We start from the raw sequence: 110,762 nt of genomic DNA on the forward strand, positions 1-110,762 counted from the left end.
AAAAGAAGTGCTCGAACTTGTCGCTGACGGTAAAAACACAAAAGAAATCGCTCAGGAGCTCAGCATCAAAAGCGGGACAGTTCGAAATTATATCTCAATGATTCTAGACAAACTTGAAGTCAAAAACCGAATAGAAGCCATTACCCGCTCAAAGGAGAAAGGCTGGTTTAAATAAAAAGGATCTTGGCAAATGCCAAGATCCTTTTTGCTAACCCGCAATTCCCCATGGTGAAAACAAAAGATACGTCGCCGCAACTAGAATCAAAATGATGCCTGACGCCAGTTTTACGTGTTTCCAAGATGTGACATCCACTTGCGGGTTGTGATCAAGCTTATAATCCGTTTCCCTCGGATACAGCTTTCCTGTCAGAAGCATCACAGCCACTGAAAATGGAAAGAGCACGGCAAGGATGTATAGAAAATGAATGTGCCCTAAATAGATTTTTGATAAGCCGTATAAAACAATATGGGCTGGTATTGCTATTTTCACAGCTAAAGCCGGCACTTTTTTTGTAAAGAATCCAATGACAATCGCCGCTAATATCGGAACATTAAAAAATCCGAACATCTCTTGAAGATAGTTGTACAGCCCTGATGGCGCATATAAAATAAAAGGCGCAATGACAATCGAAACGAGCCCGAGAACCGCGACAAAAATCCGTCCTGTTTTGACGAGATCAGCTTCATCTGCATGAGGCTTAAATACCGGTTTGTATATATCCAGAGTAAACAACGTAATGGTACTGTTCAGAGAGCCGTTGAACGAGCTTAAAATCGCTCCGAATAAAATAGCGGCAAATACACCGGTAAGCGATGCAGGCAATAAATCGACGATCAGCCGAGGATATACACTGTCAGCATTTCCAATGCCGCCTCCATATAAATGAAAGGCAATCACTCCAGGCACGACTAAATAAAACACGCCAATCAGTTTAAAGAAACCTGCTAAAAGAGCGCCCTTTTGTCCTTCAGCTAGATTTTTCGCTCCTAATGTCCGCTGAACGATCGCTTGGTTAACAGCCCAGTAAAAGAGATTGTTCACTAAAAGCCCTGTTAAAATCGTTGGCCACGGCACATCTGCCGAATTGCTGATATCAATTGAATTGAGTTTTTCCGTATGTAGAGTGGTCAGTTGCGCAACTCCGCCCCCAAAGCTGCCCTGCCCGACTGCAAGAACACCTAATACTACAATAAAAAAACCGCCTAAAATTAATCCGATTCCGTATATGGCATCCGCTGATGCAGCGGCTTTCAATCCGCCGAAAAAGATATAACAGCAGCTCGTTACGCCAATGATTAAGGATATCAGCAAGACAGCCATAAATGTACTGATGCCAAATGTCTCTGTAATGCGGAATACTTGATTCAACACAAGAGCCCCTGAATACAGTACTGTCGGCAGAAATGAAACAGCGTATCCGATAATAAGCAGCACGGAAACGATCTGCCTTGTTCTTTGGTCAAACCGCTTCTCTAGAAAATCAGGTATGGTAGTAATTCCTGTTTTTAAATAACGGGGCAATAAGACAAGTGCCAGAAAAATTAATGCAAGCGGCGCACTCGCTTCCCAAGACATCGCTGTCATGGACCCTGCATAGCTTTGTCCGTTTAACCCAACCATCTGCTCGGTTGATAAATTGGTTAACAGCAGCGAACTTCCGATATATAACGCAGTAAGACTCCTTCCCCCGAGGAAATATCCATCGGACGATTGCAAGTTGACCTCCTTTGTTCTCCGCCATGAAAATAGAAATATCCCAATATTGATAATCAGAAAAGATACAATAATCCAAAGCAACAGTCAGCAACTCCTTCTGCATATAGTTAGATGACAGGGACATATACCATCTACCCATTTTTCACACGCGAAAAACATCAGGAGCGCTTTTCTTTTATCAGCATAAGATAGAAACATAGCTAAACAAAACGAAAAAGACACAAGCAAAGAGCTTGCGTCTTTTATCACAATCTATATGATTAGTTTAAGATTTTTACATTTACAGTTTTGACGCCCCAATTGGATGCATCACTTTTATTTGGTACAAATACGTCGATTTTATTTCCTTTAATAGCGCCGCCAGTATCTCCTGCTGTTGCTTCACCGTAGCCTTCAACATAGACTTTAGAACCTAAAGGAATCACATTAGGATCAACCGCGATGACTTTCGCGTTTGGGTTCTTGTTTAAGTCAATGCCTGTTGCTGTAACGCCGGAAATGCCGCCGTCGTTAGCAGTATAAGCAGTAGCCGTAACTGTTAGTTCTTTTGAAGCTTCTTGATGATTTGTATTTGATTGAACAGCCTTTTCTTCTGTAGGAACAGAAGTTTCTGCTGCAGCCTTTGTTTCTTGTTTTGGTTGTTGTTTAGGTTGCTCTTTTTGCACAGCTTCTTGTTTTGCTTCAGTTTGAGGTGCGCTTGTTTGCGTATTCTCAGTAACCGCAGTTGCTGCTGTCGCCTGACCTTTTACTGATAGTGTTGATCCAGCATAGATCATGTCAGAGCTTAAATTATTCCAAACTTTCAGGTTGTTGACTGTCGTTCCGAATTGTTGAGCAATCTTTGTCAGCGTGTCTCCCGCTTTAATTGTATATTGCCCAGTAGTGGTTGTTTCTTCTGAAGAAATGGTCAGTTTTTCTCCTGCAATGATTTTATCAGAAGTTAACTTGTTCCATTCTTTTAAGTCCTTTAGGTTCACTCCGTTTTTCTGAGAGATTCCCCAGAGCGTATCACCCTTTTGCACCGTGATTTCTTTTGCAGAAGCGTGAGCTCCGAATGCAGTTGATGAAAGTGCAGCAACTGCTACAAAGGACATAATCGTCTTCTTCATAAGTAAATCCTCCCTTGTTAGCTTTTTATTGGCGGCTAACAGGTGCTATCGTAACACACGTAAATGTCAAATCAATAACAAAAAGATATGATTTAGATTACAGTTCCTTTACATGAAGGATTTCTCTCGGCTGGAAAGACTTGCTGAACCCTTGGTATCATAGGCTTCATAAGTCGTTTTCATTTGAGGCGAAAAAGAGAAAATAAAATGTGTTTTTTATAGAAAAAAAGGTTGATTTCCTATTTTTTTAGTCTGTCACTCTTGCATAAGCTTGTATTTCCTGTAAAAAAAGCCGGCCGTATTTTACTCTTTTTTGTTCACCGACTCCTTTTATTGACAAAAGTTCCTCGTCATTTACAGGCTGTTTGCCTGACATTTCTTTTAATGTTTGGTCAGAGAAAACGACAAATGGCGGAACCCCCTGCTCTGCTGCAATTTCTTTGCGAACCATACGCAGACGCTCAAACAGTGCATCATTTTCAGTAATCGCAGCCGCTTTTATTGCTTCTTTTCTTGTTACAGATAACTCCCCTCTCAGTACATTCCTTCCTTTACTGCTGACTATAAGAGTCGGAAATGTTCCATCTGACATCCTAATGAAATCGTCAGAAATCAGAAATTCGATAAAGTCACTGATTTCCCCTACTGATTGATGTTTTAATATCCCGTATGTTGAGAGATCGGTAAAGCCGTTTTCAAGAACTTTTTTATTTTTAGACCCGGCCAGCACCTGGGCAACCATCATCTTGCCAAATCGTTCTTTCATGCGAATGATACACGATAAGACCATTTGCGCCTCTCGCGTCACGTCATGGGCCGTCCTTGTATCGGTGCAGTTCCCGCACTGTCCGCACGCATCAGGCTCCTTTTCTCCGAAATACATAAGAATAAAACGCTGGAGACAATCTTCCGTGTGACAATAGTCGACCATTTGTCTCAGTTTTTTTAGATCCTGCTTTTGTTTCTCTTCATGTTCTGATTGTTCAATTAAAAAACGCTGCACCATAATATCTTGCGGCGAAAACAGGAGAACACATTCGCTTTCAAGACCGTCCCGCCCAGCTCGTCCAGCCTCTTGATAGTAGCTCTCCATATCTTTCGGAATTTGGGCATGCAACACAAATCTTATATTTGATTTATCAATGCCCATTCCAAAAGCAGAGGTTGCCACCATAACCTGCAGCTCATCATTAAGAAACCTCTCCTGCTGCTCTTTTCTCACATCGTCAGCCAAGCCCCCGTGATACCGCCCTGCACGAATCTGGTTTCGTTTCAGTTTCTCATAAATCCGATCAGCTTCTTTTCGGGTCGCTGTATAAATAATGCCTGCTTCATGTTTGTTTTGCTGCACATATTCATCAATAAAACGGCCCTTATTTTCTCCTTTTGCTACTTTAAACGTTAGATTGTCACGGGAAAATCCGGTATAGACCGTATTTTCTTTATGAATATGAAGCTGTTTGCAGATATCCTCATGGACCTCGGGTGTTGCCGTTGCTGTTAATGCCATGATGACAGGTTTATCATGTAATTCTCGGAACAATATTTCAATATTCCTGTAGCTTGGCCTGAAATCGTGTCCCCATTGAGAAATACAGTGTGCCTCGTCTATTGCGACTAAGGGCACATCAATCCCCTGTAAAATCCGAATAAACTCAGGGGATGTTAATCGCTCCGGTGTAATGTAAAAGAGTTTATAAGCCCCTTCTTTAATCCCGTTCAGCCTCTCATATATTTCCTGGTTGGATTGTGTGCTGTTGATATAGGCGGCGCTGATCCCCGCTTCTTCTAACGCATCGACTTGATCCTTCATCAAGGAAATCAACGGCGAAATGACAATCGTCGTTCCTTCAAACATCAGGGCGGGAATTTGATAGCAAATTGATTTGCCTCCTCCCGTCGGCATAATGCAGGCTGTGTTTTGCCTCGCTTCCGTCACCGAGCGGATCGCTTCTTCTTGGCCGTTGCGAAGCTTTTCGTAGCCAAAATAATGAGCCAGAAGGGATTGGGCTCTATGTAACATAACGTGTAAACCTCGCTTTTTCTTGAATTTCTCCTATCATATCATAAAAAATCGCCCTTCATTTCTTTCACACTGAAATTGAATTTTCACGATATCAAACCTATTTAGATAAAATAAAAAGCCATTTCCAAAAAGGAAATGGCTTTCGCTACGTCTTGCCGTATGCAAGTAAGAAAGTTTTAAACCACCACTCCTCAAAGTGGGTGTTTGCAGAAGCGTTCCTGTCGTCCTCTACACTGGAGGCATGACATTCCGGCTTCGATATAAAACTCCCTATTACAGCTTAAAGGTTAAAACTTAATTAACAATACGCACAAAGTAGCTTCTTTTATATAGTACACCATCAGTCGATTTTTATCAAGAGCTCAGAACAATTGTTTAGAAAAACTTTTTCCAGCAATAAAAACTGATTTTTCGCTATTATATCTGACGATTCGACAAACACAAAATATATTACAATAAGAAAAACAACCTATTCCGCCACGAGGAATGATCACTTTCTTATGTGAACAAAAAACTCCTATCGCAACGATAGGAGTTTCAGCTTCATTAGAATTTTGCAGCAAGATCTTTTGCTTCTTGTAATCCTTTTTCAACAATTGCTTGCGCTTGATCAGGCGCTGCGTTATGTCCTTCGATGACAACTGTGTGCAAGTCTTGAACGCCCCAGAAACCAAGAACTGTTTTCATGAAGTTTAATGACATTTCAAGTGCAGCCATTGGTCCTTCAGAGTAAATGCCGCCGCGCGCGTTAAGAAGCGCAACTTTTTTGTCGCCCATTAAACCAACTGGCCCTTCTTGTGTGTATTTGAATGTAACGCCTGCACGAGACAGGTAATCAACATAAGTATGAAGCACTGCCGGCACTGTGAAGTTCCAAAGCGGGAATGCAAAAACAACTTTGTCAGCTTTTACAAACTGATTGAGATATTTGTCAGCGATTGCTGCTTGTTTTTTCTCTTCTTCTGTCATGTCCATTCCTTGACCAGCTTTAAAAGTTCCGTTAATCATATCTCTTCCAAGGTAAGGAAGGTTTTCTTTATGAAGATCTAATTCAACCACTTCATCAGCAGGGTTGTTTTCTTTATAGGCAGCTAAGAAAGCTTCGTAAAGTTTAGTTGAAACGCCCTCTTCAGCTGTACGATCGCTTGATTTTACAAATAATACTGTAGACATTTGTATTCCTCCCGGTAAACTTTTTATATTTACTTACAAATAGTATGTTACTTTCTTTTCCACCCGAAGTCAATCACTTTATTTTGAATGTGAGATTTATTTCAAAAAAAAGCAAGTACATCTACTATTGGTGTACTTGCTAGCCATTTTCACTTCGAATCTTGTTCTCGATCCAAAATTTCATACGTTTGTGAACTTTTTTGATCAACTGTTTCTTCATTGGATAAATCTTCTACCTGTTCGTGAAACTCTCTTTCAAATGACGGAGCATCTGTCTCCAAATCATCCTCCGTATCTGCTTGAGCTTCTACTGTCATTCTTGCATAGGGAACGGCTTCAAGCCTTTCATAAGGGATGTCTCGGCCCGTTTTTTCACACACTCCATACCTTCCGTCTTTCATTTTTTGTAACGCATGATTGACCTCATCTAAAAGCTCCCGGTCAATTTCTCTCACCGTTTGGTCTGTCATCCGGTCTGTGACAAGTGTGCCGTGATCCCCCATATGGTTGTCAACTCCGTTCGTTAGCTCCCCCACTTCTTCCGTCATTGATTCTGTTTCCTTTTGCCCGCCAGACAATTCCTTTTGCATATCGAGTAATTTATGGTAGAGATGCTGTTTTTGTTCTTTTGTCAGTGTCATATGTATCCTCTCCTTTCTATCCTGTTTCCCGTTTTGGCCCCTGTCAAACATGGGAACTTTGATGCAAAGGAGAGCTGGTGCTTGTTTACGGATTGTGACCATCGGCGATTATGAAAGGTTTAGGTTTTCTTTATTTCTCCTCTTGCCGTACACGGTATGTGCACTCTGCTCTGTTTTTTCATAAAAAAAAGCCTAACCATTTTTGAACGGCTGGCTCATCAAATATTCAACTGCATAAGTGCTTTGTCAGCACAGCTTGAACTTCACTTAAATCGGTGTCTTTCGCAAATTCTAATTCAAAGGTTTTGCTTCTTGTCATCAATAAAAGTCCAGTGTCTGGATCAAACATGCCCGCTTCTTGGATCGCAAAGCTTTCAATTGTTTTATATGGAAGAAATACACGAACCTTCTTTTTAGAAAACATCTTATTGTCAAAGAAAATAATCCGTTTATTTGTAAAGCAAATTTGGTCAACCCGGAGCTTATAAATCGATTCTATTCTTTCCCCCTCAACGAGCAAAGCTTCAAGCTTCTTTGCGTCCGTTGATCTGTTAACAGAAAAAATACCCAATGAAGAACCCCTCTTTCTGCATTTATCTATTTGTTTTATCATTCATTACTTAAAAATAAGTCCTTTATCCCTATATAAGAATACGACATAGAACACATTTAAACCATTACGAACAGATTACATTTTTCAAATTTTTGATGTGTTTTTCGCCTTTTGTGCTGTTGTTATCAAGTAATACGCACGTGTAAAGAAAAAAGTTTCAATATTCAGCAATATTTTTTTAAATCAAGTTATTGATTTTGTTTTATTTTTCCTGTTTTAGCCAAAGAAAAAACCGCAGCTGGGCTGCGGTTTTTGATTTCAATCTTTTTTCTGGCTAATCCTTTAAGAAATCAGGCATTACATCTCCTCGAAGTATTCTTTATAATAGCCGCCGACTTTATTCGTATTGTCGATGACAAAGAGAAACTCCTCTGTTTCGTTTTTCACTTCATATTCTGTTCCCGGCGTTAACACGCGGTTCACGATATATTTTTTTGCGTTTGTCTGGACACATTTTACCTTTTTGATGGTTTCTTTTTCTAACCAATTGTTATGAATCATAAATGAAATCTCCTTTTCATATCTATAAGCTTATTGTAGCTTTTTTCTTTTGTAAATTGCAATATCGGTTATTCATTGATTTTGGCTTGTTTTCTATTATAAAATGTTTGTATACGCTTACTCTTACAGCAAATGTCATCGTTTCTTTCTGCTATTGAATCAAGGAATCAATGTACTATCACCAAGAATCTCAAAACAGACCATAAAAATGACTGGAGGTTTGTTACGGATGAGTTCTTTAACGATGCAAGTGACGAAAAGGCTGGAGACATTTTTACAGGGAACCAAGAAGCTGTACATTGATGGAAAGTTTGTTCCGAGTGACTCAGGGGCAACCTTTGACACTCCCAATCCGGCGACCGGTGAAACCTTGATAACGCTTTATGAAGCCCAGGCTGCGGATGTCGACAAAGCGGTTAAAGCTGCCCGCAAAGCCTTTGACCAAGGTGAATGGAGAACCATGTCTTCAGCTTCGAGAAGCAGACTGATGTATAAGCTGGCAGACTTAATGGAAGAGCATAAAACAGAACTTGCTCAGCTTGAAACGCTTGATAACGGGAAACCGATAAATGAAACGACGAATGGAGATATTCCGCTCGCTATTGAACATATGCGCTATTACGCCGGCTGGTGTACAAAAATAACTGGACAGACGATTCCGGTTTCCGGCGCCTATTTTAATTATACGCGCCATGAGCCTGTCGGCGTCGTCGGCCAGATCATTCCATGGAATTTCCCGCTTCTGATGGCGATGTGGAAAATGGGTGCGGCTCTTGCAACCGGCTGTACAATCGTGCTCAAACCGGCTGAACAGACATCGCTTTCAGCTCTTTACTTGGCAGAGTTAATTGACGAAGCCGGCTTCCCTGACGGTGTCATCAATATTATTCCGGGATTCGGTGAGGATGCGGGAGAAGCGCTGACGAACCATGAAGCAGTTGATAAAATTGCCTTTACCGGTTCCACTGAAATCGGAAAGAAAATCATGTCGACCGCTGCGAAAAGCATTAAGCGGGTTACATTGGAGCTGGGCGGAAAATCACCTAATATTCTTTTGCCTGATGCGAATTTGAAAAAAGCAATCCCAGGCGCTTTAAACGGTGTGATGTTTAACCAGGGCCAAGTCTGCTGTGCGGGTTCGCGCGTTTTCATTCATAAAGACCAATATGATCAAGTTGTTGATGAGATGGCATCCTATGCTGAATCACTCCGCCAAGGAGCTGGACTTCATAAGGATACACAAATCGGGCCTCTCGTAAGCAAGGAACAGCACGAACGCGTTCTTTCCTACATTCAAAAAGGCAAAGACGAAGGGGCAAAAGCAGTGACTGGCGGAAGCTGCCCTTTTGAAGAAGGGTATTTTGTCGCACCGACAGTGTTTGCGAATGTTGAAGACGAGATGACCATCGCAAAAGAAGAGATTTTCGGGCCGGTGCTGACTGCGATTCCGTATGATACAGTCGATGAAGTCATTGAGCGAGCAAATCATTCAGAATATGGACTTGCGGCTGGACTGTGGACTGAGAACGTCAAGCATGCCCACTATATAGCGGACCGCCTTCAAGCGGGAACCGTCTGGGTGAACTGCTATAATGTATTTGACGCGGCGTCTCCGTTTGGCGGTTATAAACAGTCAGGGCTCGGACGTGAAATGGGTTCATATGCCTTGGATAACTACACAGAAGTCAAAAGTGTCTGGATTCATCTCGAAGACTAACATGCATGTCAAAAAAACTGCTGCCAGCCAGCAGTTTTTTTCTTTCTGTAATGACGGCTAGAAACGCTGAATATATATGCTTCTGAAGGAGTTGAGCGTGATGGGCACACTTCAGGAGAATGTCAGGCGTTTTCAAAAGAAAACCGTTTTAGAGTTAAAAGACCGGCAAAATGCTGACGGTTCGTGGACATTTTGTTTTGAAGGACCAATCATGACAAATTCATTTTTTATTTTGCTCCTCACCTCACTCGATGAAGGCGAGAATGAAAAAGAACTGATATCAGCGCTTGCAGCCGGCATTCGCCAAAAACAGCAGCCCGATGGCACATTCATCAATTACCCCGATGAATCGAGCGGACATATAACGGCTACCGTACAAGGATATGTCGGGATGCTGGCTTCAGGGTGTTTTCTTAGATCTGACCCACTTATGAAAAAGGCAGAACAATTTATCATCTCACATGGCGGTCTGAGACATGTTCATTTTATGACAAAATGGATGCTTGCCGCAAACGGGCTCTACCCTTGGCCTGTATTGTATTTACCATTATCGCTCATGGCGCTCCCGCCAACATTACCGGTTCATTTTTACCAATTCAGCACCTATGCCCGCATTCATTTCGCTCCTATGGCTGTAACACTCAATCAGCGATTTATCCTTAAAAACCGCAACATTCCATCCCTGCGCCATCTCGATCCACACATGACAAAAAACCCATTCACTTGGCTTCGATCTGATGCTTCTGAAGAAAGGGATCTCACATCTATTTTGTCACATTGGGAACACATTTTTCATGCACCATTTGCTTTTCAGCAGTTGGGCTTACAGACAGCTAAAACATATATGCTGGACCGTATTGAAAAAGACGGAACATTATACAGCTATGCGAGCGCAACCATATTTATGGTTTACAGCCTTCTGTCACTTGGTGTGTCACGGCACTCGCCTGCCATAAAGAAGGCATTGAAAGGCATCAAATCGTTAGTGACACAGTGCAGCGGGATTCCTTATCTGGAAAACTCCACTTCCACTGTTTGGGATACAGCTCTGATCAGCTATGCTCTTCAAAAAAACGGCGTGACTGAAACTGACGGCTCTATTGCAAAAGCAGCCGCCTTTTTGCTGAAACGCCAGCATACGAAAATAGCAGATTGGTCTGTCAAAAATCCGGGTTCAGCTCCTGGCGGGTGGGGATTTTCAAACATCAATACAAACAACCCTGACTGTGACGATACGGCTGCAGTATTAAAAGCGCCCACAGTTATTCTCCTTTAGCTTGGGGGCGAGGAGTATCTTGGCTATTATCGATGCAAAACAATGACGGCGGATTTTCAGCTTTTGAGAAAAATGTGAACCATCCTCTGATACGCCTTCTCCCGCTTGAATCCGCCGAGGACGCGGCAGTTGACCCTTCAACCGCCGATCTTACCGGACGTGTGCTGCACTTTTTAGGCGAAAAAGCCGGATTCACAGAAAAACATCAACTTATTCAGCGCGCAGTGAACTGGCTTGTCGAACATCAAGAACAAAATGGGTCATGGTACGGGAGATGGGGGGTTTGCTATATTTACGGCACATGGGCTGCTCTTACGGGGCTGCATGCCTGCGGGGTCGACCGGAAGCACCCTGTGATACAAAAGAGCCTTCGCTGGCTCAAATCCATTCAGCTAGATGATGGCAGCTGGGGAGAATCATGCAAAAGCGCCGAAGTCAAAACGTACGTCCCGCTTAATAGAGGAACAATTGTACAGACGGCCTGGGCTTTAGACGCTTTGCTCACATACGAAAATCCCGAACACCCCTCTGTTGTGAAAGGTATGCATTACCTTACTGACAGCGGTTCTCATGGCGCCGATAGTCTGGCTTATCCAACAGGGATCGGCTTGCCAAAGCAATTTTATATCCGCTATCACAGTTATCCATATGTATTCTCTTTGCAGGCTGTCGGGAGATATTTGAATTCTATTGAAAAGGAGACAGCAAATGAAACGTGAATCTTATCAAACAGAAATGTTCAATTGGTGTGAAGCCTTGAAGGACCAGATTCAAAAGCGAGGACAGCTTGATCAGTTTGAAGATCAAATTGATAAGATGATTGCAGCATTGGAAGATGACCAAACAACAGAAGATGATTGGTATAAGCAGGCCGCTGCCCTTTATCGGGATATTACAGAATCAGAGGATACAAGTGAAAGACGCGCGTACGTCCCTATAGGAAAACATGTGCTGCCGAAGCTTCCGTACAAATATTCCGCTTTAGAACCTTATATTTCACGCGACATTATGGTCCTTCACCATACGAAGCATCACCAAAGCTATGTTGACGGCCTGAATAAAGCAGAAACAGAGCTTAAAAAAGCAAGAGCATCAAAGAATTATGACTTGATCACTCATTGGGAAAGAGAGCTTGCATTCCATGGAGCAGGCCATTATTTGCACAGCATTTTCTGGTTTTCGATGCATCCAAACGGAAAACGGCGTCCTACCGGGGCATTGTTCCAAATGATTGATCTTTCATTTGGAAGCTATTCCGCTTTTAAAGAACATTTTACTCAGGCCGCTAAAAAAGTGGAGGGTGTCGGCTGGGCCATTCTGGTCTGGGCGCCTCGGTCGGGACGGCTGGAGATTTTAGCCGCAGAAAAGCACCAGCTCTTCAGCCAATGGGATGTGATCCCTCTTTTAGCGCTTGACGTATGGGAACACGCGTATTATTTGCAATATAAAAATGACCGGGCGAGCTATGTCGATCACTGGTGGAATGTCGTGGATTGGCGAGAGCCAGAAAAACGTTTCCAGCAGGCAAAAGAAGTCGTTTGGAAACTCTATTAAAAAAAGCCCCCTTTTCCGGGGGGCCTCATGTTTTAGAAAATGCCGATCACATGCAAAAATACGATGATGATGGCAACAGGAGATAGATAACGAATGAGCAGGAGCCAAACCGCAAACCACTTTCGTTTCAAGTTGGACCCGCTTTTTAGCTCGTCAAACAAATCCTGTTTCGGTATTTTTAACGGAACAAATATAGAAATCAACAACGCGCCTAACGGCATTAAGATATTGCTCACAAGATAGTCGGCCGCATCAAAAATAGACAAGTGAAAAATAGTAACGTCACTTAAGACACCGTATGATAGTGCAGACGGCACACCGACAATAAAAATAGCAATCCCGCCTACCCAAGCGAATCGTTTTCTCTTATTGACATCGCCTTTAGAAAGCACTGCGACCAGAATTTCCAGCATTGAAAAAGCGGATGTGAGTGCCGCAAATAAAAATAAAATTAAAAATGCTAATAAAAAGATAATTCCAAACGGCATTTGATTAAACACAGTCGGCAGCACGTTAAATAACAGCACAGGCCCTTGGTCTGGTTTGAGGCCGAATGAAAATACAGCTGGAAAAATCGCAATTCCGGCCATGACAGCAACAAGCATGTTCAATACCGTTACGGATACAGCAGACTGCACAAGATTTTCCTGTTTCTCTAAATAAGAGCTATACGTTACCATGACAGATACGCCGACACTTAATAAGAAAAAGGATTGGCCCATCGCATATAAAATCGTATTGGCATCAATTGCTGTTATGTCGGGCATCAAGAAAAACTTGAGCCCTTCCATCGCGCCATCAAGTGTGACAGAACGCACCATTAATATGAGAAATAATATAAAAAGCGCCGGCATTAACACTTGGCTGGCTTTTTCAATTCCGCTGCTTACCCCTTTGGCAACTACTAAAATGGTCACCACCATAAAGAGCAGTTGGCCTCCTACAGCCAAATAAGGATTTGAAATTGTACTTGCAAATATCGTATCAAAGCCAGATGTTTCCGTTAAACCGCCAGTAAAACCTTTTGTAATATAAATTAAAATCCACCCGCCGACGACGCTGTAGAAAGATAAAAGAATAAAGCACGTCGCCATGCCTAAATAACCGATCCAATGCCACTTCGTCCCCGGAGCGAGTGTTTTATAGGATTGAACGGCATCTTTCTGTGTTTTTCTGCCTATGATGAATTCACCAAACAATAAAGGCAGTCCGATTAAAACCGTAAATAAAATAAAAATAAGTAAAAATGCGCCTCCACCGCTGGTGCCCGCTACATATGGAAATTTCCATATCGCACCAAGCCCGATAGCTGATCCTGCCGCAGCCAAAATAAAGCCGAGCTTCGAAGACCATTGATTTGCTTCCTTCACCCTATCACTCCTAATTTATCAAACCATTATAAAGGTTCATTGTAAGAATATCCTCCTATATAGTCAAGAACATTTTCTTTAGTTTACATAATATTTTTATCGTTATTCGCATAAAGACAATTTAATTGCTGATATTGAATTATTCAGAAAATTAATTATAATAAGAGGATACTTTAAAATCTGTGAGAATTTCTGCTGAAGTTCTTGATTAATGTGTAAGGAGTGTTTTGATGGACATCATTAGAAAAATAAGTCATTTCGCGGGACAAACCTTCGGTATATGGGTCATTGTTTTTGCCGTGCTGGGGTTTTCTTTCCCGTCTTTTTTTACATGGATTAGTTCTTATATTACGATTCTTCTTGGCATTATCATGTTTGGAATGGGTCTTACACTGCAAGCCGGTGATTTCAAAGAGCTCCTCAGAAAACCTTGGCATGTCATGGTTGGGGTGATTTTACAGTATACCATCATGCCGCTTGTTGCTTTCGGTCTGGCATTTTGGCTGCACCTTCCAGCAGAAATCGCAGTGGGTGTTATTCTTGTCGGCTGCTGTCCTGGCGGCACAGCCTCAAATGTCATGACTTTCTTAGCAAAAGGAAATACGGCTCTTTCTGTTGCTGTTACAACAATTTCCACCTTATTGGCGCCTGTTTTAACACCGATTTTGATTATGGTGTTTGCCAAGGAATGGCTTCCTGTCTCGCCGGGGTCTTTATTTATTTCAATCTTGCAGGCTGTGTTATTTCCAATCATTGCAGGCGTGATCGTCAAAATGATTTTCAGAAAACAAGTGGAAAAAGCCATACATGCCCTTCCCCTTGTTTCTGTCATTGGCATCGTTGCGATTGTCTCAGCTGTCGTCAGCGGCAACCGGGAACATCTGCTTCAATCTGGGCTGCTCATTTTTTCTGTTGTCATTCTGCATAACGGTATCGGTTATATCCTTGGATTTCTTTGCGCAAAGCTTTTCAAATTGGATTATCCATCTCAAAAAGCGATTGCAATCGAAGTCGGCATGCAAAATTCAGGACTTGGGGCCGCACTTGCCACGGCTCATTTCGCACCGCTATCTGCCGTACCTAGCGCGATGTTCAGTGTGTGGCATAACCTTTCAGGCTCCATGCTTGCAACGTACTGGTCAAAAAAAGCAAAAAAGAAACAAGCTGCATCTAACAGCAATCTGTCACTTTAAATCATTAAAAAAGGTACATCACTTTTTTCGTGATGTACCCTTTTTTAATTATCCCTCTAATAAAAGCTGTTCAGGATCTTCCAGTAAATTTTTGATTGTCACTAAGAAACCAACCGCTTCTTTACCGTCAACAATCCGGTGATCATAAGATAAAGCGATATACATCATCGGACGGTTTTCGAAACGCTCTTCATCAATGGCGACAGGGCGCAATTGAATCTTATGCATGCCCAGTATACCGACTTGAGGGCTGTTTAAAATCGGAGTCGACATCAGTGAACCGAAAGTCCCTCCGTTTGTAATTGTGAAGGAACCGCCCTGAAGCTCGCCAAGGGTTAATTTGTTGTTTCTTGCTTTTTTCGCAAGCTCGCCGATTTCTTTCTCGATTCCTGCAAATGTCAGGCGATCCGCATCCCGTACAACAGGAACGACAAGGCCTTCTTCAGCCGCAACAGCAATCCCAATATCGTAGAATTTCTTAACGATGAGCTCATCGCCTTGAATTTCCGCATTCAAGAGCGGATATTTTTTCAGCGCAGCGACGACTGCTTTCGTGAAGAAAGACATAAAGCCGAGCTTCACTTCGTTTTGCTCAAAGAATTGATCTTTGCGGCGTTTTCTGAGATTCATGACAGCCGTCATGTCTACTTCATTAAACGTAGTCAGCATTGCTGATGTCTGCTGTACCTCTACAAGGCGTTTTGCAATCGTTTGTCTGCGGCGTGACATTTTTTGCACATCGACAGGTTTGTCAAAGCTTTGCTGTGCTTTTTGAGCTTGAGGCTTCTGCTTTTGCTGAGGAGCCGGTTTTGATGCCGGTTTTTCGTACGCTTCGACATCCTGCTTGCGCACTCTTCCAAGCGGATCTCCCGTTGGAACCTGAGACAGGTCAATCCCTTTTTCTCTAGCCAGCTTACGGGCTGAAGGAGAAGCGATTGTTCTGGATTTTGCTTCGGTTTGCGCTTCCTCGCTCACCTCTTGCGCCGCTGGTTCAGCCTGTTTCTCTTCTTTCTCGCTATCTTTGCTCTCAGCTTTCTCTGAAGGAGCAGGGGCAGAACTTTCACCCGCGCCTTCTGAAATCGTACCGATAATTTCTCCGACCTGGACGGTATCACCCGAATCTTTCAATACCTCTTGAAGTACGCCCGATTCTTCTGCTGTCAATTCAACATTTACTTTATCCGTTTCTAGTTCAAGCAGATATTCACCCTGTTCTACATAGTCACCAGGCTGCTTTAACCATTGGGCTATTGTTCCTTCTGAGATTGATTCTGCTAATTCAGGTACCTTAATTTCCGCCATTTTTTCATTTCCCCCTTAGTTTTTGCGAGTCAAGCTATCAGATACAATACGTTCCTGTTCTTTTTTATGAACTGTCGGATCTCCTTCTGCAGGGCTGGATCGTCTTCTTCGTCCAATATATTGAACGCCTACTCCCTTTGGTGCAATTTCTGTCAAATACGGGCTGATATAACTCCAAGCCCCCATGTTCTGCGGTTCTTCCTGCACCCAAACGATTTCTTTCAGGTTCGGAAGTTTTGCAAATAATTCTTTGATTCCTTTTGCCGGGAATGGATACAGCTGTTCAATTCTCGCAATGTGAAGCCACTCTTTACCGTCTTCTAACTTGTTGAAATGGTCGCTGATGTCTATGGACACTTTCCCGCTGGATAATACAAGTCTGGTTACTTTTTCATAGTCATGAGAAAGTCCGGACTGTTCATAAACAGGCTGGAAGCGGCTTTCGCTGAGCTCCTGCACTTCCGAAACCGTATTCGGATTACGGAGAAGGCTCTTTGGCGTCATAATGACAAGCGGCCTGATTTCTTCACGAAGCAGCATTTTGGCCTGTCTTCTTAAAATATGAAAATATTGTGCGGCGCTTGTCAGGTTGGCAACCGTCCAGTTGTTTTCCGCCGCAAGCTGCAGGAACCGTTCGATTCTTCCGCTTGAGTGCTCGGGCCCCTGTCCCTCGTAACCATGCGGAAGAAGCATGACTAATCCGGATTTTTGGCCCCATTTCGCGCGTCCGGCAGAAATGAATTGGTCAAAATACACTTGAGCAGCGTTGGCAAAATCTCCGTACTGGGCTTCCCACATGACAAGCGTTTCTGGTGAATGCACGTTATAGCCATATTCAAAGCCGAGAACCGATCCTTCAGACAGCGGGCTATTATGAACCGCAAAAGATGTCTCGCAGTCAGTTAAGTGATGAAGCGGCACAAATTCTTCGCCCGTCTCACTGTCATGAAGCACAAGGTTTCTTTGGGCGAACGTTCCGCGCTCAGAATCCTGTCCTGTTAAACGAATCGGTGTTCCGTCTTTTAAAATAGATGCAAATGCGAGTGATTCTGCCAAAGACCATTCCACTTTTCTGTCATCATCGAACGCTTTGGCGCGTCTTTCTAAAATGCGCTTAAGCTTGCCGAAAACGTTAAATGACTCCGGCCAGTTGACCAATTCGCCATTCAGCTTGCGGAGCACATCAAAATCAATGGATGTGTCCACATCAGGAAAACCGTTTGAAACAGGCTCTGGAAGTTCAATTTCAGTAGCGGTCGGTTCCTTTTTAGCCGGCACTTTCTGATAAGCATCCTCAATGCGCTTCGTTACTGATTTTTCGATGTTTTGAACAACTTCCTCATCAAGCACGCCTTCTTTCACAAGCTTTTCAGCGAAAATGTGTTTGACGGTCGGATGCTTTCTGACAGCATCATACAGCATTGGCTGAGTGGTAGACGGCTCATCCATTTCGTTATGTCCGTAGCGTCTGTACCCGATCAAGTCAATCAGAAAGTCTTTGTTGAATGTTTTTCGGTATTCTACCGCAAACTTAACAGCTGAAAGACAGGCTTCAGGATCATCCGCATTCACGTGGACAATTGGAATTTCATAGCCCTTCGCCAGATCACTGGCATATTTTGTTGATCTTGATTCAGCGCTTTCTGTTGTGAATCCGATCATGTTATTGGCGATAATATGAATCGCACCGCCTACTTGATACCCTTTTAAAGAACTTAAATTCAATGTTTCAGCGACAATTCCTTCCCCAGGGAATGCTGCGTCTCCATGAATTAAAATGGCAAGCGATTTCGTTTCGTCCTGCACAGGGTATCCGCTTTGTGTTCTCGTTTCCTGTGCCGCTCTTGTGCTGCCTTCAACAATCGGGTTGATAAATTCCAAATGGCTCGGGTTGTTTGCTAACGTAATGCGCGCTGATTTGGTTGCGGCGTCTTGAAGCTCCCGATTCGCCCCGAGATGGTATTTGACATCCCCTGTCCATCCGTAGCTGATTCCGATTGATCCCTCAGACGGGACAAGATCTTTGTTCGGCGCATGCTGGAATTCGGAGAAAATGATTTCATACGGTTTGCCGAGCACGTGCGCCAAGACATTCAGGCGCCCCCTGTGCGCCATCCCGATGTTGACACTTGTCGTACCGGATTTGACAGATTGTGCAATAATGTCATCCAGCACTGGAACAAGTGCGTCCAGACCCTCAATGGAAAAACGCTTCTGTCCGACGAATGTGCGGTGTAAAAACTGCTCGAAGCCCTCTACTTCTGTCAGTCTTTCCAGCACAGCCGACAGCTTTTCAGCTGAGTTCTTCTGAAAGAGCTCGCCAGATTCAATCATCTTTGTCAGCCACTCGCGCTCTTTGAAGTCATGCACGTGGTCAAATTCAAATGAGATCGTTCTTTTATACGTATTTCGTAAATACTGAATGGCTTCTAAACCGTTCGTAATGTTTTTAGGAGCGTCTTTGCAAATTACTGACGCAGGTATTGCTTTTATTTCCTCTTCTGTTAGCCCGTAATCGGATAATGGAAAGAGTTCGCTCTTTTTCCCATCCTTTCTGAGCGGATTGACGGAAGCGTTTAAATGGCCATAGGTTCGGATATCTTCTGCAAGTCTGACTGCGGCTGCGATCTTTTGAATCAGATCGGCTGTAACACGTCCCTTTTCTTCTGTTCCCGAGGCCTCTTTTATATCGTTTGGCGGAGCACCTAGCTCGTCGAACATTTCCTTTAGATCCGGGTCAATGCTGTTCGGATCCTGGGTGTACTGATCGTAAAGCTCCAGCGCATAGCCGAGGTTCGGACCGTAAAAATCTTCCCAATTCATTCGTTGTTTCATACTATTTTGAAACATTTGAATATTACCCCCAACTTAGATAATCAAGTGATTGATTCACTATCTTAAAATAACTTTCGAACGATGTGTCCAAAATTATGTAATAAAAACGCTTCCAACGATATTTTACCACTGTTTGCAATTTGATTCTACCTTGATTGTTCACAAAATAGTAAAAAACCTTCATAAAAAACAAAAAATTTAATCATTTGAAAAAAGGAACGCCAAAAAGCATAGGATCAAGAGTTAACCTATGCTTTTATGGAGCAGTTTTTTCAGCAGCGGATACAGAACATCCGGGAGCTGATCGACATCCGGGACGAATATACTGAATTTTCCGTACATATCCTGAATGGTCTTCATCTGTGATTCTTCTATCTCTGTGTTGGAAAGAAAAACATTTATGACTTCTATTCCTCTTTTTCGCGCTTCAATAACCGCTTCACTTGTATCGACTATTCCGTTTTGTTCATAGCCAAACGCGGCCGGCTCTCCATCCGAGAAAACAATTAAGAACTTTTGCGCCTCGCTGCGCTGCAGCATTTGTTTCGTCATCTGGCGGATCGCATAGCCGTCACGGTTATCTTCCTCAGGCTCAAGCTGCATAATGGCAGGCCCGGCATCTTGTCTTAATGACGATTGGAAAGGAATAACCGTATTGAAATAGTTTGGCTGGCTTGTTTCGGTCGCATCGTTTGTGTCTTCCCAGAAACCGACAATCTGATGCGGAACGGCTACCGATTTCAACGCTTCGTGAAACAGCACGATTCCCCGCTTTGTCTCTTCCATTTTGTCGAACATGCTGGCTGAACAGTCGACCAGCAAAGTAAAAGCTGCGTCAATTTCGGAAGACGGTTCTTGCTTTTTGTAGAACAGGCGCGGATTCCGCTCCGTGAAGTAACGGAGGAGCTTATTGTTCAGCCGGCCGGCATGAAGATCTGTTCTCGGCAATGTTTTTTTATGCTCCAGCGTTTTTTGAATCATTTGTTTCAAACGCTTTTGATATGATTCGATCGTTTTTGCCTGCTGTTTATAAGAAAGCGCTTCTTCACTTGTAGCCGGCTTCGGTTCTTTGTAAATCGGAAATGCGTATTTATTTTCTTTTCCGTCGGCCATACCCGCTCCGTTTGGCTGGTCTTTCCGGGACTCCAGCGCTTCCAGCTTGGAATAGTCTTTCCGTTTTGTTTGTCTGGCTGATCCTTGGACTGAACCAAGCGCTTGATCTCCATCGTCGCCTTCCCTTGAAGCGTCTTTTCCTACATCTGATTTCGCGCCGTGTTCAATATCAAATTGAAGGAAGCTCTTAGAGGGCGCTTCTGTTTCCCGGTGCCACGTCGGCATTTCTTCTTCATGAATATCCTCGTCGCCGTCTGACTTTTTCGGAAGTGTGATGTCATCACTCAGCTTCGGCGCTTTTTTCTCTTCTTCAAACAATGGCTGTTCTGCGGCTTTTGCGTAATCAAGCTCAGGCAAAAAGAAGTAGGTGTTCAGCATGTCTTTATCAAGCACCTCTTCAAGCCCGTCCATGAGGTCTTCAACAATTTTCAGAACCTGACGTGTCGAATCTGCTTCATACACACGCAAAAGCTGCTGCTCAATAAACGGGCGCATCAGATCAATATCTTCACGCATAGACGGAAGGGTCTCGAGCGGCGACTCAGCTGTTAGCTTGACATAGATCGCGCAAAAGAGGGCATCCGTAAAAATGCTTCGCTCTAAATTTAAAGTCAGCTGGGTCGAGAAGTGTTTTCTGTACATGTCTTTTCGCTTCGCAAATACATGTTTCGTACCCGGACGCTCGTGTTTGATGCATTCTTCAATTCTGATGTCCTCAAGCAGCATAAACAGCTGCTTTGCAAAGCTTTTGAATGTCAGATGCCGATGAATATCATCCAAAAAGCTCGCAAACTCTTGCAAAGAGCTATATCTCGTTCCGACCGAGCGCAAGTAGACGTCGCTTTTTAGGCCCGCTTCCATGTCCTCAGCCGCCCTGTCCTTCCAAAAATGGCTCATATAAATTTTCTTTTCAAAAGGGTTGTAATACGACTGAACGCCATACTCCACTTCTACCGCTTCACTCTTGGTCAGTGTTTTGGCCAAATCAGTGAGCATCATAAATAAAAACGAATCGATTGTGCTGTCGTTAAATTTGATAAATTTCATCGCAGCTCCCTCATTCAAACAGAGTTTCAGCGATATTTCGGACTGCCGCCTTTTCTCGGTCATCATCAAGCTTTTCTACAATTCCCCGCTCAATCGCACGGCGCGGCGGAATATAAGCGGCTAAATCACATGTATCAATTAATGCTCTGATGGATGCCGCCTCCTCAGACACCTGGCCGTTATTGGCCTGGACGATCAGGTCAGAGGAAAGCGTGATAAACCGGTCAATCAATTTCTCATCTTTCAGGGCTGACTGAGACATGAGCACTTGTTTTAGCAGCTCGCCTTTAATATAAGGTACATCAATGATGACAAAACGGTTTTTCAATGCTTCATTCAGCGGAACAGTTCCGACATAGCCTTCATTGATGGCCGCAATGACTCCGAACCCTTCTTTAGCCCGAATGACCTCGCCTGTAAACGGATTTGTCATCATTTTTCTGTAATCTAATACACCGTTTAAAATGGGCAGTGTTTCCGGCTTTGCCATATTGATTTCATCTATATAAAGAAAATGGCCTTCTTTCATCGCTTTTGTGACAGGCCCTGAAACAAACTCGATCGTTGCCTGGCCAGATTGATTTTCAATCGTTTTATAGCCGACTAAGGCTTCAGCGTCCAAGTCCACTGAACAGTTGACACTGTGCATCGGTTTATGAAAATAGCCTGACAATGTTTCTGCCAGCTTTGTTTTTCCTGAGCCGGTAGGCCCTTTCAGCAGGACATTTTTTCCCATGGCTAATGCGATGATGGCGTCAAATAAAATCGCTTCATCCTCCGCCTCATAGCCTGTCGTTCCGATAAGCGACTGAAACTCAGGGGAAATCGGCTGGTCTTTATATAATAAAAGCTTTTGTTGTATCTCTTCAGGCAATATTACGTGCTGTATTTGAGTTGTCATAGTCTGGTTCCCTTTCCTGTTCATATTCCATAAAAGAGTATACTAAAAAAGCCCCTGTATACTCAATACAAAAGGGCTTGGATGATTTTACTGCTTCTCGTTATTTCCGGAAAGGGCTCCGCAGACGATACGCGCACCTGAATTTCCGCTAGGATTCGTTAAATAATCGTCGGCATGTTCATGAATAATAAACGCACTCCCATCATGATCGAGGATATTTAGCTTACTTCCTTTTTTCAGTGAGGTGTCCGGCGCATTCATTATGACATCTACTTTTCCATCGGCACCAACTTCAAGGTTTGGCAGATCTCCGGCATGATTCCCCATCGGATTGTTGAAGCCGTGTTCTTTGTTCAGCGGATTAAAATGGCCTCCCGCTGATTCAAAATCCGGCCTGACACATGAACCTTTCTCATGAATATGAAAACCTAGTGAAGCGCCGGGACGCAGGCTGTTAGCTGAAACGTGAATATCGAGGCCTTCGTCATCTGATTCTTTGATTTCTATAAAACCGACTGCTTTGCCTTCACGATTAACCAGCTGGACATGGTGACCAAACGCTGACGTTTCAATCACTTCTTTTTCCGGCACCCGCTCAGGAGGATCATGAGGGTTTTTTTGTCCGCATCCCGCAACTCCCAGGGCCGTCAGCAACATCAACAGCAAGAGACGGTACATACTGTCTCCCCCTTGTTTTTTCTAACAGTGTGGTCAATCATTGTCTGATCTAAACAAAAAAGCCTATAAAAAGGCTTTTTACAGCGTGTCGGCAAACCCTCGCATTCATTGCCAGCTCTGCTGTGTCTGAGCTTAGCAGCTACAATCTAGAGACCCTGTTCAAACGCCTGTGTCACACCGTATCCTGAGGAAGTCATCCCCAATGCTCACGCTTCAAGGGTTTCCAATTACGCTGAAAAGATAACAACATCCTAAACCAAAAACGTTTTAGGATGTTGTCCATACTCATTTTTAAAAATAGCTTTTTGCGCCCAAATAGCGTTGTTTCCAATATGAATTACTGAGATTGGAGACGTCGACGCCTGATGAGCTTGCATGAATAAAGTCTCCGCCGCCCAGGTAAATCCCCATGTGAGACGGTCCTGATTTATATGTCGTAAAGAAGACAAAATCTCCAACTGACGGCTGGCTGACGTTTTGCATCACATTCCAATACCCTGCCGTACTTAATCTAGATATCGATGATACTTTGTTAATGAGGTAATAAATGTAACCGCTGCAATCAAAACCGGCAGGCGTGTTTCCGCCCCAGCGGTATGGCACCCCGACATATTTTTTCGCTTCTGTTATCATTCTGTCAATTTTCGAGCCTATTTGAACGTTTGATCCCGAGTTGTCTTTTGGCTTTGTCTGATTTGAATTGTCAGGTTTTGATGCTCCTGAAATCGTCAGAACCTGCCCGATTTGCAGAACATCAGATGATAAATTGTTTTTATATCGGATGCTTTGCACACTAACCCCGAGCTGATTCGCGATTTTCCAGAGCGAATCGCCTGCTTTCACCTTGTATGTAGCTGTTTTTGAAGAATTGGAGTTTGACGGCTTCTTGGAACCGCTGCTTCCGCTGTTAGATGAACTGTTCCCTTTTATTTTGAGTACCTGCTTAGGGTACAGCGTATCTGATGTTAAGCCATTTAAGGTTTTTAATTCGGCTACTGTCATATGTAAGCTGTTAGCGATTTTCCACAGAGAGTCACCAAGCTTAACTGTATATGTACTTTTTGACGAGCCTGAAGAATTGGAACCGCTGTTTTTTTTCGATCCGTTTGAGCCGCTTGAACTGCTTGTCCCTTTAATCTTAAGCTTTTGTCCGGGCCGAATGAGGTCACTTGTCAGGCTGTTTATACTTTTAAGCTCAGAAACACTCATTTTATGATTTTTAGCAATCATCCACAACGAATCACCATAGGCAACTGTGTATGTTGACGTTTTGCTTGAGTGTGATGGGGATGTCGTGCTTTTTTTGCTGCTCTTAGGAATTTTAAGGCTTTGTCCGGCATAAATCACCGTTGATTTCAATTTGTTTTCGGATTTCAGAGCTGATATCGTCGTATCGTACTGGCGGGAAAGTTTCCAAAGAGAGTCACCGTTTTTCACTTTAATTGTTTTTGCTTCCGCGGGCGCTGCGGCAATCGATGACCCAACAACTGCGGAAACAGCCAAGCCGGCTACAATCTTCTTTTTCATTCAATCAACCTCCTAAACTGTTTATGCGCAAAAACAGTAGTATTTTCTTTCCAAAAATGGGCACACATCAGTTTTATCGTCACTTTTTTCAGCAAGTTAAACCCTTTTCAAATAATCCGCAGCCATTTCAGCATCGTTCGACATTTAGTCCTTCAAACAAACACCTAATATTTTACATGAGTTGCCTATATTTTTTCGAAAGTCTAAGGAACTATTTAAGCGAGGGGTACAAATGATGGGTTTCTTTGATGAACGGAGCAGATTTGCCTCCTTTCTTGTCTGTTTTTCCTATCAATTCTCTATCGGCGTGTCAAATCCCTTCACGAAAAAATAGAAAGCCTGTCCTATTGTAAGAACAGGCTATTACACTATGCGTTAGCAGATTGCTTTTTGTGTTTCACAAATTCAAGAATACGATCGGCAGCTTTTTTAGAGCCGCCCGCCGCTTGCAGTGATTGTCCAATTTCTTTTGCCTTTTCAGCATATGCACGATTGTTCATTACTTCTTGAATCGTCTCTTTCAGAAGGCTTTCAGATAATTGTTCTTTTTTCAGCACTTTTCCTGCGCCGACTTTTTCCACCTGATTTGCGACGACAAACTGGTCACCTCCCATCGGAATGACAACAAGCGGGGTTTCAAAATACAAACCTTCACTTGTGCTGTTCATCCCGCCGTGAGTCACAAATAAGCTGGCTCTTTTCAGGATCTCTAGCTGAGGGACATAAGGGCGCACAATAAAATTTTCCGGAATGTCGTTTAACTCACTCGGTTTCATATGCTTGCCGATGGAAAGCACAACTTTACCGTCAAAGTCTTTACACACTTCTAGGCATTGATTAAAAAACTGCTTTTGATTGTTAAAAATGGTTCCCATTGAAATAAACAGCACGTTTTCATTGTCAATTTGATCAAATGGGAAATCCTTGTTTCCGGCTCTTTCCGTAATGGAAGGACCGACAAATACATAGCGATCGCCAAATTTCTCGGCTAATGGCTGAAATTCTCTTGATGTAAAGACAATCGTCAAGTCCCCATCTGCTAAAAAAACATCAAATGGCTTCTTGATCTCTGCTTGAAATTCAGTATTTAAGGTTTCTGCAAGCTGCTGATAAGATTCATAATGAGGCGAGTCTTCAAGTGATCCTTTCATGTATCCTCCCATCATTTGCTTCGTAAATTCCTCATTCATTGCAAAGGTTGTACACAATGAAAATCTCGGCAGCTTCAGCAAATTGGCAATGATTTTACCAGCGAGAAGATGGTGGTCATAGATCACATAATCATATGATTCATGTTTGACTTCATCATAAATATGAGTCACGATCTCAATACAGCCTCTCAAAAAGACGCAGATCATTTCAGTGACATCTCTTTCTTCGTTTCCAGTTGCGTTTTTCCCGAAGTGATCCTCCCGAAAATCCTGATACTCACGAAACTCGACATCAAGAGCATCAATTTTTTCTTTGTATTCCTTCACTGCATAGTAAGTAATTTGTTCTCCCCGGGATTTCAGCTCCTTCATTACACCGATAGACGGATTAATATGCCCTTCACCGGGGAAACCGATCATTAATACGTTAGCCATGCGGCAGCACCCTTCCTATAATAGATGTAATAATTTTATACGGTACTACAAATACAAAATCAGGTGAAGTATTTAACTTAATTAATATTAATCATATATAACTTTTCTACTAGTTTATATTTTTTGTTCAGCCCAAAAAGCATTCAGCGTAAAGTGAATGCTTTAAAAAAGGGGTGAATTCAGTCCTATTGACTCAAGCTAGGAGTCATTTTCAGGCCCTTTTATTTATTTTTACGTTCTTGGCGAAATTAACGGATATAATACACCGTCTTTAGCAAACGACATCTTCCCTGTCTCTTCTGAAACAACGAGCACAAGCGCATCCGTATATCCCGACATACCAAGAGCCGCTCGGTGCCGTGTTCCCAAATGAATATCCACTTCCTTTGTTGTCAGCGGGAGGACATTGCCTGCTGAGACGAGTTTATTTTCTCTCACCAATAAAGCGCCATCATGAAGAGGGTTTCCGGGGAAAAAGATGCTCTCAATTAATGAAGCGCTAATTTCCGCATGAAGGGAGGTCCCTTTTTGAATAAAGTGTTCAACCGGGTCTGTTCTTTCTATCACAATTAGAGCACCATGCTTATGTTCTGATAAAGCTTTAATCGCCTTGGCCAGCTCGATGAATGCCGGCGTAAATTGCTCAATGTATGACTGCAAATAAAAGGATGATGCGATGCCCTGCATGTCCTGAAAAATATGCCCTAATTCATCTAACTCACAAAGAAGGCACTGGTCTTTTTCGTGAAGTGTTTTCAAAATTAGCGACGTATCAACCAATATTTCCTCCAAGAATATTTGTATCTTTCCTTTAAATACATTTTCCGACATTTGTTCATAACGCATAGACCTTCATCTCCTATCAAATTTCCAACTTTTCACGCATGCTTATTTTATTGATGCACATTCTATAGGTAAAGGAGGGATGTAAAGAATGGAAATTCAAAGAATCATTCAGTATATTTTCACCTTTTTAGGCGTGATTTCGCTTTCTTTTATTTATGCCCAAATGTTTAGAAAAACGAAGCCGACAAAAAAAGAATAGGGCCGGCGTTCATTGCTTTTTATACACAAAATGTTATAATTTCTCTCGTTATGAAAAAGAAACGGAGATCAATGTATGAAAGAAACTCAAAACGCCCGGCAAAAGATCAAACAGCTTTTGCACATTTTCATTCCGATATTCATTACCCAGGTAGGGCTTTCTCTTATGACGTTTTTAGATACGGTGATGTCAGGGAGAGTCAGTGCCGCTGATTTAGCCGGTGTCGCCATTGGATCAAGCCTTTGGACCCCTGTTTATACGGGACTTGCAGGCATTTTAATGGCGGTCACTCCGATTGTCGCTCATTTATTGGGCGCTGAAAAAAAACAGAAGATTCCCTTTACTGTTTTACAGGCTGTATATGTGGCTGCGCTTCTTAGCATCGCCGTTTTAGCGATTGGATATGCTGCAGTTGACCTTGTTCTTGGCCGATTACACCTTGAGGCACAAGTGTATGAGGTTGCCAAACACTTTTTAGGTTTTTTATCGCTGGGCATTTTCCCTTTATTTGTTTACACCGTTTTGAGGTCATTTATTGATTCACTAGGAAAAACGAGAGTCACCATGATGATTACACTTAGTTCTCTTCCGATCAATTTTGTATTGAATTACGTATTCATCTTCGGGAAATTCGGGCTGCCGGCCCTTGGCGGCGTTGGCGCCGGACTAGCGTCTGCGCTTACTTATTGGTGTATCTGCATCATCAGTTTTTTCATTATTTATAAATCCGCACCGTTTTCGGAATACGGGATTTTTCTTACAATGTATACATTCTCTTGGAAAGCATGCAAAAATATGCTCAAAATCGGGCTGCCTATTGGGTTTGCCGTCTTTTTTGAAACGAGCATTTTCGCAGCTGTCACGCTTCTGATGAGCCATTTTCATACAGTCACGATCGCGTCCCACCAGGCGGCCATGAACTTCGCTTCACTTTTATATATGCTGCCGCTCAGCGTGTCCATGGCTTTAACAATTGTTGTCGGTTTTGAAGCCGGTGCATCTCGTTTTAAGGATGCACGCTCCTATAGCTTAATCGGCATCATGATGGCAATCGGTTTTTCTTTGTTGACCGCTGCCTGTATCCTTTTATTCAGAGGCCAAATCGCCGGCATGTACACGTCTGACCCCGATGTACTCCGGCTGACACAGCACTTTTTAATTTATGCACTGTTTTTTCAGCTTTCCGATGCTGTTGCAGCACCGATTCAGGGAGCGCTCAGGGGATACAAAGATGTAAACTATACGCTGGCGGCCGCTTTTGTTTCTTACTGGGTCATTGGCCTTCCTGTCGGTTATGTGGTCGGCACGTATACAAGTCTCGGCGCGTTCGGGTATTGGATCGGACTCATTGCTGGACTCGCCGCCGGAGCAGTTGGACTGTTTTTCAGGCTGGCTAACCTGCAAAAACGTTATTCGCAAAAACAATACATTTAAAAGAGGTGATCAATCATGGCTAAAAATAAGAAATTATACGAATATCTTTCTCAGCATGCGGAGACAATCAGTTCAACATGGTACGAAACAATCGAGGAGACTGATCCGAATTCCATTTATGCATCAACAGACCCTGCAGTCATTCACAATTTAAAGAACCAGAATCTAGCCTTCAATTATAAGATAAATCGCATTTTCATAGATGATGAGGAGGTATACCTGCCTATACTGAAAGAATGGGCCTTTGAAGTGACACAGGATCAAGAGCATTTAAAGACTCCTATTCACTATATTATCCGGGAGTTTGTCAGAGTGAGAGATTTATATCTATCCTATGTGAAAGAATTTGTCCATCTCAATCAGGACACTGTGAAAGGCGAAGAAGCTGAAGATCTTTATCATTCCCTTATCAAAGCGTTCGATCTTGTGATTCATATTTTTATAGAAGAAATGTACAAAAACACAAGCCTCCAGCTTCAGGCTCAAAAAGACATGATTACTGAATTAAGCGCGCCTGTCATTGTGCTGTTTCACAGCGTCGGATTGCTGCCTTTAATCGGCGATATTGATACCGTACGCGCCAAACTGATTATGGAAAACACCCTGCATCAATGTGCGGAGAAAAAAGTGACGCAGCTGTACATTGATTTATCAGGAGTAGCTGTTATTGATACAATGGTTGCCCACCAGCTGTTCAGCCTGATTGAAGCGCTGCGTTTAATCGGCGTTTCCTCCACATTGTCGGGAATCCGCCCGGAAATCGCGCAAACCGCCGTCCAGTTAGGTTTGTCTTTCGAAGAAATTTCCATGAGATCCACCCTCGCGCAAGCGATCGCATCTGACTTAAAACTAAAAAAGGTATAAGGCTTAAGGCCTTACACCTTTTTGATTAATCATTCCATTGATACGTCCAATATACTTCTTCTTCAAACCATGTTGCCATAACAGGTTCATTGTTTTTCAATTTTTCTTCAAGTTCTCTAAGCATGCCTTCTGTTTGAGTTCTGTGAGCTCGTAACGCATTCAACTTAATATCAGCTACTTCTTTGATATCAAGTACGACATCAGCTTCGCCGAGTACCTCTTCTCTGTTGCGAGTAATCGCCATGCAAAGTGTGCGCGGTCGGTCTTCTTTCTTTTTTCGGTACAATGCACGAATGACCGCTTCTCCGCATGCATCATGGTCGGGATGCACGCCGTGTTCAGGATAAAATGTGACAATTAAACTTGGTTTTACATCATCTATGATCTCTTCCATAATATCAGCTAAATACTCATCGTCTTCAAATTCGAGTGTCTTGTCACGGAGCCCCAGCATCCGCAGGTCATGAATATCCATTTCTTTGCAAGCGTTAATGAGCTCTTGTTTTCTTAAGAGCGGCAATGTTTCCCGATTCGCGAAAAATGGATCGCCCATATTTCTCCCCATTTCACCTAAAGTGGCACAGGCGTAAGTGACGGGAATGTCTTTTTTTCTGTTTAAGGCAATCAGGCCTGCCACTCCGTATGATTCGTCATCAGGGTGAGGCAGGATTACAAGTACGTGTTCTTTCATTATTTTTCACCCTCTTCTTTAAACTGTGAACGGTTTTTCACTGATTTGCAGAGAAATAGCCAGTTTACCGCCCGGCAGGTGTCCGGCCATTAATATACGGTTTTCTTCATCTATCGTGTATTCAGTCAAACCTTCAGCATAAATCCAGCCTTCTTCTGTTTTTAAGCCGATACGGTAAGGCCCGGTTCCTTTGATTTTTGCCTGATGATAGGTGACTTTTGCATTGCGAATATATGCAACAACCGTCATGTTTTTTTCGTTTAAGTGTGCTGAATAAGAACCGGTTGTGGTTTCTAAATGGATATATACAGGGCGGTCCGCATATCGTTCTAAAGATGCTTGCACATCTTCTTTTATGATTGCTTTCATTATTGCTCCCCTCTTTCTTCTTTTAAATGCTCTGCACGTTCTGTATGTAATTTGACCAGCTGACATTTCACTGCCGGTTCGAGCTGTGCATTCACAATGCGCTGGATTGCGGCAAAATATTTTTCCAGCATCGGTTTCCGGAGTCTCGGATGTGTTCGTTTATCCAAGAGCTCAAGATCAATCGCCTCTGCTACCGCTTCCGCGTCATCACTTGCGAGAGATCTGTTGTTCCAGAGTGAAGCGTAGGCTTTCACTATCTCTTTATCATTGTCCATCGTCTTGCTCCTTTATGTCTTACATACATGAAATGATTATACATAATATATGCTTCAGCTAAAAGCCAAAGGTCTCAATGGCTTTTTGACGCCCGTTTCCACTTTACTTGTGAAAACGTAAACAAGAGCAGCGCAGCCCATATACAACTGAAGGTAAAAGCCTTCGAGCTTGAAAAGGGCTCGTGGTAAACAAATAGTCCGATCAGCAAGGTAATGGTCGGTGCAATATATTGCAAAATACCGATCTGATACAGCTGCAGCCGTTTCGCTCCTTCCGCAAACAATAATAGCGGCAAAGCCGTAAACACACCAGCAAAAAAGAGAAGCATCCACATGCCCCCGCTTTCTGCACCCGCTGGCTGAACATGGCCGCTCAGCAGCAAATACCCCAATGCAATCGGCATAATCATTAATGTTTCCAGCGTTAACCCGATGGCGCTCGGCAGGTTGGTTCTTTTTTTGCTTAACCCGTACAGTCCGAAGCTGAATGCGAGCAGAAGCGCAACATAAGGAATGGAGCCGTATTGCAACGCAGAGATGATAACGCCGGCAGCCGCAATCGAAACCGCCACCAGTTGCAGGCGATTCAGTTTTTCCTTTAAAAATAAAATGCCGAGGAGAACGGATACAAGCGGATTAATGTAATAGCCAAGACTAGCCTCAAGCAAAAAACCATGATTGACAGCCCATATGTATACAAACCAGTTAATCGAAATCAGAATAGAAGCGAGAAATAAAGAAAGGATGCCTCCGTTCTTTTTCAATGAGCGCAACACCTGCCATCCTGTTTTCCATTGCCGCAAGAAAAAAAGTACGATACACATAAAAACAAAAGACCATATCATGCGGTGGGCCAAGATATCAAGAGCCGGCAGCTGTTCGAGAAGCTTCCAATAGAGCGGAAACAGCCCCCACATGATAAAGGAAACGGCTGTGTAGAGAATGCCTTTTTTAGTTTCTGAATGTTGCATTGATATCCCTGCCTTTCTATAGAGCATCTTAGATTATATCACGTGAAGGATCGGGCGGGCATATACTATTTTGTCCGTGAAGAAAGGGTGTGACGACGATGTTTGAATGGAACAAGTACTTTCCTTTCCACAATCAGTTTTCCAAGGAAGCATTAAAAAAAGCAGATCCAAAAGAAGTGGAAACGTATGTAAATCGTGTGATGGAAAGCGTGTTCGGCAGTGATTATGCGGCTCAATTTCCTTTCCGCGATCCCCTTCCCCCCAAAAAAGAACAGCACGTCAAACCTGACACTACATCTGACATAGATCTCTTTGAAACAACAGAGCATGTGTTTGTAAAAGTGCCAATCAGTGAAGGCCAGCTGGATCAGGTAAAAATTAAACACACTTCACACACACTAATGATAGAGAATTTCCCGAATGCAAACCATCCCAAAAAGATAAACCTGCCTTGTTTAGTCAAACGCAAAGGAACAAAAGCCGTCTATAAGGACGGCCTTCTGGAAGTGATGTTCCAGAAACAGCATGACTACAATATGTCCGAGGTGGAAATATTCCGATAAAAAACGGCCTGCACCGATGCAGGCCGTTTTTGTTAATAGAAACCGGGGTATCCGCCGTATGGCACACCGGCACCAAAACCGTACGGTGCGCCTCCGTAACCGTAAGGGCCGGGCGGATAAGCGTAAGGGCGTGGGTAGTTAAACAGCGCACTCCCGAGAAAGCCGCCTAATAAACCGCCGACTAAAGGAGCGCCAAACACAAAAGGACTTCGCGCCGGGTATCCGGCTGCAATTGGATTCCCGCGATAATAAGAATGATGAGGGTACATGATTTTTTCCTCCTTTATGTCTGCCTATATGTAAGGTATTCAACAAAGAAGAAAAACGATTGGGCTATGACCAGAAACCTGTAATGTAACATCATCAGCTCTGTCAAACACACAGCAAAGCCCTGATACTGGGAGAACTGTTGTAAGCGGCGCCCCAGTTGGAAATGTTTTTGGTCATGCTCAAGCTTTATCTTTTAAAATCCACCATCAAATGCATGACTAGTGATGAAGACCGATTTTATTGATATCCATGTCTACTAAAAATGAAACAACAAACGTGTGTCCTTTTGCTTTAATCATAAGAAAACAAAAATGCATTGGTTATATAATTGTTATCTTTTGATCAACTTGTAATTCACACTAATTTTCCATCAACGCCTATCAATCACGCTATAGTTCACCTTGTTTCGCTATCACAAACTCAAATCATCAATTAGTTATATGTTGATTACCTTTTGGTTATATGTTATGGTTTTTATCAAGTAAGCGATTCTTATATCTATGCATTGTCTGAAAGCAAATCAATCAATGTGAAAACAGACAGATTACAACTTCACAAGAGGAGGAATTCACATGCCATTATTACGTTTTGATTTAATTGAAGGCCGTGACGAAAAATCACTGCAATTGTTATTAGACACTGCCCATCAAGCCATGGTCGAAGCGTTTGGCGTTCCGGAAAGAGACCGATATCAAATTGTCCATCAGCATCCGGAAAACGAGCTTATGATCCAGGACACAGGATTAGGGTTTCAAAGAAGCAAAGATCTGGTTATCATCAGTATGACAAGCAAAACAAGAACAGAAAGCCAAAAGGAAAAACTGTATGCCCTGCTGGCTGAAAAGCTCCAAGCCGAATGTGGGATTTCCCCTGAAGATTTAATGGTATCCATTACCGAAAATGGTGACGCAGACTGGAGTTTCGGTCTTGGGGAAGCGCAATTTTTGAATGGAAAACTATAAGATAATGAAAATGGCAAGTTTGCATATCATAAAAAAAGAGAGAGTTCCAGCAGATACTCTCTCTTTTCTTCGCTCATTTCTATTTCATTATCAGAATGAAAACAGCCGGCAAGACGGGGATAATGAGTAATTAAAATGCGGCAGATGGAGCCTGAATTCCTTATTTACATCCAGTTTCGATGCCCGTCTCTCTAATGTAAGCTGACTAGGTTTTGACCGTACATATAAAATACAGGCAGATAGAGCTGATTTGGTGATGTGCATAACGGGATAAATGATTCTATCCATTAACAATAGGTTAGCTGCTAATCACTTTTTCACGCGATCTTTTTCGATATTTGTATATCTCCTTCACATGACCATTACTTTTGCTCATCTGTAAAAGCCACTCTGACAAATATAAAAAGTCATGTAAACGGCATGAATCACCCTTCACATGACTTTACATTGAAACAAAGGCTCTTTCCCGGACGCCTCTTTCCTTATTTCTCTTCTTCGCACACTGTTTCACCGGGCTCGCAAAATTGGTCGGCCCACGCTTGCATCTCTTGGAATACAGCTTGAAGCGCCGTTCCTTTTTCAGTCAGCGTGTAAATAACTTTGACCGGCGTTTCAGGAAGAACCTGCCGCTCGACGATCTCGTTTTGTTCAAGCTCTTTTAGGCGCTCCGCCAGCATTTTTTGGCTGATCATCGGAATTGTTTCCGTAATCTCTTTAAACCGTTTCGGCCCATCCATAAGCACATGGATGATCAGACCGTTCCATCGTTTTCCCAGCAATGAGAAAGCGGATTCCATTTTAGGGCACATTGTATTTCCCACAAGTCCTCATCCCTTCATCTATTGATTGACATGTTTTCCATGATCCATTACAATAATCTTTCAAGTTACATTTAGTAAGCTTCTAACTTTTCTATTATCATACCACGTTTATCCGAAGGAGGAAACACTATGACGAATACTCTGGACGTTTTAAAAGCACGTGCTTCTGTAAAGGAGTATGATACGAATGCCCCCATCTCTAAGGAGGAGCTGACTGAGCTATTGGATCTTGCCACTAAAGCGCCTTCAGCTTGGAACCTTCAGCATTGGCATTTCACCGTATTTCACAGCGATGAAGCAAAAGCGGAACTTCTTCCTGTAGCCTATAATCAAAAACAAATCGTTGAGTCTTCAGCTGTTGTTGCTATTTTAGGCGATTTAAAGGCAAATGAAAACGGCGAAAACGTATATGCTGAATTGGTAAACCAGGGCTATATTACAGATGAAATCAAACAAACTTTGCTCGGCCAAATTAATGGTGCCTATCAAAGTGAACAATTCGCTCGTGATTCCGCTTTCTTAAATGCTTCTTTAGCGGCTATGCAGCTTATGATTGCCGCAAAAGCAAAAGGTTATGACACTTGCGCAATCGGCGGATTTAACAAAGAGCAGTTCCAAAAGCAATTTGATATCAGTGAGCGCTATGTTCCGGTTATGCTCATTTCAATCGGAAAAGCAGTGAAACCTGCCCATCAAAGCAACCGCTTGCCGCTTTCAAACGTGTCAACTTGGCTGTAAGGATATGAAAAACCTTAGTCCGTATTCGGACTAAGGTTTTTTTATACAATCACATCTTTGTACCATTCGCGAGCCTGTTCAGCTTCATGCTGCGTCAGCTGATGGCCCCCATCCTGCCAAAAAACGGAGGCTGACGCCCCGCTGTCACGCAAATAGCGATGAAGCTCATCTGATTCTTCCTTCGTGCAGAGAGGGTCGTATTTTCCGGCACCGATAAAAACAGGAAGTCCTGTCATGTCAGGCAGCTTGATACCACGTATCGGAACCATCGGATGATGGAGAATAGCCCCTTTTAAGACATCTTTATAATGAAAAAGCAGGCTTGCCGCAATATTTGCGCCGTTTGAATAACCGACCGCAATCACTCGGCCACGGTCAAATTGATACATTTCTGCTGCCTCGTCGATGAATTCTTTCAGTTCTCTTGTCCGCTCCACGAGGTCCTTTTCATCAAAGACCCCTTCACTCAGACGTTTAAAAAAGCGCGGCATTCCATTTTCAAGCACTGATCCTCTGACACCAAGCAAATGGGCATGAGGGTCTATAAACCGTCCTAGCGAAAGCAGATCGTGCTCATTTCCGCCAGTGCCATGTAACAGCAACAGTACGTTGTCAGATGTCCCTTTTTCAAAAATATGGTTCATTGTAAATTCCCCCTTTTATAGTTCAGGCAAAACGTCTGTCATTTGTTTTCGATGTTTCTCCAGCCATTCAGGCAGTTTTAATGAAGTCCCTAGCTCAGCAAACGTTTCATCTGTCATAAAGCCCGGTTCATCTGTGGCGATTTCAAATAAGATACCGCCTTTCTCCCTGAAATAAACGGATGTGAAATATTCTCTGTCAAGGATTTCTGACGAAGGAAGATGATTTTCGGCAAGAATCGGCAGCCATTTCGCCTGTTCCTCTTTCGTTGTCCGAAATGCTACATGGTGCACCGTGCCATAACCTCCCACCCCTCTTTTTTCAGGGTGTAAATGTACGTCAATGATGCCCCCGATGGCCGCTGATGATGTCAGCCTGACAATCTGGTCTTCTACCGCCGCTTTGGTGTATCCGAGGCTTTCGGTTAACAATTGAATGGTCGCCTGCGGGGCATAGGAATACAGCAGCACGCCTTTCATCCCTGTGATCGCTTCATGTTCTGAAATACCGTCAGGCGCCCACCCGCTTTTGCCGCTTTTTTCATTCTCCATGATCGCTAGCGGAAGGCCTTCCGTATCACAAAAAACCAGACCCTTTTCACCGAATAACGTTTTCTCCTCGGGATCCAGCCCATTTTTCTCAAGGCGTTTCCTCCAAAAAGACAGGGAGCCTTTAGGAACTGAAAAGTAGACCCGACCCGCTTGGCCTTTGCCCACCGTTCCCTGTCCGCTTCCCTGGAACGGAAAAAAGGTTATAATGGTACCGGGATCTCCATTTTGATTTCCGAAATAAAAATGATATGTTCCGGGATCATCAAAGTTGACTGTTTTTTTAACAAGCCGAAGCCCAAGCACTTCTGTATAAAACCGCAAATTTTCTTGCGGATCTTTGGCGAATGCTGTGACATGATGCAAACCTTCTGTTTTCATGCTTCCACTCCTATTTATCTCGATTTCAAGATATTTATTATTTTAAACCTTTACCATGCAGGATGCAAACCATGTGTTTTTGATTGAATAATTAAAAAAATCACTTTTTTCTAATAATGATCTTGTGATCTTTTCTTACAACTGCTATTATAGTGAGCATTATCATGATTCAGGAGGAAAAGAAATGGTTAAAAAAGCATTTATTGTTATTCTCATTCTTTTGCCATTCGTTCAGCTTGCCCTATTGCCGCTTGTGAATCGAATGGAACCGATTATGTTCGGCCTTCCGTTTTTCCACTTCTGGCTGCTGTTGTGGATTATTATTACGCCGTTATGCTCGTTCGGCATATACCAGATGCAAAAAAAAGATGGAGGACTTGAATAATGCAAGGGAATCTGACTGCACTTCTCATTACAGCTATTATCGTATTAAGCGTTGTCTGTATCGGATTTCTCGCTGGAAGAGACAAATCCTCACGCGCCTCGGTGGAAGAATGGTCTGTTGGCGGCAGGCGCTTCGGCGGCCTTCTCGTCTGGTTTTTAGTAGGCGCCGACCTCTATACGGCCTACACTTTTTTAGGATTGACCAGTACTGCTTTTACCGGCGGTAGTGTTGCATTTTTCGCCATTCCTTATTCTGTTTTGGCCTACTTTATCGCTTACTTCTTCCTGCCAAAACTCTGGAATATTGCGAAAATTCACAAATTAACAACACTGGCGGATTACGCCCGGGAACGTTTTGACAGCAAGCTTTTAGCAAGTCTTGTTGCCATTGTCGGTGTGCTCATGCTCATTCCCTACATATGTCTTCAACTGAGCGGCATTCAAGATACGCTCCAGGTTGCCGGCACCGGATATATAAACGTAAAATTCGTTGTGATCATCTCATTTATTCTTGTTGCTCTTTACACATTTTTCAGCGGGATTAAAGGGCCTACATTTACAGCCATCATTAAAGACATTTTAGTGTGGGTCATTATGCTGTTTATGGTGGTGTCCCTCCCTCTCATTCATTTTAACGGCTGGACGCCGATGATTGACACGTTAGTGAAGGAAGCGCCGCAAATGCTGACGATACCGTCAGAAGGGCCAAAAGGCATCCCTTGGTTTATCACAGCATCTATTGTTTCCGCTCTGGCACTTTTTATGTGGGCACATGCCGCTACAGGTGTTTTCACTGCGAAAAGCGCCGATGCAGTAAGAAAAAACAGCATGTTCTTGCCGCTTTATAATATTGTATTAATTTTGGTCATTTTTCTTGGTTTTATCGCCTTTCTTGTCCTGCCGGAAGATACAAATCCAAGACTGGCACTGCTGCATTTGATTCAAACATCTTACGGCGGTGTGGCACAAGGTTTTGCATATGCCACAATTGCTCTTGCTTCATTGATCCCTTGTTCTATCATGGCCATCGGAGCATCAAATTTATTTGCCAATAACCTGTATCGGGATTTGATTCATCCGAATGTGTCCCAAAGCAAGCTGACCCTTGTCACACGTTCAATGGTGTTTGTTGTTATCGGCCTTGCGCTTCTGTTTGGCATGCTGTTCCCGACTGCCTTAGTGACACTTCAGCTATTAGGCGTATCAGGCATGGTGCAAATCTTCCCAGCGATTGCTGTCAGCCTATTCTGGAAGCATCAAACGAAAGAAGCGACAGTTATCGGATTATTAGTCGGCCTTGCAGTAACATTTATTGTGTATGCCACTCAATCCGCAAATGGTATTTATGAAGGGTTCTGGGGTTTGGCCGCCAACATCATCGCTGTGGTGATCCTGAATCCGCTGTTCGTCAAAAAAGCAGGGTCCAATCCTGTCATTGAAGGTTTATTTGGTAAAAAACAAGAGCCTAACCCAAGTCAGAGGGGCGCATAAAAACCCCATACGCGGCAGACGCGTATGGGGTTTTTCACATCTCTTTTTTCAGTGTTTCAATTGCTTTTTCCATTTGCGTATCATTATTCGACAGTTTCTTTTGAAGTTCTGTCATTAATTTCGTTGTTGTCTCGCCAGTCAATACGCCTGTTTCTTTCAGCTTCTCTTTTTGCTGGAACTGTTTGACGACAGATACAAAATCCTGGTCATACGTACTGTTAACTTTTACGTTGTAGCCAAGTGCTTTGAACATTTGCTGAGCGACTTTGATGTTTGTGCCTGAATCACCGGATTTATACGTTTTATCCGCGTCCAAAAACGGCAGCTTCGCGTAATCAGGCAGCTCTGCTTTCACTTGGGGCTTGACCCCTTTTTTATGAATCCATTCACCGTCAGCCGTCAGCCATTTGGCGACTGTCAGTTTGACAGTAGAGCCGTCATCATATTCTTTTGCAGTCTGCACCGTGCCTTTGCCAAATGTCGTTTCCCCGATTAACGGTATGCCTGACGATTCATGGAGGGCAGCGGCCATAATTTCCGCGGCGCTGGCTGTGCCGTCATTGACTAAAACGACGGTAGGTTTGGTTATTGTTCGTTCTTTGTCAGCCTTCATGACTTCTTTAGAACCGTTTTTATATTGAACCTGCATGATGTTTTTTCCTTTATCAATGAACATGTTGCTCATTGTAATCGCCTGTTCCATTAAACCGCCCGGGTTGCCCCTTAAGTCTAAAATATAGCCTTCAGCGCCTTTTTCCTCTAAACTGTCAATGGCGCTTTTCAGCTCTTTTGCCGTTGTTTCAGAGAAAGAAGTAATTTGAATTTCTCCGATATTGTTGTCTTTCATCTCGGAATAGACGGTCTCTACAGGAATGGTATCGCGCTTAATGGAAACATCGATATGACCGACACCCGCTCTGTTAAGCTCAAGCTTCACTTTTGTGCCCTTTTTTCCGCGGATTAAAGCGACGGCTTCATTTACATTCATGCCTTTGACGCTTTTTCCGTTCACCTTAAGGATCTGGTCCTTCGGCTTGATCCCCGCTTTTTCAGCAGGTGAACCTTTAATTGGCGACACAATAAGGATTTCACCGTCTTTTTCCTCTACTTGCGCTCCGATCCCTTCAAAGGATGCAGAAATGGTCTCGTCGAATGATTTTGCTTCCTCTTGATCCATATATGTCGAATACGGATCATCCAGAGATTCAATCATTCCTTTAATTGCTCCGTCTACTAATTTGTCATCGTCTGTCTTTTGGTAGTAATCACCTTTGATTTGCTCATACGCTTTATTTAACTTGTCGAACTGACTGTCTCCCGCACGAATTGATTTTTGGCCCAGGATACTGGAATTGCCCGTAATAAATAAAGTAAGCGCCGAAGCGACAACCGCAGTGATCAGCACTATAAAAAACAGTTTAAATTGCCGTTTCAATTAAACACCACCTTTTTCTTCTTACAATATTATCATAGACGATTTCTTATTCGTCAACTCGGAGCAAAAAAGAATGAGAAACGCCCTTCTTTCGCTTTTCATAAACCCTATGTCTTTATATGACATATGATAAAGAAAAAGGAGGATTCGATATTGAGCCGATATTTAGAAATGCTGTCCTTATTCGGTGTCGCAGGAGCGCATCCGGGCGGACTGGCTTTTTCAAAAGCGGTCTTGCAAAAAGCCGTGCCCTCCCCGGATCAGCCGATTCTTGATGCCGGATGCGGAACAGGACAAACAGCGGCTTATTTAGGCCATTTGCTTTACCCTGTAACAGTTGTTGATAAAGACCCTATCATGCTTGAGAAAGCGAAAAAAAGATTTGCAAATGAAGGGCTCGCCATCCCTTCATATCAAGCTGAACTGGAACGCCTCCCGTTTTCTTCCGAGTCCTTTTCATGCGTATTGTCCGAGTCAGTCCTCAGTTTTTCCCATCTGTCATCCTCTCTTCAGGAAATGTCAAGAGTATTGAAGCCCGGCGGGATGCTGATTGGTATTGAAGCAGCTTTAAAAAAACCGATGCCGCCCGCAGAAAAAAAGGAAATGATGGATTTCTACGGTTTTACTTGCTTACATGAAGAACTCGAGTGGCATAAACTCCTGAGAACCTATGGCTTTCAAAAAACGGAAGCGATATCACTTCTTCCGGACGACATGGAATTTGAGCCAACCACAGAAATGGATTTATCGCAAACGATTGCCCCTATCTATTACGATACACTTCAAACACATTATGAACTCATGCAGATCTATAGTGAGTACATGGGACATTGTATCTTTATCGCGTATAAGTAAAACGGCGTATCACCCCCTGTTTTCGTCCAACCTTTTTATCCTGTCTATCATATGCTGATAGAAAGTCAGTATAGGAGGGAAACAAGATTGGAGAGATATTACCATCTTTGCAGGAACCACCAAGGTAAAGTCGTCAGAATTACTGAAAGAGGCGGAAGAGTGCACGTCGGCAGAATTACCCGTGTCACAAGAGACAGGGTTTATATAACACCTGCCGGCGCGGGTCCTAGAGGTTTCGGTTACGGATATTGGGGCGGCTATGGAGGATACGGAGCAGCTTACGGTATTTCCCTCGGTTTAATTACAGGAGTGGCTCTGGCTGGTTTATTCTTCTGGTAAGCATAGACTTATTGTCTGTGCAAGCGCCAGATTCATCAAACACAATGAAGCCCGCTTATCAAATTGTAAGCGGGCTTTCTATTTAGATTTTCTTCACTTTTTCAAAATACTCTTCCAGCGTTAAATCATTGTCATGGATGACTTTTGCGGCCTTTTTGCCTACATAGCGCAAGTGCCATGGCTCATATTTGTATTTCGTAATATCTTCTTTATTTTTAAGATAGCGAATGATAAAACCATATTTATAAGCATTGTCTTGCACCCATTTTCCGTCTGCCGTGCTTCCAAACGCTTCATTAATCTGAAAGCCATTGCTCCGGCTTGAGATGTCCATCGCTAGGCCTGTTTGGTGCTCGCTTTCACCCGGGTAAGCAACCGCTTCCCTTGCCTTCTTTTCCCCTTTTAGGTTTACTTCATTGTTAAAAATGACTTTCTGTCTGTCATACGCGCGGTATCCCGAGACAGCTGCCAGTTCATAGCCTTCCTTTTTCGCAGCAGCGAACATCGTCTTTAATGCGCCGGCCGCTTCCTTCCTGATGTAACGTTTTTGAATCTTTTCTTCAAAAGAAAACTCAACATCAGGTATAACAAGATCACTAGGTTCATAGTTTTCGGGCAAAGCGTATTCTTTATTGACCAAAGCGAGTATATTTTCTGGATTTTGAATGGTTTCCAGACCATCTACTTGTTTAGTATCATTGAAATATTTGCTTTCCAATGAAAACTCACTGTCCTGCTTGTTTTCTTTTTTGCTGTCAGCTGTTTTTTGTTCTGTTTGCTTCGTTTCTGCTGTGGTTTTCGTATCCTTTTGAGCATCTCCGTTTGACATGCTGCAGCCGGCTCCGACTAATGCCGTCACACTCAGAGCCGCTGCCAGCGAGAACCACTTACCGGTCTTTTTCATACTCCATTTCCTTCCTTTTATCAATCGTTTCCGCATTCATAAAGAAGAGGCTGCCGGCATCCAGCACGCCTCTTGATTTATTTTATTGTGATACGGAATGTAAAGCCACTTCTATCATATCATGAAATGTGGTTTGACGCTCTTCCGCTGTTGTTTCTTCTCCTGTTAGTACGTGGTCACTCACAGTGAGTATTGACAGCGCTTTTCTTCCGTGCTTCGCTGCTAATGTATACAATGCGGTTGTTTCCATCTCAACGCCGAGCACGCCGTATTTTGCAAGCTTTTCGATTTGCGAATCGTCGTTATAGAACTGATCAGCTGTAAATACGCTTCCTACAGTTATCGGCACACCTTTATCCTTTGCGGCATCATAAGCATTTTTTAAAAGCTCGAAATCTGCGCATGGGGCAAAATCAATGCTTCCAAAAGCAACCCTGTTCATTTGTGAATCAGTTGAGGAGGTCATAGCCAAAATGACGTCCCGCACCTTGACATCTTTACGGATAGCGCCGCAAGAACCTACTCTAATTAAGTTTTGTACGTCATAGCTTTGAATTAGTTCATTCACATAAATCGAAATAGAAGGAACGCCCATTCCCGTGCCTTGCACGGAAATTTTCTTGCCTTTATATGTACCCGTAAATCCATACATGCCTCTGACTTCATTGTAGCATTCTACATCTTCAAGATACGTTTCAGCAATAAATTTTGCTCGGAGAGGATCTCCCGGCAAAAGCACTGTATCCGCAATCTGTCCTTTTTCAGCACCTATATGTACACTCATCTCTTATCCTCCTAAATCTAAATTATCATCCAGTCCGTTCATTTTACAACGAATGTCATGATGAGACAAACTTCAGCATTGATTATAAAGGAATATAGTGAAAAAAGAAATGCTCTGAGGCTGTTCGGGCACTTCCTGTGAAAAACGGGATAAACGAGGTGTTTATTTGAAAACCTAACCGCAGGAAGGAGGGATAAGACATGGGTAAAAAACAGCGCAACCGGATTACCGGTCAAAAAAAGAACAATCACATACCTGCAAAAGATGTCATTGCAGCTGAAGAGGCGCACGGGAAAGAATATTCCGCTGCCAAACGCAAGCCTTAAACTGCTGAAAACTGCGGAAGTCCGCAGTTTTCTTTTTGTTATGTCGTTTGCACAATCAGACGATTGATTTTCCTCCATCCGGCGGGAAGCAGTTTGTAATATGTCTTGCCTTTTCTGCCTTCATCAATCAGAATCACGTCTCCTGTGGCAACAAATCTCGCATCATAATCACTTGGAACGGTGTCAAATACATTAAACAAAGAGAATGCCCTTTTCAGCACATCTTGATGACCGCTCCCGTTCAGTTCAGTTCGATAGACGGCTCTGTAGCCTTTTTTTTCGCCAAACCGGGGTGTTTGAAATATTGTCACGTCATAGGAACAAGACTTCTTTTTAAACACGGATAACATCATCAAGATCCCCTCCCTTTTATTTCTATAACATATTGGCGTTTTTGCCGCGTTTTCCTCTCTCTATTTTTGTCGAAACCGCTTCATCTTTTCGTCAAAATCTTTTACTAGGAAAAATAGAAGCAGGCCGAGACTAAAGCCTCCTAGCACATCGGTCACAAAGTGAACCCCCAAGTATACTCTGCTTATGCCGACCAAAACTGTGATCACGCCGGCTATGGTGTATACGATTTTTTTATGTTTGGACAAAAACGGAATGTGTTTCACTAAAAAGTAGGCTAAGACAGGATAAACACAGGCAGCATTCATGGAGTGGCCGCTCGGAAAGCTGAAGGATGATTCATGTACCAGCGGAGCAAAATCAGGCCTCACTCGTTCGATCCATTCTTTTAAGACTTTGTTTAATAGCCGATCCGCACCGAATATCAAGAGCATCAAAAGGCCGTCCCCTGTTTTTTTGTAAAAAAACAGGCCCGCTCCAATGATTGCGATAAGAGGGAGCAGAATAAAAGAAGCACCAAGATGCGTAATCCCTGTCATGACCTCATTAAGCCATGGGTGACGGGTCAAAACAGCCGCCTTGCTTATCGCTTCATCCGCTGATTGAACAGCATTTGTATGAATGGCCGCAGCTAGAAAAAGAAAGAAAAGTAACAGGCTTACGGGCTTGTACAACATGTAAACCACCTCAATTATCACAGAATTCATAAAACACGAATAATAAAACCGGAGCTGACCACTCCGGTTTTAAGCTTCAATCATCTTCATCCAGCTCTTCATCTATCATACATTTTTCTATCAAATAATCAAAGGTAATGTCAGCGATTTCAAACAGCTCATCCTCACTCGGTATGTAGCCCCGTCGCGCAAGCTCTCTGTAAAAAAATTCAGCGATTTCCTCTGTATCAATCACAAGATCTATTTCTTTCATCTCCGTACCGCCTCCTTTTTTATGTTTTATGAAAAAACAGGCTGAATTATACCCGGTGTTCTAAACTATTCTTTCAATCATATACATTGAATAAAAAACAAGCCACGGGAGGCTGACGGGAATGATTGCTAAAATGATGGAAGCACTGGACGGAGAAAGATTCGATATCATCATGGAAAAAACGCTTAAAGGAATGACGCTTGTGATGATATGGGGCTGTCTGCCTTATTTTTTATATGTCTTGATCTGCATGTTCACAAACTAACTGAAATGCTCTTTTAAACTTTCCAGAACAAATATCATCATATCCTTATATTCTTCATCTCGAAACATGTCATACAGAATTTTGTAGTCGTTATAAATATCGAGAAGCTCATCAACAATTGATACAGCAAGGATGTGAAGGGTATCTTGATCTTCATCATCGCCTTCAAACTGAAGAAGAGCAGACGATGCAATATCTTCGCCGATCTCATGGCCAGTTTCTCCGACATAGTGGACAAACAACAGCTGGTGTACAAACTGGTCCATTTCATATTTTCTCAGCACCAGCGTGAGATCCTCTTCCTCCGTTTCAAGCCACTCTCCATCCTTTAAACGGGTCAGCTCATAAATGATATCTTCCCAGCCATCTTCTAAATATCTCCAAATTTCTGTTCTGTGGCCGATAATGCGGAAGAGTTCTTTTCCATAATCTTTTACATAAACAACATCCCCAATAAGGAATTCATACTCAATATCCAGCTTTTCCATGTCGACAATGACACCCTCATAATCTTTGTACAGCTGAATGGACGATTCAAAGTATAAGACTTCATTATGATTGACTTCATAAAGATAGTAATGATCAATTTGGTGTACTTTTGTGATGGTGCCTACTGTTCCATACATAATGACGACTACGACATCCCCTACTTGGAATTTCGGTTTATTTTGCTTCATGGTGTCTCCCCCTCGCCGCAACATTTCTCATACGCTATCGTATGCCGGGTGACGCCAATTCGCATGGGCATGAAAACCAAAGGAAATATCCAATTATGGTTAGATTAGGACATAAAAAAATCCGCAGGAATCTGCGGACGAAACAGCTATTATCTGCCGTGAACTTCAGCCTCGTATTGATCCCAAGCTTCATCAAACGTCGCCATCGTGTGAAGGTAATCAGCGTTCAGCTCCAAATATGAACTGATTTCATGATAATCGGTTGAGGTTTTCGGAAAGCTGTGATCCTCATACGCCTGATTGGCAAATTCACTGATGCTGTCCTGCGGCTTCGGGTGTCTATATTTCAATAAATAGTGATAAAAGGATTTCATGGGTTTCCCCTCCTGATGTCTGTCTTTTGTTGTTCTATTATACAGTTCAAGTGTAAAAATACAACAAAAGAATACCGAAACATCATTCAGGAGAAGTCAAAATAGTTGCGTTTCAGAATCCTTTCTGTCTCCATGAGCTGCTGGTAGGTCAGGCTTTGAGGCAGTTTTTTTGTTTGAATCAAAAGCAGCTGATCCTCAATCACCTTTATTGTGGCTTCCTCCTGATAGGTCATTCCGCAGGAAGCACACACCATGGCGGGGGTGTCAGTCAGCTCTATGGCTCTTGATCCGTCAGGGAGCTCCCAGTACACCGTGTTCCTGCCGGGTACTGCTTCAAGCTCGCCGCACCATTCGCATGTTTTCATGAAGAATCCCCTCCGCTTTCAGCCTCTTTCTGTTTTTTCTGCTGCGCCAAAAATTTCTTTTCTTTAAGCTGATCTCTTTTCTCACGCCGGTCTTTTAATGTTTCATGCTCCGGATTCGCTGTAAACGCCTCCCGCCTTTTGATTCTGGCTACGTTTTCCGGTGTAAATGAAACCTCTTTGTCAGCAAAAATGGCACTCAGTCCAATTGGCTCCTTTTTGTCAGCGATGTCAGGAAAAACGGACGCAAAATAGGCGTCAGCCTGATTAGGAATGTAATTCTCCGGTTCTGGATATGACGTAATCACACCTTCAAAATTTCTTAAGATGACTTTGTCAGGGCTTTGCGACAGGACATAGTTTGGCTGCAGGGCGATTTTCCCCCCGCCGCCTGGTGCGTCAACGACAAAGGTCGGAACCGCATAGCCCGAGGTATGGCCTCGCAGCCCTTCAATAATCTCCAAACCTTTGGAAACAGGAGCTCTGAAATGTCCGATCCCCTCTGACAGGTCACACTGATAAATATAATACGGACGGACTCTGATTTTTACCAAGTCGTGCATGAGTTTTTTCATGATGGGAATCGAATCATTAATACCGGCTAACACGACGGCCTGATTTCCGACCGGCACTCCTGCGTTCACTAATTTTTCACAGGCCTCAACGGATTCCTCTGTCATTTCGATGCTTGTATTGAAATGGGTGTTCAGCCAGACTGGATGATATTTTTTCAAGATCTCGCACAGCTGATCGGTAATGCGCTGCGGAAAGACGACCGGAGCCCTCGTTCCGATCCTAATGACTTCCAAATGCGGAATGCTGCGCAGCTCTTTTAAGATGTATTCTAAAATTTGGTCATTGATTAGCAGTCCGTCACCGCCTGAAATTAAACAATCGCGGATTTCAGGTGTTTCCCGGATATAAGCAATTGCAGCATCAAGCTGTTTTTTAGGAACTCCCATTCCGATTTGTCCGGAAAAACGCCTTCTTGTGCAGTAGCGGCAGTACATGGAACATTGATTGGTGACAAGAAACAGGACACGGTCGGGATAGCGGTGTGTCAGTCCGGGTACCGGTGAATCTTCATCCTCATGGAGGGGATCTTCCAGATCGTATTTTGTTTTGTGCATTTCTTCAGAAAGAGGCACTGACTGCATGCGGACCGGGCATCTCGGGTTATCGGGGTCCATTAAAGAAGCATAATATGGTGTAATATTTAAGGGGATCGTTTTGGTAGAGATTCTAACGCCTTCCTCTTCATCCTCGGTCAAGTGAATGACTTTTTTTAAGTCATCAACCGTTCTTACTGTATGTGTTAACTGCCAAAGCCAATCGTTCCATTTCTCTTCCGGAACGTCCTTCCATAACTCGATCTCCTTCCAATGCCGTTTCGGTTTATACCATTTGCTTTCCAAATGAATTCCTCCCTCGCGCATCGTTTTGACTTACAGGTGCTTGCACCAAATGTTCATGTTTTCAAGACCTTCCGCTATATAGCAATTATTAATCAGCCTTCCGCCATACTGATAACCGGAATGATACAATACAGCATTCATCCCAAAAGAGGCAGCCCGGGCGAGAGAAAACACGTGAAAGATTGCTTTCTCGGCCATTTCTTTTTCTAATGCCTCGATTAAAAAGCTTGTCAGCGAATGGCCTCGATATTCCGGAAGCACAGCGCAGTCGGTTATTTCTGCATGACCGAGCTCTGGATTGATGTCTGCGCTTGCTGCGCTGATCAGGCGGTCATGATCAAACATGACATAATACATCACATTTTCATTCATCGTCTTTTCAATGTATGCGGGATCAAATACAGGGGTCGGGTACGTACGGAATACTTTTTTAAACAACATCGAAAGCTGATACATGTCGTTTATTTCCGCTTTTCTCATCGTAAAGTTTGGACTGTTTTCGCTACAGGGGTGAGGTGCTGTGCGGTATAAGGCTTCGATCATCTCCTGTTCCTTTATATATGAATCTGTTTGCCTGCGTTTTTCTGTGAGGTAACGCGCCATGACACAAGCCGAGTGGCCGAGATAATAGCCCTCGAGAAAACCCTCCGGCGCAAACAATTGTCTGGCAAGCACAGCTTCATCTTGCAGTTTCGTATAGACGATGATTTTTTCCGCATCCTCTTCTTTTGCCGCTGCCACGATATCAGGCAGGGCCTGCTCAATAGCGCCGTCATAACGGACAACTCTTATTCGCCTATTAAAGCTGTCATGGTCCAGAACAGCTGTGACACCATTACTCATTATCGACTTGAGCATCCTCATTCTCCCCCTCCCCGCCTGTATGAAGCCCGCACCAATCGATCACAAAAAGAGCGATAATCTTAGCAGATTCTATCATGGCTTCAATCTCAATGTATTCATTTGCTTGATGAGCTGTTTTTGTTTCTCCTGGCCCGAAAACGATCACGGGCGTATCGCCTGCATGGTATAAAAGCCCTCCATCCGTTCCCCATGGCGAGGCTTCGATGATCGGCTCTGTCTGTTTCATTTTTTGATAGGCTGATTGCAGCACTGAAATCAAAGGATGGTCATTAGGCAAATCGTTCGGAAGCCATTGAGCGCCGAACCACTCAACTTTAATCGGATGGCGTTTAAACCATTCATCACGGTAATCTAAATCCTTCAGCCAGTTTTCCAATTCAAGTTTTACTGCTTCTGGCTTCTCATGGGGCGCAATTCCGCATCTCCCTTCTATGACGACACGGTCTGCAACTGAAGAAGGCCACGCTCCGCCTGAGATGGTGCCGATATTCACCGGTACAGGTATTGGGACATTGTCGTACAGCGGATCTGAGATTCTGGCATTGCGGACTTTTTCCAGCTCCTGTATGGCTCTGATCACATGCATGCTTTTTTCAATCGCGCTTACCCCTTCATAGCGTGTGCCTCCATGTGCCGCTAATCCCTTCACTGTGATCCGAAACCACATCGACCCCTGCTGCTTTATAAAAAGTTTCATGTTCGTCGGTTCCGGAATCAGCGCCCCGTCAGCACGATACCCTCTCATGATGGCAGACAGTGTTCCCGCTCCGCCGCACTCTTCATCGACAACACTTTGAAATAACACATCACCTTTCAATTTGACATCGCAGGCGTTCAGGGCTTCTAAAGCAAAAAGAAGGGCTGTATTGCCTCCCTTCATATCCGTTGAGCCGCGGCCGTATATTTTACCGTTTTCTTCTACAGCTTGAAACGGTTCATGCTTCCAATCATTCACGCTTCCTTCAGGCACAACATCGATATGGCCGTTTAAAATCAGCGACCGGCCCCCGCCCGCTCCCGTTTTTTTTGCAACGATGTTCGGACTCTCATGAAAATCGGAGCGGTCTGATTTAAAGTAGGGATGCTGTTTTAATTGCTTTAGGCTTGGCTCCCACACGTCAATGTCCATATGAAATTGCCGCAGTTTTTCCAGCACAACAGCTTGGGCATTAAATTCTGAACCCAATGTGCTTTTTTCTCCAATCAGCCTTTTGAGAAGACGAATGGCTTTGGCCGAATGCTGATCAAGCCACTCGATTACTTTTTTCTCAATGTCTTGCATCCTCATTCCCCCTTTAAGAAAAAGGCATATCTATTTTGATTTCAGCTTCAGTCAGCCTTCTCACCTCGGTGATTGTCGAGCCATTCATCACCTCTTTTAAAATGAAATGACGGCCATCGACCTCAAGAACGGCTTTTTCAGTAATGATCATATCTACACAGCCTGCTGCGGTTAATGGAAGCGTGCATGTTTCGGTTAATTTAGGCCTTCCTTTTTGATCTGTATGACTCATGACGACAACCACTTTTTTCGCTTTTTGGGCCAGTTCCATCGCACCGCCCATACCCGGCACCTTTTTTCCCGGGACAAGCCAATTCGCCAAATCGCCTGACTGGCTCACCTGCAGGGCGCCTAAAATGGTAATGTCAATTTTGCCTCTTCTGATCATCGCAAAAGACACCGTTGTATCAAAATAAGACGCACCGTTAACAGCGCGGACCGGAAATCCAGCCGCGTTGCATAAATGTTCATCCTCATCTCCCTTTTCAGGGCTTTCGCCAATGCCGAGCACACCGTTTTCAGCCTGCAGCATGACCTGGATACCAGGCGGCAAAAAGTTTGGCACCAAAGATGGGATGCCGATACCGAGATTCACAATCATGCCCGGCTTGATTTCAGAAGCGGCCCGTTTTGCGATCTGTTCTCTCTCTGCTACTCCCAAGCCCATTTCCACTTCACTCCTTCGCTTCTCACAACCCCCTCGACAAAAACCCCCGGTGTAACAATCCTTTCTTCTGAAATCTCTCCCATCGGGACGATACGCTGAGCTTCGGCAAAGGTTCTCCTTGCGGCCATCGCCATAAGCGGATTCATATTACGCGCTGTTTTGTCATACGTTAAATTGCCGAATTCATCTCCAATGTGCGCATTGATGAAAGCAAAATCAGCCGTCAGCGCCTCTTCAATCAAATATCGCTTTCCTGCCATAGACATGATGTTCTTTCCCTCACAAACCATTTGATTATCAATCCCCACGTCAGTTAAAATGCCGCCTAGCCCCGCTCCACCGGCGCGAATCCGTTCTGCAAGCGTTCCCTGGGGTGAAAATTGAACCTCTAACGACCCGTCTGTCATTTGTTTTCCCGCTACTGGATTAGAACCGATATGCGATGCGATCAGGGTTTTGACTCGTTGATTGACAATAAGCGGCCCGATCCCTATTTCCGGAAACCCGGCATCATTGCAAATAACGGTTAAATCCGTTACACCGCTGTCTAATATAGCTTCAATCAATGAAGGAGGCGAGCCGACTCCTCCAAAACCGCCAAACATCAGGACCGATCCGTCCTGGACATCTGCAATTGCCGTTTCGATGCTGATTGTTTTTTGAAATGGCGCCATTTGATTTCAATCCCTTTTCAGTTTTTTTCAATCGCTGCAACTGTTTCTGAAAAAATTGATATGAGTTCTTCAGTCTCACGATCTGAAATGGTAAAAGGCGGAGCAATAATGACAGCATCTCCTTCCCCGCTGTCTATTCCCGCTTTGGCAGGATAAACAATCAGTCCGCGTTTTTTCGCCTCGGCTACAATACGCTGGGTAATAGCCTGCTCTGGCGAAAAAACGTTCCTCGTGTTCTTGTCTGCTACAAATTCAATGCCTAATAGCAGTCCTTTCCCTCGTACATCACCAATGATGCTGCTTTGAGAAGCTGCCTCAATAAGCTTCTTTTTCAGCACAGCTCCCTTTTTTTCTGATTGCTTGATCAAGCCGTGCTTTAACACATACCGCAAAACTTCCAGAGCCGCTTTGGCTGAATAGGGATGTGCACTATATGTGTGGCCGCTCATAATCACACCCGAACCTTGTTTTATCGTTTCAATAATAGGATCTGATACAACGGCAGCAGCAATAGGCGCATACCCCGCACCAAGGCCCTTACCCAGTACAGCTATATCAGGAACGGTGTGCCAGTGTTCTGTCGCGAGCATCCTCCCTGTTCTTCCAAGACCTGTCATCACTTCATCTGCAATAAAGAGTATTTCGTGTGTGCGGCATACCTCAGTTAATCTCTCATAATATCCCGGTGGCGGGGTGATCGCTGCACCTGCGGCACCGATAATAGGCTCAGCCACAAAGGCGGCGATAAATTGGCTTCCGATTCTTTTGATGGCCGTTTCCAGTTCATCAGCGGCAGTTTGAACAATTTCTTCATCCGTCCTATCATTCAGCCGATACATGTGGGGAGCTGAGATAGCGGGATATCGCTCAATGAGATGGGTGAATCGGTATCTCCTCTCATAAAAACCAGATAATGAAAGCGCTCCCAAAGTTATTCCGTGATAACTGCTCCACCGCGACAAAAAGATGGATTTTTGGATTTGCTTTTTTTCCTGCCAATACTGAATGGCGATTTTCATCGCTGTTTCTATGGCTTCTGATCCGCTGTTGACAAAAAAAGACCAATTCACGTCTCCCGGCAGCTCCTGCGCTAAGAGAGCGGCTAATTGCTCGGCAGGCTCGCTCGTAAACTGTGAGCGGTAAGCAAAAGACACCTGATCAAGCTGTTCTTTCAGCCTCTCAGTCACATGACGAACCCCGTGGCCGATATTGCATGTCACCGCACCTGATGAGCCGTCTAGATATCTTTTTCCGGTCTGATCATAAACATATGAACCCTTCGCATGACTGACAACCGGATAGGCAGAACAAAGCTCCGGCTTAATCAAATAACTGCTCATGTTTCCACCTCAAAAACCCTTTTGACATATTATATGAGTGTCCAAATTGCGGCATGACGTTCACTGAAAAACTTTTCTCACAAAAAAGAGCCTTCCTGAATGGAAAGGCTCTTTTAGAAATTCATATTTAGCCAATAAAAGCGGCTCCGACAATAATTAATAAAATGAACAAGACAACAATCAATACAAACGTATTTGTCCCGCAGCCAGTTCCGTAACCGTATCCAGCGTATCCATGCATGCTGTTTTCATCCTTTCTTATCACGATATACGGCATGTTATGCGGGCCAAGTCCCAAATGGTTGGTACAAACGCCTATTTTATGAAAGGAAATAATGAAAAACAGTGTGTATCCGCTCATATTTTTTAAATGTCAGCTTTTCGTAAAAATAGGTTGCACCGTCAGCGCTTGTAGCCACTAAATAGGCCGCTTCCATTCCGAGCGATTTTGCGATGGACAGCATTTCTTTCACTAAGATACTGCCATAGCCCTTCCTTTGAAACTGATCCAAAATGGCAACTTCTTCGATTTTAGCCGTTTTTTCTTGCGGATGGATGAAAAGTTCGCCGCACCCAATGGGAATCTTCTGTGATGGATCGCTGTAACAAACAACAAGGATGACCGTACCCGTTTCATAAAAGGGATATTTTCTTTTTAATTTTTGTTCAGCGATCGCTTCCCCGATATAAATGGAATCATAAATTTTCATGATAGAAGATCCATCACTGAGACTTTTAGCCGTCCCCCATGCCGTTAACGGATGCCCCATCTGCCCTTTCCAATCACTAAGCTTCATATCGTACAACAGCTCATCCTCGACAACAAACCCGCTTTTGACAAGGGATTGCTTCAACCCGAGCGGAAAAACATGCTGCGGCGCCGCTTTTAAATGGAGATAATTTGCATGAAGCAGCTTTGGTACGGATGGCAAAAAGTCCAATAACCGCTTCAATGGAAACGTATCATGGAGCTGAACAAAGTTATGAGAAAAAATGTGCGGCAGCTTCGGATCTCTATATACGCTGTAATGATCAAACGAAGCCGATTCAGACGTTAACAATATATATTGATGTTCTGTTTTTGAATAGTCTCCTGTCATGAACGTCTCCTTTTTATGGCCTGTGCCTTTACTCAGCTGCAATATTCAATTTCTTCATAATCTCATCGTACACCGGATAAAACGGCTTTCCAATTGGAAATTGCTGAATATTACGAAAAGAAGCGGGGATTGGCTTATGATATAAAAAGAATTTCCTTACTACTTGTTCACGTATCGGGTGAAAGACGCCGTTTAGAAATAAAAACGGTTCGCGTTCTATGAAAAAAAGCCTGCGTCCAGGCGGATTTTCGATCAAACCAGATCGTTCCCGCGTAATTGGCAGCCCTTCTGGCAGCGCCTTCAGTTCTTCTTCTCCAATGGTCACTATGTCTTTTCTTTTAAATTGATAAAACTGAAAAGCATACTGATCAGCAATCCGTCTTTTTTTTCCGGCTTCGATATAGAATATTGCAGGGTGGTCAGCTCCCTTTACTAACATATAGTTCGGAATGTTTAACATTTTCCCAATCCTATATTGGAATAAATACGGATCTGGAACGGCCACAGTCCGATTTAGATACAAAGAACCCCACCTTTCCCCGACAGGATGCCTCACACCCAGATCAAAAAAATACACATTTTGATCTGAGCCTTTTACAAAAGATCCGTCAATTAAATCGGCGGGCAGAAACCGATACGCATTTTGAAATGAATCGGGGGTTTTATAGGTTGTATCTAATACTTCATTTATCGGCAGAAACGGAGCAAAGTTGTTCATTCTGGCCCAAAAAATTGAGTCGCCATGATTCCAATGCTTCATATCATCATCCCAATAGCTTCCATATTTATGGCGAATACGATCAAGTAACGAACGGCGATGCATAACTGAGCAATGATCGACTAGAAAAGCAGCCTGATGAAGCACTGTATTGGCATTTCTATAAAAATGGGAGATTGCCTCTCCCCTTTCGTTTACCTGTACAACTTTTTGTTTTGAATAAACAGCCTGCGCCTCAGGATGATGTAAAAACATCTCTACCATACGGCTCAGCCGCTCAGGATGATAAACAGTGTCATCAGTGAGATAGGAAATGAAATCGCCGTCGGCAGATGGGAGTGCACTGTTAATTAATGTGGCATAACGGGTGGTTTTTAATCGATCTGCGGGATGTACGAAACTATTTTCATAACGAACGCGAGGGTCATGAAGGTATTTATGAATCACTGCAATTGTTTCATCATAAGAATGATCATCCATGATCAAGAGCTCCCAGAGTTCATGCGTTTGCTTCATGACGCTTTCGATCGCTTTTTGCAGATAGTAAGGTTTATTATAACTCGTTAAAATAATGGACACTTTCTCTCCCAATATACAGCCCCCCTATCGTCACACATCAAAACGGCTCCGCAGCAAGCAGAGCCTCTGTCATCATTTAAAAAGCACCCCAGCTTACAATACTTGAGAGTGAGACATGAGATCTCGTATGATTTAACGGGTTTTGAAAAATAACCAAATCACTCAGAACTTCTTTTATGATGACGTTTTGAAGCGTCTCCCCATTTATCAGATGAACGGTTGAAACCGGTACGCCAAGCTCTTTTGCAAATACAAGCTGGCGCCTGAGATCAGATGGATGCTCAGTAGACGATTGGCGAATAAGCAAAATCAGCAAAAGCAAAATAAAATGCAGTTCATCTTGGTTTTCTTCTTGATTCACGTGGTTCTCAATATCCAAACATTCCCTCTCCTTTATCCTTATGCTCTGTTTCACAATATGACTGATTTCGATTTATGGTATAGGCTATGTCCACTCATTTAAAAAATCAGCATTTTCCTTAAATATATGAAAAATAGGTCAGGTACGGCATTCGACTCATACCAAATGGCGGCCTGAAGAATATGATTAACGTGAGTTCACTATTGAATAGGAGGTGTGTGTAATGAGCTCTGAAAAGGCAGAGTTAAAAAAGGATTTGATTAAAACCCTTTTAAACCCTTTATTTCCAACTGCAACAGAAGGAGGAGAAAACGTGGAAAACCATCTTAAAGACTTGCTTGAAGCTGCAATCGATCAAAAAGTAGATCAAAGTGAAATGATTACGGCTGAATCTACTTCCCTTCCGGCAAGATGGATTTTTGCCAGAATTACGCCAGGCACTACGATCAGCATCGTAACTGATTCAGGTGACATGATCGGACCAGTTGTTTTCGTTGCTTTTGATCAAGTTCACGGCATCGTATTTGTAACACAGGAAAGCTCCGTCACGCCAGAAGGGCAAGCTACAACATTAATTGATGTCGACAAAGTAGAAAGCGTCACATTCTTTTCATAACATCTGATGAAAGTGTTGTATATCCAGTCGGGATACGGAGGAATATACAGTTATTTTGACCGCTGGGCTGAAGAATGTTTTCGTCATACTCATACAGAGTACATGTCTGCAGATATTCCGGAACCAGAATCTCTGGAGAACATCGAAGCGTTTCAGCCGGACTTCGCACTCATGATGGTTGGAGACCGCGTTCCTCACGACTGGCTGACCTGGTTAAAGGGTAAGGATATTCCCGTATATGTTTGGCTGACCGAAGACCCATTTTACATTGATGTCAGTCTTCAGGTGATAAAGCACGCTGACGCCATATTAACGATTGAACAAAATGCCGCTCTCTATTATCAGGAGCTTGGCTGCCAGCACGTCTATTATGTTCCGATTCCAGTGAATCACCGGCTGTTTAAAAAAATGGACACAGATGATTCTTTTCATTCAAATCTGCTTATCATCGGCTATCCTTACCCTAACCGGGTTCAGCTTATAAAAGAAGCGGTGCATCTGCCTTTCACCGTTCGGGTTATCGGAAAGGAATGGAGAAAATACCTGCCGAATAAAGTGCTCAAACAGCCGCATATCGATGTCGTCAGCACATGGGTTCCGCCCGAACAGGCCGTCCATTATTATAACGGGGCAGACATCGTGATGAATGCGCATCGGCCCTATCATTTTGCTTTCAATCAAAATCATATCCGCCTCCAAAATGCCAGTTTTAATAACCGGACGTTTGATATAGCTGCATGCGAAGCATTTCAATTAACAAATTTACCCGCGGCACATCCTTTTTCATCCTTTATTTCTTATCACAGCATGAACGACTTTAAGGAAAAAGCCGCTTTCTATATCAACCACCCTGAGGAACGTCAAAAAGCTGCAGCAGCCAATTACAAAGAGACCGTGCCCGCATATACGTTTGATGAGCTTCCTGCAAAACTAAAGGCAATCCATCTGGCGCTTTCTTGAAAAATCGTTCATTGTGATGAACGATTTTTTCCGTACAGAAAAAAGCAGCCAAACAAGCTGCTTTCCAGATTGTTGACCAAATGCTGAAACGGTTTGGTCTTAGCGTTTGGTCAACTTTTTTCGTGATGGAAAACCCTCGCTGTCTAGGAATAAAGAGTATTGGGCGCAGCGAATAGAAATTCGTGAACATCAACGCGCGGGACTGACAACGAATGGCTTGTCGACACGCTGAAAGCCAGCTGAATGTGCTGCTCTTTCTTAGCCGTCAGAACGGTCCTTCAGCTTCCTCGGATTCACCTGTTTATGAAAATGAGGCTTTCCTCCTAGATGCTTTGCAATCTGTTCCCATGACACAATTTTGAAGTTCTGATTGACGGCTTGTCCATTGTCAATATTTTCACCGTCCTGCGCCACAAAAATCCCGTACGGATATTTTGGGCCGAGTCCGAAACCGAGAACATCAATACCGTCTGTGTCACTGGTGCCGTCTATCTTTTCGCCATCTGCAATGTCAAAATTGGCTATGTAGCGATTGCTTCCCTGACGTTCATACATTGCATAGCTGTTATTTCCCTGACTTGAGGCCATGAGATATCCTTTGCCTTCTGGCGCATAATAGATCGTCAGTCCTTCAATATCAGCTGTCAAGCGTTCTCCTGTCGCGCGGTCGACAACCAGTCCCTTTGATCCTCCGTCTGGCTCAGCATGAAATTTCCAGATGGCTTCAATTTCCTCTGCTATATACAAGTTCCCGTACTCATCATCAGCAACAAGGCCTTCTGTCTGTGAATTCAATTTAAATTCACGCTATAGTTTCCCCGTTACATAACCCTTTCCTTTATCAACAATTTCATATTGCTCGAATTCTCCCTGTTTGCCAGTCACTAATGCGTAAAATGCTCCTGTTTTCTGGCTGTGATACAGGCTGAACCCGTATACCTCGGAAATACCAGTTGAAATAGGATGGTGGGGATCTGTAATGCTTTTCAACTTTCCTTTCTCTCCGTCAATTGCATAGACTTCGATTGTATTTTTTCCCTCAGATCGGTTGGAGGCGGCAGCAATATCAATTTTTTCGCCGTTCAAAGGAAAATCATAACGCAGATCGACATTATTAAGCTTTCCAAACTCATAAAATTGAAGCTGTTTGCCGTTTAAATCATACACGACGAGTCCTGACTTCTTATTTGTTGTGATCAACTTGCTTTTTTCCGGATGCTTTTCGTGAACCCAAATGGCCGGGTCATCTGCTGCGTCATCACCAGAAGGGACAGGATCGGTCTCCGTTTGTGCCGTCACTTTAAAATGATGTTCCGCTTTCACATGGTGTGCAGACACCGAGTGAGTTGTCAGGCTAAGCAATATACCCGCAACAGTGCTTAGCAGTATTGTTTTTGAAACTTTCATTTTGCACCCCCCTCCTTATCACTATCGCTTCTATTGTAAAATATATACAGGTATTTAACCGTGACGAAAATGAACTTTTTTTGTATTGTTTCTAACTCATAAATCATTTTTTCCCTATGAAGCACGTGAAATGGCTCCGTCAGAATAGTTTTTACGGCGCGAGAGTAAGATCATTATGAATATTTAGTACAACGTTTATTTAGTTTACTTTATTGTCTGATTGCCCTTGATAGGGATTTTCTATAAAAAAAGCACACTTTGTGAGTTGATCATTCCCATACATTTTTTTGAAAAGTATGCGGAGGATAAACGGCTTTTGGACTCGTACATGCGCACGACCACAGATGGGTATCAGGCAATAAAACCGTTCTGTCATGTGAAGACATCCATTTGAAGACATCCAGACCAATCTCATCAGCGGACAGGATGTGGCGGGGCCGCCCTTTTATACCGGGGGCAGCATGTTATGAGTAAAGCTGTATCGCCTATAAATACAATGGGTGCCACCAAGCTGTTATCTGAAAATCTGAAACCCCCACGTCCATGACAGAGAAACTGTGTTTTGCTTCGGAAATGTTCCCGCCCCAAAGGGTTCGGCCATTCCGATTTTATTTGCACAAAAGATGGAGCGTGATCCGCTAAAATCTCAGGCAAGAACATGACGAGGTTTTTCAATCATGCGGCTATATTGACATTGTAACCAGCTGCTATTCCAAAGGCGGAGAAGCTTTTATTTTAAAATGAAATCATTGAAGAAGAATATGTATGCATCGCAGCACGGGCTCCCGTATCCGGCCCGCAGTGGAACCCAAACGTCCGGGTGAAAAGCAACACAAAGAAGGAACGCCCCTACATGAAATTGATTCTCTGTATAGATGGCGCAAGCTTTAGACGATACTTCCAGAGCCTGAAAAACATCCTGATTTTACGCAAAGACAATCTGCCAAATATCAATGAGATTAAGCCCCTCTCATTAAGAAAGACAGAATCGCGCAATGAAAAAAAGGCAAAAAACAAGCCTGTCTATCCAGTAGGCAGGCTTGTTTTTTTGTTTTATTTTTCAAAAAGATGCAGGTAGCTTTCGTATCCTTCTTCTTTCAGCTGATCCTTCGGCACAAACCGCAGCGCCGCTGAGTTTATGCAGTAACGAAGCCCGCTTGGCCCCGGTCCATCGTTAAATACATGGCCAAGATGAGAATCAGCCGTACGGCTTCTCACTTCTGTGCGAATCATGCCGTGGCTCGCGTCTAATTTTTCTTCCACTTCTTCTTCTTCAATCGGCTTTGTAAAGCTTGGCCAGCCGCAGTGGGAATCAAATTTATCCTTGGATGTAAACAATGGCTTGCCTGACACAATGTCAACATAGAGCCCTTCTTCCTGATGATCCCAAAATTCATTTTGAAACGGCGGCTCTGTGCCGTTATTTTGCGTCACTTCATATTGCATGCGGTTTAGTGACTTGATTTTTTCTTCTTTATTGTACCCCATTTATTTCGCCCCCCAATGCTCACTGATAAATCCTGCTCGTCCAGATCCCGTCCGATAGCGCTGATAATGTCCAGGATTCTTTTTATAAAAATGCTGATGGTAGTCTTCCGCTTCATAGAAAGGTTCAGCTTTCAAAATGTCCGTTACAATCGGATCCTTAAAGATACCGCTATCTATCAAACGCTGTTTGGAAGCCTCCGCAAGCTCCTTTTGTTTATCATTATGATAAAAAATGGCTGCACGGTAGGAGCTGCCGCGATCCGCAAACTGGCCGCCGGCATCTGTCGGATCGATTTGCTGCCAAAATAATTCAAGCAGCTTTTCATAAGGAAACACATCAGGCTGAAACGTGATTTGAACGGCTTCACGATGTCCTGTCGTTTCACTGCACACCTCTTCATACGTAGGGTTTTCAGTATGGCCGCCTGTATACCCGGACACCACTTTTTCAATCCCCGGCTGTTCGTCAAAAGGTTTGACCATACACCAAAAACAGCCTCCTGCAAATGTGGCGATTTCTTTTTTTTCAGACATACTGGTGCCTCCTTTGTTCATACGTGGTATTATTATATTATAGCATGTAAAAATAGAATGAAAATGATTCTGCTTTTCATAAAATCTATAGGTTTTAAGCAATATGCTTATGTAATGGAGGTACAAATTTGAAAGTAAGAACACAGATGATGTACGATATGGAAAATTTACTCCGTAAAGTCTTTAAACAAATACGCAACGAAATCAATGAAATTCTTGATAAAGAGCTGTCACGGAATGAATTCACCATTCTGCGGATCCTCAGTGAACAAGGTCCTAAAAAGGTCACCGAATTTGCGCCTATTTTAGAGGTATCAGCAAGCCACATTACAGCTGTGACTGATGCGCTGGTGGAAAAGGAATGGATTACGAGAATCAGATCGAAGGAAGACAGGCGCATCATCCGCATTCATATCACCGAAGCGGGCGAAAAAGTCCTTCAGCATTTCAACGAGAAAAAAACAGAATATTTCTTTAAACGCTTTGACTGCTACACCGATGCCGAACTTGCCTCATTAATCGAGCTCTTCAGCAAACTTGATAAAAAGCGATGAAAAAAAGCACATACCGCTAGACATGGGTATGTGCTTTTTGAGCGCGCTTCACTTATTTTTCAGCGAACAGTTTCATTGTTTTCCATCGCCCGTATCTGTAATACAAAAACGCCGCACAGCTGCTTAATAAAAAACTCATTCCGATTCCGAGCCCGATTCCTTTCTGTCCAAACCAAGATGAAAATAGAGCCGTGAAAGGATATCTCAAAACCCAAAACGATATCAAATTTAAAACCAGCACTTGCAGCATCGCTCCTGCGGCTCTGACGATTCCGTTCAGCACGAAATTAATCCCGATAAAAGGATAGAAAAACGCGATCCATCGCAAATATTGTTCACCAAACGCGACCGCATCAGGGTCGCTGATAAATAATTTGATCAGGTATTTACCAAATACCCAAATCATGACTGCAATCACCATCATGCAAGAAATAACAGCCATCACACCAAGCTTCGCAATCGTTCCCACTCTTTTATGGTTCCCGATCCCGATATTTTGCCCCGCCATACTGTTGACTGCCGTACCGGCAGCCATAGCCGGGAGCGTGATGATGCTATCGAGCCGCTGCACCGCGCCGAAGCCTGACACCACATGCTCTCCGTAGGAGTTGACAACACTCATAATCGCCATCATACCGCCTGTAATCACCATCATCTGCAGACCGGCTGGAATCCCAAGTTTTAAAATCAGCGCGGACTCTTCCCACTTTGGAACTCGAGGGATAGAGAACGGCACAAGCTTGTGTTTGAGGACATAAAACAACCCGTACAGAAACGCAATCCCCTGTGACAAAATTGTCGAATAAGCTGCTCCCGCTATTCCCATGTGCAGCACAGAAATAAAGAGCGGCGCCAACACAGTATTCAGCACAACGGCAAATGCAATAAACCGGAGAGGTGTCTTGCTGTCGCCGAGGGCCCGAAGCACCGTGCTGATAAAGTTATAACCAAACAAAAATAAAATGCCGATAAATTGAATTTGTAAATAGGTCTCAGCAAGCGGTATCATCGACTCCGGCGTTTTTAGAAGACGAAGCAAAAGCTCTGACAGAAAAAAACCGGCCGCACCAAATCCAATGCTTAGGCCTGTTAATAAGACAACAAAAGCGTTGATATACGACGCCATCCCTTTTTTATCATCTTTACCCTTTTGCTGTGACAAAATCGTTAATGTCGCGTTGTTAAGGCCTAAAATAAAAGACAGCACGGTTAAAACAATCGTGCTCGATACCGCGGCAGCCCCAAGAGCCTTTGCCCCCAGTAAATTGCCGATCCACAAACTGTCTATAAATTGAAAGGAAACCTGCAATGCGTTTCCGAGCATAATTGGCATTGAAAACAGCACAAGCTGTTTCAGCACGTTCCCCTGCGTAAAATCGTATGCTTTCATTTTTTCTCCTTGTGGTCTTACATTTTCGCTTGGATCACACGAAAAAAGAGACGTTGTTTACTGTCTCTTTTTTCATGACTTATCGGTTTTTTTCGGTCTCTCATACCGAAAGTAAACACCATCACACTTAGGAACAAGGCACAATAGGAAATGTTCAAATACATTTGATCCATATCTTCAGCGGCCAGATGGTGATAGGCAAGCCAGCCGAAATACAGGGAAAATGTAAAAGATAATAAACTGAAATACTGGTAAATCCGTTTCATTTTCAGTCACCTCTATTGTTTAGGATGGTAATAGGAAAACTCAATTTCATCTTTTTCTAAATTTATTTTATCCGCTTTGACATACATTCCATTCGTTAAAGGCATTTCTGACAGACGCACTTCAATGCTTTTGTCGCCGGGATGTACGTGGACAAATGACGGCAATTCGTAAAAGCTGTCCATATAATTTAACACAAAGCTAATCGGTATACTCAATTTCCCTAACGAAAATTTCGTAACATTCAGCTCCACATCGCCATTTTTTTTCACAGTCGGCTCAAAAGCGACAAGCGCATCAATGGACGTGGAAAAAGCCTTGATTTTCCCCGCGACATGGACATCATCATCGATCTCTACTTTATAATCAAGCTTGTTTGATGCTTTGTCTTTTAAATAGGAGTTCACAAACGCAGCTAAAGATTCTTTTGTGCTTGTCACTTGAAATCCATACTCACTCTCAGTTGAATCCTTCACCTGAGCTTGTTTTCCCGGCAGCATGACTAGTGTCACAAACCCAGCGGCGAGAATCAGATTGATGGCAAGCAATATAAAAAACAGTCGTTTCCACTTATTCATGATGTCACCCTACTCTTTCGGTAATCCTTCTTTTTCAATTGCTTGATAAACGCGCTTCGCGATAAGGGAATAACCCGTACCATTAGGATGAAAATCATCATCCTCTGAAATTCTGCTGCTGGCGCTTTTTTGATTGAATAAATCTTCAATATAAATGATTTTCGCAAACTTATCTTTTTTCAGCTCTTTTTCAGCTATTTCGTTCCAATCAGTAACAACACCGTTTATTTCATTTAATTCAGATAACGTAAATGTAAACGGATTATACATGCTGACATAAATCAGCTCAGCGTGATCATTCAGTTCCCGAATTTCAGAAATGATTTTTTTAAAACGCTTTTCATACGGTTTTTCCGCTTCCTGAAATGGTTCCATGGTTAATTGCAGGAAGTTTTGGTGAAGGACTTTCATCAAATCATTGCCGCCAATTGTAAAAAAGACATAATCAGCGTCCTTTATGCCTTTTTGAACCTTTTTATCTTTTAATTTCTCTAATAAATCATCAGAACGGTTCCCTTTTACGGCATAATTTTTTACGTCTACTGTTTTGACTTGTTTATCTGAGCGGATAGAATCCGCAACCATGCCGACATATCCCTTACCCGCGGGATCTCCGACACCTTCTGTCAGCGAATCTCCGACAGCCGCTATTACAATGTGCTCTTTCGTTTTCGGTTCATTAGCTTTTTGTTTTCCCTCAGATGCTGTACGTATGCTCGTACAAGCAGTAAGAAGCAAAATCAAACTGGCCATGAGTGAAAAAATGCGCAGCTTCAATCTTGTTGCTCCTTCCCATTCTACTAGTGGAAAGTGTATCATGTTTTAGAAGATTTGCAAATGCCTAGTCTCCTTGCTTACTTGAGTGTGCTGGCTGATTTCACATCCTTTATAATATCATCGTACGGCGTATTTTCCACCCCATTGTAATCTTTCAGCACCTTACCGTCCGGCCCCACCAAATAAAAGGAAGATTGATGAATGACTTGGTCTTTTCCCTCCGGTTTTTTCACTATCGCTTTGAAACTTTTAAGCGCGAGCGCCTCAATCTCACTCTGGCTGTATCCCGTGAGGAAATCCCAGTTGTCAAAAGATAGCGGATAATTCGCCGCGAATTTCTTCAGCTGTTTTGGATTATCGTTTTCCGGGTCAACACTAAAGGATACGATCCGAACATCTATATTCTCGGCTTTTAGTTTTTTTTGCAAATCGGTCATATGAGCAGTCATCGGAGGACATACAGTTTCACAATTAGTAAAAATAAAATCCGCCAGCCATACTTCTCCTTTTAAACTCTTTAATGAAACATCCTTGCCGTCTTGGTTTTGAAATGTAAAAGGCTCCACCTCGTAATTAAGCGGATCTGTAATTTGTTGTCCTCCGCAGGCACACATAAGCAGAATAAACAGCCCTGCTATTAAACCTTTGATCACCTTCATGACATTCACCCTTTCCAGCCGGTAAAAGCTCTTGCCTGCTATATCCTCTATTTATATCTTATATATTCGGTACAGGCAAAAAAAATCCTGCATGTCTCCCAACCAACGGTTTCAAAGGGAGACACACAGGTTTAAGCAGCATATTACGCGTTGTACTTTAACACCTCTTGATGAAAAACAGCCTGATAATCAGCCCATTTCATCCGGCGCTTCATATCTTGTCGGAAAGAATACACTTTTGTCCTGCTGTTTGATGAAAACACTTCTTTTAAGTAGAACTGCAAATGGTGATGTAACATAAAGAAATAGTGCTCATCTTCCTTTAATACAGGTATCTCTGTCACTTTCACCTGAATCCCGTCACTGCGTTTGAACTCTAGGCTTTTGAGTAACAAGCTATCAATCCTCTTTTTTGTTTTTCTTCTATTATATACAATGCCGGCCGGGCTGTCTGTCATTTTACGCGGTTGTGTGAAAATTTAGATCAGCAAATGAAACAAGTCCTCATCCTTATTCACTTCTACATAATGAAACGCTTTTTTGTTCATTCGTTCAATCAGCGGCCCATAATCGGCCTTGTTCTGCAGCTCGATGCCGACAAGAGCAGGTCCGTTGCTTTTATTATTTTTCTTCGTATACTCAAACCTTGTAATGTCATCATTCGGCCCGAGGACTTCGTCAAGAAATTCACGGAGCGCCCCCGCTCTTTGCGGAAAATTGACGATAAAATAATGCTGAAGTCCTTCAAAAATCAAGGACCTCTCCTTCATTTCCTGCATTCTTCCGATATCGTTATTGCCCCCGCTGACTACACACACCACATTTTTGCCTTTCAATTCATCCTTGTACAAATCAAGCGCCGCGACAGAAAGAGCACCGGCCGGTTCAGCAACAATCGCACATTCGTTATATAATTCAAGAATGGAAGTACATACTTTCCCTTCTGGGACAAGGAGAATGTCATCCACGACTGATTCCAGAGTCTGGAATGTTTCCTCCCCAATTTTTTTAACAGCTGCTCCATCTACAAATTTATCAATTTTATCAAGTGTGACGACATGCCCCGCTTTGTTTGATTCAAAATAGGATGCCGCTCCTTCCGGCTCAACAGCAATCAACTTTGTTTCTGGAGACACATTTTTCAAATAAGTGCCTACCCCTGAGAGGAGGCCTCCCCCTCCGACACTTGCAAAAAGAAAATGCGGTTCTGTATCAATATCGTTTAAAATCTCTACCGCCAGCGTTCCCTGGCCGGCCATCACATCCGGATCATCGAACGGATGGATAAACGTCCGCAATTCCGCCTCACAACATTCAACAGCGCTTTTATACGCATCATCAAACGTATCACCTGTCAAAATAATATCGATAAATCCTTTTCCAAACAGTTCAACTTGAGAAATTTTTTGCCTCGGCGTTGTTGACGGCATAAAGATTTTTCCATGAATGCCAAGATGTTTACATGAGAACGCTACACCTTGAGCATGGTTTCCGGCACTGGCACATACAATTCCGTTCTCCGTCTGCTCGCTGGAAAGCTGTTTCATTTTATGATAAGCCCCTCTGAGCTTAAAAGATCTGACAACTTGCAAGTCTTCACGTTTCAAATAGATATTGCATTCATATCTCTCAGAAAGTCTTTCGTTCCTTTGCAAAGGTGTGTGGATCACAACATCCTTCACGTTTTGATGAGCTTTCAAAATGTCTTTCACTTGGATGAGAGAGTTTTCTTTAAGCAACGGTTTCATGTACAGATTCCTTTCTTGTTTTAAATCCCTATTTAATATGCCATTATAACACGAATATTCAAAAAATAAGACAATTATTTTTATTAACAATTAAAAAAATACAGACTGCGATTACAATTTCTCCAGATAACATCCCCGTCACCAGCATTTTAGCAGGCCTAAAGAAAAAGAAGATCGAAAATAAAAGGTGTTTTGGGGTAAAAGACGTGTTATAATAAAACCAATTAGAACCAAAAGGAGCCAATTGATGAATAGCGCACCAGCACTCAACACGTTTCATAATCTGATCGGGGAACATCAAACATTTCTAGAAGCAAAACGAATCGCCAAGCAGTTCTCTTTAACGGAGCTCCCTGTCCTCATAACAGGAAAAATCGGAACAGGGAAAGATCATGTTGCACAAGCGATCCATCAGGAATCCTCGAGATACAGCGAACCTTTTATTAGCGTCAATTGCAGCATCCATTCAGAAGAAAGCCTGATGCGTGAGCTTTTTGGCCATGACGGTAAGTCAGGTGCGTTTCAAAAAACAGCACAAGGAACCCTTTTTCTTGATGAAGTGTGGCGCATGCCTGCTTCTGTACAAGCTCAGCTGTTAAAAGTTTTAGATTCAAACACCGAGTTACCGCGGATGATCTGTGCCGCCACAGACGGATACGCGGAACATGCATTCAGGCAAGACTTATTTTACAGGCTGAATATATTAACGCTCACACTGCCCGAGTTGTCTGAACGAAAAAGTGATATACCGCTTTTGGCACAATATTTTCTTACAAACTCCGGGCGGCAATTGTCCGTTGATCCCTCAGTCTTTTCAATGCTTGAGCGGCACACATTTGAAGGCAATGTCAGGGAATTAAAAAACGCCGCAGATTATATGGCGGCAGTCTCAAACGGGGAAACGATTCATCCATATGACTTGCCTCCATATATTAGGGGCGTATTAGACGGAAAAGCGTCGAAGAAAAAAGAGAAGCTGCTGACTTTAATGGAAAAAGCCGAGTTTTTATTTATTTTGGAAACAATAAAAGTGTTAAACGAAAAAGGAGAACCAGCCAGCAGACGGTTCATCTCGGAACACAGCAAAAACACCCAAACCTCGTTATCTCCGCAGCAGGTCAGAAGCCGTCTCGATTATTTGGAGAAAAAAGATTATGTCACAAAAAGCCGCGGACGCGCCGGCACTAAAATTACGTTAGAAGGTTTGGGCTTTCTGGAAACGCTAAAAAATCAAATGATCTAGCCATCGAAAGGAGAATGCACTTGTTTACAATCAAAGAAGAGATCGCCAATGCCATTACACACGGTATCGGTGTGCTCTTATCCATACCGGCATTAGTGTTTCTGATCATATTTGCGGCTCAATACGGCTCCGCATGGGACATTGTTAGCTTTACAATATTCGGTGTCTCTATGCTGCTGTTATATGTAAGCTCCACACTGCTCCATAGCATCACACATAAAAAGACGAAAGATATTTTGGAGATTATTGATCATAGCGCCATTTATGTACTGATCGCCGGAACCTATACACCTTTTTTGCTGGGGCCGCTAAAAGGAACACTCGGCTTCACCCTGCTGGTTATCGTATGGTCTCTTGCCTTAGGCGGAATCGTTTTTAAAATTTTCTTCGTGAAACGCTTCATCCTTTTGTCAACCTTCGTGTATTTGATTATGGGATGGCTGATGATTATCGCGGTTAAGCCTTTATACGCTTCACTGACCGGAGCGGGATTCAGCCTTCTTTTTCTCGGCGGCATTTTATACTCTGTCGGCACCATTTTTTATATTTGGAAAAAGATCCCCTTCCATCACGCCATTTGGCATAGCTTTGTATTAGGCGGAAGCGCGGCGATGTTTTTCTGTGTCCTGTTTTATTGTGTGAAAGTGCCGTTTATTTCGTAACAGAAAAGCGCAGTCTTAAAGACTGCGCTTTGTTATGCACGTAATTGTTTTTCATTTGCAGGTACATAAGCTTTTGAAAAGGACAATTCGATATCTCCCGGTTTTAAACGTTTAAAAAACGACCCCTTTTGCAGGTCAGCTGTGCCTTTCGTTTTCACCATCACCAACGGAAGCTGATAGCGGGCCGCAAGTTCTACAGGGTCTATACAACCATCTAATGCAAGAATCAGGCTTTGACCTTTTTCCAGCTGTTTCGTCACATCTTTGTATACTTTTGCTGAATCGCCGCCTGAAATCACATCCATCCGATCAAGCCATTGTCCGATAAAGGGCAAGCGAAATACTTTTGGATCGGCAATAAAACCGGCCGGTTCCTCAATATACCCAGCAATCAAGGCCAGTTCAGCCAAACGCAAACGGGGATGCACATACAAAACAGGGCCATGCGGTATTGGCTCAGGCTGGTGGATCGTCACAACTGAACCGGTGATGCCGATGCAGCCTTCCAAAAACGCCTTTGGCTGCTCGTAAACAAGAGTCATCTGTTTTTTGTATGACAGACGGGGGTCGAGCATCGTTTGATTAGATAATTGTTTCATATTTTTGAGCAGCATATACACAATATAAACCACTAGCCAGCTGTAGCGAATCAATTATAATCCTCCCGTTTCAGAAGAATTCTTTTTTTCATACACCAGAAATTCGTAATCGTATCGGTTTTTTTCGTCCTTGATCCCCTGCTCAGAAGAAATGAGCTTCCAATTGGTTTCATCAAATTCAGGGAAATGGCGGTCACCCTCAAATTCGTGATGAATTTTCGTCATATAAAGCCTGTCCGCGTAAGGAAACAGCTCTGTATAGAGCTGAGCCCCTCCGATCACAAAGCATTCCTCAGAGCCCGAACAAATGTCCAGCACATCCTTTAAGGAACTGACAACCGTGCACCCTGGAAATTCTGAAGCCGGCGCTGATGTGACGACAATATTTTTTCGGTTTGGAAGCGGACGCCCAATCGATTCAAATGTTTTCCGGCCCATAATGATGGAATGGCCCGACGTTACTTTTTTAAAGTATGCAAGATCATTTGGCAAACGCCACGGCAAATCATTGTCTTTGCCGATCAGCCTGTTGGCATCCATTGCAAAAATGAACGAAATCATACGCTCACCGCCCCTTTAATATGAGGATGCGGATCATAATCCTCGATGATAAAGTCCTCAAACGCAAAATTGAAGATGGAATCAACCTCTCTGGCGAAACGAAGCTTTGGAAGCGGGCGAACGTCTCTTGTCAGCTGTAAGTTGATCTGTTCAATATGATTTTGATATATATGAACATCGCCAAATGTATGAATAAACTCGCCCGGTTCAAGCCCAGTCACATGAGCAATCATCATGGTTAACAAGGCGTAAGAAGCAATATTAAACGGCACACCGAGGAAAACATCAGCAGAGCGCTGATACAGCTGACAGGACAGCTTCCCGTCAGACACGTAGAATTGGAACAAGCAATGACACGGCGGCAACGCCATTTTATCAATTTCACCAACATTCCATGCGCTGACGATTAAGCGTCTGGAGTTCGGATTTGTCCTAATATCTTCTATAAGGCGGGAAATTTGATCAACAGTTTCCCCGTCAGCTCCCTGCCAAGAACGCCATTGTGAACCATATACAGGTCCGAGCTCGCCGTTTTCATCAGCCCACTCATTCCAGATCCGCACACCGTTTTCCTGCAAGTACCGTACATTGGTATCTCCTTTTAAAAACCAAAGCAGCTCATGCGCAATCGATTTAAAGTGGAGTTTTTTTGTGGTCAGCATCGGAAAGCCGTCCTGTAAATGAAATCTCATTTGATATCCGAAGGTGCTGACTGTGCCGGTCCCTGTTCGGTCTCCCTTTTCTTCGCCATGCTCTAAAACATGTCTGCATAAATCCTTATACTGTTTCATTTTTTTCATCCTTTAAACGTAGTCTTATAGTAGTGTAACACAATAAAAAATCATTTCTGAACGCAGAAATGATTTTTTTATCAGTCATCTGACGACAGGCTTTTCATCCTGTTCTTTTTCTTCATCTTGCAGATCCTGATGCGTATGGGCAATTCTGCTCGCAGCCGCTGCTGCAAGGGCTGCCACAATATCATCTAAAAAGGTATGAATACCGTCTGGACTCTCATCAAGTTCTTTAATGATTCCTATCTTCTCTTTATCCAGATAACCGAAGTTGGTGAGGCCGATCGACCCGTATACATTCACGATTGATAGAGGGATGATTTCGTCTATGCCGTAAAGCGGTTCATCCGTTTCAACAAGGTGCTGCAGCGGTTCCGGAAGAAGGTTCTGCTCAGCGAGCTGATCAAGCGCAAGGCCTGTCAAAACAGCATGGATAATTTCACGTTTGTTCAGCACTTTTTCCACATTCTCCATACATACACTGAGCGGCAGATTTGGATTGTATTTTTCCTGAAGTTTTTGAACAATCTGTGCAATATCTTCAATCATAACGCCACGTTTGTTCAGCATATCTTTTGTTATATCGACCATTTCATTCATTGTGTACTTTTTCATGTCAAAGGCATCTCCTTTACGCACTCATCCAGTTGGGAGGCGTGTTGCGGTCCCAGTAAATGCTCCCAAGCTCATGATGTGATTGAAATCCATCTTCTGCTGTATGATAATGAAAATTAAACCAGTACCCCTCATGTGGGGGGTGGTCTCTGCGCACATGGAATCTAAGGAGATCTTCTCCAGTCGTCCGATTGTAAACGTTGAAAATTTTCTCCGTTTTGCCAGCTGAAGGCGTGCTTGAAATCACAACATCTTGATACGCCTCATCATCTTGCAATGTCGTTAAATAATCACTAATCACATTTTCGATTTTCGGAAGAATCTCTTTCCGATAGTCATCCTCAATGACCGGAGCGATTTTGCTGCCGAATTTCAATAGGGACTGATCCTGAGCGCTGTCAAAGAGCTGTTCCTTGTACGTTTGAAAAAGCAATTCAGGATCTCGCCTGTCTTCCGACTCACCATCGTACAGGTCATGTTCATCATAAAAAGCGGTGTAATCGTTCTGCTCAAGACTGCTCGGCTGTCCAGAGGGCTTGTCCGCCATAAGAGCAGCCGGAGGAGATACGAGCCCGAACGTTACGATGGTAAATAAAACCACAAGGGTCTTTCTCATCCACAATTTCATGACTGCTTAGTCCTCTCTATATTTATATATTTCTCTTATTTTAGCACATCCGAAACATGCAAGTCATGTACGATATGAAACGAATATGCAAATTAGGATATTCGTTACTTTGCCGTTTGTGTAAAAACGCTTACAATGTTCCATGAAAGGAGGCTTTCTATATGATTGACGCTCTGTTTGCCACAGTTTCACTCTTAACATTGTTATACTTTGTCGTCATGGAAGTCACCGATTAATAGAAAGCCCGTGATGAATCACGGGCTTGTTTTACTTGCGGCTTGCATGACGCCATAATGGAACAGCGCCGTTTTTCTTTTGATGACGTTAAAACCAAACTGTTCAAATCGCGGGCTTTTCCAGTGGTCTTTTAGCACAACCCTTTTTCTGGAAACGCGCACCGCTTCTTTGATCCATCCTTCATCCAAAAGCGAATCCTCTGCCAAGTCCCGTAAAGGCGCGATGCCATCAGACGTCTCTACAGGCTCATGAAACATTGGGTCGAAATAGATCACATCAACAGAGTTGTCAGGCAGCTGCTTGATGTATTCATGGCAATCCCCATGCTTGACTTGGATTCTACTCATTGCAGCTTGAAGCTCAACTATGTCCGTTTCCCATGCCTGTAGTCCTGTCCTCACGAGAACGGACACAAGATGGTTTTTTTCAATCCCAATCACAGAACCCGTTTCGCCTACTGCCATACTTGCGATAATGGCATCCGAACCCAGCCCGAGTGTGCAATCTAAAAACGTATCCCCTTTCGATAAATCAGCTGCCCGAAGCATAGGCTCCCGCTCCCCCCGTAAAAAGCGTTTAGCTCTGAACATCGCTGTATTCGGATGGAAAAAGAATTTGGCACCTTGTTTTGTATAAAGCTCGAACCGTTCTTTGCCGACCACAAGCAAATTACGTGCAGCTGACTCCAACAGGTTTTCAACCGTTTGTTTATTTCGGCTGCAATATGGCATATCAAGCTCTTTAGCAAGCAGCTTTGCGGTTCTAACGGTGTCTTCAGTCGGTCTATAGCTTGTTGTTATCATTTTCTGTACTCTCCAAAAAAGAAAATGCCCGAAAACGGGCATTTAGCAGTGTGCATCAAAGGCAGTGGTCAAATTTTTCATAATCTCTTCCATATCGTGACCCTCAATTTCATGACGCGGAATAAAATGTACGACTTCCTTGCCTTTCAATAGAGCCATTGATGGTGAAGAAGGCTCCTGTCCAGTAAAATACTCACGCATTTTTGCAGTAGCTTCTTTATCCTGGCCCGCAAATACAGTCACTGTATTGTCAGGCTTTTTGTCATGCTGGAGGACTGCCTGTGTTGCCGCAGGACGCGCAAGGCCTGCCGCGCAGCCGCACACAGAGTTAACGACAATAAGAGTCGTGCCCTCAGCCTTTTCCATAAAGTTTTCTACTTCTTCCGCTGTTGTTAATTCTTCAAAACCTGCTCCAGTCAGCTCGCGGCGCATCGGTACAACAAGCTGTCTCATATATTCTTCATAAGCCATTGACATAAAAAAGCCCCCTCTATTATCCTTCATCTGAAGTAAAGGATACTATAGAGAGGGCTGGATTTCAAATGTTCACGCCTTAAAATAACAGAAAGGAATCCCCGTTGTCTAGATTTTCATGATACCGCCGGTGTTGGCGCTTGTCACAAGTTTGGAATAACGGGCCAAGTAGCCGGTTTTCACCTTCGGTTCAAACCCTTTCCAGTTCGCTTTCCTTTTTTCCCATTCTTCCTCCGGCACTTGAACATCCAAGATGCGTTTTTCAATATCAACGATAACATGGTCTCCGTTTTCCACGAAAGCAAGCGGTCCTCCCTCTGCCGCCTCTGGTGATACGTGGCCAATTGACAGGCCTCGAGACGCTCCGGAAAAACGTCCGTCCGTAATCAATGCCACCTTTGGCCCGAGTCCCATTCCCACGATCTGAGATGTAGGTGCAAGCATCTCTGGCATACCAGGTCCGCCTTTTGGCCCTTCGTAACGGATAATGACCACGTCGCCTTCTTTTACTTTCCGGTTGATAATGCCGTCAAGCGCCTCATCCTGAGAATCAAATACGACAGCCGGTCCTTCGTGTCTCGTAATTCCGTTCTGAACGCCGCCTGTTTTAATGATAGCGCCATCCGGAGCCAGATTGCCGAATAAAACTGCGAGCCCGCCCTTTTCAGTGAATGGTTGATCCAGCGGATGGATGACGTCATAATCCTTCACTTCATGTCCGGCAATGGTTTCTCCGAGTGTTTTTCCTGTAACAGTCAGTGCGTCTAAATGAAGCGCCCCTTCTTTCTTGGAAAGCTCATTCAACGCCGCGCTCACACCGCCGGCTTCGTGAAGATCTTCAATATACACATCTGATGCAGGCGCCAGCTTGGACAAGTGCGGCACTCGCTCAGCGACTTCGTTAATGCGTTCTAAAGAATAGTCAACGCCGGCTTCGTTTGCGAGAGCAAGCGTATGAAGAACGGTATTTGTTGAACCGCCGAGTGCCATATCGAGCGCAAACGCGTTATCAATCGCCTTTACTGTCACAATATCACGCGGTTTAATGTCTTTGCGAATGGTTTCCATTAATTGCGCAGCCGATTTTCTGACAAACTCTTTGCGTTCCGGTGCTGTCGCGAGAATGGTTCCGTTACCCGGCAAAGCAAGGCCAAGCGCTTCAGACAGGCAATTCATTGAGTTCGCCGTAAACATGCCTGAGCAAGATCCGCACGTTGGGCATCCGAACTGCTCTAATTCTTGAAGTTCGTTCTCGTTGATTTTTCCTGCTTGATAAGCGCCTACCCCCTCAAATACTGAGGAAAGGGAAATTTTCCGCCCATCACTTGTTCTTCCTGCCGCCATCGGCCCTCCGCTGACAAATATCGTTGGAATGTTGATGCGCATAGCTGCCATAAGCATTCCCGGCGTGATTTTGTCACAGTTCGGTATACAAACCATACCGTCAAACCAGTGTGCGGATACAACCGTTTCCACAGAGTCCGCGATAATTTCACGGCTCGGCAGCGAATACCTCATACCGATATGCCCCATCGCGATGCCATCATCTACTCCGATTGTATTAAACTCAAACGGCACGCCTCCAGCTTCTCTGATTGCTTCTTTTACGATTTTCCCAAACTCCTGCAAGTGAACATGACCGGGTACGATATCAATGTATGAATTACAAACCGCAATAAACGGTTTGCCAAAATCCTCTTCTTTTACCCCTGCTGCACGAAGCAAACTGCGGTGCGGAGCTCTATCGATTCCTTGTGTGATCATATTACTGCGTAATTCTGCCATGGTGATCCCCCTAAATTATTTCAATTGTTAGACTGGATTTTATTTTAACAATTTTCAGTTTATTATTGGGCTGTTTTTGCAAAAAGATAAAATACAGGCCGCCCTCGCCTCGCTTGTTTCCTTCATGTTTTTATATTTATATAGCTTTCTGTCGATGTGAACCCTCCAACTATTAATATTGTTACTTACTATAAATAGTTTTCGGACATTTTTCAACAATATTCGAAATAATTTTTATAAAAAGTGAATTCAAATAAAAAAGGTGCATGATCTGCACCCTTTCCTTTCCTTTATTCACCTTTTTTTCTGCTCTCTGTCATCTGTTTCCAAACAGAGCCTTTTGCTTCTTCTCCATGCTCAATACGTTCAAGCGCCATTTTTACTTGAAGGCTGACCTCAAATTCGGGATCATCTTCGGCAGCGCGCAGAGCTTCAATCGCACTTTCATCGCCGACTTCGTACAGGAACATAGCCGCGCGCCAGCGGACAAGCTTGCTGGAGTCGCTTAACGACTTGATCATAGCAGGAATGGCTTGAGGGTCGCCGATATCAGACAGGCAGTCTCCGGCCGTTCTTCTGACTGAGACGGCTTTGTCCTCAAGCGCTTTATACAATAGAGGAAGAACATTAGGTGTTTCAATCATTCCTAAATACACAACAGCCTGTCTTCTGACGGACACCTTGGTATCATCCAATGCCTTTTGTAAAACGGGGATATCTTCCTCTTTCGGATCCATCTGCTCCAAATGTGCATACCGTTTTTTCCAGTCCTCATCATCCAGCATGTCAAGCGTCACTTTATACGCCTTGCGCTGTACAGCTTGTTTTGCTTCGCCCTTCCCTTGAGCCGCCGCTTCTATCAGCCGTTTCATCCGCTCATCGCTGTAAGCCGCCTGAAGCTCTTCTGTCACGTCATGACCAATTTCATTAAAGTCGCCGAATCTGACGCCTTGTTCTTTCCATGCCCGCTCAAACACAACATTTGAAACTTCAGATCTGAGTTTTAATATCGCCTGCTGAAAGCGTTCGGGTAACCCGAAGCGCTCTTCCCGCTCCCCATCTGTTAACTTGACCTGCATAGGAATGCCGCTGAACATCTGTACAAAAACTTTCACTTCTCCAAAAGACTCTTGGTCAGAGCGATTTTCTCCTGTGTTTTCAGCACTTTCCATCCCAAATGCAGTGCGGACTTGCGGTAATATGTCTTTCCAATCGTATCTCGCGTTCCGTTCAACAGCAAGAAAATCAGCGACATGATATACGCCTTTCACGCCTTCTATTTTAAGAATTTCCCCGATAACAGTCGGTGCGCCATCTGCTTGATCCGGTTTATAGTTATTGCTCTTGCCCGACGGAAGCTCTTCCGTTAAGATGACCTTCATTGTATTGGGACTTGGCGTAGGTTCAATTGATTTTATCTTCATGATTGTCCTCCTCTAGCATATCTGTGACTTATTCTATCATAGTCCCCCTATGCCTTCTATTACGACGTTTTGACTTCAATCCCGAGCATGTCTTTTTCTAATTGGCGGACAAACCGAAGCATGAAATCATGCCTTTCTTGCGCTATTTCCTGAGCGGTGTCTGTATTCATCAGCTCTTTCAGCCGCAGCAGCTTATGAAAAAAATGAGCGTAGGCGCTTTGATCATTTCCATAAAGGCTGTGCCCTTTTGCCCCCGCAAACATAAAAGCTCTGGCAATCCCTATAGCGCCGATGGCATCAAGCCTGTCAGCATCTTGTACGGCTTTTCCCTCGATGCAAAGTGGCTCTCCCGCCAGCTTATCCCTGTCTCGAAAGGACATACTTGTGATGATGCGAATCACTCTGTCAGCATCCTCTTTTCCAACCCCGAAAAAAACGAGCTGATCATATACTTCGCTTACTGAAAGCCTGATCGTATCAGGCAGCTTGGCGTCAATTACATCATGAACCAAAGCCGCCGTCTCCACTATGAATAAATCCGCATGTTCCTTTTCTCCAATATACATAGCAAGCTCTGTAACCCTTGATACATGATGCCAATCATGGCCAGAGCTTTCACCGTTTAGTACACATTGGACCCATGCCCTGATTTGTTCTATTCGCTTCAATCCCTTCATACAAACACCCTCATTATTGTCCTAATAGCCTCACGATCACGTCTTCCAGCTCTTTCGGATTTGTATTTGGAGAATAGCGGCCAACGACTTCTCCATTTTCGTCCACTACAAATTTCGTAAAATTCCACTTGATTGCTTTTGTTCCCAGCATGCCTTTCGCATGCTCTGCCAAATACACAAACAGCGGATGGGCGTTTTTTCCGTTCACTTCCACTTTTGAAAACATAGGAAACGTAACGCCATAATTCGTTTCGCAAAATTCTTGTATATCTGCTTCATCACCAGGCTCCTGGCTCATAAATTGATTGCAGGGGAATCCTAAGATTTCCAGCCCCTCCTGCTGATATGTATCATATAACTCCTGAAGCTGTTTCAATTGCGGCGTAAATCCGCATTTGCTTGCTGTATTCACGATCATCAATACCTTTCCGGCAAAAGGCTGAAGTGTCATTTCTTTCCCAGTTATTGTACGTACCTTCATATGATATATAGACATGTAAGCCCCTCCTATGTCCTTACTGCTGATTATTTTACCTTTTTTACATCTCAATTCAAAATAAACATCCTTTATCAGCACTTATAAGAACAGAGTCAACTAAACCTGATATGCCTGCTGCATAATGCATAGAACTGGCTTATGCTCAAAAAGACTGTAATATATGAAAGCCCGCCTGCTTTTACCATTAGGATGCGGACTCCTTTTGTTATGTTAACCATTCTATAAAACAGGACTGTTCCCTTCTGGGATAAAACATCTGAAAAGCATTTTCCAGTGAAACCAAAAGGCGTATTTATGCGTTTTATTTAAAGAGTTTTCTATTGTTTCCCCTTCAACATTTATAGATAGATTGAAAATTGGCGTGAAAATTCCTATAATGAAGAAAATTACACGGGGAAATGATGGAGGTGGCACGTTGCCTATTAATATACCAACACACCTGCCGGCAAAACAGGTGCTTGAGAGTGAACATATATTTGTAATGGATGAAAGCAGAGCATTTCATCAGGATATCCGGCCGCAAAAAATTATTATATTGAATTTGATGCCGAAAAAAATCCAGACAGAGACTCAGCTTCTCAGATTGCTTGGAAATTCGCCTTTACAGGTTCATTTTACTTTCTTAATCCCAAGCACACATACGCCGAAAAATACTGCAAGAGAACACCTTGACGAATTTTATACGACTTTTTCCAATATCCGTCACAAGAAGTTTGACGGCATGATTATCACCGGTGCGCCGATCGAGCATTTGGCGTTTGAAGATGTTTCATATTGGGAAGAGCTCAAAGAGATCATGGAGTGGAGCAAAACGAATGTCACTTCAACATTGCATATTTGCTGGGGTGCTCAAGCAGGATTGTATTACCATTATGGTGTGGAAAAAATGGAAATACCGAAAAAAATCTTCGGTGTGTTCGAACATACAGTTCTTTCAAAACATGAAAGATTGGTAAGAGGTTTTGACGAGCTATACTACGTGCCGCATTCCCGGCATACAGATATAAATATGGAACAGCTTCAAGCAGTGTCCGAGTTAAATATTCTTACCGCATCAAAGGAAGCTGGGGTATGCTTAATTGTGTCAAAAGACGAAAAACAAGTCTTTTTAACAGGGCACCCTGAATATGATACAAATACGCTTCTTCAAGAATACGAAAGAGATCTGGAACGCAACCTTCCTGGTGTCGAGGCGCCTAAACATTATTTCGCAGAAGTCAGCAAGGAGCCAGTAAATCGCTGGAAAGCGCATGCGACACTATTGTTTATGAACTGGCTAAATTATTATGTTTACCAAGAAACTCCTTATGAATGGGACTGATTTTTCTATTTTAGTAATACGCTAAGCAAAAAATATGATAAAATACATCTGATTCAGTCTGCGTATAACAAAAATTTAAAATACTGGAATCCAAATCTTTTAAAATTAGCTTAATTTTTTCACTGCATTAATAATTCGATTATGTATTTGTGTTATGTTTATGTATAGACAATAACTCCTTACGATGCATGAAGCTTGCTTGTTGTTGATTACATTGAGGTGAATTTACTTGAATACCAATAAAAGAGTATTAATTTTGACTGCAAATTACGGAAATGGGCATGTGCAGGTAGCCAAAACGCTTTATGAGCAATGTGTTCGGCTCGGCTTTCAGCATGTAACAGTTTCTAATTTGTATCAAGAGTCAAATCCGATTGTTTCAGAGGTAACTCAGTACCTTTATTTAAAAAGCTTCTCAATCGGGAAACAGTTTTATCGTTTGTTTTATTACGGAGTTGACAAAATCTATAATAAACGTAAATTTAATATTTACTTTAAAATGGGGAATAAACGATTGGGCGAACTTGTCGATGAACATCAGCCCGATATTATTATTAATACATTTCCGATGATCGTCGTGCCGGAATACAGACGCCGAACAGGAAGAGTCATTCCTACCTTCAACGTGATGACCGATTTTTGCCTTCACAAAATTTGGGTTCATGAAAACGTGGATAAATATTATGTGGCGACAGATTATGTAAAGGAAAAATTGCTGGAGATCGGCACTCATCCAAGCAACGTAAAAATCACTGGAATTCCAATTAGGCCGCAATTTGAAGAACCCCTGCCTGTGGAGCCGATATATCAAAAGTACAATCTTTCACCTAACAAAAAAGTGCTTATGATCATGGCAGGCGCCCACGGTGTCTTAAAGAACGTAAAAGAGCTGTGTGAAAACCTTGTTAAAGATGATCATGTGCAAGTGGTTGTCGTTTGCGGGAAAAATACAGCCTTAAAAGAATCTTTAAGCACGCTTGAAGCAGAAAACGGGGACAAATTAAAAGTTCTTGGCTATGTGGAGCGCATTGATGAGCTGTTCCGGATCACAGACTGCATGATTACAAAACCTGGCGGCATTACTTTGACAGAAGCGACTGCCATCGGTGTGCCTGTCATTCTGTACAAACCCGTGCCCGGCCAGGAAAAGGAAAATGCGAACTTCTTTGAAGATCGCGGCGCTGCCATCGTCGTGAACCGTCATGAAGAGATTCTCGAATCAGTCACTTCCCTTCTCGCAGATGAAGAGACCTTACTGCGCATGAAGAAAAACATTAAGGACCTTCATTTAGCAAACTCTTCTGAAGTGATTTTAGAAGATATCCTGAAGGAATCAGAGATGATGTTGGCAGCTAAGCAAAGAGCAAAAGCGCTATCGTAACATGTTTATAGAGAGCATACGAAAATCGTGTGCTCTTTTTATTTGTTTTCACCTACCTATAAAAACGGTTACATTTTTCTGTAAAACTTGCCCTTCTTTTTAAAAATAAACCGTTTCGCAACTTGACGAGTGCTCCCAGATGGTGTATAGTTGAACCATCATTTAACAATGAATCAAAGTTAAATGGTGACAAAAATTTTTTTTAGCACACAGGTGCTACAGTACTAGGAGGAATTAAGCAATATGCAAAACGGTAAAGTAAAATGGTTCAACAACGAAAAAGGATTCGGCTTCATTGAAGTTGAAGGCGGAGACGATGTATTTGTTCACTTCACAGCTATCGAAGGAGACGGATACAAATCATTAGAAGAAGGACAAGAAGTTTCTTTTGAAATTGTCGAAGGTAATCGTGGACCTCAAGCTTCTAATGTTGTAAAACTCTAAACTCAATACATGATGACAAATAGAGGAGAGGCATTTGCCTCTCCTATTTGATTTTCATCTGAATTTCAATGGCCAAAATATTTTGTTTGCACCTCTGTTCAATTTCTTCGACATGCTTTTCCATTGAAGGCTTCCCTTTTTTCGCGATATCCGCGAGTTCTTCTAAATCACTGTATATTTCTATAAATGTTTTGTGAAGGATCGACCTCAAGTCTTTATCATCCATAGCTGCGTTCCCCTTCTCTGCCAAGATACCTCAAATAGTAAAACGGTCCTATCTATTCTGGTTCAATAGTTATATCGGCTTATTTTCTATTTTATTTTCTATTTTTGTACATAAATTTCAAAAAACCTCTGCAAAATAGTTGCGGAGGTGTTTTTTATGACATCAGAATTTCATGAAGAGGAGCAGACTGGCTTTACGGATAAGCGCCAGCTGGAACTAGCCGTGGAAACAGCGCAGAAAACGACAGGAGCTGCGACAAGAGGCCAAAGCACGACATTAGTCGATGCCGCATACCAAGCCATTGAGGATGCAAGAGAACTGTCACAATCAGAAGAACTAGCCACTCTCGATGATCCTCAATTTGTAGAGCAGCAACAGCAACTTCTGGATGATAGCGAGCATCAGCTGGATGAATTCAAAGAATAAAACCGCAGATTCTGCGGTTTTATTCTTTAATGATTGGTTAAGACATCGCCGTAGGCTTTCAGCTTTTCACCAACCGTACATTTAGTGATACAAAATGAATGTGCGTAAGTTTTGCCAAAATCTTTGCGGAACTGTTTCTTGATAAAACAATCCTTGCAATATTCATCTTGAAGTTCTGTCAGTTCTTTAAAGATCATTTTCTTATCCAATATCGTCATCTCCGTTACGGTCTAATTTCGTATGGCTTTCTACGAATTGATGGGATAGAATTTTTTTAGCGAGGCTGTCGGCTTCCTGGTTGTCTTTCCGCTGTATGGTTTCGTAAGTTGGAGTAAGCTTCAGCGATTCGAGAAGTGCTTCTATTTTGTCCAGCCATTCATTATGAGACGGATCATAGCAAGGCCAGCTGCCGTCAAGCTGATTCAGCACGACAAGCGAGTCCCCTTTGATCGTAATTGAATTTCTGCTTGCTCCAAGCTCTCTAACTTCTCTTATTGCTTCATACAGCGCCGCGTATTCAGCTTCATTATTGGTTTTCAGCCGGAAGCTTTTATTTTTTCTCAAGCGATGCCGGATTCCTCCCAATGAATAATAAATGACGATTCCGAGTCCCGCCAGTTCGCTCTCCTTATCGAAACTGCCGTCAAAATAAACAGTTACGTCATCAGGCTCTTGAGCTAGCTCCTCTGTTAGCTTTTCCAATTCCTTTAGCGTCCAGCTGCCGCCTTTTTCGTCTTCGAACTCGAGCTCTTTCATGTATGGAAAACGGCCTAGTTCTCTGGCGAGCATACGCGCCTGTTGAGCAGTCAGCCAATCTTCGGCTATAAACGAAACGGATCCCGTCCCTTTTGCTTCTATTTTCATATGCGGTCTGAGCTTCATTTTGATCACCTTACCATTCATTAGTTGCCGGGCTTGTGCTATAATCAAACCAATCTTATCCCGGAAAGGAAGCTTTTTCATTTTGTTTAACAACTCATTTTGGATCATTTTTGCGATCATTCATTTTATCATTGTTCTTTTATTTTATAAAGGATTTGGCAAAATGGGACTGTTTGTATGGATTGGATTTGCTACAGTCTGCGCAAACCTTCAAGTCGTCAAAACAGTAGAACTGTTTGGCTTAACAGCAACGCTCGGAAATGTAATGTACGGCACCATCTTTTTTGCGACAGATGTACTCAATGAGAAATACGGCCCGGCTGAAGCCAAAAAAGCGGTATGGCTCGGATTCTCAACGATTTTGACGCTGACATTTGTCATGCAGGGCGTGCTGCTTTTCGAACCGGCTTCCAGCGACATATCACAAACTGCGCTGGAAACGATTTTCGGATTTCTTCCGCGCGTTGCGTTAGGAAGTTTGCTTGCCTTTATCTTCAGCCAAACGCTGGATGTTTATGTATATTCGTCAATTAGAAGGATATTTCCTTCTGATCGGCTTTTATGGATCAGAAACGGCGGCAGCACAGCAGTCAGCCAGCTGTTTGATACATTGATATTTACCGGTGTCGCTTTTTTCGGTGTGTATCCGGCAGGAATTTGGCTTCATATTTTTATTTCCACCTATTTGATTAAATTTGCGGTTTCTTTGATTTCACTGCCTTATGCTTATGCAGCAAAAAGAATGATACCGAATGATGAGAGGAGTTCATAATGCCTACAGAAATATACGTAGACGGCGCGAGCGCCGGTAATCCCGGACCTTCCGGCATCGGCATTTTTATCAAACATGAAGGACAAGCAGAGTCTTTTTCTATTCCAATCGGAATGCATACAAATCAGGAAGCGGAATTTCGTGCATTAATTGAAGGCATGAAGCTATGTGCAAAGCGCGGGTATCAATCTGTTTCCTTTCGCACCGATTCAGATATTGTGGAACGAGCCGCTGAGCTTGAAATGGCAAAAAACAAAATGTTTCACCCATATGTGGAAGAAATCATCCGGTTAAAAGCGGCCTTTCCTCTCTTTTTCATCAAATGGATACCGGGAAAACAAAACCAAAAAGCCGATCAGCTTGCAAAAGAAGCGATTCGGCTGAATGATAAGAATTAAATCACGGTCATTGGTTCATTCTAATGATGAGGTGAATAAACATGAAAAAGAAAGATAAAGGCCGGCTGACCGGCGGTGTAACTCCTCAAGGCGATTTAGAAGGCAACACGCATACAGACCCTAAAACAGAGCTTGAGGAAAGAGCAAAAAAAAGCAATACAAAACGCTAGGGAAGGTCTAAACGATCTCTCTAGCGTTCAGCTTTTCAAGCATACGTTCAATTCCTTTAATTTGGTGGCGGCGCAGCATGTCAGCCGCCTGCTCCATTTTCAGAGTAAATAGAGTGTCTTTGAGCGTACAGGCCAGCGGCACCGAGCAATAAATTTCAGCAAGCTTTTTCGACATCTCCAAATCGCTCAAACCTTGCTGAATCTTCCCTTGCTGCCCCTTCGGAAGAAGAGACAGATTCTCTAATAAACGATCAATCGATTCGTATTCACGAATCAGTTTATAAGCTGTCTTTTCTCCAATTCCTTTAACGCCGGGATAGTTATCACTCGAATCACCCATTAGCGCTTTAATATCAATCAAAGCTTTCGGCAGGACGCCTGTTTCTTCGTAAAAGTTCTCTTTTGTATAGACTTTATAATTTCCAATTCCTTTTTGCAGCAGGGCCACACTCACTTCATCCGTTAACAGCTGAAGTAAATCGCGGTCTCCTGTTACGATCGTAATTTCAGCTTCATTTGCAAACAAAGCGGCAAGAGTTCCGATACAGTCATCCGCTTCATATCCGGCAAAGCCGATATTCATAATCCCAAGCTCGGCGGCCGCTTCCTTTGCCAGATCAAACTGCGGAATCAGCTCTACAGGCGGTGCGCTGCGGTTCGCCTTATAATCTTCGAACAGGTCATTTCGGTATGTTTTGCTTCCCATGTCCCAGCAGCAGACGACGTGTGTCGGCTGGAATGTTTCCACACTTGTAATGAAATGCTTTAAAAATCCGTTGACGCCGTTTGTCGGCACCCCGCTGTCATTTATCATAAAGTTGCGATGCACAGCCGTGGCAAAAAACGCCCGAAATAACAGAGCCATGCCATCAACAAGCAATAATTTATTTTTATTCATCAGATAACTCCTTTTTCTTTCATTCCTTCTATTTTACCATAAAGCAGCGCAAAAATAAAAAAACAGCATCTCTTTGATGAGAGATACTGTTTTGTGTATCATCAGTCATTGTGTCTTTTATTGCTGGCGATCAGCTTTTCAGCTTCCCGTCCTGCGTAAGAGTCAAAATGCGTTTGAAATCCATTTTTCTTTTTGGCATTGTTATTGGCCTGTGCGTTTCTGTTTCCCAGCTTTGTTCTGCCCAACATGAATCCCCCCTTACGTCGGATACATATAGTATATGCTTCCGCTGAGGATTCACTCGCGACAGGATCATCCAGCTTACATACGGTTTACGTATTCTCTGACCATTTCTTTTGATACATGGCGTCTTGTCGGCACGATGCCTTGTTTGGCAAGCTGATTCATTTGCTCGGTAATTCCATTAATCGCATCTGTCGTAAATGGCTCATCGTTTTTGCATTTTGAAACCGCTTCTTCAATGGCCATTTCACGCATGTTTTCAAGACGCATAAATGCTTTGATATGCTCATGCTGTTTTGATGAATGTGCTGAAATTGCTTTATGTACCTCTGACATGAATCGTTCATCTCGCTTTTTTCTATTTAGTCTATCATGACTTGAAATACAAACCAACTGAATTTTACATTTTTATTATATGGCCTGATCTTTGCCAGGAGATGCATGCTTGGTATGCCTTTTCAATCTCTTTTGCATGTTCCCCTTCCGCATATCCTTCTACATACGTATCTTTCTGGTCCTTTATTTGTTCCATTGCTTTGTCAGCCATCTCTTCCTGCAAGCGCCTGAGGTGATTTGTGTAATGAGAAATAAGGCTTTCTTCTTCCTTAGTCACCCAATGCTCTGTGATTTTATTAAGTTTTATCCGCACAGCCTCGATGAAGGCCGCTTTTCCTTTCTGTTCAAAAAAGTGTTTTGGTGATTTGATTTCTTTTTGTTCCTGCTCGAAAACGCGTTCATCTAAATCCGGTTCAACCTCCTTCAGCTGTATACCATTGGAATGCTGATCACCCGCATAAATGGAAAAATAACCGTCCTCGTTTAATACTTTTTGAAAGCTTTCCAGCCATTCTTCCGCGATATGCCGTTCAATAAAACCGCTCATGCGAACATCAAGCGTTTTGATTTCCTGGACATATTCGAATTGATATTCATGTACTGCGGTTTTCATCGCCTTAGCGACGTTCTTTTTCCAATCTCCATTCTGAAGCCCGGGATGAAATGTCGACTTTAGTAAATCATTCGCAAAAAAGGATAAGCGCTGTGTAATATGATATAGCTGTTCTTTTGTGTCTTTTTTTGCTTTCTCAATGATGGTTTCTGAGCTTCGCCGTTTCTCGATTTCGGCTGCTGTCCGCTCAAATGATTGCATAAGGCGCTGTTTCTGCGCTTCCTTTTCTTCTTCGGACTGATGTTGGGATCGGTGAAGCTGGAAAACAGTTTCGCATAGTTTGTTTGCTTCCGAACTGAGCTGTGCGGCAGACGCTTTTTTAACGTCCACTTCGATAAAGCGATCTAAGTGTTTTCTGACTTTCGGAAACTGATTATAAAATGATTCCTGTTTTCCCTGCAGTTCCTCCTTACTAGATACGGTAAAGAGCTGCGGATCATGAATCCCTTCTTTTACAAGCTCTGCGCTTACATAATCGGTCACTGTTTCCAGCTCTGTTCTATCTTTCGCAAGGTCCGCCGCATTAATGACGAAAAACATTTTATCCATGCTGAGCGATTCTTTCACCAGCCCTAGCTTTTGCAAAAATGAACGGTCTCCTTTTGAGAAGGAATGCTGATAATAGGTCATATAAAAAAACGCATCTGCATCTTTTATATATTGGAACGCCAGCTCTGTATGCCGTTTGTTCATGCTGCTTGCGCCGGGCGTATCAACGATCGTAATCCCTTTTTCAGTGAGCGGACATGTATAATAGACCGTTACCTCTTTTACAGCGCAGGCCGTTGCCTCCTCTGCCACATACGGCTTTAAGTCAGACAGCGGTATCGTTAATGTCTTTTGTTCCTGTATATATGGCTGAACCTTTTCATATGCAAGCAGGAAATTGCTGATCAATTTCACGTGTTCTTCCTGCAGCCGGCTTTTTTTGATCGCCTTTTCCCACTTCTCTGTAAAAGAACGGCCTGGTGGCTCTTCTTTTATTCCGGTAAGCTGTAAAATCTCAGCCGTTATGTCATCCTCCGTCTTAAAGACCACATCCGCTGTTTTATTGATGCTGCCATTGGTTGGTTTTGTAATCTTGTTAATGGTGGCTGTGGTTGGCGTTGGTGAGGAGGGAAGCACCCTTTCACCGACAAGCGCATTGGCAAATGATGATTTCCCCGAACTAAAGCCTCCGAAAAGCGCGAGTGTAAATTTCCGTTCCTCGAGCCTGTTAATCCTTTGCTGAAAGGCTGAGGTTTGTTTTGACAGCATGTTATATTCGCCTAAAAGATCAGACAATATACGAAAGCGCTTGATCTGGTCTTGAAGCGGCCGTTCTTGCTCCATAATTTCTGGTTTTATATTTCGCTGCCGTGTCTGATGGCTTTGATTTCGTATCTGTTCTGGCGCCGCCACTGTTTTTTTCTTCGTTTTAAACCAGTCGGTTTCTATATTCCGTGGGTATGCGGATTCGTCTTCCCAAATGGCCCATATGCGATCAGCTTTTTCGCGGGCATTATTCTCTAAACCAGCCTGTTCTTGAAGAATAGCGAGTTTCTCCGATTCCTGAATGAGTCGTTCATTGACCGTTTGCAAGTCTTTAGTGACACTCTCTTTCACCATCGCAGAAAGCGCCTTTATGATGTCTGCCGCTTCTCTTTTCGCCTCTTTGCGAATCAGCTCTGCCAAATCTTTTGTATATTGCAATACATATTCAGAAGAAAATGCTGCACCATGCTTGACAGCAAGCTCAATAATGTCAATTTTAAGCGGAGTGCGATAGGCCTGAATCAGCTTTTCACTTTCAGCTGTATGAACATCAAATGCCTTGGCGAGTTTATGAAACGTGTCTATTATGTGCCAATCCGCTTCGGCCTCTGTTCGTTTTTTCACATCTGAGAAAAAAGCATTTCTTCTTCTATCTCTTTCCTGTGCAGTTTTTGTTTTCGAAAAGAAAAAACCGGTTTTAAAAGAAGGCTCTTGCGATTCGAGGAATTCAGCCGCCAGCTCACGCATTTCAAAAGGCGTCAAGTTGGCATTTTTTAAAATGCGATTGACTACTTCCTGCATCCTGTTTTCTGCCTCAGTCGCTTTCTTTGTCATCTCATCCCGTTGATCACGCAGCGATTGGACCAATTCAGTTTGCGTGATAAGCTGTTCAGCATAGCTGGTTCCACCTGTTTCATCGTTCAAAAGCATCTCCGTATGTTCCTTTAGCAGATGGCGGACTTTTTGTTCTGTTAAAGGCTGGAGGTTGCTCTTGGATTGCTGTTCTATTCCTTTTAATTCGTCTCTCAGGACGCCAATCTGATTGAACGGGTGGTTCGGTTCTGTCACTGACGTAAAATAGAGTGCGTCCTTCGAAAAGCCTTCACTGCAAAGCATCTCCTCAACCTGCGCTTTATAATCTTCAAAACGTGTCTCCGACTCATCATGGCGGTCAATTTGATTGACGATAAAATACACATTAGGAATACTTTCTTTAATTGACCTGAGAAACTTTACATTCTCCTCAGCGTGCACGTGATTATAGTGAACGACATAAAACAGCGCGTCCGCCTGGTGGAGAATAGACGCCGCCGACAGAAAATGCGCATCATCTGTTGAGTCAATCCCAGGGGTGTCAATGTACGCAACTCCCGTATCCATTTCAGTATATCGATCATAGATTTCAACGCTTTCAATCTGTTCCCCGTCTTTGCAGTATTGCTGCACCTTGTCTTTCCGATAAGCCCCCTTTAGCTCAGCGCATGCTCCGTCTGTTGTATGAAGCCGAACACGCTTTTCCCCGTTTCTGATCACAACAAGGTTAGCGCTTGTCGGGATCGGGCTTGTCGGTAAAATATTCTCCATTAACAGGCAGTTCAGCAGTGATGATTTCCCCGCTGAATAATGCCCGGTAAACGCGATATAAACCTCTTCATCAGCCGCTTTGTTCATGACCGCAGCCAGTTTGGCAGCTCTTTGTTCATCTTGATTTTCGATGAATTGCTTATATAGTTCCCCGGTTTTATGCAAAAGCTCTTTTCTGTTATGTTCTGTCATCAGTATGAACCCCTTTGTGCCGTTTCAATTGTGAATCTTTTTTGAAAGATCTGAATACATCCCCTTTCATTTTACACAAGAATGAATCAAATTTCTCTAAAAGAATAGAAAAAAGCCGCCATTACGGCAGCTTCTATAAAGAAAATCTGCAACTTTGACAAGTTCCAGATTCATGAAACAGATTTATTAGAGATTCCTTTTAATACAAAACCAATTAATACACTATATGTACAAACCGCCCCAAGCAAAAATAGCATTGTCATTCGCTTCACCATCCTGATTGAGAATCTTTTTCACTTTTATTGTAACATGGGTGAGAATGATTTTCAATCTCTATTTTATGAGGTGATCCTCTAGTGCCTTGTCTTCTGCACGGATTCTGACGGTTAACAGCACGGCATTGAAAATGGAAAATAGACACATGGTGACGTAGGCTCGGTACAGAAGCGGGATCAATAAGATTTCTAATATAACAACGCTATAGTTTGGATGCTTTATCCATTTATAAGGGCCTTTTTTTACAAGCTCCGCACCCGGAATGACAAGAATTTTCGTATTCCAATGTGCGCCTAAGGAGCAAAGTGCCCAATACCGTACTGCCTGCACGCTTAAAATAGCCGCAGCGATACCGATCCACCAGCTTGACGGCTGTTTGTTCAGCAGCAGCACTTCCGCAATGAAAGACAGGAAAAAAAGGATATGCATAATGATGATATACGGATAGTGGCTCTCACCGAATTCGATCGCCCCTTGTTTCTTTACCTTTTGTTCGTTTTGTCTGGCTACTGCCATTTCTGCCAGTCTTTGAGTCATGAGAATGACGATTAACAACCAAAACATACATCAAGCCACCCTTCCCCAGCTGAATAACAGCAGCTCTGAAGAAAATCCCGGGCCTAATGCGCCAATCAGTCCCCGTTCTGCTTCCTTTTTATCGCCATTCAGCAGATGGTCTTTGATCACATACAATATTGTGGCTGAAGACATATTTCCGTGCTTTTGCAATATGCTTTGCGCTGAGGAAAGCTTTTCTGTTGAGAGTTCGAGACTTTTGATGTATGCATCAATCACCTTTTTTCCGCCTGGATGTGCTAAAAATACGCTGATATCACTGAATGACAGCTGATGTTTGTCCAAAAAAACCTTTACATGTGATTTGAGCCATTTTTCTACCAAAGTCGGTATATCTCTTGAGAAAATGACTTTGAATCCTTGATCAGTAAAGTCCCAGCCCATGACATCTTCTGATTGTTTCATCAAAACAGATTGGGAATCCGTTATCTTCGGCACAAACTTCAGTTTTGACATCCTGCGGTCCGCCTTCTCTCCGCACAATAATGCTGCGGCAATGCCGTCTCCAAAAAGCGAAGTGCCGATCAGATTGCTTTTCGTTTTATCTTCCGGCTGGAATGTCAAGCTGCACAATTCAGCAGCAATGACGAGCACGAAAGCCTCAGGGTACGCTTTGCAGTATTCAACAGCGCGCGCAAGTCCGCTGGCTCCTCCTGCACAGCCGAGACCCCATAGCGGAATCCGCTTCGTATATGGAGAAAACGGGAGTTCATTCATGAGCCGCGCCTCGATGCTCGGGGTGGAAAGGCCCGTACTGGAGACGAAAAAAACAGCGTCCACTTTCTCATAAGGGATGGCGTCTTGGAAAAATTCAGGATGAGAGAGGCACTCGCGAACAGCCTCTCTGCTGTGGTTAAGCGTTTCTTCTATGTATAGTTTATTTTTTTCTTCAAAGCTGTGACCCTCTTTATACCATTCAATCGGCTTAACAAATTGTCTCGATTGAATGTGCCCGTTTTTAAAGGCGGTTAACAGCCGGTCAATATCTTTAAAGGAATGCTGAAACATATAGCGGGCGAACTCAGCCGCTTTCTCTTGGTTTACATCATACGCAGGAAGACTTGTTCCGATGGATAAAATAAACGCCATGCGATCACCTCTTTGCATACATTGTGCCGCAACGAACACTTTTATATGCAAAAACTCCGCCAAGGCGGAGTTTAGACTGCTGTCTTTTGTTTCGTGATATCAGCTTTTTGTTCGGTTTTTTTGGCTTTAGAAAATACGTTATATACAATATTTAAGACGACTGCAGTAAAGCTGCCCGCAACAATGCCGTTGGTTGTAAGCAGCGTTAAGGCGCTCGGAAGCTGCTTAAACATATCCGGCACAACTGTCACGCCGAGGCCCAGACCCACTGAGCAGGCAACAATGAGCAGGTTTTCCTGTTTTGCAAAATCAATGCGGCTGAGCATTTTGATGCCGTAAGCGATTACCATCCCAAACATCGCCACCATTGCCCCGCCCAGAACAGCAGGCGGAATAATGGTCGTGAAAGCAGCGATCTTCGGAAATAGCCCGAATGCCATTAAGATCACACCTGTGACCACAATGACGGCATTTTTCTTGATTCCTGTGAGCTGTACAAGCCCGACATTTTGAGAAAATGCCGTGTAAGGAAAAGCGTTAAAAATACCGCCCAGCAGTACAGCCAGCCCTTCGGCACGATAGCCTTTAGACAAATCTTTCTCTGTCAGACGGCGGTTCGTCAGGTCACCTAAGGCAAAGTAGACACCAGTTGATTCTACAAGGCTGACAATCGCCACGATGGTCATTGTAATGATAGGCGCTGCGTGAAAAGACGGCGCTCCGAAATAAAACGGCTGGATCAGTTGAACAACCGCAGCGTCCGACACATTATCAAATTGAACTTTTCCCATCAAAGAAGCGATGAAAGTCCCAATCAAAATACCGATCAAAATTGAAATCGATTTGATAAACCCTTTCGTAAAACGGTATAAAAGCACAATGATGCCCAAAACGATAAAAGCGAGCGCAAGATTGGAGAGATCTCCAAAATCTTTACTTCCTTCTCCGCCTGCCATGTTATTCATGGCTACCGGCATAAGTGTGATACCGATAATGGTAACAACCGAACCTGTCACGACCGGCGGAAAAAAGGAGACGAGCTTTCCAAAGAAAAATGAAATCAGAATGACAAGAATACCTGAAGCAATAATGCTTCCGTAAACCGCTGAAACCCCATATTCGGATCCAATTGCAATCATCGGCGATACGGCCGTAAATGTACAGCCAAGCACAACCGGAAGCCCGATCCCGAAAAATCGGTTGCTCCACACTTGAAGTAGTGTAGCCACACCGCACATAAAAATATCAATCGACACTAAATAAGTCAGCTGTTCGACAGTCAGCCCCATTGCGTTTCCGACAATCAGCGGAACGACAATGGCACCGGCATACATGGCGAGCACATGCTGAATCCCTAAAGACAGCGTTTTGCCGAATCCATTTTTCATGAACGAACCTCCTGTACGAAAGATACTTTTCCTTCTTCTAAAGATTGAATGCGCGCCAAAGATTCCACCCGGTAACCTAGCTTCATCAGTTCATCTCTTCCCGGCTGAAAAGATTTTTCAATCACAATGCCCAGCCCCGCTATAGAAGCTCCCGCCTGCTTCACAATCGACACGAGCCCGTACGCCGCTTGTCCATTTGCCAGGAAATCATCGATAATCAGCACATGATCTTGATCTGACAAGTGGGTTCCCGACACAGCGATTTGGCTTTCTGTTTGCTTTGTAAAGGAATAAACTGACGCTGTCAGCAGGTTATCGGTAAGTGTTAAAGATTGATGCTTTCTGGCGAAGACAACCGGGACACCCAGCTGCAAGCCCGTCATCACAGCGGGAGCGATTCCGGATGATTCGATTGTCACAATTTTGGTAATCCCGTCTTTTGCAAATCTGGCGGCAAATTCGGCACCGATTTTCTGCATAAGCAACGGGTCAATTTGATGATTTAAAAAAGAATCCACTTTCAATACCTGATCAGATAATACGACGCCTTCTTCTTCTATTTTCCGTTTCAGTGCTTCCATCCTGCTTACCTCCGTTATGAGAATAAAAAAAGCATTGCCCGCTCAAAAAAAGAGCAAGCAATGCTGAAATAACAAAAAACCGTACACATGCGGTCTCATTGCTCACTCATAGTCGGACATTTACGGTGCCCGGTAGAAACTTGCGTGCCATATCCACGCGATTATATGAGTGTTCCTATCATATTGTCATAAATTATATCAAGATTCTAATCTCTTGCATAGATAAAAAACAAAATTTCCGAACTTTATTTTTATTTATAAGTTAATCATTCGTCTTTTATGTTTTTCCGGCCCTAAAAAAGCCTGACAGCCGCGCTGCCAGGCTTTTGATTAGGAAAGATAGAGATTTGAATATTTGTTTGACAAATATTCAATTAAATAGCGTACTTTCAGTTCTTCCCCTGTTGCATCTTTAATAATCTCTAACGGCTTTTTCCGTTTTCCGTGAATATGCACCTTTTCCGTCAGCCATTGTTTTATCGGATGGAATTCTCCTCTTTCCAAGAGAGTATCAAATTCAGGAAGGTCCTCCAGCATTTTTTGTTTCAGCTGAGCCGCATACATGTAGCCGAGCGCGTAGGATGGGAAGTAGCCAAAATCTCCTCCTGCCCAATGGACGTCCTGTAAAATTCCTTCTGCGTCCGTCTGCGGTGTAATCCCCAAATAATCTTCATATTTTTGATTCCAAAGCGCCGGCAGTTCTTCCACAGACACTTCATTGCTGAAAATCGCTTTTTCTATTTCATAGCGGATGATAATATGGAGAGGATACGTCAATTCATCCGCTTCTACCCTGATGAATGAAGGTTTTGATTCATTGATTGCCCGGACAAAATCATCCAGGGAAATGTCCTTGAACTGTTCAGGTGATGCCGCTTGAATCTTTTGGTAGTACGGTGTCCAAAAGTGCTTGTTGCGGCCGATAAAATTCTCATAAAATAATGATTGAGATTCATGGATTCCCATTGATGCGCCATCTGACAAGTTCGTACCGCTCAGTGCTTCGTCAATATTTTGCTCATATATGGCGTGACCGCACTCATGGATGGTGCCAAAGATCGCTGTACGAAAATCTTTTTCATCATATCTCGTCGTAACCCGAACGTCTCCGCGGTTCATCGTGGTCGCAAACGGATGAACCGTTTCATCAAGCCTTCCCCCATCAAAATCATAGCCAAGCTCCTGTAAAAAATACAAACTGAGCTCTTTTTGCTTTACTTTAGGAAACGCTTTTGTAATAAAGCTTGTATCCGGTTTATTTCCGGAAGCTGTCACTTGTTTAACAAGAGGAATAATCGCTTCCTTGAGCTCAGCAAACAGCTGATCAAGCACCTTTACCGTAACACCCGGCTCAAACAAATCAAGCAATGCATCATAAGGATGCTCTTGATAACCCCAATACGTAATAAACCGTTTATTAAATTCAATCAGCTGCTCTAAATAAGGGGAAAACAAGCTGAAATCAGATTTTCCTTTCGCTTCCTCCCACGCGGTTTCTGCCTTTGAACACAGAATGACGTATTCCTTGTATTCAGCCTCAGGTATTTTTTTATTCTCTTCATACTCTTTTTTCGCCAGCTCCACTGCCTTTTTCGTATCATCTGACAAATCATCAAATCGTTCATACAGGGCATCGATAACCGCCTTCATTCGATCTGATGTCTGGATATTAAAAATATCAGTTGAAAGCTGGCCGATGCTTTCGGCACGATCTTCTGAGCCGTTTTTGGGCGCACCAGTTCTGGCGTCCCAGTGCATTAACGCAACCGCTTCACTGTAATGTGAGATCCTTTTTAAAAGTTCAAAAAATTCCTTTTCATATGTATGTATCTCCATATCCATTCCCTCCCTATTCTAGACGTTCCATTACAGGCTAATGGAAGGGTGTATGAAAGTCAAATTGTTTGGATAAGAGGCTGCCGGTATTTTTTTCGGCAGCCTTCTTTGTTCAGTTGATCGTCATTTGATTTTTTGGCGGTGGGGTTTTCCGCTTTTTTTTATTGATTTTTTTATCCACCCACACTGTTGCCAATGGGGTAAGCAGAGAGGTGACAATGACACTTGTCGCTATGATTGCAGTTGCCGATTCAGCAACTGGTGCAAACGAAGCATTCGCTTCTGCTAATGCGTACGGAACGGCTACTGCCGCCCCCGCCGTAGAAGAAGCCGCCACGCCCGCGATACCGTCTCCCCGCGCGACAAAACGATCAAGCAAATACAAGGAGCTGCCCGATAAAATGACGACAGAAACACCGATAAAAATTCCAAGCAGCCCTGATTGGATCAGCATACCAAAATTCAAAGTATTGCCGAGCGAAAAGGCAAAAAACGGGATGATCGCCGGCACAACCTTGCTGAATAAGTCTCTGAGATCATGATCAAGATTTCCAAGTATACAGCCGAGTAAAAACGGGATGACTGTAGCTGCCAGCGTTTCCCACGGGAATGCGGCAAGCCCTGTTACACCAAACGTCACCATAGTCATAAAAGGCCCTGATTCTGTACTGATAAACGCGAAAGCGCCCGCATCCTCTTTTCTTCCCATATGGTTCATAAGCGCCAAATACAGGCCGCCGTTCGTTTCATTCATTACCGCGACAATGGCTAAAACAGAAAGCCCCGCGAAAAAACCGGATTGTATGCCATCATCAGGAATAAATTGTGCTGCGATCACACCAAGCAGCGCCGCAAATCCGATCTTCCCCAACAATAATGTGATTCCTTTCCTTGCAATATAGCCTGATGAGCGAAAATCAATCGTCGCTCCAACGCAAAAGATAAAAACACCCAGTATCGGCAGCGTTCCGGTAATCAAAGCACCCGTAAATCCCCCAAAGAACTCCGCTGTTCCCGGCGCAAACGTGTTGAGTGCCGCTCCCAGGAACAGCGGAATAATCATCATTCCGCCAGGTACCCGTTCAATTGTCGCTTTGATTTTCATATGTGGATTCTCCCATCATCCGGTTTATGAAAAAAACAATACACCTTTACACTTGAAAAACAGCCTGCAAATCCTCTTTTGAACAGCTGCCAAGCTGACTGCCGACACCGACGGCCCCAGCTCCGGCTTTGAGCCAATCCGGCACTTCAGACGGATGTATTCCGCCTGTCGGAATAAAGGTCACCTGCGGGAAAGGACCCGCTAAATTTTTCATAAACGGAATGCCAAACACACCGCTTGGGAACAGCTTTAATGTAGTAAAACCGAATGTGAGCGCTTCCATTATTTCACTTGGAGTCAATACACCGGGGATATAATGTGTCTTCAAAAACGAAAGATGTTCAGCAAGATCCGATGAAAAACCCGGACTGACAATAAATTGCGCGCCAGCCTCAGCAGCTTCACCCGCTTGTTGCGCAGTGATGACTGTGCCCGCGCCGATTAAGATATCTTTTCTATTACGGAATGATTCGATAATTTCCGATGCCCCAGGTGTCGTATACGTCACTTCAACTGCACGAATCCCTTTATTTAATAAGCTCTCAATCTGCCGGCAGGCTTCCTGTTTATCCTGTGAACGAATGACTGCAATCAGCCTTGCTTCTTTCAGACGGTTTTCAACGATTTTAGACTCCATATTAATAATCTCCTTTCTTTTGGTAAACCGTTCTTTGAGCAGATAAAAAAGCAGCTAATTTCTCTCTGGTCGGCAAGCCGTCCATATCCCCCGGTGCCTGCACTTGCAAAGCGCCAATCGCATTCCCTCTGTGCACCGCATCCTTGTACGACAAACCATCAAGAATCCCGCTGATCACTCCGACTGCAAATCCGTCTCCGGCACCGACTGTATCAACCACACGGTCGACCCGGAAACCTTCTGCAAATCCTTCACTTTCCCTTGTTTTAAAGTAAGCGCCTTCTTTTCCGAGTTTAATAGCGACAAAACTGACACCTTTTTTCAGATAATAGTCGGCAATGCCTTCAGGTGTTTTCTCTCCGGTCAACAGCTCCCCCTCTGCGATCCCCGGGAAAAACCAATCTGCAAGCCCCGCCAGATCATTGATCGTATGGGCCATCGTTACTTGATCGGGCCAAAGCGAAGGTCTCAAATTGGGATCTAACGATACCGTTTTCCCAGCATGTTTCATGTCCTTCATCACGTGGTAGGTAAAGTCTTTCATATCAGGTGATAAGGCTGGGGGAATACCAGTCACATGCAAATGGCCTGCGCATTGAAAATAATCTCTCGGGTATTCAGCAGACGTTAGTGTGCTTGCAGCTGAGTGTTTCCTGTAATAGGTAACTAGCGGATCGCCTTCTTTCACTTTTGACTTCAGCAGCAGGCCGGTGGGATTTCCGTCCTGTGAGCGGACCACGCGGGACACATCCACTCCCTCTTTTTTAAGCTCCTGTAAAATAAATGTTCCGAGCTGATCATCGCCGACCTTGCTCATCCATCCCATCTGAAATCCGAGTCTGGCCAAGCCGCAAGCGACATTGCTTTCTGCTCCGGCCAACCCTTTAGAAAAAGTGGATACTTCATGAAGGCCTCCGTACTCATTTGCGTAAAACATGGCCATCGATTCCCCGAATGTCACCGCATCAAGCTTCATCTCTTCCCAACCTCCTCTTCAGTTGAGGGCACATAGGATTAAAGCGACTGTCTCATAATGACTTCCGCCTCTAATTCAATGGTTTGAGGCGCTCCCTTGTCACCTTCAATCCTTTTTAATACACGTTCCATCGCCGTCCTGCCCATATCATGCGACGGCTGGGCGATCGTTGTAATGCCCGGACCGATCAGTTTATACCATTCCGTATCATCAAACCCTGCAATTCCTATATCTTGAGGGATGCGCAGGCCGAGTTCTTCCATACAGCTGATGATTTTCAGCATAATTAAGCCGTTCAACGCCAAAATCGCTTTTTTTTGCTCCGGCATCTCCGTGTGAAACGTTTGAAGCGCCGCCTTAAGCTGTTCTTTGTTTTTCACGTCAATTTCATACATTCTGACAAGCCCGTTCACATTTTCAACAGAAGCCATTTCTTGATACACTTCTGCTCTTTCTGTACGAGGGCTGATAGAAGAAACCGGTTCGCTAAACAGTGCGACATCAGTGTATCCTTTGCTGTAAATCTTCTGAAGAATCTCTCTTGTGATTCTTCTATTGTCAGTAGTTACTGTATCCAGTCTCAGATCCGGAAGTTTCCGGTCAATTAATATCGTGGGAATTTGCTGTTCTCTAAAGGCATGCAGTACATCCTTGTTTTCTCCCGTTGCGTTTAAAATCAGCCCTTCAACCGAATGGGCTTCAAGCTTCAAAAGCATTTCCCGCTCTTTTTCAGGATTGTTATCTGTGTTGCAGACCATAATACTGTAGCCATATTGATCACAAACCTCTTCGACGCCTCTGAAAGCCGCGACTGAGAAAGGATTTGTAATGTCAGCTACAACAAATCCGATTAATTTGCTTTTTTTATTTTTAAACCTTGTGCCATTTTACTTGGCCGATAATTCAATTCTGCGATTGCCTTTTTAATGCTTTTCACTTTTTCAGAAGAAATCGCATCAATTTTTCCGTTGATATAACGGGAAACTGTCGATTTCGAAACTCCTGCACATTCTGCTACATCTTTGATCGTCGTATGGCTTGTTGTTTTCTTTTTCATTCAAGTGCTCCTGTATCATCTTATATTTGAAACCGATCCCAAAACCGTTACAACACAAGAATACCATATTTTTAAAATCCGAAAAGAGTTTTTTCAAAAATGTGCTTATTTACATTTTTAACGTTGACTCTTTCAGCTATTTATCCTAAAATTTTCTTTGAAACCGTTACCAAAATGTTTTCATTCAAGTGATGCTGAAATCTTAACTAAGGGGGAAACACAATGGAAAATCGTTATTCTGTACACCCTGAACAAGTAAAGCGCTTTACAACTGAGGAGCTGCGCAGTCATTTTTTAATGGAACCTTTATTTAAGGAAAACAAACTTTCAATGTATTACTCGCATGAAGACCGGGTTGTCATCGGCGGCACAGCTCCGGGACAAAGTGAACTGAAGCTAGACGCCGGGGATTTCCTTAAAACAGACTTCTTTTTGGAGCGGCGTGAAATTGGGATTATTAATGTCGGCCAGCCTGGCGCTGTCAGGGTCGGTGATGACGAATATGTACTCCAAACAAAGGATTTTCTCTATATCGGAATGGGCAATCAGGATGTTGCATTTACTAGCCTGAACGGAGAACAAGCTAAATTTTACTTCGTTTCCGCTTGTGCCCATCAAAGCTATCCGACACAAAAAGCCGCTCTTTCCGAGCTGACACCAGACCGCCTTGGAGATGATGCAGCCTCTAATGTCCGAAGCCTCTACAAAGTCATTCATCAAGATGGCATTAAAAGCTGTCAGCTTATGATGGGGATTACGATGCTAGATCCAAATAACAACTGGAACACCATGCCGGCACACGTTCATGACCGCCGGATGGAGGCTTATCTGTACCTTGATCTTGAGAAGGATTCAAAGGTGTTTCACTTCATGGGCCAGCCAGACGAAACACGCCACCTTGTTGTCGGAAATGAACAGGCTGTCCTTTCTCCTGCCTGGTCTATTCACTCTGGCGCAGGAACTTCGAATTACAGCTTTGTGTGGGCGATGGCTGGGGAAAATTACACATTTACGGACATGGATGTCGTTCCGATGGATGGGCTGAAATAAAATGAGTTATCTACATGACACCTTTTCATTAGAAGGAAAAACAGCGCTGGTGACGGGTCCTGGAACAGGAATCGGTCAAGGAATTGCCAAAGCGCTTGCCGGGGCTGGCGCCGATATTATCGGCACATCACATAAAAGCAGCCTGTCTGAAACACAACAGCTTGTGGAGCAGGAAGGCCGTACGTTTACGTCTTTTACATTGGATATGAGCAAGCCGGAAGCGATAAAAGATTCGGCAGCTGAGCTGTTTGAAAGCCGCCAAATCGACATTCTTGTCAATAATGCCGGCATTATCCACCGGGAAAAAGCGGAACATTTTGCCGAAGAAAACTGGCATCACGTACTAAATGTCAATCTAAATAGCTTGTTTATTCTGACACAGCTGGCAGGCAGCCATATGCTGAAAAGAGGCTATGGAAAGATTATTAATATCGCTTCTCTCCTGTCTTTTCAAGGCGGGATTCTCGTTCCCGCATATACGGCAAGCAAACACGCAGTTGCCGGTTTAACAAAATCATTTGCAAATGAGTGGGCTGCATCCGGGGTTCAGATCAACGCAATCGCCCCGGGCTATATTTCTACCGCGAATACAAAGCCTATACGCGACGACAAAAAGCGGAATGAGGAAATTTTAAAGAGAATTCCCGCCGGCCGCTGGGGCAAAGCAGATGATATCGGCGGAACGTCAGTCTTTTTGGCATCACGTGCTTCGGATTATGTGAATGGGCATATTTTAGCCGTTGACGGCGGATGGCTGGCCCGCTGACAAAACAAAAAAGCTGACGAATACGATCGTCAGCTTTTTCTATTACATCATTTGCGGTTCAACAGGCAAGACCTTTTTGACTTCATCAATAATGCGTTCAGTTTCTCCGCCAGCGTAAATATGAATCGAGCCGCTGTCTTGATTGGAACGAATCAGACGCCCGATGCCCTGCCGCACGCGTAATAACATATATGGCAGATCAACTTCTTCGAACGGATCTTTTTTCGCCCCGTTGCGTTTCGCTGTAAATACAGGATCATGAGGAGGGAATGGCAATGACCAAATGGTAACATTTTTCAAGGCGTCACCAGGAATATCCAGACCTTCCCATAGGTGAACTGAACAGAGTACGGTTTCCTCTTCCTCTTGGAATTTCTCCACTAAACTGCTGATTTCCTCATCACCTTCAAAGAAAATCGGATACGGCAGCTCAAAGGCCGCCGACAGCTGCTTAAACTCGTTTAATTCCTCAAAAGAAGGGAAAAGCACCAGCGTTCTGCCTTTATAACCATTAATCGTTTCTATCGTTTCAGCCGTTTTTTGTTTGGCGTCCATATCTGCTTTCGCATAGAGATTCACTCTCATTTGCTCGTCGTAATCATAAGGAGAATCAACAGTCAACGACAAGTAATCATGAATTCCGAGGCTGTCGGCAATATAATCAAACGATCCGCCTTCTGACAGGGTGGCAGAAGAGAAGATATAGGGAATCTTCTTAGAAAACACTTTTTCGCCCAGCACTTCTGCCACCGTTCTCGGCATGACAACAAAGGTTGATTCTGCTTCCTTTTTCTCCAACCAGCTGATTGCATCTTTTTGATATAGCGATAATGAATACGCCATTTGTTCTACATACTCTTCCACAACTGACAGCTCGTATTGATCAACCGTGTACATCTCAGACTCGAACACGAGAGCCTCACCGATTTTATCAAGTAAACGGCAAAGCTCGTCCGCCGCCTTTTTGACACGCTGATCATCTTTTATTTCTAAACGGTGTGAACCGGCTACTTCTTTTGCTTCTTCAGAAAGAACATAGAAAAATTCGTCGTTTGCAGCAAGGGCATCTTCAATCAGTTCGGCAAACTCTTCTCTGATGTCATTTTGAAGCAATCGCTCTAAAAACAATTCAAGAGTAGACTGCTTCACTCTGTAGGTTAACGCTTTTTGTGCGGCAAACTCTAACAGGTGCCCTTCATCAAATACAACGGCGCTATGATCAGGCAAGAGCGGCAGCTGACCCTCTCGTTTGCGGGATTCTTCCGTCCACACATGCTCCATGTAGAAATCGTGGGAGCAAACGATCAAGTCTGTTGACTTGCGGTAGTGATCTCTGGAAAGCGTCAACCCGCATCTGTGTCTCATGTCACAAGTCAAACAATCCTGAAATGAGTCGTAGCTTACTTCAGACCATTCTTCATTTGACAGATTGGCGTACTGCTTACGGTCGCCATACGGATAAAAGCGCTGCATCGCCTGTGATCCATGGACAAATGACGGCAATGACTCATAAAGATCCAGCCATTTATCATCATCAGAGCGCTGCATTGTTTTTTCAAGTTTCTTTACGCATAAATATTGCTCATGTGATTTTGACAGTCTTGTATCAATGTTCAGATCCAAATGCTCAGCCAGCTTCGAAATATCGCCTTCTTTTTTCACTAGCTGTTCAATCAATGTTTCATCAGCACATGCGATAATGGCGGGTTTGCCGACATATCTTGCATAGCTGATCGCAAAAAGAAGATAAACGAGTGTTTTCCCCGTTCCCACTCCAGCTTCGGCAAACATGACTTGTTTCTCTTTAAACGCACGCTCCAGCTGAAAAGCCATAAATACTTGCTCATCCCGAAGATCAAACCCTTTTTCGGGAAGGATATCGTAAAACACGTCACCAATCCAATTGTTCAATTCTTCATAAAAATTCTTTGTTTTTGTTAAAGAAAAAGGCAAACGTGATGTTGTCACCTAGTTCCAACCCCCAACTATTCGACATTCAGACCATCAATAATATCATGTCCCACTTATGAATACAATAAAAAAACTTGGCATTGCCAAGTTTTTTGCAGCTTACTTTCGATTGATCACATGCGACGATAAAAAAGGATGGTCTGTTGAATAAATATGTTCCACCGCTTTTTCTAAATTATTTTGCGCACGGGAAATCATGGACGGAGACGAATCAGTCCCGAGCCCCTTCAGCTCGTTTGCTGTTGAGTCAAGCGCCCTTTGAATCAGATTAAAATGTTCGCTGTTCAGCATGAGATCACCTCTGATTGAAATAATCATCATTTTATGCGAACTTTTCATTTTATATACATGCTTTCCGCATGTTATCACCGAAATAGGCACAAACTACATTCGATATTCCGTACCCGGATTATCCGTCTTATCAACAATATTCTATCAGGGAGTGATGTTGACATGAGTTATAGAAATCGATTAGATCAGCATTCTGAACTGTTTCATCACAATTGGACGCGGCCTAAACGTTCTAAGTCTCAAGTAAACGGTCACACTGAAATGTCCCAAACCAACATTATTTTGAGAAGCAACGCGAAAGCGCACCGTTGGTAAAGATAGAATATGGCTGAAAGATGAAAGAAGACGCATGCAACGCGTCTTCTTTTTTATGCGTTTTCTGTTTTCTTGCGCTGCGGTCTTACTTTTGCCCAGTATTGATAATAATCCGTTTTAATAAATCCGTTAAACAGCTTTCGTTTTTTCGTCGCTTTTCTGCCGTATGCTTCCTCAAAGTTCTCATTTGACGTCAGCATGTACACAGACCAGGAATCTAGCGGTTCGAATGCCTGTCCCATTTCTTTGTACATCTGCTCAACGGCTTTTTTCTCGCCGAGACGCTCTCCGTATGGCGGATTGCCGACAATGACCCCAAACTCCAGATTTGTCGTGAAGTCTTTGACCTGCATCTGCTTAAACTCGATTAAATCTCCCAAGCCTGCTTCCTCTGCATTCTCTTTTGCGATTTGCACCATGCGGTGGTCTATGTCGTTTCCGAAAATGGTAAGCGGCTGGTCATAATTCGCCTTTTCTTCAACTTCAAGCCGTGCTTTGTCCCATAGCTCTTTACCGATCCATTCCCAACTCTCGGAGGCAAAATCACGGTTAAAACCAGGGGCGATGTTTTGGCCGATTAACGCGGCTTCGATCGCAATCGTCCCAGAACCGCAAAAAGGATCAACAAACGGTCGGTCCGGCGTCCAATTGGTTAATTGAACTAAAGCGGCAGCAAGAGTTTCTTTAATCGGCGCGCCGCCCTGGTCAACACGGTATCCTCGTTTGTGGAGACCTGTTCCGGACGAATCCAGCGTAAGAACCGCCTGATCTTTCAATAAAGAAATTTCCACCTTATACTCGGCACCTGTTTCTTCAATCCAGTCATTGGCTTTAGCGGACTGCTGCTTGAGCTTTTCAACAATTGCTTTTTTAACAATCCGCTGACAGTCGGGAACGCTTGCAAGTGTTGATTTTACAGATTTCCCGATGACCGGGAATTTCCCGTTTTCAGGGATAAATGAGCGCCAGTTAATCGCTTTCGTTTTTTCAAACAGCTCATCAAATGTTTTCGCTTTAAAAGAAGCAACCTGAACCTTTATGCGGTCGGCTGTTCTAAGCCAAAGGTTCGCGCGGCAAATAGCGAGCGCATCACCTTCAAAAATAACTTTTCCGTTATCAACCTTGCATTCGTATCCTAAGTCACGTACTTCCTTTGCGACAACAGCTTCAATGCCCATCGGCGCTGTTGCAATTAGTGTATACTTCGTCATCGTATCACCCTGTCTTTTAAAACTTTTCTCTTTTCAAGATAAAAGCTCTCCTTATACGGGAGAGCTTGTTTTGATCATTTTAAATGTAAGTGGTCTAACGTTCTGTAAGCCATGTTTTGTTCCGTCGTACTGCAAACGGCTTATCACCTCGTACTCGGGCGGTAATCATCTATCTACAGAAAGCATTCTGTCCTTCCCTCCGTTGAATTCCGTCAAGAAGGTTCCCCTACCAAAATTTGGGTTTCTCGCTCGAGGGGTTTACCGCGTTCCACTCTCACCATTTCTAGTGAGACTTCGTCACTGTGGCACTTTCAAGGATACTCAGCCATATCCAAAGGACGTAGGCTTTTTTCCTGCCGTCAACCTATCAAGGCTGCCCTAGCTTATGACTTCGCTAGGCACGAACACTACGGGCATCTCAGCACCGTGCGAGCATGGACTTTCCTCTACAGATTCAAGATCTGCAGCGATTACCCGAACGTTAAGAACATGAATTATTATATAACAACTGATTGCGATTTACAAGCGCCATTTTTTTCAAGCGCGATCAATCGTAAAGCTTGCTGCCAAAAACGTGCTTTTCTAAGTTTGACAGCCGTTTTAAAATATCAAAGTTCGTTGTGTTAGATTGTACCGGCTGTTTTTTGCTGGCTTCTTCAAGCTGTTTTTTCAGCTGCAGATTTTCCTGCTGCAGTTCTTCAATTTCTTGATGGAAGGTTTCATAATCCTTAATAATCATATCTAAAAATTTGTCAACGTCTTCTTGCTTGTAGCCTCTAACGCCTGTTTTAAATTCTTTTTCCAAAATTTCTTTTGCAGAAAGCTTTACTTTATCAGCAAGCATCTTTTTCACCTCGTATCGTGAATCATCACATATATTTTTTCAGAAATCTGTACGGTTGTCAAATTTCTCTTATTGCTATGAGTAACTGTCTTCTTCCACTGTTACTCTCAAGTCATCCATTGTAATAAAGTAAATGGGATAGCCATCCTGTTCGCGCCGCTTTTCCGCTGTCTCCAGCATGTACTTTGGAGACCCTTCCATTTCCGGATCATATAAAAGCATAAGCGCATCCGACTTATCAATGAAGAACTGATTTTTTTGTTTAAACTGAAGCGGGCTTTCATACGGCCTGTGAGTCAGGCTTTCTTCATAGTCAGCCTGTGCCAGAACAGCTTCATAAAGGTCTTTATTAGGTTCTTTCCAGTTCTTTTCCTGATCGTAAAAAGGGGTAATCACAGCTACCTTTAAATCAGGGTATTCCTCCTGCAGATCATAGGCAGCCTCAGCTGCCCAGAGTTCGGTTCCAAGCTGGCCCGAAATTAAAATCCATTCTAGTCCTTCATCTAAAAAAGCAATCAGACGATTCTTCATCGCTTTTTTTATGTAATAAAGCGCCTTGTCATCCTGCTTAAAAATCCCAAGTTCAAATGGCTTGTATCCTGTTACAGCCAATACTTTCATCATTTCACCTGCTTTATAAAAAATGGGGCTCCCATTGGGCCCCATTTTGATGTGCTGTAGTTCTGCTATCAAGCTGCACGTATCCATACTAGTCGAAGAAAGGTCTTCCCGCTTGAAAATGTTGATGCGTTGCTGTATCAACATTTGAGAAAGTGTGTGGAAAGTAGTGAACGTGCTGAAAATGCTGGTGATTTACGTTTGTTGTGTGCTGTGGATGAATATGCGGCACGATCGTATTTGAAAACGTATGGTTTTCACAGCAATGAGTAGGATGGACAATTGGCGCCATCATATGCGGTCTGCAGTGATGCATGATTAAATCCCCTTTCCATAAACTTTATTACAATACTAAGTTATGAAAAATAGGGGGTACATGTTCTGATGCAATGACCTATTTTAAAAGTGTGCAATTAAGCTGTCTTTAAAGTTTGAAAATACGAAAGCAATCAAAAAAACAACGACAAAGAACAAATAAAAAACACCCTTATACATGCCAACTCTCCCTTTAAAAATAACTAACGTCATTTTACAGGATTCGCCGGTATTCTACAACAGAATCGGTGTGATTTGAGCAAAAAAATTTCATGGCGAAAGAAGTCGTCTTTTGCGCTTTCCCGGGGAATATTCAAGAGGAATATTTCCTCTTCAGCCGGGCGATTCTTACGTGCAGCTTTTCAATTTCTTTTTCTGAAAAGAACGCCTCATCACTAAGTAATTGTTCTGCAATATGCAATGCTTTTCCGAACTCTTTTTTCTGATGCTCAAAAAATTTCGCGAGTTCTATCACAGCAGCGTATCTGCACTTCTGATTTTGGGAGCGGGACAGGTTTTCCCAAAGCGCCACTGCCTCTTCCAACCGGTTTTGTTTTTTGTATAGGAGCGATAAATCCAGCCGAGCTCTATCCTGATCTTCAAACGACTTTTCTTGAAGCTTTTCCAGCTGCATAACCGCTTGATCCGTTTCTTTGTGGGCCATAAACCATCTCGCCATGGCATAAGCTTCGCTGTGTTCTTTTGGCGCATGTGATTTCGATAGAATTTTTTTAGACATATGAATGTACAATGAAATAAGCGATAGCACATCCAGTTCATTATGATGCAGGACGCCTTTTAGAAGTTCCGGCTCTTGCGCCTTGATAAAATGAAAGTAAAGCATTGGCGCCAAGTAGCCCGGTGTATCTTCTTGTCTGCGGATGCCAAGCTCCTCATTTTCAACCGTGCCAAGCGATACGCGGTCCATTTTGTGTTTCCACAAGCGTCTCGCTCCGTGCAGCAGGTCAAAGTGGCCGAATTCCGGGAGCTTTGGAAGTCTGTCACGGATCAATGTGTGCCTTGTTTTCACCTGCGGCCAATCAAAAGCTTTCCCGTTGTAGGTCACAAGCGATGTAATGTCAACCTCGCTTAAAAAGCTTTGATACAAGGCGACTTCATTCCCCGGTTTAGGCAAAAGATGCTGTTTGACTATCACTCGGTCTTCATATACCCTCGCATGCCCAAGCAAAAAAATGGTGTTTCCGGCTCCGCCTCCAAGACCGGTCGTTTCCGTATCAAAGAAAAAGAGGCTGTTTTTGTTGTACCCTTTTGCTGACAGCGTATGCGACAGGCTGCTTTGATTCCACAATTGCATCACTTCATCAAGTTCAGAAAAACGGTATAATCCATGCCGGTGAGAAAGCGGATATTCTACTTCCCTAATAAGACAGTACTCATCTTCGAAAAAAAAAGGCTTCATGCCAAAAGTCTCCCACTCTTCTAAAAATGGAATTTCAGCATGGTTCTCAACGAGTTTGTTTTTTTGTTCGTCTTTTTCTTTTTTATGTTCCCCTTCATCGAACACCATATGCTTTTTCATTCGCTGAAGTTTCCCTTTTAATGACATACCTGGCCTCCTTCCTTATGCCATTTGATTCAGCAGCTGCAAAATACTCTTCTTTGCTTTGATCCCTTCTATTTCGGTTCCTATACATGACGGACAGCCATCATGACAAGGACATTGTGTGATGAGCTGTTTCGCCGCTTCATTTATGTCTGAAAAACGTTTGTAGACTTCCTCCGCTAAACCGATACCGCCGGGGTAATGATCGTATAAAAATATAGTCGGCAATCCCGTATGGACAGCTTTCATTTGAGAAACAACATGCACATCGTTTCGGTCACACATAATATACACGGGGACAATATGCTGGAGCACATTCGAGATGCCCAGAAGCAGCTGTTCCAGCGTCTTTTCCTCGATATCTTCGTCTGCTTTTTTGATTTCGAGCCAAGCTGCACTTGTATGCAGTTCTTCTTCCGGCAAATGAATAGGACCTGATCCAATATTTTCAAAGGTCGTCATTTTAATTTTTTTAAAGATGGTCGGCAAGGCGTTAACAGTGACATCTCCATAGTGCAATGACGCACCGCTATTTTCGTTTGTTTTATCAACTTCTAATACCTTTAGCTGAACTGCCAAATTGGCATCTGTATAATACTCGACATCGACTTTTCTGACATAAGCCTTTTTATGGTCCCAATCCAGCTTTTCTACTTGGTACTGAACCCCTTCATGTAAATAAATCGCTTCATCATGCAAAAGCGTCATCGCGCTAAAACGATCCATTTCACCGATAATCCTTACATTTGCCATATCCGATTGGTCAACAATGACGACATTTTCTTGTGATGCGGAACGCAAACTGATATTGGATGCAGGAAACGATTCACTTGCCCAATGATATCGTTCGCCATTGCGGTGAAGAACGGCCTCTTCCTCGAGGTATTCAAGAATGTCACTTACATCCATTGGCCCAAACTCCTCATCAGCTTTAAAAGGAAGCTCATAAGCCGCACACTTTAAATGGTCTACTAAAATAATCAAATTCTCCGGATTGATTCTTGCAGATTCCGGCGAACGGTTAAAGAAGTATTCAGGATGCCGCACAATATATTGATCGATCGGCGTTGAATTGGCGACCATCATAATCAAAGATTCACCGTGCCTTCTGCCGGCTCGTCCCGCCTGCTGCCATGCACTTGCCACACTTCCAGGATAACCCGTCATCACACACACCTGCAGCTGGCCGATATCAACACCAAGCTCTAAGGCATTCGTACTGATAACACCTAAAATCTCGCCTTCTCTCAGGCCTCTTTCGATTTCTCTCCGCTCTTTTGGAAGATAGCCTCCTCGATAGCCTCTGATTGACTTTGTCCCAATCTCTTTTTTCACAAGCTCCTGAATATGGCTTAAAATAATTTCTACCCGGACTCTGCTTCTAGCAAAGACAATGGTCTGCACTTTGTTTTTCAAGAACTCTTTCGCTAATTCATTCACTTCTGCAGTTGCGCTCTTTCTAATATTCAGCGGTTTGTTCACAAGTGGCGGATTATAAAAGACAAAATGCTTCCGCCCGCTCGGGGCACCGTTGTCATCGACCAGCCGCATCGGCTTGCCCGTCAGCTGCTCTCCCAATTCCTTTGGATTGGCAATCGTTGCGGACGTACAAATAAAAACCGGATCACTTCCATAAAACCGGCAGACCCGCTTCAGCCGCCGGATCACATTGGCCACATGGCTCCCGAACACACCGCGATACGTATGAAGCTCATCGATAACGATATACTTAAGGTTTTCAAACAAACTGACCCATTTCGTATGATGCGGGAGAATCGCAGAATGGAGCATATCGGGATTTGTAATAACAATATGGCCAGCTTTTCTCACTTTTTGTCTGATCGCCGGAGACGTATCCCCGTCATATGTAAAGCTTTTAATATCAATGCCCATTTCATCAATGATTTCATTCAGCTCGCTCTTTTGGTCCTGTGCCAGCGCTTTTGTCGGGAATAAATAAAGCGCCCGGTTTGTTTCGTCTTGGGCGATGGACTGCAGGACTGGGAGGTTATAGCATAACGTTTTTCCTGATGCGGTTGGCGTTACGGTAACGATGCTTTCCCCTTCTTGCACATATTGGAAAGCGGAATATTGGTGGGTATATAGTTTCTCAATGCCCCTTTTCGAAAGGGCTGCTTTTATTCTCTCGTCTATACTTTCAGGCATTGGCCTTGTTTTTGCTTCACGAGGCTCTATTTCATGCCAATTCACAACGTTTTCATTTCCTTTTAACTCGGAAATGAGCTCAGGCAGTGATTTCTTTTTCATTCTTTACACCTCTTTGTCAAGTACAGTTTACCGAATATTTGTTTGCATGGCTAGGTGCAAATTTTATACAATCAAATAAAAAAAGCAAGGCATGCGCCCTGCTTATTTCGCTTTTATTGTAAGGAGCTTTGTTTCACCTTTGTGCGCAGCCTTTTCGCCAGCCGGCACAATTGAACCTACAGCTTCACCGTTCATGATCACGATTGGAATGACCGTACTGCTCGCTTTTTCTTTTATTAATTCCAAATCACACGTGATCAGCGGGTCACCAACCTTCACTTTGTCCCCTTCTTTTATGTGGGCAGTAAATCCTTCTCCGTTCATATTGACCGTTTCCAGCCCGACGTGAATTAACAGTTCAATTCCCGAGCGAGTCCGAATGCCCACGGCGTGTTTAGTATGGAAAATCTGAATCACTTCACCTTCAACAGGTGAAACGATGTCACCGTTTGCTGGTTCCACCGCTATTCCTTCCCCCATCATTTTCTGTGAAAAAACCGGGTCTGGCACATCTGTCAGGTCCATAACCGTACCGTCTGCCGGAGAATAAATAACCTCTTCCGCCACTTTATCCTGAGTTTTTCCCATACCGAATAATTTTTTCAGCAATGTATTTTCTCCCTTCTCATTCACTCAACCGTTATCCCTTCATTCACCACTATTTAACCACACTTTCAATTTTGCTTCAATTTATAACAACATCTGGCATAGGCGCATAATCTGGTTAAAAAAAGGCGGTGGCAGATTTGGAATTCTATGATGACAAAAAGAACGAATTGCAAAAGAAAGAAGAAATCACAACGGAGGCAATGGACCACCTTTTTCAATCCGCAACGTTCGGCAACCTTTTAAAAGGATTTCAGAACCTGATCAACTCGAGTTTACAAGATGTACAGACGACCATACATGTCAGAGAAAGAGATACCGGGCTGTATGTCGATATCATGATTCCGGAGTCGTTTCGAGATGGAGAGATCGTCGTTGATATTAAAACGAGGTATCTGCATGTAACACTCCAAGAGAAACAGAAACAGCAAAATGAGGCCACATTTACAAGCATGACAAGAACGGTGCAGCTGCCTTATGAAGTACACCAAGATGATATGGAAACATCTTGGAACGAGCAGACAATGACGCTTTTCTTTCCAAAAAACAAGCATGAATGAGCCATTCATTCATGCTTCTATCCTTTAAAAAAGCTGGTAAATCCCTTTATTAAAGATCCGACTTGATTCATTGCGCTCATCACTTGGCCTGTCGTATCCATCATTTTATTAAAATCAAACTGCCCGTTGGCTTTTTTGAATTGCGACATGATACTTTGAAATTGTGAGGGCTGCTGCTGGTTAGGTCTTGGGATTGGATAAGGGTTGGAAAATACAGAAGGCTGCATAGGCAACGAGTAGTGTGGAGAATACGTTTGATAAAAATCCTCCTGCCCATAATGCTGCTGCGGCCAGTATTGTCCAGGTACTGCCTGTTGATAATATCCTTGCATTTGCTGAGGATCATAATAACTCATTTGCCGAGGATAGCTTTGAGAATTCCTGTTCATTGCGATTCCCCCTAAACTCAACATATTTCTCTTCAATATAGTATGAATGAAGTCTATTGGTTGTGTCACAATGCCTGATTCACTTTTGTCAAATTGTGTCGAAAGTTTAAATTTTTTAAAAACAGAAAAAAGTCGAATCATTATGGTACTATATCTTCAATACAGATGAGAGGGGATGCACCATAATGAACGTATCATACTTAAGCAAACGTTTTGCAGAAATGAAGAAATATGAAACAGACTGTATGAATAAACTGATGGACTTTGCCAAGTTCCTCTATATTCAAGGACATCTCAGCACAATTGAGTTTCGTAACAGTATGAAGGTTCTCGAAGCACATGGAGCAGAAAGCCCGGCGTATGAGTTGAATTAGCGTCCGGCCCCCTATAACAAATTTAAAGAAGACAGCCTTTACCGGCTGTCTTC

General features: G+C 43.3%; 121 protein-coding genes, 2 other RNA genes, 5 pseudogenes and 1 riboswitch (1 of these 129 only partly in view). Of the genes and pseudogenes, 34 read left to right on the top strand and 94 right to left on the bottom strand.

Going from position 1 to position 110,762, the window contains the following annotated elements; genetic code table 11:
- A protein-coding gene (desR, locus tag SC79_RS05310; protein WP_039074172.1) for a two-component system response regulator DesR crosses the window boundary here: on the top strand, nt 1-175 show its 3' end. Its footprint begins 425 nt before the window's first position; the window shows 175 of its 600 coding nt (coding positions 426-600); the start codon falls outside the window, past its left edge; it ends in the stop codon at nt 173-175.
- Between the two features lie 33 nt (nt 176-208).
- Here the strand turns inward: desR and SC79_RS05315 are convergent, their stop codons facing one another.
- The 8 genes from SC79_RS05315 to SC79_RS05345 form a co-directional block, all read right to left on the bottom strand.
- Nucleotides 209-1,798: a solute:sodium symporter family transporter gene (locus tag SC79_RS05315; RefSeq protein ID WP_039074173.1), complete on the bottom strand. Its 1,590-nt coding sequence runs from the start codon at nt 1,796-1,798 to the stop codon at nt 209-211.
- 179 nt (nt 1,799-1,977) lie between these two features.
- On the bottom strand, nt 1,978-2,826 hold the full coding sequence (locus SC79_RS05320) for a LysM peptidoglycan-binding and 3D domain-containing protein (RefSeq protein ID WP_010331296.1): 849 nt from the start codon (nt 2,824-2,826) through the stop codon (nt 1,978-1,980).
- Nucleotides 2,827-3,073: 247 nt separating this feature from the next.
- Complete coding sequence (recQ, locus tag SC79_RS05325) at nt 3,074-4,849, bottom strand: DNA helicase RecQ (RefSeq protein ID WP_039074174.1); 1,776 nt, start codon at nt 4,847-4,849, stop codon at nt 3,074-3,076.
- A 141-nt stretch (nt 4,850-4,990) separates the two neighbouring features.
- Nucleotides 4,991-5,177, bottom strand: a non-coding RNA gene (gene ssrS / locus SC79_RS20430) — 6S RNA.
- Between the two features lie 221 nt (nt 5,178-5,398).
- On the bottom strand, nt 5,399-6,025 hold the full coding sequence (azoJ, locus tag SC79_RS05330) for an FMN-dependent NADH-azoreductase AzoJ (RefSeq protein ID WP_010331298.1): 627 nt from the start codon (nt 6,023-6,025) through the stop codon (nt 5,399-5,401).
- 149 nt (nt 6,026-6,174) lie between these two features.
- Entirely contained in the window at nt 6,175-6,666 is a 492-nt protein-coding gene (locus SC79_RS05335) for a TraR/DksA family transcriptional regulator (RefSeq protein WP_039074175.1), read from the bottom strand.
- A gap of 226 nt (nt 6,667-6,892) precedes the next feature.
- Entirely contained in the window at nt 6,893-7,237 is a 345-nt protein-coding gene (locus SC79_RS05340; protein WP_010331300.1) for a PH domain-containing protein, read from the bottom strand.
- Nucleotides 7,238-7,576: 339 nt separating this feature from the next.
- Nucleotides 7,577-7,780 (bottom strand): DUF6501 family protein, encoded by a 204-nt coding sequence (locus tag SC79_RS05345; protein ID WP_039074176.1) that lies wholly within the window; start codon nt 7,778-7,780, stop codon nt 7,577-7,579.
- Between the two features lie 229 nt (nt 7,781-8,009).
- On the opposite strand from SC79_RS05345, the gene dhaS reads away from it, so the two are divergent.
- The 3 genes and pseudogenes from dhaS (at nt 8,010) to SC79_RS05360 (ending at nt 12,327) form a co-directional block, all read left to right on the top strand.
- Complete coding sequence (dhaS, locus tag SC79_RS05350) at nt 8,010-9,497, top strand: aldehyde dehydrogenase DhaS (protein ID WP_039074177.1); 1,488 nt, start codon at nt 8,010-8,012, stop codon at nt 9,495-9,497.
- 100 nt (nt 9,498-9,597) lie between these two features.
- Nucleotides 9,598-11,492, top strand: a pseudogene (locus SC79_RS05355) (terpene cyclase/mutase family protein).
- Complete coding sequence (locus SC79_RS05360; RefSeq protein ID WP_010331304.1) at nt 11,482-12,327, top strand: superoxide dismutase; 846 nt, start codon at nt 11,482-11,484, stop codon at nt 12,325-12,327. The pseudogene SC79_RS05355 and the gene SC79_RS05360 overlap by 11 nt, the downstream one beginning before the upstream one ends.
- 32 nt (nt 12,328-12,359) lie before the next feature.
- Here SC79_RS05360 and SC79_RS05365 read toward each other — a convergent pair whose 3' ends face one another.
- Complete coding sequence (locus SC79_RS05365) at nt 12,360-13,697, bottom strand: sodium-dependent transporter (RefSeq protein WP_039074178.1); 1,338 nt, start codon at nt 13,695-13,697, stop codon at nt 12,360-12,362.
- 230 nt (nt 13,698-13,927) lie between these two features.
- On the opposite strand from SC79_RS05365, the gene SC79_RS05370 reads away from it, so the two are divergent.
- Complete coding sequence (locus tag SC79_RS05370; RefSeq protein ID WP_039074179.1) at nt 13,928-14,890, top strand: bile acid:sodium symporter family transporter; 963 nt, start codon at nt 13,928-13,930, stop codon at nt 14,888-14,890.
- A gap of 48 nt (nt 14,891-14,938) precedes the next feature.
- On the opposite strand, the gene odhB is transcribed toward SC79_RS05370, so the two are convergent.
- From odhB to cdaS, 8 genes are all read right to left on the bottom strand, one after another.
- Nucleotides 14,939-16,192 carry a 2-oxoglutarate dehydrogenase complex dihydrolipoyllysine-residue succinyltransferase gene (gene odhB / locus SC79_RS05375; protein WP_039074180.1) on the bottom strand — a complete coding sequence of 418 codons (1,254 nt, stop codon included), beginning with the start codon at nt 16,190-16,192 and terminating at the stop codon, nt 14,939-14,941.
- Nucleotides 16,193-16,207: 15 nt separating this feature from the next.
- On the bottom strand, nt 16,208-19,042 hold the full coding sequence (sucA, locus tag SC79_RS05380; protein ID WP_039074181.1) for a 2-oxoglutarate dehydrogenase E1 component: 2,835 nt from the start codon (nt 19,040-19,042) through the stop codon (nt 16,208-16,210).
- Nucleotides 19,043-19,270: 228 nt separating this feature from the next.
- The gene (locus SC79_RS05385; protein ID WP_039074182.1) at nt 19,271-21,187 is read right to left on the bottom strand and encodes a nitric oxide reductase activation protein NorD; all 1,917 of its coding nucleotides are present in this window, start codon (nt 21,185-21,187) and stop codon (nt 19,271-19,273) included.
- 10 nt (nt 21,188-21,197) lie between these two features.
- Nucleotides 21,198-22,112 carry an AAA family ATPase gene (locus tag SC79_RS05390; protein WP_082022552.1) on the bottom strand — a complete coding sequence of 305 codons (915 nt, stop codon included), beginning with the start codon at nt 22,110-22,112 and terminating at the stop codon, nt 21,198-21,200.
- 63 nt (nt 22,113-22,175) lie between these two features.
- Nucleotides 22,176-22,766 (bottom strand): superoxide dismutase family protein, encoded by a 591-nt coding sequence (locus SC79_RS05395; protein ID WP_039074184.1) that lies wholly within the window; start codon nt 22,764-22,766, stop codon nt 22,176-22,178.
- Between the two features lie 291 nt (nt 22,767-23,057).
- Nucleotides 23,058-24,293, bottom strand: a complete 1,236-nt coding sequence (locus SC79_RS05400; RefSeq protein ID WP_039074185.1) for a C40 family peptidase — start codon at nt 24,291-24,293, stop codon at nt 23,058-23,060.
- Between the two features lie 368 nt (nt 24,294-24,661).
- Nucleotides 24,662-25,879 carry a macrolide family glycosyltransferase gene (locus tag SC79_RS05405; protein WP_039074186.1) on the bottom strand — a complete coding sequence of 406 codons (1,218 nt, stop codon included), beginning with the start codon at nt 25,877-25,879 and terminating at the stop codon, nt 24,662-24,664.
- Nucleotides 25,880-26,110: 231 nt separating this feature from the next.
- Nucleotides 26,111-26,725, bottom strand: a complete 615-nt coding sequence (gene cdaS, locus SC79_RS05410; RefSeq protein WP_039074187.1) for a sporulation-specific diadenylate cyclase CdaS — start codon at nt 26,723-26,725, stop codon at nt 26,111-26,113.
- A 274-nt stretch (nt 26,726-26,999) separates the two neighbouring features.
- Here cdaS and SC79_RS05415 point away from each other — a divergent pair, with 274 nt between their 5' ends.
- Together SC79_RS05415 and rsbRC are read left to right on the top strand one after the other, a co-directional pair.
- Nucleotides 27,000-28,358, top strand: coding sequence for an MATE family efflux transporter (locus SC79_RS05415; RefSeq protein ID WP_039074188.1), 1,359 nt, complete (start codon nt 27,000-27,002; stop codon nt 28,356-28,358).
- 15 nt (nt 28,359-28,373) lie between these two features.
- Nucleotides 28,374-29,222, top strand: coding sequence for an RsbT co-antagonist RsbRC (gene rsbRC / locus SC79_RS05420; protein ID WP_039074189.1), 849 nt, complete (start codon nt 28,374-28,376; stop codon nt 29,220-29,222).
- Between the two features lie 25 nt (nt 29,223-29,247).
- On the opposite strand, the gene bshB2 is transcribed toward rsbRC, so the two are convergent.
- The 4 genes from bshB2 to rarD form a co-directional block, all read right to left on the bottom strand.
- A complete protein-coding gene (gene bshB2 / locus SC79_RS05425; protein WP_010328021.1) occupies nt 29,248-29,913 on the bottom strand; it encodes a bacillithiol biosynthesis deacetylase BshB2 in 666 nt (221 codons plus the stop codon).
- An 18-nt stretch (nt 29,914-29,931) separates the two neighbouring features.
- Nucleotides 29,932-30,282, bottom strand: coding sequence for a YojF family protein (locus tag SC79_RS05430; protein WP_039074190.1), 351 nt, complete (start codon nt 30,280-30,282; stop codon nt 29,932-29,934).
- Nucleotides 30,282-30,557, bottom strand: coding sequence for a hypothetical protein (locus tag SC79_RS05435; protein ID WP_039074191.1), 276 nt, complete (start codon nt 30,555-30,557; stop codon nt 30,282-30,284). The genes SC79_RS05430 and SC79_RS05435 overlap by 1 nt, the downstream gene beginning before the upstream one ends.
- Before the next feature lie 74 nt (nt 30,558-30,631).
- On the bottom strand, nt 30,632-31,528 hold the full coding sequence (gene rarD, locus SC79_RS05440; protein ID WP_039074192.1) for an EamA family transporter RarD: 897 nt from the start codon (nt 31,526-31,528) through the stop codon (nt 30,632-30,634).
- Nucleotides 31,529-31,626: 98 nt separating this feature from the next.
- On the opposite strand from rarD, the gene SC79_RS05445 reads away from it, so the two are divergent.
- Nucleotides 31,627-32,091 (top strand): Hsp20/alpha crystallin family protein, encoded by a 465-nt coding sequence (locus SC79_RS05445; RefSeq protein WP_039074193.1) that lies wholly within the window; start codon nt 31,627-31,629, stop codon nt 32,089-32,091.
- Nucleotides 32,092-32,123: 32 nt separating this feature from the next.
- Here the strand turns inward: SC79_RS05445 and SC79_RS05450 are convergent, their stop codons facing one another.
- The gene (locus SC79_RS05450; protein ID WP_039074194.1) at nt 32,124-32,360 is read right to left on the bottom strand and encodes a hypothetical protein; all 237 of its coding nucleotides are present in this window, start codon (nt 32,358-32,360) and stop codon (nt 32,124-32,126) included.
- 573 nt (nt 32,361-32,933) lie between these two features.
- Here SC79_RS05450 and SC79_RS05455 point away from each other — a divergent pair.
- Nucleotides 32,934-33,323: a tautomerase family protein gene (locus tag SC79_RS05455; protein WP_010328026.1), complete on the top strand. Its 390-nt coding sequence runs from the start codon at nt 32,934-32,936 to the stop codon at nt 33,321-33,323.
- 482 nt (nt 33,324-33,805) lie between these two features.
- Here the strand turns inward: SC79_RS05455 and yodB are convergent, their stop codons facing one another.
- The gene (gene yodB, locus SC79_RS05460; RefSeq protein WP_003220087.1) at nt 33,806-34,144 is read right to left on the bottom strand and encodes a transcriptional regulator YodB; all 339 of its coding nucleotides are present in this window, start codon (nt 34,142-34,144) and stop codon (nt 33,806-33,808) included.
- A gap of 129 nt (nt 34,145-34,273) precedes the next feature.
- Between yodB and SC79_RS05465 the strand changes: the two genes are divergently transcribed.
- A complete protein-coding gene (locus SC79_RS05465) occupies nt 34,274-34,882 on the top strand; it encodes a nitroreductase family protein (protein ID WP_039074195.1) in 609 nt (202 codons plus the stop codon).
- Between the two features lie 41 nt (nt 34,883-34,923).
- Here the strand turns inward: SC79_RS05465 and SC79_RS05470 are convergent, their stop codons facing one another.
- On the bottom strand, nt 34,924-35,526 hold the full coding sequence (locus SC79_RS05470) for an alpha/beta hydrolase (RefSeq protein WP_039074196.1): 603 nt from the start codon (nt 35,524-35,526) through the stop codon (nt 34,924-34,926).
- A 15-nt stretch (nt 35,527-35,541) separates the two neighbouring features.
- Nucleotides 35,542-36,453, bottom strand: a complete 912-nt coding sequence (locus SC79_RS05475) for a ring-cleaving dioxygenase (RefSeq protein WP_039074197.1) — start codon at nt 36,451-36,453, stop codon at nt 35,542-35,544.
- Nucleotides 36,454-36,637: 184 nt separating this feature from the next.
- Between SC79_RS05475 and SC79_RS05480 the strand changes: the two genes are divergently transcribed.
- Both SC79_RS05480 and SC79_RS05485 read left to right on the top strand, forming a co-directional pair.
- Nucleotides 36,638-36,838 carry a DUF3311 domain-containing protein gene (locus SC79_RS05480; protein ID WP_039074198.1) on the top strand — a complete coding sequence of 67 codons (201 nt, stop codon included), beginning with the start codon at nt 36,638-36,640 and terminating at the stop codon, nt 36,836-36,838.
- Complete coding sequence (locus SC79_RS05485) at nt 36,838-38,328, top strand: sodium:solute symporter family protein (RefSeq protein WP_039074199.1); 1,491 nt, start codon at nt 36,838-36,840, stop codon at nt 38,326-38,328. Before SC79_RS05480 ends, SC79_RS05485 begins: the two co-directional genes overlap by 1 nt.
- 34 nt (nt 38,329-38,362) lie before the next feature.
- Here SC79_RS05485 and ctpA read toward each other — a convergent pair whose 3' ends face one another.
- On the bottom strand, nt 38,363-39,763 hold the full coding sequence (ctpA, locus tag SC79_RS05490; RefSeq protein WP_039074200.1) for a carboxy-terminal processing protease CtpA: 1,401 nt from the start codon (nt 39,761-39,763) through the stop codon (nt 38,363-38,365).
- A 153-nt stretch (nt 39,764-39,916) separates the two neighbouring features.
- On the opposite strand from ctpA, the gene SC79_RS05495 reads away from it, so the two are divergent.
- Together SC79_RS05495 and SC79_RS05500 are read left to right on the top strand one after the other, a co-directional pair.
- Entirely contained in the window at nt 39,917-40,618 is a 702-nt protein-coding gene (locus tag SC79_RS05495; protein WP_039074201.1) for a class I SAM-dependent methyltransferase, read from the top strand.
- Nucleotides 40,619-40,705: 87 nt separating this feature from the next.
- Nucleotides 40,706-40,957: a hypothetical protein gene (locus SC79_RS05500; RefSeq protein ID WP_039074202.1), complete on the top strand. Its 252-nt coding sequence runs from the start codon at nt 40,706-40,708 to the stop codon at nt 40,955-40,957.
- A gap of 82 nt (nt 40,958-41,039) precedes the next feature.
- Here the strand turns inward: SC79_RS05500 and SC79_RS05505 are convergent, their stop codons facing one another.
- Nucleotides 41,040-41,861 (bottom strand): M15 family metallopeptidase, encoded by an 822-nt coding sequence (locus SC79_RS05505; RefSeq protein ID WP_039074203.1) that lies wholly within the window; start codon nt 41,859-41,861, stop codon nt 41,040-41,042.
- Between the two features lie 82 nt (nt 41,862-41,943).
- Nucleotides 41,944-42,645 (bottom strand): purine-nucleoside phosphorylase, encoded by a 702-nt coding sequence (gene deoD / locus SC79_RS05510; RefSeq protein ID WP_039074204.1) that lies wholly within the window; start codon nt 42,643-42,645, stop codon nt 41,944-41,946.
- Between the two features lie 200 nt (nt 42,646-42,845).
- Between deoD and SC79_RS19845 the strand changes: the two genes are divergently transcribed.
- Nucleotides 42,846-42,971, top strand: coding sequence for a hypothetical protein (locus SC79_RS19845; RefSeq protein ID WP_003218142.1), 126 nt, complete (start codon nt 42,846-42,848; stop codon nt 42,969-42,971).
- Nucleotides 42,972-43,009: 38 nt separating this feature from the next.
- Here the strand turns inward: SC79_RS19845 and yodL are convergent, their stop codons facing one another.
- From yodL to SC79_RS19850, 3 genes are all read right to left on the bottom strand, one after another.
- On the bottom strand, nt 43,010-43,324 hold the full coding sequence (gene yodL / locus SC79_RS05515; protein ID WP_010328037.1) for a shape determination protein YodL: 315 nt from the start codon (nt 43,322-43,324) through the stop codon (nt 43,010-43,012).
- A gap of 60 nt (nt 43,325-43,384) precedes the next feature.
- Nucleotides 43,385-43,996, bottom strand: a complete 612-nt coding sequence (locus SC79_RS05520) for a phosphatase PAP2 family protein (protein WP_039074279.1) — start codon at nt 43,994-43,996, stop codon at nt 43,385-43,387.
- A 79-nt stretch (nt 43,997-44,075) separates the two neighbouring features.
- Nucleotides 44,076-44,252, bottom strand: a complete 177-nt coding sequence (locus SC79_RS19850; RefSeq protein WP_003241581.1) for a YozD family protein — start codon at nt 44,250-44,252, stop codon at nt 44,076-44,078.
- Nucleotides 44,253-44,373: 121 nt separating this feature from the next.
- Here SC79_RS19850 and SC79_RS05525 point away from each other — a divergent pair, with 121 nt between their 5' ends.
- Nucleotides 44,374-44,517, top strand: coding sequence for a hypothetical protein (locus tag SC79_RS05525; protein ID WP_039074206.1), 144 nt, complete (start codon nt 44,374-44,376; stop codon nt 44,515-44,517).
- Here the strand turns inward: SC79_RS05525 and SC79_RS05530 are convergent.
- The 13 genes from SC79_RS05530 to cgeC form a co-directional block, all read right to left on the bottom strand.
- Nucleotides 44,514-45,194 (bottom strand): hypothetical protein, encoded by a 681-nt coding sequence (locus SC79_RS05530; RefSeq protein WP_039074207.1) that lies wholly within the window; start codon nt 45,192-45,194, stop codon nt 44,514-44,516. The two genes, SC79_RS05525 and SC79_RS05530, sit on opposite strands and share 4 nt — an antisense overlap.
- Nucleotides 45,195-45,343: 149 nt before the next feature.
- Nucleotides 45,344-45,568 carry a YozE family protein gene (locus tag SC79_RS05535; RefSeq protein WP_010331315.1) on the bottom strand — a complete coding sequence of 75 codons (225 nt, stop codon included), beginning with the start codon at nt 45,566-45,568 and terminating at the stop codon, nt 45,344-45,346.
- An 86-nt stretch (nt 45,569-45,654) separates the two neighbouring features.
- On the bottom strand, nt 45,655-45,933 hold the full coding sequence (locus tag SC79_RS05540) for a YokU family protein (RefSeq protein ID WP_039074208.1): 279 nt from the start codon (nt 45,931-45,933) through the stop codon (nt 45,655-45,657).
- Nucleotides 45,930-47,345, bottom strand: a complete 1,416-nt coding sequence (gene ablA / locus SC79_RS05545) for a lysine 2,3-aminomutase (protein ID WP_039074209.1) — start codon at nt 47,343-47,345, stop codon at nt 45,930-45,932. The genes SC79_RS05540 and ablA overlap by 4 nt, the downstream gene beginning before the upstream one ends.
- A 30-nt stretch (nt 47,346-47,375) precedes the next feature.
- A complete protein-coding gene (gene ablB / locus SC79_RS05550) occupies nt 47,376-48,203 on the bottom strand; it encodes a putative beta-lysine N-acetyltransferase (RefSeq protein ID WP_039074210.1) in 828 nt (275 codons plus the stop codon).
- On the bottom strand, nt 48,181-49,497 hold the full coding sequence (locus SC79_RS05555; protein ID WP_082022553.1) for a peptidase: 1,317 nt from the start codon (nt 49,495-49,497) through the stop codon (nt 48,181-48,183). Before SC79_RS05555 ends, ablB begins: the two co-directional genes overlap by 23 nt.
- Before the next feature lie 7 nt (nt 49,498-49,504).
- Nucleotides 49,505-50,158: a 3-oxoacid CoA-transferase subunit B gene (locus tag SC79_RS05560; RefSeq protein ID WP_039074212.1), complete on the bottom strand. Its 654-nt coding sequence runs from the start codon at nt 50,156-50,158 to the stop codon at nt 49,505-49,507.
- On the bottom strand, nt 50,143-50,832 hold the full coding sequence (locus SC79_RS05565) for a CoA transferase subunit A (RefSeq protein WP_039074213.1): 690 nt from the start codon (nt 50,830-50,832) through the stop codon (nt 50,143-50,145). The genes SC79_RS05560 and SC79_RS05565 overlap by 16 nt, the downstream gene beginning before the upstream one ends.
- 17 nt (nt 50,833-50,849) lie before the next feature.
- Nucleotides 50,850-52,172, bottom strand: a complete 1,323-nt coding sequence (locus tag SC79_RS05570; protein ID WP_039074214.1) for an aspartate aminotransferase family protein — start codon at nt 52,170-52,172, stop codon at nt 50,850-50,852.
- Between the two features lie 127 nt (nt 52,173-52,299).
- Nucleotides 52,300-52,413, bottom strand: a complete 114-nt coding sequence (locus tag SC79_RS21125; protein WP_039074280.1) for a YjcZ family sporulation protein — start codon at nt 52,411-52,413, stop codon at nt 52,300-52,302.
- Nucleotides 52,414-52,492: 79 nt separating this feature from the next.
- A complete protein-coding gene (locus tag SC79_RS05580; RefSeq protein ID WP_039074281.1) occupies nt 52,493-53,272 on the bottom strand; it encodes a GNAT family N-acetyltransferase in 780 nt (259 codons plus the stop codon).
- A gap of 28 nt (nt 53,273-53,300) precedes the next feature.
- Nucleotides 53,301-54,581: a glycosyltransferase family A protein gene (locus SC79_RS05585; protein ID WP_039074215.1), complete on the bottom strand. Its 1,281-nt coding sequence runs from the start codon at nt 54,579-54,581 to the stop codon at nt 53,301-53,303.
- A 64-nt stretch (nt 54,582-54,645) separates the two neighbouring features.
- Nucleotides 54,646-54,948, bottom strand: a complete 303-nt coding sequence (gene cgeC / locus SC79_RS05590) for a spore maturation protein CgeC (protein ID WP_039074216.1) — start codon at nt 54,946-54,948, stop codon at nt 54,646-54,648.
- Between the two features lie 205 nt (nt 54,949-55,153).
- On the opposite strand from cgeC, the gene cgeA reads away from it, so the two are divergent.
- Nucleotides 55,154-55,546 carry a spore crust protein CgeA gene (gene cgeA / locus SC79_RS05595; protein WP_039074217.1) on the top strand — a complete coding sequence of 131 codons (393 nt, stop codon included), beginning with the start codon at nt 55,154-55,156 and terminating at the stop codon, nt 55,544-55,546.
- A gap of 6 nt (nt 55,547-55,552) precedes the next feature.
- Complete coding sequence (locus SC79_RS05600; protein WP_039074218.1) at nt 55,553-56,506, top strand: CgeB family protein; 954 nt, start codon at nt 55,553-55,555, stop codon at nt 56,504-56,506.
- A 258-nt stretch (nt 56,507-56,764) separates the two neighbouring features.
- Here the strand turns inward: SC79_RS05600 and SC79_RS05605 are convergent.
- The 3 genes and pseudogenes from SC79_RS05605 to msrA all read right to left on the bottom strand — a co-directional run bounded on the left by SC79_RS05605 (nt 56,765) and on the right by msrA (nt 59,935).
- Nucleotides 56,765-57,913: pseudogene (locus SC79_RS05605) on the bottom strand (phytase).
- Between the two features lie 1,053 nt (nt 57,914-58,966).
- Nucleotides 58,967-59,401, bottom strand: coding sequence for a peptide-methionine (R)-S-oxide reductase MsrB (msrB, locus tag SC79_RS05615; protein ID WP_039074220.1), 435 nt, complete (start codon nt 59,399-59,401; stop codon nt 58,967-58,969).
- Nucleotides 59,402-59,935 (bottom strand): peptide-methionine (S)-S-oxide reductase MsrA, encoded by a 534-nt coding sequence (msrA, locus tag SC79_RS05620; RefSeq protein WP_010331330.1) that lies wholly within the window; start codon nt 59,933-59,935, stop codon nt 59,402-59,404. It abuts the gene before it with no gap.
- Between the two features lie 128 nt (nt 59,936-60,063).
- Here msrA and SC79_RS05625 point away from each other — a divergent pair, with 128 nt between their 5' ends.
- The gene (locus SC79_RS05625; RefSeq protein ID WP_039074221.1) at nt 60,064-60,489 is read left to right on the top strand and encodes a MarR family transcriptional regulator; all 426 of its coding nucleotides are present in this window, start codon (nt 60,064-60,066) and stop codon (nt 60,487-60,489) included.
- 52 nt (nt 60,490-60,541) lie between these two features.
- On the opposite strand, the gene SC79_RS05630 is transcribed toward SC79_RS05625, so the two are convergent.
- From SC79_RS05630 to ilvA, 7 genes and pseudogenes are all read right to left on the bottom strand, one after another.
- Nucleotides 60,542-61,879 (bottom strand): MATE family efflux transporter, encoded by a 1,338-nt coding sequence (locus SC79_RS05630; RefSeq protein ID WP_039074222.1) that lies wholly within the window; start codon nt 61,877-61,879, stop codon nt 60,542-60,544.
- 86 nt (nt 61,880-61,965) lie between these two features.
- Nucleotides 61,966-62,145: pseudogene (ypmT, locus tag SC79_RS05635) on the bottom strand (protein YpmT); the annotation flags it as partial.
- A 12-nt stretch (nt 62,146-62,157) separates the two neighbouring features.
- Entirely contained in the window at nt 62,158-62,721 is a 564-nt protein-coding gene (locus SC79_RS05640; protein ID WP_010327978.1) for a YpmS family protein, read from the bottom strand.
- 9 nt (nt 62,722-62,730) lie between these two features.
- Nucleotides 62,731-63,498 carry an SGNH/GDSL hydrolase family protein gene (locus tag SC79_RS05645; protein WP_039074223.1) on the bottom strand — a complete coding sequence of 256 codons (768 nt, stop codon included), beginning with the start codon at nt 63,496-63,498 and terminating at the stop codon, nt 62,731-62,733.
- A 77-nt stretch (nt 63,499-63,575) separates the two neighbouring features.
- Nucleotides 63,576-64,157 (bottom strand): SCO family protein, encoded by a 582-nt coding sequence (locus tag SC79_RS05650; protein ID WP_039074224.1) that lies wholly within the window; start codon nt 64,155-64,157, stop codon nt 63,576-63,578.
- A gap of 143 nt (nt 64,158-64,300) precedes the next feature.
- Nucleotides 64,301-64,552, bottom strand: coding sequence for a DUF2535 family protein (locus tag SC79_RS05655; protein WP_010327975.1), 252 nt, complete (start codon nt 64,550-64,552; stop codon nt 64,301-64,303).
- 84 nt (nt 64,553-64,636) lie between these two features.
- On the bottom strand, nt 64,637-65,905 hold the full coding sequence (gene ilvA / locus SC79_RS05660) for a threonine ammonia-lyase IlvA (RefSeq protein WP_010327974.1): 1,269 nt from the start codon (nt 65,903-65,905) through the stop codon (nt 64,637-64,639).
- Nucleotides 65,906-66,152: 247 nt separating this feature from the next.
- On the opposite strand from ilvA, the gene SC79_RS05665 reads away from it, so the two are divergent.
- Both SC79_RS05665 and trhA read left to right on the top strand, forming a co-directional pair.
- Nucleotides 66,153-67,148: a sigma 54-interacting transcriptional regulator gene (locus tag SC79_RS05665; RefSeq protein WP_039074225.1), complete on the top strand. Its 996-nt coding sequence runs from the start codon at nt 66,153-66,155 to the stop codon at nt 67,146-67,148.
- A gap of 20 nt (nt 67,149-67,168) precedes the next feature.
- On the top strand, nt 67,169-67,810 hold the full coding sequence (gene trhA / locus SC79_RS05670) for a PAQR family membrane homeostasis protein TrhA (RefSeq protein ID WP_039074226.1): 642 nt from the start codon (nt 67,169-67,171) through the stop codon (nt 67,808-67,810).
- Between the two features lie 32 nt (nt 67,811-67,842).
- Here the strand turns inward: trhA and SC79_RS05675 are convergent, their stop codons facing one another.
- The 11 genes from SC79_RS05675 to SC79_RS05725 all read right to left on the bottom strand — a co-directional run bounded on the left by SC79_RS05675 (nt 67,843) and on the right by SC79_RS05725 (nt 76,903).
- Nucleotides 67,843-68,463, bottom strand: a complete 621-nt coding sequence (locus SC79_RS05675) for a lysophospholipid acyltransferase family protein (RefSeq protein ID WP_039074227.1) — start codon at nt 68,461-68,463, stop codon at nt 67,843-67,845.
- On the bottom strand, nt 68,464-68,970 hold the full coding sequence (dfrA, locus tag SC79_RS05680) for a dihydrofolate reductase DfrA (RefSeq protein ID WP_039074228.1): 507 nt from the start codon (nt 68,968-68,970) through the stop codon (nt 68,464-68,466). It lies immediately after the preceding gene.
- Nucleotides 68,967-69,761 carry a thymidylate synthase gene (locus tag SC79_RS05685; protein WP_039074229.1) on the bottom strand — a complete coding sequence of 265 codons (795 nt, stop codon included), beginning with the start codon at nt 69,759-69,761 and terminating at the stop codon, nt 68,967-68,969. Before SC79_RS05685 ends, dfrA begins: the two co-directional genes overlap by 4 nt.
- Before the next feature lie 84 nt (nt 69,762-69,845).
- Nucleotides 69,846-70,379 carry a phosphatidylglycerophosphatase A family protein gene (locus SC79_RS05690; protein WP_039074230.1) on the bottom strand — a complete coding sequence of 178 codons (534 nt, stop codon included), beginning with the start codon at nt 70,377-70,379 and terminating at the stop codon, nt 69,846-69,848.
- Nucleotides 70,380-70,395: 16 nt separating this feature from the next.
- Nucleotides 70,396-71,007 carry a YpjP family protein gene (locus tag SC79_RS05695; RefSeq protein ID WP_010327967.1) on the bottom strand — a complete coding sequence of 204 codons (612 nt, stop codon included), beginning with the start codon at nt 71,005-71,007 and terminating at the stop codon, nt 70,396-70,398.
- Between the two features lie 254 nt (nt 71,008-71,261).
- A complete protein-coding gene (locus SC79_RS05700; RefSeq protein ID WP_039074231.1) occupies nt 71,262-72,047 on the bottom strand; it encodes a class I SAM-dependent methyltransferase in 786 nt (261 codons plus the stop codon).
- 42 nt (nt 72,048-72,089) lie between these two features.
- Nucleotides 72,090-72,524: a bacilliredoxin BrxA gene (gene brxA / locus SC79_RS05705; protein WP_039074232.1), complete on the bottom strand. Its 435-nt coding sequence runs from the start codon at nt 72,522-72,524 to the stop codon at nt 72,090-72,092.
- 105 nt (nt 72,525-72,629) lie between these two features.
- Nucleotides 72,630-74,306: a dihydroxy-acid dehydratase gene (gene ilvD / locus SC79_RS05710; protein WP_010327964.1), complete on the bottom strand. Its 1,677-nt coding sequence runs from the start codon at nt 74,304-74,306 to the stop codon at nt 72,630-72,632.
- A 290-nt stretch (nt 74,307-74,596) separates the two neighbouring features.
- Nucleotides 74,597-75,730 (bottom strand): conserved virulence factor C family protein, encoded by a 1,134-nt coding sequence (locus SC79_RS05715; protein ID WP_039074233.1) that lies wholly within the window; start codon nt 75,728-75,730, stop codon nt 74,597-74,599.
- A gap of 59 nt (nt 75,731-75,789) precedes the next feature.
- Nucleotides 75,790-76,407: an HD domain-containing protein gene (locus SC79_RS05720; protein ID WP_039074234.1), complete on the bottom strand. Its 618-nt coding sequence runs from the start codon at nt 76,405-76,407 to the stop codon at nt 75,790-75,792.
- A gap of 13 nt (nt 76,408-76,420) precedes the next feature.
- Nucleotides 76,421-76,903, bottom strand: coding sequence for a glutathione peroxidase (locus SC79_RS05725; RefSeq protein ID WP_010327960.1), 483 nt, complete (start codon nt 76,901-76,903; stop codon nt 76,421-76,423).
- A gap of 418 nt (nt 76,904-77,321) precedes the next feature.
- Here SC79_RS05725 and metA point away from each other — a divergent pair, with 418 nt between their 5' ends.
- The 4 genes and pseudogenes from metA to cspD all read left to right on the top strand — a co-directional run bounded on the left by metA (nt 77,322) and on the right by cspD (nt 80,052).
- A complete protein-coding gene (gene metA, locus SC79_RS05730) occupies nt 77,322-78,227 on the top strand; it encodes a homoserine O-acetyltransferase MetA (protein WP_039074235.1) in 906 nt (301 codons plus the stop codon).
- Nucleotides 78,228-78,456: 229 nt separating this feature from the next.
- Complete coding sequence (locus tag SC79_RS05735) at nt 78,457-79,608, top strand: diglucosyl diacylglycerol synthase (protein ID WP_039074236.1); 1,152 nt, start codon at nt 78,457-78,459, stop codon at nt 79,606-79,608.
- 80 nt (nt 79,609-79,688) lie between these two features.
- Nucleotides 79,689-79,836 (top strand): annotated as a pseudogene (locus SC79_RS20900) (hypothetical protein); the annotation flags it as partial.
- Between the two features lie 15 nt (nt 79,837-79,851).
- Nucleotides 79,852-80,052, top strand: coding sequence for a cold-shock protein CspD (cspD, locus tag SC79_RS05740; RefSeq protein ID WP_003230776.1), 201 nt, complete (start codon nt 79,852-79,854; stop codon nt 80,050-80,052).
- A gap of 43 nt (nt 80,053-80,095) precedes the next feature.
- On the opposite strand, the gene degR is transcribed toward cspD, so the two are convergent.
- Complete coding sequence (degR, locus tag SC79_RS05745; protein WP_010327956.1) at nt 80,096-80,278, bottom strand: transcriptional regulator DegR; 183 nt, start codon at nt 80,276-80,278, stop codon at nt 80,096-80,098.
- A 156-nt stretch (nt 80,279-80,434) separates the two neighbouring features.
- Between degR and SC79_RS05750 the strand changes: the two genes are divergently transcribed.
- Entirely contained in the window at nt 80,435-80,704 is a 270-nt protein-coding gene (locus SC79_RS05750; RefSeq protein ID WP_039074237.1) for a DUF2564 family protein, read from the top strand.
- A 26-nt stretch (nt 80,705-80,730) separates the two neighbouring features.
- On the opposite strand, the gene SC79_RS05755 is transcribed toward SC79_RS05750, so the two are convergent.
- The gene (locus SC79_RS05755; protein ID WP_039074238.1) at nt 80,731-80,913 is read right to left on the bottom strand and encodes a zinc-finger domain-containing protein; all 183 of its coding nucleotides are present in this window, start codon (nt 80,911-80,913) and stop codon (nt 80,731-80,733) included.
- Nucleotides 80,906-81,586, bottom strand: a complete 681-nt coding sequence (locus SC79_RS05760) for a ribonuclease H family protein (protein ID WP_039074283.1) — start codon at nt 81,584-81,586, stop codon at nt 80,906-80,908. The genes SC79_RS05755 and SC79_RS05760 overlap by 8 nt, the downstream gene beginning before the upstream one ends.
- A gap of 82 nt (nt 81,587-81,668) precedes the next feature.
- On the opposite strand from SC79_RS05760, the gene SC79_RS05765 reads away from it, so the two are divergent.
- Genes SC79_RS05765 through sspL form a run of 3 tightly spaced genes read left to right on the top strand, consistent with a single transcriptional unit; the run spans nt 81,669 to nt 82,926 of the window.
- Nucleotides 81,669-82,358 carry a queuosine precursor transporter gene (locus tag SC79_RS05765; RefSeq protein WP_039074239.1) on the top strand — a complete coding sequence of 230 codons (690 nt, stop codon included), beginning with the start codon at nt 81,669-81,671 and terminating at the stop codon, nt 82,356-82,358.
- Complete coding sequence (locus SC79_RS05770) at nt 82,358-82,756, top strand: reverse transcriptase-like protein (protein ID WP_039074240.1); 399 nt, start codon at nt 82,358-82,360, stop codon at nt 82,754-82,756. Before SC79_RS05765 ends, SC79_RS05770 begins: the two co-directional genes overlap by 1 nt.
- 41 nt (nt 82,757-82,797) lie before the next feature.
- Complete coding sequence (gene sspL, locus SC79_RS05775) at nt 82,798-82,926, top strand: small, acid-soluble spore protein L (protein ID WP_010327950.1); 129 nt, start codon at nt 82,798-82,800, stop codon at nt 82,924-82,926.
- Nucleotides 82,927-82,933: 7 nt separating this feature from the next.
- Here the strand turns inward: sspL and exnP are convergent, their stop codons facing one another.
- The 14 genes and pseudogenes from exnP to SC79_RS05835 all read right to left on the bottom strand — a co-directional run bounded on the left by exnP (nt 82,934) and on the right by SC79_RS05835 (nt 97,567).
- Nucleotides 82,934-83,824, bottom strand: a complete 891-nt coding sequence (gene exnP, locus SC79_RS05780) for a 5'-3' exonuclease ExnP (RefSeq protein ID WP_039074241.1) — start codon at nt 83,822-83,824, stop codon at nt 82,934-82,936.
- Between the two features lie 101 nt (nt 83,825-83,925).
- Nucleotides 83,926-84,072, bottom strand: coding sequence for a hypothetical protein (locus SC79_RS19875; protein WP_003230761.1), 147 nt, complete (start codon nt 84,070-84,072; stop codon nt 83,926-83,928).
- A 73-nt stretch (nt 84,073-84,145) separates the two neighbouring features.
- On the bottom strand, nt 84,146-84,403 hold the full coding sequence (locus SC79_RS05785) for a YpbS family protein (protein WP_010327948.1): 258 nt from the start codon (nt 84,401-84,403) through the stop codon (nt 84,146-84,148).
- Nucleotides 84,404-84,467: 64 nt separating this feature from the next.
- Nucleotides 84,468-88,046: a dynamin family protein gene (locus tag SC79_RS05790; RefSeq protein ID WP_039074242.1), complete on the bottom strand. Its 3,579-nt coding sequence runs from the start codon at nt 88,044-88,046 to the stop codon at nt 84,468-84,470.
- Nucleotides 88,047-88,216: 170 nt separating this feature from the next.
- Nucleotides 88,217-88,309, bottom strand: a complete 93-nt coding sequence (gene fbpC, locus SC79_RS20440; RefSeq protein WP_100740084.1) for a Fur-regulated basic protein FbpC — start codon at nt 88,307-88,309, stop codon at nt 88,217-88,219.
- A 70-nt stretch (nt 88,310-88,379) separates the two neighbouring features.
- On the bottom strand, nt 88,380-88,886 hold the full coding sequence (locus SC79_RS05795) for an isoprenylcysteine carboxyl methyltransferase family protein (protein WP_039074243.1): 507 nt from the start codon (nt 88,884-88,886) through the stop codon (nt 88,380-88,382).
- A gap of 3 nt (nt 88,887-88,889) precedes the next feature.
- The gene (locus SC79_RS05800) at nt 88,890-89,987 is read right to left on the bottom strand and encodes a type III polyketide synthase (RefSeq protein WP_039074244.1); all 1,098 of its coding nucleotides are present in this window, start codon (nt 89,985-89,987) and stop codon (nt 88,890-88,892) included.
- 71 nt (nt 89,988-90,058) lie between these two features.
- Entirely contained in the window at nt 90,059-91,375 is a 1,317-nt protein-coding gene (gene pbuX / locus SC79_RS05805; RefSeq protein WP_039074245.1) for a xanthine permease PbuX, read from the bottom strand.
- A complete protein-coding gene (xpt, locus tag SC79_RS05810; RefSeq protein ID WP_010327943.1) occupies nt 91,372-91,956 on the bottom strand; it encodes a xanthine phosphoribosyltransferase in 585 nt (194 codons plus the stop codon). Before xpt ends, pbuX begins: the two co-directional genes overlap by 4 nt.
- Nucleotides 91,957-92,045: 89 nt before the next feature.
- A riboswitch (purine riboswitch) is annotated at nt 92,046-92,145 on the bottom strand.
- Between the two features lie 141 nt (nt 92,146-92,286).
- Nucleotides 92,287-93,792 (bottom strand): carboxypeptidase, encoded by a 1,506-nt coding sequence (gene ypwA / locus SC79_RS05815; protein ID WP_039074246.1) that lies wholly within the window; start codon nt 93,790-93,792, stop codon nt 92,287-92,289.
- A gap of 112 nt (nt 93,793-93,904) precedes the next feature.
- Entirely contained in the window at nt 93,905-94,897 is a 993-nt protein-coding gene (gene kdgT, locus SC79_RS05820) for a 2-keto-3-deoxygluconate transporter (RefSeq protein WP_039074247.1), read from the bottom strand.
- Nucleotides 94,898-94,943: 46 nt separating this feature from the next.
- Nucleotides 94,944-95,534: a bifunctional 4-hydroxy-2-oxoglutarate aldolase/2-dehydro-3-deoxy-phosphogluconate aldolase gene (gene eda / locus SC79_RS05825; RefSeq protein ID WP_039074248.1), complete on the bottom strand. Its 591-nt coding sequence runs from the start codon at nt 95,532-95,534 to the stop codon at nt 94,944-94,946.
- A 1-nt stretch (nt 95,535) separates the two neighbouring features.
- Complete coding sequence (kdgK, locus tag SC79_RS05830) at nt 95,536-96,510, bottom strand: 2-dehydro-3-deoxygluconokinase (protein WP_039074249.1); 975 nt, start codon at nt 96,508-96,510, stop codon at nt 95,536-95,538.
- 38 nt (nt 96,511-96,548) lie between these two features.
- Nucleotides 96,549-97,567, bottom strand: a pseudogene (locus SC79_RS05835) (LacI family DNA-binding transcriptional regulator).
- 222 nt (nt 97,568-97,789) lie between these two features.
- Between SC79_RS05835 and kduI the strand changes: the two are divergent.
- Together kduI and kduD are read left to right on the top strand one after the other, a co-directional pair.
- Complete coding sequence (gene kduI, locus SC79_RS05840; protein ID WP_039074250.1) at nt 97,790-98,617, top strand: 5-dehydro-4-deoxy-D-glucuronate isomerase; 828 nt, start codon at nt 97,790-97,792, stop codon at nt 98,615-98,617.
- Nucleotide 98,618: 1 nt separating this feature from the next.
- Nucleotides 98,619-99,383, top strand: coding sequence for a 2-dehydro-3-deoxy-D-gluconate 5-dehydrogenase KduD (kduD, locus tag SC79_RS05845; RefSeq protein ID WP_039074251.1), 765 nt, complete (start codon nt 98,619-98,621; stop codon nt 99,381-99,383).
- Between the two features lie 42 nt (nt 99,384-99,425).
- On the opposite strand, the gene SC79_RS05850 is transcribed toward kduD, so the two are convergent.
- Together SC79_RS05850 and SC79_RS05855 are read right to left on the bottom strand one after the other, a co-directional pair.
- Nucleotides 99,426-101,351 carry an ATP-dependent DNA helicase gene (locus SC79_RS05850; protein ID WP_039074252.1) on the bottom strand — a complete coding sequence of 642 codons (1,926 nt, stop codon included), beginning with the start codon at nt 101,349-101,351 and terminating at the stop codon, nt 99,426-99,428.
- Between the two features lie 102 nt (nt 101,352-101,453).
- The gene (locus SC79_RS05855) at nt 101,454-101,645 is read right to left on the bottom strand and encodes a hypothetical protein (protein ID WP_039074284.1); all 192 of its coding nucleotides are present in this window, start codon (nt 101,643-101,645) and stop codon (nt 101,454-101,456) included.
- Between the two features lie 162 nt (nt 101,646-101,807).
- On the opposite strand from SC79_RS05855, the gene SC79_RS20445 reads away from it, so the two are divergent.
- Nucleotides 101,808-101,960 (top strand): YpzG family protein, encoded by a 153-nt coding sequence (locus SC79_RS20445; protein ID WP_010327933.1) that lies wholly within the window; start codon nt 101,808-101,810, stop codon nt 101,958-101,960.
- 53 nt (nt 101,961-102,013) lie between these two features.
- Here SC79_RS20445 and SC79_RS05860 read toward each other — a convergent pair whose 3' ends face one another.
- The 9 genes from SC79_RS05860 to SC79_RS05890 all read right to left on the bottom strand — a co-directional run bounded on the left by SC79_RS05860 (nt 102,014) and on the right by SC79_RS05890 (nt 109,389).
- Nucleotides 102,014-103,171, bottom strand: coding sequence for a THUMP domain-containing class I SAM-dependent RNA methyltransferase (locus tag SC79_RS05860; protein ID WP_039074253.1), 1,158 nt, complete (start codon nt 103,169-103,171; stop codon nt 102,014-102,016).
- 100 nt (nt 103,172-103,271) lie between these two features.
- An RNA gene (gene rnpB / locus SC79_RS20450) (RNase P RNA component class B) lies at nt 103,272-103,653 on the bottom strand.
- A 65-nt stretch (nt 103,654-103,718) separates the two neighbouring features.
- On the bottom strand, nt 103,719-104,015 hold the full coding sequence (gene gpsB / locus SC79_RS05865; protein WP_003225629.1) for a cell division regulator GpsB: 297 nt from the start codon (nt 104,013-104,015) through the stop codon (nt 103,719-103,721).
- A 75-nt stretch (nt 104,016-104,090) separates the two neighbouring features.
- A complete protein-coding gene (locus tag SC79_RS05870) occupies nt 104,091-104,636 on the bottom strand; it encodes a DUF1273 domain-containing protein (protein ID WP_039074254.1) in 546 nt (181 codons plus the stop codon).
- A gap of 88 nt (nt 104,637-104,724) precedes the next feature.
- Entirely contained in the window at nt 104,725-104,949 is a 225-nt protein-coding gene (gene cotD / locus SC79_RS05875) for a spore coat protein CotD (RefSeq protein WP_010327930.1), read from the bottom strand.
- Nucleotides 104,950-105,032: 83 nt separating this feature from the next.
- A complete protein-coding gene (locus tag SC79_RS20905) occupies nt 105,033-105,161 on the bottom strand; it encodes a hypothetical protein (RefSeq protein ID WP_003230707.1) in 129 nt (42 codons plus the stop codon).
- Nucleotides 105,162-105,261: 100 nt separating this feature from the next.
- Nucleotides 105,262-106,515: a ribonuclease H-like domain-containing protein gene (locus SC79_RS05880; protein ID WP_039074255.1), complete on the bottom strand. Its 1,254-nt coding sequence runs from the start codon at nt 106,513-106,515 to the stop codon at nt 105,262-105,264.
- 15 nt (nt 106,516-106,530) lie between these two features.
- Entirely contained in the window at nt 106,531-108,780 is a 2,250-nt protein-coding gene (mrfA, locus tag SC79_RS05885) for an ATP-dependent helicase MrfA (protein ID WP_039074256.1), read from the bottom strand.
- Between the two features lie 102 nt (nt 108,781-108,882).
- Nucleotides 108,883-109,389, bottom strand: coding sequence for a PTS sugar transporter subunit IIA (locus tag SC79_RS05890; RefSeq protein WP_039074285.1), 507 nt, complete (start codon nt 109,387-109,389; stop codon nt 108,883-108,885).
- A 137-nt stretch (nt 109,390-109,526) separates the two neighbouring features.
- Between SC79_RS05890 and SC79_RS05895 the strand changes: the two genes are divergently transcribed.
- A complete protein-coding gene (locus tag SC79_RS05895) occupies nt 109,527-109,946 on the top strand; it encodes an Hsp20/alpha crystallin family protein (RefSeq protein WP_039074257.1) in 420 nt (139 codons plus the stop codon).
- Between the two features lie 17 nt (nt 109,947-109,963).
- Here SC79_RS05895 and SC79_RS05900 read toward each other — a convergent pair whose 3' ends face one another.
- Entirely contained in the window at nt 109,964-110,335 is a 372-nt protein-coding gene (locus SC79_RS05900) for a YppG family protein (protein ID WP_039074258.1), read from the bottom strand.
- A gap of 185 nt (nt 110,336-110,520) precedes the next feature.
- Between SC79_RS05900 and SC79_RS05905 the strand changes: the two genes are divergently transcribed.
- A complete protein-coding gene (locus SC79_RS05905; protein ID WP_010330553.1) occupies nt 110,521-110,709 on the top strand; it encodes a YppF family protein in 189 nt (62 codons plus the stop codon).
- Nucleotides 110,710-110,762: the final 53 nt, after the last annotated feature.

The organism is Bacillus sp. MSP13 (assembly GCF_000815295.1).
GTDB lineage: Bacteria > Bacillota > Bacilli > Bacillales > Bacillaceae > Bacillus > Bacillus vallismortis.

Coding starts and splice junctions, on each gene's coding strand:
- SC79_RS05395 (WP_039074184.1), bottom strand. CDS start 22,766: ATGTACCGTCTCTTGCTGTTGATGTTGCTGACGGCCCTGGGAGTTGCG.
- SC79_RS05455 (WP_010328026.1), top strand. CDS start 32,934: ATGCCATTATTACGTTTTGATTTAATTGAAGGCCGTGACGAAAAATCA.
- SC79_RS05700 (WP_039074231.1), bottom strand. CDS start 72,047: ATGATAACAACAAGCTATAGACCGACTGAAGACACCGTTAGAACCGCA.
- SC79_RS05650 (WP_039074224.1), bottom strand. CDS start 64,157: ATGAAGGTGATCAAAGGTTTAATAGCAGGGCTGTTTATTCTGCTTATG.
- SC79_RS05445 (WP_039074193.1), top strand. CDS start 31,627: ATGTTTGAATGGAACAAGTACTTTCCTTTCCACAATCAGTTTTCCAAG.
- sspL (WP_010327950.1), top strand. CDS start 82,798: ATGAAAAAGAAAGATAAAGGCCGGCTGACCGGCGGTGTAACTCCTCAA.
- msrB (WP_039074220.1), bottom strand. CDS start 59,401: ATGGGGTACAATAAAGAAGAAAAAATCAAGTCACTAAACCGCATGCAA.
- SC79_RS20445 (WP_010327933.1), top strand. CDS start 101,808: ATGAGTTATAGAAATCGATTAGATCAGCATTCTGAACTGTTTCATCAC.
- SC79_RS05335 (WP_039074175.1), bottom strand. CDS start 6,666: ATGACACTGACAAAAGAACAAAAACAGCATCTCTACCATAAATTACTC.
- SC79_RS05640 (WP_010327978.1), bottom strand. CDS start 62,721: ATGAATAAGTGGAAACGACTGTTTTTTATATTGCTTGCCATCAATCTG.
- SC79_RS05905 (WP_010330553.1), top strand. CDS start 110,521: ATGAACGTATCATACTTAAGCAAACGTTTTGCAGAAATGAAGAAATAT.
- xpt (WP_010327943.1), bottom strand. CDS start 91,956: ATGGAAGCACTGAAACGGAAAATAGAAGAAGAAGGCGTCGTATTATCT.
- SC79_RS05855 (WP_039074284.1), bottom strand. CDS start 101,645: ATGCTGAACAGCGAACATTTTAATCTGATTCAAAGGGCGCTTGACTCA.
- ilvD (WP_010327964.1), bottom strand. CDS start 74,306: ATGGCAGAATTACGCAGTAATATGATCACACAAGGAATCGATAGAGCT.
- SC79_RS05450 (WP_039074194.1), bottom strand. CDS start 32,360: ATGTACCCTCATCATTCTTATTATCGCGGGAATCCAATTGCAGCCGGA.
- SC79_RS05430 (WP_039074190.1), bottom strand. CDS start 30,282: ATGAAAGCAATCATAAAAGAAGATGTGCAAGCATCTTTAGAACGATAT.
- SC79_RS19875 (WP_003230761.1), bottom strand. CDS start 84,072: ATGTTGGGCAGAACAAAGCTGGGAAACAGAAACGCACAGGCCAATAAC.
- SC79_RS21125 (WP_039074280.1), bottom strand. CDS start 52,413: ATGCATGGATACGCTGGATACGGTTACGGAACTGGCTGCGGGACAAAT.
- SC79_RS05360 (WP_010331304.1), top strand. CDS start 11,482: ATGAAACGTGAATCTTATCAAACAGAAATGTTCAATTGGTGTGAAGCC.
- SC79_RS05900 (WP_039074258.1), bottom strand. CDS start 110,335: ATGAACAGGAATTCTCAAAGCTATCCTCGGCAAATGAGTTATTATGAT.
- yodL (WP_010328037.1), bottom strand. CDS start 43,324: ATGATGTTATCCGTGTTTAAAAAGAAGTCTTGTTCCTATGACGTGACA.
- SC79_RS05435 (WP_039074191.1), bottom strand. CDS start 30,557: ATGGACAATGATAAAGAGATAGTGAAAGCCTACGCTTCACTCTGGAAC.
- SC79_RS05525 (WP_039074206.1), top strand. CDS start 44,374: ATGATTGCTAAAATGATGGAAGCACTGGACGGAGAAAGATTCGATATC.
- SC79_RS05750 (WP_039074237.1), top strand. CDS start 80,435: ATGACATCAGAATTTCATGAAGAGGAGCAGACTGGCTTTACGGATAAG.
- bshB2 (WP_010328021.1), bottom strand. CDS start 29,913: ATGAAAGAACACGTACTTGTAATCCTGCCTCACCCTGATGACGAATCA.
- SC79_RS05390 (WP_082022552.1), bottom strand. CDS start 22,112: ATGAACAGGAAAGGGAACCAGACTATGACAACTCAAATACAGCACGTA.
- kdgT (WP_039074247.1), bottom strand. CDS start 94,897: ATGAAAATCAAAGCGACAATTGAACGGGTACCTGGCGGAATGATGATT.
- mrfA (WP_039074256.1), bottom strand. CDS start 108,780: ATGAAAAAGAAATCACTGCCTGAGCTCATTTCCGAGTTAAAAGGAAAT.
- ablB (WP_039074210.1), bottom strand. CDS start 48,203: ATGCTCAAGTCGATAATGAGTAATGGTGTCACAGCTGTTCTGGACCAT.
- dfrA (WP_039074228.1), bottom strand. CDS start 68,970: ATGATTTCGTTCATTTTTGCAATGGATGCCAACAGGCTGATCGGCAAA.
- SC79_RS05715 (WP_039074233.1), bottom strand. CDS start 75,730: ATGAAGATAAAATCAATTGAACCTACGCCAAGTCCCAATACAATGAAG.
- SC79_RS05870 (WP_039074254.1), bottom strand. CDS start 104,636: ATGAAAGTATTGGCTGTAACAGGATACAAGCCATTTGAACTTGGGATT.
- SC79_RS05720 (WP_039074234.1), bottom strand. CDS start 76,407: ATGAAGGGATTGAAGCGAATAGAACAAATCAGGGCATGGGTCCAATGT.
- SC79_RS05860 (WP_039074253.1), bottom strand. CDS start 103,171: ATGACGAAGTATACACTAATTGCAACAGCGCCGATGGGCATTGAAGCT.
- SC79_RS05785 (WP_010327948.1), bottom strand. CDS start 84,403: ATGTCAGAGGTACATAAAGCAATTTCAGCACATTCATCAAAACAGCAT.
- SC79_RS05370 (WP_039074179.1), top strand. CDS start 13,928: ATGGACATCATTAGAAAAATAAGTCATTTCGCGGGACAAACCTTCGGT.
- ypwA (WP_039074246.1), bottom strand. CDS start 93,792: ATGGAGATACATACATATGAAAAGGAATTTTTTGAACTTTTAAAAAGG.
- SC79_RS05565 (WP_039074213.1), bottom strand. CDS start 50,832: ATGGCGCCATTTCAAAAAACAATCAGCATCGAAACGGCAATTGCAGAT.
- SC79_RS05320 (WP_010331296.1), bottom strand. CDS start 2,826: ATGAAGAAGACGATTATGTCCTTTGTAGCAGTTGCTGCACTTTCATCA.
- SC79_RS05555 (WP_082022553.1), bottom strand. CDS start 49,497: ATGAGGATGCAAGACATTGAGAAAAAAGTAATCGAGTGGCTTGATCAG.
- SC79_RS05400 (WP_039074185.1), bottom strand. CDS start 24,293: ATGAAAAAGAAGATTGTAGCCGGCTTGGCTGTTTCCGCAGTTGTTGGG.
- SC79_RS05580 (WP_039074281.1), bottom strand. CDS start 53,272: ATGACAGGAGACTATTCAAAAACAGAACATCAATATATATTGTTAACG.
- rsbRC (WP_039074189.1), top strand. CDS start 28,374: ATGGCTAAAAATAAGAAATTATACGAATATCTTTCTCAGCATGCGGAG.
- SC79_RS05600 (WP_039074218.1), top strand. CDS start 55,553: ATGAAAGTGTTGTATATCCAGTCGGGATACGGAGGAATATACAGTTAT.
- SC79_RS05540 (WP_039074208.1), bottom strand. CDS start 45,933: ATGAAAACATGCGAATGGTGCGGCGAGCTTGAAGCAGTACCCGGCAGG.
- SC79_RS05480 (WP_039074198.1), top strand. CDS start 36,638: ATGGTTAAAAAAGCATTTATTGTTATTCTCATTCTTTTGCCATTCGTT.
- SC79_RS05695 (WP_010327967.1), bottom strand. CDS start 71,007: ATGAAATTGTGGATGAGAAAGACCCTTGTGGTTTTATTTACCATCGTA.
- SC79_RS19850 (WP_003241581.1), bottom strand. CDS start 44,252: ATGAAAGAAATAGATCTTGTGATTGATACAGAGGAAATCGCTGAATTT.
- SC79_RS19845 (WP_003218142.1), top strand. CDS start 42,846: ATGGGTAAAAAACAGCGCAACCGGATTACCGGTCAAAAAAAGAACAAT.
- kduD (WP_039074251.1), top strand. CDS start 98,619: ATGAGTTATCTACATGACACCTTTTCATTAGAAGGAAAAACAGCGCTG.
- gpsB (WP_003225629.1), bottom strand. CDS start 104,015: ATGCTTGCTGATAAAGTAAAGCTTTCTGCAAAAGAAATTTTGGAAAAA.
- cgeA (WP_039074217.1), top strand. CDS start 55,154: ATGAGCTCTGAAAAGGCAGAGTTAAAAAAGGATTTGATTAAAACCCTT.
- SC79_RS05345 (WP_039074176.1), bottom strand. CDS start 7,780: ATGATTCATAACAATTGGTTAGAAAAAGAAACCATCAAAAAGGTAAAA.
- SC79_RS05465 (WP_039074195.1), top strand. CDS start 34,274: ATGACGAATACTCTGGACGTTTTAAAAGCACGTGCTTCTGTAAAGGAG.
- ilvA (WP_010327974.1), bottom strand. CDS start 65,905: ATGAAACCGTTGCTTAAAGAAAACTCTCTCATCCAAGTGAAAGACATT.
- kduI (WP_039074250.1), top strand. CDS start 97,790: ATGGAAAATCGTTATTCTGTACACCCTGAACAAGTAAAGCGCTTTACA.
- recQ (WP_039074174.1), bottom strand. CDS start 4,849: ATGTTACATAGAGCCCAATCCCTTCTGGCTCATTATTTTGGCTACGAA.
- SC79_RS05405 (WP_039074186.1), bottom strand. CDS start 25,879: ATGGCTAACGTATTAATGATCGGTTTCCCCGGTGAAGGGCATATTAAT.
- eda (WP_039074248.1), bottom strand. CDS start 95,534: ATGGAGTCTAAAATCGTTGAAAACCGTCTGAAAGAAGCAAGGCTGATT.
- odhB (WP_039074180.1), bottom strand. CDS start 16,192: ATGGCGGAAATTAAGGTACCTGAATTAGCAGAATCAATCTCAGAAGGA.
- SC79_RS05795 (WP_039074243.1), bottom strand. CDS start 88,886: ATGTTTTGGTTGTTAATCGTCATTCTCATGACTCAAAGACTGGCAGAA.
- SC79_RS05800 (WP_039074244.1), bottom strand. CDS start 89,987: ATGGCGTTTATTTTATCCATCGGAACAAGTCTTCCTGCGTATGATGTA.
- cspD (WP_003230776.1), top strand. CDS start 79,852: ATGCAAAACGGTAAAGTAAAATGGTTCAACAACGAAAAAGGATTCGGC.
- SC79_RS05485 (WP_039074199.1), top strand. CDS start 36,838: ATGCAAGGGAATCTGACTGCACTTCTCATTACAGCTATTATCGTATTA.
- SC79_RS05475 (WP_039074197.1), bottom strand. CDS start 36,453: ATGAAAACAGAAGGTTTGCATCATGTCACAGCATTCGCCAAAGATCCG.
- SC79_RS05505 (WP_039074203.1), bottom strand. CDS start 41,861: ATGAAAAAGACCGGTAAGTGGTTCTCGCTGGCAGCGGCTCTGAGTGTG.
- SC79_RS05570 (WP_039074214.1), bottom strand. CDS start 52,172: ATGAGCAGTTATTTGATTAAGCCGGAGCTTTGTTCTGCCTATCCGGTT.
- SC79_RS05685 (WP_039074229.1), bottom strand. CDS start 69,761: ATGAAACAGTATAAGGATTTATGCAGACATGTTTTAGAGCATGGCGAA.
- cotD (WP_010327930.1), bottom strand. CDS start 104,949: ATGCATCACTGCAGACCGCATATGATGGCGCCAATTGTCCATCCTACT.
- deoD (WP_039074204.1), bottom strand. CDS start 42,645: ATGAGTGTACATATAGGTGCTGAAAAAGGACAGATTGCGGATACAGTG.
- pbuX (WP_039074245.1), bottom strand. CDS start 91,375: ATGAAAAATGGATTCGGCAAAACGCTGTCTTTAGGGATTCAGCATGTG.
- SC79_RS05535 (WP_010331315.1), bottom strand. CDS start 45,568: ATGAAATCCTTTTATCACTATTTATTGAAATATAGACACCCGAAGCCG.
- dhaS (WP_039074177.1), top strand. CDS start 8,010: ATGAGTTCTTTAACGATGCAAGTGACGAAAAGGCTGGAGACATTTTTA.
- SC79_RS05630 (WP_039074222.1), bottom strand. CDS start 61,879: ATGAAAGCATACGATTTTACGCAGGGGAACGTGCTGAAACAGCTTGTG.
- SC79_RS20905 (WP_003230707.1), bottom strand. CDS start 105,161: ATGACGTTAGTTATTTTTAAAGGGAGAGTTGGCATGTATAAGGGTGTT.
- kdgK (WP_039074249.1), bottom strand. CDS start 96,510: ATGAAGCTTGATGCGGTGACATTCGGGGAATCGATGGCCATGTTTTAC.
- cdaS (WP_039074187.1), bottom strand. CDS start 26,725: ATGCGTTATGAACAAATGTCGGAAAATGTATTTAAAGGAAAGATACAA.
- brxA (WP_039074232.1), bottom strand. CDS start 72,524: ATGTCAATGGCTTATGAAGAATATATGAGACAGCTTGTTGTACCGATG.
- azoJ (WP_010331298.1), bottom strand. CDS start 6,025: ATGTCTACAGTATTATTTGTAAAATCAAGCGATCGTACAGCTGAAGAG.
- sucA (WP_039074181.1), bottom strand. CDS start 19,042: ATGTTTCAAAATAGTATGAAACAACGAATGAATTGGGAAGATTTTTAC.
- degR (WP_010327956.1), bottom strand. CDS start 80,278: ATGGATGATAAAGACTTGAGGTCGATCCTTCACAAAACATTTATAGAA.
- fbpC (WP_100740084.1), bottom strand. CDS start 88,309: ATGACAATGCTATTTTTGCTTGGGGCGGTTTGTACATATAGTGTATTA.
- rarD (WP_039074192.1), bottom strand. CDS start 31,528: ATGCAACATTCAGAAACTAAAAAAGGCATTCTCTACACAGCCGTTTCC.
- SC79_RS05470 (WP_039074196.1), bottom strand. CDS start 35,526: ATGAACCATATTTTTGAAAAAGGGACATCTGACAACGTACTGTTGCTG.
- msrA (WP_010331330.1), bottom strand. CDS start 59,935: ATGTCTGAAAAAAAAGAAATCGCCACATTTGCAGGAGGCTGTTTTTGG.
- SC79_RS05770 (WP_039074240.1), top strand. CDS start 82,358: ATGCCTACAGAAATATACGTAGACGGCGCGAGCGCCGGTAATCCCGGA.
- SC79_RS05790 (WP_039074242.1), bottom strand. CDS start 88,046: ATGACAGAACATAACAGAAAAGAGCTTTTGCATAAAACCGGGGAACTA.
- SC79_RS05415 (WP_039074188.1), top strand. CDS start 27,000: ATGAAAGAAACTCAAAACGCCCGGCAAAAGATCAAACAGCTTTTGCAC.
- SC79_RS05690 (WP_039074230.1), bottom strand. CDS start 70,379: ATGAAAAAGTACACAATGAATGAAATGGTCGATATAACAAAAGATATG.
- SC79_RS05560 (WP_039074212.1), bottom strand. CDS start 50,158: ATGGGCTTGGGAGTAGCAGAGAGAGAACAGATCGCAAAACGGGCCGCT.
- exnP (WP_039074241.1), bottom strand. CDS start 83,824: ATGAATAAAAATAAATTATTGCTTGTTGATGGCATGGCTCTGTTATTT.
- SC79_RS05530 (WP_039074207.1), bottom strand. CDS start 45,194: ATGAAGCAAAATAAACCGAAATTCCAAGTAGGGGATGTCGTAGTCGTC.
- SC79_RS05760 (WP_039074283.1), bottom strand. CDS start 81,586: ATGAAGCTCAGACCGCATATGAAAATAGAAGCAAAAGGGACGGGATCC.
- SC79_RS05880 (WP_039074255.1), bottom strand. CDS start 106,515: ATGTCATTAAAAGGGAAACTTCAGCGAATGAAAAAGCATATGGTGTTC.
- SC79_RS05385 (WP_039074182.1), bottom strand. CDS start 21,187: ATGAAATTTATCAAATTTAACGACAGCACAATCGATTCGTTTTTATTT.
- SC79_RS05665 (WP_039074225.1), top strand. CDS start 66,153: ATGAATAGCGCACCAGCACTCAACACGTTTCATAATCTGATCGGGGAA.
- SC79_RS05725 (WP_010327960.1), bottom strand. CDS start 76,903: ATGTCTATATATCATATGAAGGTACGTACAATAACTGGGAAAGAAATG.